Genomic DNA, 112919 nt, shown 5'->3' with positions numbered 1-112919 from the left:
GTCGGCGCACAGGATAAGCGCTGCGTCGATCCCCCGGCGACCCTGCGTGTCTCCCGCCCACGCGGCGTGAGCAGTCGCGCCGGCACCGGCGCGGGAATGGGTACCCCCAGGGGTATGTTGGACGGGATGACGCAAGCGACGACATGGAGGTCGGGATGAGTAGCGTGGCGTTGGGCGCGAGCGGGTTCGCGGAGACCGTCGAGCGGGACGGCATCGTGCTGGTGGACTTCTGGGCCGCCTGGTGCGGCCCGTGCCGGGCCTTCGCCCCGGTGTTCGAGAAGGCCAGCGAGCAGCACCCGGACATCGTCTTCGGCAAGGTGGACACCGAGGCCGAGCAGGCCCTGGCCGCCGCCGCCGGAATCCGGTCGATCCCGACACTGATGGCGTTCCGGGACGGCGTGCTGGTGTTCGCCCAGCCGGGCGCGCTGCCGGCAGCCGGGTTGGAGCAGGTCATCCAGGCCGTGCGCGACCTCGACATGGACGAGGTTCGGGCGAGGGCGAGCTGACCGGGTGGCGACACAGGTACCCCCTGGGGTATGTTCGAGCACAGGAGGTGGTGACATGAAGCTTCGACCCGAGATGACCGGCGACGCGCTGACCCGACTCAAGCGGGCCCGGGGGCAGCTCAACGCCGTGATCGAGATGATGGAGAACGGCGAGGACTGCCGCTCGGCACTGACCCAGCTCGCCGCGGTGTCCAAGGCGATCGACCGGGCCGGGTTCAAGATCATCGCTTCCGGCATGCGCCACTGCGGCACCGCCCGTCAGGCGGGCGAGGAGCCGGAGATGACCGAGGAGGAGCTGGAGAAGCTCTTCCTCTCCCTGGCCTAGCACCGAAAGACGCCCGCTCCGGGCCGCGTGATCGCGTCCCGGGCGGGTAACCCCGTGCCCGGAGACCCGGGCCGGAGTCTGCCCCACGCATACCCCGGGGGGTATGTGTGAGAACGAGAGGAGAACGGCACGTGACTGTCGAGGTGTCCGTCATCGCCACGTCCTCGCTCGGCGACCGCAGCTACCTGGCCTCGGACGGCCGGGTGGCGATCGTGGTCGACCCGCAGCGGGACATCGACCGCGTCCTGCACCTGGCCGGAGCCAAGGGGGTGCGGATCACCCACGTGGTGGAGACCCACATCCACAACGACTACGTGTCCGGCGGGCTGGAGCTGGCCCGGATCACCGGCGCCCACTACCTGGTGGCCGCCGCCGACGAGGTCGGCTTCGACCGGATGCCGGTGGCCGACGGCGACGAGGTGCCGGTGTCGGACGCCCTGCGGCTGCGGGTGGTCGGCACGCCCGGCCACACCTTCCACCACCTCTCGTACGCACTCGACGAGGCGAGCGACGGCGGCTGGACCCCGGTCGGCGTGTTCACCGGCGGGTCCCTGCTGTTCGGCACCACCGGCCGCACCGACCTGCTCGGCCAGCAGCACGCGCACGAGCTGGCCCACCACCAGCACGCCTCCGCCCGCAAGCTGGCCGACCTGCTGCCCGACGGCGCGCAGGTGTGGCCGACGCACGGCTTCGGCAGCTTCTGCTCGGCCAGCCAGGCCGACGCCCCGGAGTCGACCATCGGCCGGGAGAAGGAGGCCAACCCGGTGCTGCGGCTGGCCGCGGACCGGTTCGTCACCGAGACGCTCGCCGGCCTGGACGCCTACCCGGCGTACTACGCCCACATGGGCGTGGCCAACGCCGCCGGGCCGGCGCCGGTCGACCTCACCCCGGTCGCCCGCGCCGACGCCGACGAGCTGCGCCGCCGGATCGCCGCCGGCGAGTGGGTGGTCGACCTGCGACACCGCAAGGCGTACGCGGCCTCGCACCTGGCCGGCACCGTCAGCCTCGGTCTGGACGGGCCGATGTCGACCTGGCTCGGCTGGCTGATCGACTGGGGCGCGCCGATCACCTTCCTGGCCGAGACGCCGGACCAGGTCGCCGACGCACAGCGGGAGCTGGTCCGCATCGGCATCGACCGGCCGGCCGCGCAGGCCACCGGCGAGCCCGAGCGGTGGGCCACCGACCGGTCGGAGCTGCGCGAGCTGACCGTGGCCGACTTCGGCGCCCTGGCCGCCGCGCAGGCCGGGAACACCCCGGCCGACCTGCCCGCCCCGCAGGTCGTCCTCGACGTGCGGATGACCAACGAATGGAAGGCCGGGCACATCGACGGGGCGGTGCACGTCCCGCTGCCCGACCTGCCGACGCGGCTCGCCGACGTGCCCGCCGGCACGGTCTGGGTGCACTGCGGCTCCGGTTACCGGGCCACCGCCGCCGCGTCCCTGCTGGCCAACGGCGGCCGCGACGTCGTGCTGATCGACGACATGTTCGGCCAGGCCGAGGCGGCCGGCGTCCGCATGGCGCCCACCACCTGACCCTCCCCACCCGCACCCGGCCGGCGCGCACGCGCCGGCCGGCGATGACCCCTGCCCACGAAGGAGAAAGAACATGACCACCACGACCCCCTCGACCGTCGACGCGGTCACTTTGCGCGAGCTGATCGCCGCCGGGCGCGCGCCCCGGCTGCTGGACGTTCGCACCCCCGGCGAATTCGAGGCCGCGCACGTCCCCGGCGCCTACAACGTGCCGTTGGACCTGCTCAAGGAGCACCGCGAGGAACTGCGCAACCACCTGGACGAGGACGTGGTGCTGATCTGCCGGTCCGGCGCCCGCGCCACCCAGGCGGAACAGGCGCTCGCCACCGTCGGCCTGCCCAACCTCAAGGTCCTCGACGGCGGCATGCTGGCCTGGCAGGCCGCGAACGCCCCGGTCAACCAGGGCCGGCCGCGCTGGGACCTGGAGCGCCAGGTCCGCCTCGTCGCCGGTTCGATCGTGCTCGCCAGCGTGGTCGCCTCGGTCTTCGTGCCGGGCCTGAAGTGGGTCGCCGGCTTCGTCGGGGCGGGCCTGACCTTCGCGGCCGTCTCGAACACCTGCGCGATGGGCATGCTGCTGAGCAAGCTGCCGTACAACCGGGGCGCCAGCTGCGACCTGGACAGCGTCGTCGGCCAGCTGAGCGACCCCGGGCGGCGGTCGTGAGCGCCGCGCTGGTGCTGACCGTGGCGGGCGCGGTGCTGATCGGGGTGAGCCTCGGTCTGCTCGGCGGCGGCGGGTCGATCCTCGCCGTGCCGCTGCTGGTCTACGTCGCCGACCTTCCGCCCAAGGAGGCCATCGCCACCTCGCTGCTCGTCGTGGGGGCCACCAGCGCGGTCGGTGTGCTGCCGCACGCCCGCGCCCACCGGGTGCGCTGGCGCACCGGGCTGATCTTCGGCCTGGCCGGCATGACCGGCGCGTACGCCGGCGGTCGGCTGGCCGAGTTCATCCCGGCGAGCGTCCTGCTCACCGCGTTCGCGCTGATGATGCTCGCCACCGCGGCCGCGATGATCCGCGGCCGGCGCTCCGCCGAGGGGCGGCCGACGCCGCACGAGCTGCCGGTGCTGCGGGTGGTCCTCGACGGCGTGGTGGTCGGTCTGGTCACCGGCCTGGTCGGCGCGGGCGGCGGCTTCCTGGTGGTGCCCGCCCTGGCCCTGCTCGGCGGCCTGCCGATGCCGGTCGCGGTCGGCACGTCGCTGGTGGTCATCGCGATGAAGTCGTTCGCCGGCCTGGCCGGCTACCTCTCCAGCGTGCAGATCAACTGGGGTCTGGCCGCCGCCGTCACCGCCGCCGCGATCGTCGGCAGCCTTCTCGGTGGCCGGCTCGCCGGCCGGATCCCGGCCGACGTGCTGCGCAAGTCGTTCGGCTGGTTCGTCGTGGTGATGGGCGTCTTCGTCCTGGCGCAGCAGCTTCCCCCGGCGTGGGGACTCGCGGTGGGAGCGCTTGCCGCTGCCGGTACGGTCAGCTTGGTGGTGTGGGGCCGCCGAAGGAGGGGACACAGTGGACAGCAGCGCCTGGGACAGCCGGTACGCCAACACGCCCGGACTGGTGTGGAGCGCTGAGCCCAACCGGTTCGTGGTCGAGGCGGTCGCCGGTCTGACACCCGGCGCGGCGCTGGACGTCGCCGCCGGCGAGGGGCGCAACGCGGTCTGGCTGGCCGGTCAGGGCTGGCGGGTCAACGCGGTGGACTTCTCGACCGTGGCCGTCGACCGCGGGCGCGAGCTGGCCGCCGCGCGGGGCGTCTCGGTCGACTGGCGGGTCGCCGACGTGACCGCGTACCGGCCGGTGCCGAACAGCTACGACCTGGTGCTGATCAGCTACCTGCACCTGCCCGCCGCCGACTTCGCGGGCGTGCTCGGCGCGGCGCGCTCGGCGCTGCGCCCCGGCGGCACGCTCGTGGTGGTCGGGCACGACCTGGCCAACCTCTCCGGCGGCACCGGCGGCCCGCAGGACGCGAGCGTGCTGCTCACCCCGGAGGCGGTGGTCGACGGGCTGGCCGGGCTGCGCATCCAGCGCGCCGAGACGGCCCGCCGGCCGGTGCCGACCAGCGACGGCGGCAGCGTGGACGCGTTGGACACCGTGGTGGTGGCGACCCGTCCCGCCGACTGAGGCGCCGCAGCGGTCGTTCCCCCAGGCCGGGCCCGGGTCGACCGGTAACATCCGGTGACGGAACGGCGGAGAGGACACCGGGTGGGCGCGCGCTTCGAGGAACTGGCCTGGCGGGAGACGCCGATCGGGGCGATCAGTCTGCGCCGGCGCCGTGACCCGGCGCTGGACGCCGAGGTGTACGAGGTCAAGCTCGACGACGAGTACCTCATGTCCAGCGCGTTCCCGGTCGCCGAGATCGAGCTGGCCCGGCTGGGGCTGGCCCCGCTCACCGGCGAGGCGCTCGACGTGGTGGTCGGCGGGCTCGGCCTCGGCTACACCGCGCGTACCGCGCTGGAGGACCCGCGGGTGCGCTCGATGCTGGTGGTCGAGGCGATCGAGGACGTGATCGACTGGCACCGCCGGGACCTGCTGCCGTTCGCCGCCGGTCTGGCCGCGGACCCGCGTACCCGGTTCGTCCGGACGGATTTCTTCGCCGCGGTCGCCGACGGCGGCCTCGACCCGGACGAGCCGGGGCGACGTTTCCACGCCGTGCTGCTGGACGTGGACCACTCCCCCCGCCAGGTGCTGCATCCCAGCCACGCGCCGTTCTACACGACCGAGGGGCTGCGCCGGCTGGCGGCGCTGCTGCACCCGGAGGGCGTCTTCGCGCTCTGGTCGAACGACCCGCCCGACCCGGCGTTCCAGCGCACGCTGACCGAGGTGTTCCCGACCTCGGTGGCGCACGTCGTCCGGTTCCCCAACCCGTTGCAGGGCCGGGAGGCGGCGAACACCGTCTACGTCGCCCGGCGGTGATCCCGGGCGCGGCGGCATGGCCGCCCGCGCAGCGGGAAAGCGCACGGCCCACCGTACGACGGGAGGCTGGAACATGCGCGCGTTGCTCTGGGTGGTCGGCGTGGTCGCCGGTGTGCTCATCCTGCTCGGGCTGCTGCTGGAGGCGGTCCGCTGGCTCATCGTCATCGGCGTGATCGCGCTCGCCGCGGTCATCATCTTCGCGATCGTGAAGACCCGGCGGGTGGTGAGTCACCACTCGACGAGCCGCCGTTGAGGCCGGTGTGACCAACCCGGCAACCTACGTCAGCGTAGGTTACCGGGTGGTTAAGTTAGGCTGGGCCGGTCATCCGCGCAGCGAGGAGAGACGGCGATGGACGCGACCGACCGGCGACCCTGGACCCGCAGCTACGCGCCGGGGGTGCCGGCCGAGGTCCCGGAGCCGGACGGCTCGCTGGTCGACCTGCTCACCGACGCGGCCCGTCGCTTCGGGCCCCGGGTGGCGCTGGACTTCTACGGCGCCACCACCACCTTCACCGAGCTGGCCGACCAGGTCGCCCGCGCCGCCGAGGCGCTGCGCCGGCTCGGCGTCGGCCCCGGTGACCGGGTCGCCCTGGTGCTGCCGAACTGCCCGCAGCACGTGGTCGCCTTCTACGCGGTGCTGCGCCTGGGCGCGGTGGTCGTCGAGCACAACCCGCTCTACACCGCCGACGAGCTGGACCGGCAACTCACCGACCACGGCGCCCGGGTGGCGGTCGTCTGGGACAAGGTCGCGCCGCTGGTGGCGGGACGGGGCGCCGTGCGTACCGTCGTCGCGGTCGACCTGACTTCGGCGCTGCCCCGGCTCAAGCGGTGGGCGCTGCGGCTGCCGCTGCCCAAGGTCCGCGCCGCCCGCGCCGCGATGACCGCCCCCGCGCCCGGCGCGGCGGCCTGGTCGGAGCTGGTCGCCGCCGCCGGGCCGCTACCGCCCGCGAACCCCGGCCCGGGGGCCGGCGACGTGGCGCTGCTCCAGTACACCGGCGGCACCACCGGCGTGCCCAAAGGCGCCGTGCTGACCCACCGCAACCTGCGCGCCAACGCCGCGCAGGGCCGGGCCTGGGTGCCCGGGCTGCGCGACGGCGCGGAGACCGTCTACGCGGTGCTGCCGCTCTTCCACGCCTACGGCCTGACGCTCTGCCTCACCTTCGCCGTCGGCATCGGGGCGACACTGGTGCTGTTCCCCCGCTTCGACCCCGACCAGGTACTCGACGCGACCCGCCGACGCCCGCCGACCTTCCTGCCCGCCGTGCCGCCGGTCTACGCGCGGCTGGCCACCGCCGCCCGCGAGCGCGGCGTCGACCTCACCTCGATCCGGTACGCCATCTCCGGCGCGATGGCGCTGCCACCGGCCACTGTGGACCTGTGGGAGCAGGTGACCGGCGGCCTGCTGGTCGAGGGCTACGGGATGACCGAGACGTCCCCGATCACGCTGGGCAACCCGGTCGCGCCGACCCGCCGGCCGGGCACGGTCGGGGTGCCGTTCCCCTCCACCGACGTCCGCATCGTCGACCCCGAGGACCCGGCCCGCGACCGCGCCCCCGGTGAGGCCGGGGAGCTGCTGGTCCGCGGGCCGCAGGTGTTCGCCGGCTACTGGAACCGGCCCGAGGAGACGGCGAAGGTGCTGCTGCCCGGCGGGTGGCTGCGCACCGGCGACATCGTCACCATGGACGCCGACGGCTTCGTCACCGTGGTCGACCGGATCAAGGAACTGATCATCACCGGCGGCTTCAACGTCTACCCGTCGGAGGTGGAGGAGGCGTTGCGCCGCATCCCCTGCGTCCGCGAGGCCGCCGCCGTGGGCCTGCCCACCGCCGACGGCGAGGAGGTCGTCGCGGCGGTGGTGCTCGACGCCGCCGTGGGCGGCACCCCGGAGTCGATCCGGACCGCCTGCCGCACCCACCTGGCCGGGTACAAGGTGCCCCGCCGGGTCGTGGTGGTGGAGGACCTGCCCCGCTCGCAGATCGGCAAGATCCTGCGCCGCGAGGTCCGCGACCAGCTCCTCGCCGACGGCTGACCCGGGCACCGCGGCGGGTCACTCACCGCCCGGCGTGCGCGGGAGGCCGAACAGGTCGAACACGGCCGGGTCGGCGAACGTCACGCAGCGCCGGACCCGGCCGCCCCGCGCGTCGAACACCTGGAGCGAGTGCGCCCGCAGCCCGTCGGCGTGCGGGGCGTACGCCGCCAGGGCCGGGCTTCCGTTGGCCCGGACGGGCCGCAGCCGCCAGCCCGTTCCACGCATGACGAAGACCCGCTCCATGAACGCGCGGTAGTGCGCCCGCCCGCGCAGCCAGAGCGCGACCGGGGGCATCTCCAGCACCACGTCGTCGGCGAGCAGCCGGGTCAGGCCCGGCACGTCGGCCGCCTCGAACGCGGCCAGGTAGCGCTCGACCACGGCCTGCTCGTCGGGGTCGGTGGGCTCGCGCAGCTCCTCCAGCACCGGCCCGGCCGCCCGGATGCCCGCCCGGGCCCGTTGCAGGCTGCTGTTCACCGAGGCGACGCTGCTCCCCAGGGCCTGCGCCACCTCGGCGGCGGGCAGTTGCAGCACCTCGCGCAGCAGCAGTGCCGCACGTTGCCGGGCCGGCAGGAGTTGGAGCGCGGCGACCAGCGCCAGCCGTAGGCCGGCGCGCTGCTCGGCGGCGTCCGCCGGGTCACCGAGCCGGATGTCCGGGAACGGTTGCAGCCAGGACACGTGCCGGCTCGGCGCCAGCGGGGCCTGCGGGTCGTCGCCGGCCGGGCCCAGCCCGCTCGGCAACGGCCGCCGGGACCGGCCGTCGAGCGCGTTCAGGCAGGCGTTGGTGGCGATCCGGTGCAGCCAGGTACGCAACGACGCCCGCTGCGGGTCGTACCGGTCGGCCGCCCGCCAGGCCCGCAGCAGCGTCTCCTGCACCAGGTCCTCGGCCTCCTCGACCGAGCCGAGCATCCGGTAGCAGTGCGCCAGCAGGTCGCCGCGGAATGCCTCGTACCGGTCGTCGCGCTCCTGCGTCGTCTTCCCGACCACCCGGGCGAGGGTACGCGCGGGCCGCGATGAGTTCTGCCCGCCGCCCCGGTATGTGGGGGTGAGGGCGGCCCGACCGGCGCCGCCACCTCCGGAGGGAGCCCATCATGGGCGACGTCGTCGTCATTCAGTTCGCCACGCTGGACGGCGTGGTCTCCGACCCCGACGGGCGCGCGGGGACCGACCACGGGGGCTGGGCGTTCCGCTACGGGCCGGGCCCGATCAGCGACGACAAGTTCCGTCTCGGGGAGCGGATGGAGCAGGGGGTCCAGCTCTATGGGCGGCGGACCTGGGAGCACTTCGCGCGCCTCTGGCCGGACCGCGACGGGGACTGGGCCCGGCTGATGAACGCCGTGCCCAAGCGGGTGGCGACCCGGACCGGCGTCGACGTGACCGCCTGGTCGAACTCGGCGGCGATCACGGGCGACGCGGTGGCCTGGGCCGGCGAGGAGCGCACACGGCGGGACGTCGTCGTGGTCGGCAGCCTGAGCCTGGTGCACGCGCTGGGCCGGGCCGACCTGGTGGACGAGTACCGGCTCATCACCTTCCCGACCGTCGCCGGTGCGGGCGAGCGGCTGTTCGCCAGCGGCACCCCCGGCGACTTTCGGTTCACGCTGGTCGAGCCGGTCGGCCCGACCGTGCTGACGGTGCTGCGTCGCGCCCGGTGACGGCGTTTGCGGTGGTGACACATCGGGTAGACGACGGTCCATGGTGGATACACGGGGTCGTTCGGTCGGCCGCTACGTCATGCGGCTCGTCGGTGGGGTGGCCGTCATCCTGGGCATTCTCGGCGCCTTCTCCAGCCTCGCCGACGGCAATCTCGTCGGCATCGTGCTGAGCGCCGTGTTCCTCGCGGGCGGGGTTTTCCTGCTCAAGCGATCGGGTGACGGCGGCCGGGCGACCCGTCCGGCGTCCGCGCCACGCGGCGCGCGCTGACGCGCGGCAGCGCCGGCCGCGACGCGCGGAAAGTGTCGGTGTCGCCGCCTAGGCTGGGTCGGTGGTCGACCGGCGTCAGGTGATGAGCTTTCGCGTCCGTGCCCAGCAGCTCGACCGGGAGCGGGGCGCGCTCGCCGACACCGCCGTTCTCGACCTCGGCGCGCAGGACACCGGCCCCGACGGCGGCCGGTGGGCGCTGGCCCTGCGCGGGGTCGACGTGAGCGCCCTGTCGGCCGACGATCTGGTCCTGCTCTGGACCGTGCGCGGTGCTCCCCACCTCTATCGGCGTTCCGACGTCGGCGCGGTGGCGGCGGCGGTCGAGCCGTTCTCCGACGCCGACGCGGGCAAGCGCATCTACGACGCGTCCAAGCCGCTGAAGGCGGCCGGCATCGGCAACCTGGCCGCGCTCGACGAGGTCGCCGCGCGGATGCGGGAGGTCGTCACCGCGCCGACCGTCAAGGGCGAGGTCTCCGGCCGGCTGGCCGGGCTGCTGCCCGAGCCCTACCTGCGGTTCTGCCGCCCGTGCGACGCCACCCACCTTTACGAGATGCCGTTCCGGCTGGCCGCCGTCCGGGCCGGGCTGGAGCTGCGACTGGACACGTCGCCGCCGGTGCTGGAACGCATCCCCGACCTCACCCCCCGCGAGCCGGGCGAGCGGTACGACCTCGTCCGCGCCTACCTGCGGCTGCTCGGCCCGGCCACGCCCAAGCACGTGGCCGACTACCTCGACGCCCCGGTCAAGGACGTGAAGGCACGCTGGCCGCAGGACGCGGTCGAGGTCTCGGTCGACGGTGAGAAGCGGTGGCTCCTGGCCGCCGACGAGGCGGCGCTGACCTCGGCCGAGGTGACGGTGACCCGGCTGCTCGGGCCGTTCGACCTGTTCCTCCAGGCCAAGGACCGGCCGACAGTGGCGCCGGACGCGGCCCGGGCCAAGGAGTTGTGGCCGGTGCTGGGCCGCCCCGGCGCCGTCCTGGTCGACGGCGAACTGGTCGGCACCTGGCGTCCCCGCAAGTCCGGCCGGACGCTCCGGGTGTCCGTCGAGACCTGGCACAAGCTTCCCGACAGCCGGCGTCGCGCCGTCGTCGAGCAGGCCGAACGCCTGGCGGCACACCGCTCGGTGTCGCTCGCGGGCGTGGACTTCGGCGGCTGACCCGCGTTCCGCGGTTCGGACGGGCCGGATCCTGGGCACGGACCGGTCGCCAGGTGACGCCCCCTCAGCCGAGGCGCTCGATCGTCGTCGGGATCAGGCCGTGCCGGCGTGCCACCGAGGTGACCGCCCCCAGCAGCACCCGCAGGTGCGTGCCGCTCCCCCGCTCGGCCGTCACGTCGACGCACCACGCCACCCCGCCGCCGACGCACCGCACCTCCCAGCGCGCGGTGTCGGCTGCCCGCCCGGTGGCGACCACGCCGGGTCCGGCCGGCCCCGGGTCGGCGCCGCCGTCGGCGGGCAGCGACGCCACCAGAGCGGCCAGCCGCCCGGCGTCGAGGTCGCCGGCGAACAGCACCCGGTGCACGGCCGGGCCGGCGCCCAGCCGCAGCGGCTCCGCGACCGCCAGCGTGAGGTCGTCGCGGAACCGGTCGCGCAGCGTGTCCTCGTCCGGCAGCAGCCCGTCGCCGAGCCGGCCGTACGTGTCCTCGGCGTCGGAGCGGGTCACCGCGCGGACCCGGGCGCGGACGTCCGGCCTCGCGCGCAGCGCCCGGGCGAAGGCACGGGAACTCCACCAGCCGCCGTCGGACGGCGTCCAGCCGGCGCTGCGCAGTCGCGTCGCGGAGAGGTCGTCGGCCAGCTCGAACTCCTCGACCAGCAGCCCGAGCGGTACGCCGTCAGCCTGGGCGAGGAGCTGGTAGTAGTCGAGCACCCCGGCACGCTACCGCCTCACCGGTGCGCGAACACGAACCCGCCCTCGACATCCGGGGCGGGACGGTGGGTCATCTCGGCGTCGACGGTGAAGCCGGCGGCGTCCAGCCAGGCCGCGATCAGCTGAGGCGGGCGGCGGTGCACGTGGACGCGCATCGGGTGTCCGCCGTACCCCTGGGTCTTGAGCCGGCTGCCCTCGCCGGCGAAGAACCCGAGCAGGACCACCCCGCCGGGCCGCAGCGCCCGGTGGAACCCGGCGAGGACGCCGGGTACCTCCTCGTCCGGCACGTGGATCAGCGAGAACCAGGCGAGCAGACCGGTCAGCGACGCGTCGGCGAGGTCGAGCCGGGTCATCGAGCCCACCTCGAAGCGCAGGCCCGGGTGGTCCCGCCGGGCGACCTCGATCATCGCCGGTGACAGGTCGACGCCGAACGCGTCCAGCCCGAGGCCGTGCAGGTGGGCGGTGATCCGGCCCGGTCCGCAGCCCATGTCGGCGACCGGCCCGCTCCCCCGCGCCCGCACCAGTTCGGCGAACAACCCGAGGATGCCGCGCTGGAACGGTTCCCCGGCCAGGGCGTCGCGCAGCAGGTCCGCGTAGCTGGCCGCCACCGTGTCGTAGGAGGTGCGGGTGTCGTCGATCCAGCCGGCAGCGCCCATGTCCGCACACGATAGCCCGGGCTCGTGTGAGGATGATCGGCATGGCCGAGCGCGCACTGAGCTTCGGGGCGGCGGCGCGGGCGTACGAGCGGTTCCGACCCGGCTATCCGCCGGAACTCGCCGACCTGGTGCTGGCGTACGCGGACCGTCCGCTGCGGACCGCACTGGAGATCGGCGCCGGGACCGGCAAGGCGACGCGGCTGTTCGCCCGGGCGGGCATCACGGTCACCGCGACCGACCCGGACGCCGCCATGCTGGCCGAGCTGCGCGCACACGTGCCGCCCGAGGTGCGGACCGTGCGGGCCGCGTTCGAGGAACTGCCGACGGACGAGACCTACGACCTGGTCTACGCGGCGGCGGCGCTGCACTGGACGCGCCCCGAGGGCCGGTGGGAGCGGGTTGCGGCGCTCCTCGCCCCCGGCGGCGTGTTCGCCTCGTTCGGTGGGCCGCTGCGCCTGGGCGACCCGGCGGTGGCGGAGTCGGTGCGGCGGGCCCGGGCGCCGTTCCTCGACAGCGACGAGATCCCCTCTCCGGACGGCACGCCCGAGACGCACCCCATGCGGTGGCCGGGCACCGAGCTGCGACGCCACGAGTGGTTCACCGACGTCCGGCAGTCCGAGATCGCGCGCCGCGTCACGATGGGCGCGGACGACTACGTCGGTGTGCTGTCGACCGTCTCGGCCTACCTCGAACTGCCGGCGGACCGGCGGGAGCAGGTCCTCCGGCGCATCCGGGAGGTGCTGCCCGACAGGGTCGAGGTCACCACCGACGTCACCGTCCACCTCGCCCGCCGGCGGCCGGGCACCTCGTCCTGAGACAATCCGGTTGCGGGCGTTCGCCGCGACGGACAGGCTGCCCGGCATGCCGATGCACGAGGGACAGCTCACCGTCACCGCCGCGACCGTGCGCGAGCTGGTCGACGCGCAGTTCCCGGCGTGGCGCGACCTGCCCGTCCGCCCAGCGGCCTCGGACGGCACGGTCAACGCCATCTTCCGCCTGGGTGATCGCCTCACCGCGCGGTTCCCGCTGCAACCGCAGGAGCCGGAGCAGGCGCGGGGCTGGCTGGAACGCGAGGCGGACGCGGCCCGGGAGCTGCTGGGGCGTACCCGCTTCCCCACCCCGGAGCCGGTCGCGCTCGGCGGGCCCGGCGCCGGCTATCCGCTGCCCTGGGCGGTCCAGACCTGGCTGCCCGGCGCGGTGGCGACCGACCGGGACCCGGGCGACTCGTACGCCTTCGCCGACGACCTGGCCGAGTTCGTCGACGGCGTGCGGGCCATCGACACCCGAGGGCGCACGTTCGACGGCCCGGGCCGCGGCGGTGACCTGCCCGCGCACGACGAGTGGATGGAGACCTGTTTCCGGCACAGCGAGTCGTTGCTGGACGTGCCGCTGCTGCGGCGGTTCTGGGCGGCGATGCGGGAGCTGCCCCGGGGCGGCACGCCGGATCGGATGACCCACGGCGACCTGATCCCCGGCAACGTCCTGGTCGCCGACGGGCGGCTGGCCGGGGTGCTGGACGTGGGCGGGCTGGGGCCGGCCGATCCGGCGCTCGACCTGATCGGCGCCTGGCACCTGCTGGAGGCCGGGCCACGCCGGGCCCTGCGGCGGCGGCTCGGCTGCGACGACCTGGCGTGGGAACGGGGCCGGGCGTGGGCGTTCCAGCAGGCCATGGGGCTGGTCTGGTACTACCGGGAGTCCAACCCGGTGATGAGCCGCACGGGCCGGCGCACGCTGGAGCGGATCACCGCCGACCCGCCGCCGCGCTGAACCGGGGCCAGGCGGGCCGCCACGCCGGCTCGGGCACCGGCGGCAGGGCCGCGACGTGGTCGAGGATCGCCCGCAGCCCCGGGTGCGGGTTGGTCCGGGGCAGCAGGAGCGAGATCGGGTACGCCGGGGTCGGGTCCACGATCGGAATGCGCCGCAGGTCGTGGCGCGCCGGCCAGACGTAGCGGTCGCGTGCGCCGACCAGCGTGGCCACGTCGGCGGAGCCGGCGATGGCGTCGAGGAGGACCTCGTCGCCGAAGTTCGGGCCGGTGGCGTCGACGCGCAGGTCGAACGCGGTGTCGAGCTGGTCGTAGAACTCCGACCACTCGCTGCGCGGCACGATGCCGGGCACCCGGATGAGGTGTCCGCGCAGCTGCGACGGGGTCACCGACCGGGCGGGCGCGAGCGGGTGCCGGGGGCCGACGAGGAGTTGCAGCGGGGAGTCGAACGCGTGGACCATCCGCACGTCGGGCGGCAGGTCGGCCGGGTCGGTGACGGTACGGAACGCGGCGTCGATGTCGCCGGCCTGCACGGCGGCGGCGACCCGGCGCGGGTCGTCGACGCGGAGGGTCACCACGTCGAGGTCGGTGCCGGGGTGCGCCCGCCAGTAGTCGTGCAGGACCACGGCCTGCGCGCTGCGCAGCCCGAGGACGTCCACGCGCGGGGCCCGCGACGCCGGCCGGACCGCGGCGACCGCGCGGTCCGCGCTCACCACCAGACCCCGGGCGTACGGGAGGAACGCCCGGCCGTCGAGCGTCAGCTCGACCCCCCGGGCGGTACGGGTGAACAGGCGGACCTTCAGGTCACGTTCCAGGGCGGCGACGCGCTTGGACACCGCCTGCGGGGTCACGCCCAGCTCGTCGGCGGCGTGCCGCAGCTGCCCGAGCTCGGCCGCCCGGACGAACGATCGCACTGCCTCGGTGTCCACCGACCCACCCTAGGGCCGCGCCACCGATGGTTGTGGCTCGCCGATCGGCGGTTGTTTGATCCGCCGCCCGCGCGGCCGGTGTGATGCGCCGGTGAAACTCGGATCGGGCTTCCGCTGGCTGTGGGCGGCGTACGCGGTCAGCACGTACGGCACGTGGCTCGCCTTCGGGGCGTTTCCGCTGCTCGCGGTGCGGGTGCTGCACTCGTCGGCGTTCGCGGTGTCGCTGCTGGAGGCGGCCGGGCTCGCCGTCGCGGCGGTCGTGGCGATCCCGCTCGGTCCGTGGGTGGCGCACCGGCCCAAGCGGCCGGTGATGGTCGCCACCGACCTGTGCCGATTCGTCGCGACGGCGAGCGTGCCGGTCGCGTACCTGCTCGGGGTGTTGACCTACGGTCAGCTGCTGGTCGTCGCGGTCGTCTGCGGCGCGGCGGGCATCGCGTTCGGCGCGGCGTCCGGGGCGTACCTGAAGCACCTCGTCCCGGGCGAGCGCCTGCTGGTGGCGAACGCGCGGTTCGAGGGCACGAGCTGGGTGGCGACCGCGGTCGGCCCGCCGGTGGGCGGCGCGCTCGTCGGGCTGCTCGGCCCGGTCGTCACCGTCGCGGCCGACGCGCTGAGCTATCTGCTGTCCGCGTTCGCGGTCCGCCGGATCCGGGGGGACGACGTGGCCGCGCCCCGCGCCGCGGGCGCCCGGCTGACCGGAGCCGCCCTGGTCCGGGGCTGGCGGTTCATCCGCCACGACCGCGTCCTGCGGCGCCTGTTCCTCAACTCGGTGGTGGTCGGCGGTCTGATCATGGCCACCGCGCCGCTGCTGGCCGTCCTGCTGCTGGGCGACTACCGCCTCCCGGCCTGGCAGTACGGGCTGGCCTTCGGCGTCCCGGCGCTCGGTGGTCTGGTGGGCGCCCGGCTCTCCGCGCCCCTGGCCCGGCGGCACGGCCGGCACCGGGTGATGATCGTGTCCGGCTGGCTGCGCGCGGTCTTCCCGCTCGGGCTCGCGTTCGTCGGTCCCGGCGTCCCCGGACTGCTCACCGTGATCGTCGTCGAGGCTCTGCTGATCACGTGCATGGGCGTGTTCAACCCGATCCACGCCACCGAACGGCTGCGCCGCACTCCCCCGGACCACGCCGCCCAGGTGCTCACCGCGTGGAGTGTGAGCAGCCGGCTCACGCAGGCCGTCCTGATGCTGGCCGGGGGCGTCCTGGCGACGCGCGTCGGCCCGCTCGCCGCGATCACCGTCTCCGGTGTCCTGCTGCTCGCCACCCCGCTCCTGCTGCCCCGACCGGAAGCGGGGCGCCGGCCCGAGGCCGACGCCGCACCCGAGGGGCAGCGAGCTGTCGGTGCGCCGCGCTAACGTCGGCCGCGACTGTGCGGGGAGGTCGGTCGTGCTCGACGACATGCGGGTGCTGCGTGGCGCGGTGGAACGCTACCGGAGGGCGGCGACCGCCGCCGGCGTCCCCTGGGACACCGGCGAACGGGCCGACGCGCTCGGCGTCGAGGCGCTCTGCCGCGTCTTCGACGTCGACCGCATCGCGGAGCAGGCGATCTGGTTCCACCACGAGGGCCTGCCGTACGCGCAGGTCCTGCCCGAGGGTGGTCATCCGCTGCTCTGGGACAGCGCCGACAACCTCCTCGGCTACCTGTCCATGGCGGTCGGGATCCCCTTCCCCTGGCGGCATCAGCTGCCGCTGCTCATCTCCGACCGCATCGTCTTCGCCTTCGTGCTCGCCGGCGACCACGAGGGGGAGATCTGGCGCTATCAGATCGAGGTGGACGACCGGAACCCGGTCCGCGCCGCCACCAGCCTCGCGGCGCTGGTCTCCGCGTGGACCGACGGGTTCGCGGCGGGGGTCTACGCGCGCTCGCCGTACGACACCTGGCTGCACGTCGGGAACGACGACCGTGACCCCGTCGACGTGCTCGTCGAGGGCGGTCTCGACCCGTTCGCCTTCCCGGTGCACGTCTCGGCGTACTCCCACCACGACCTGCTGCGGGCCCGACAACGGGAGTGCGGTGTCAACCCGGACCACGCCGACGACTTCGACCGCCAGGAGGAGCTGCTCGACGCGGTCGACGTCGCGCTCGCCTCGCTCCGCGCCTGACCCGGGACGTCCCTCGTGAAGGAACGGTCCTAGACCGGACGGCCGAAGGTGACGGCGTGCCGCACGAGCGGGGGCACCCGCTCCGCGAGCTGCTGGTCCGGCCGGGCGCCGAGGGCGTCGTTGACCGTGGAGAACGCCAACCGGAAGGCGATCAGGGTGGTCGCCTCGAAGATCTCCCGGTCGCTGAGGCCGGCGTCGCGCAGGCCCCGCACGTCGTCCTCGGTGGTGGCGTTCGGGTCCCGCACGACCTGGCGGGCCCATCCGGCCAGGGCGGCCTCCCGGCCGGACAGCTCGCCGTCGGCGCCGCCCAGCACGTCCGCGGCGGTCGCCTCGTCGCTGAGGTCGGCCAGTCGGGCACCCCAGGCCAGGGCGCAGTAGGCGTCACCCCGGGCGGCGGCGGTGGCGGCGACCAGCACGGCCACCTCCCGCGCCGACAGCCCCGAGTCGCCCAGCAGCTCGGCGCGGACGGCCTGGAACGACGCCGACACGTCCGGCCGCCAGCACCAGACGCGGGTGAGGTTGTTGACGTAGCCGTCGGAGGCGACGTCCTCGTCGTAGGCGGCGGTGACCGCCGGACCCGGCGGCGGGTCGGGAAGGAAGGTCGGGCGGCTCATGGAGGCAGTGTGCCGGAATTTCCCGGCCACCCGGAGACCGATGGACGACAGTTCGCGGAGCCGGCCCGGGACGCTCGCGCTGATCCGCGTCTATGATCCACGCACGGCGCGACCGTGACGGGGGAACGAAATGATCAAGTCGGTCTTCTTCGATGTCGGCGGGACGATCCTGGACGAGTCCCGCGAGTTCACCGACTGGGCGGACTGGCTGGGCGTGCCCCGGCACACCTTCTCGGCGGTGTTCGGCGCGGTGATCGCCCGGGGCCTGGGCTACCAGGAGGTGTTCCGGGTGTTCCGGCCCGACTTCGACCTCACCGCCGAACTCGACCGCCGGGTGGCCGCCGGCGTGCCGGAGACGTTCGGCGAGGAGGACCTCTATCCCGACGCCCGCGCGTGCCTGACCGCCCTGGCGGAGCAGGGCCTGCACCTGGGGCTGGCTGGCAACCAGCCGGCCCACGCCGAGGCCAGCCTGCGCGCCCTCGGCCTCCCGGTGGACGTCATCGGCACGTCGCACGGGTGGGGCGTGGACAAGCCGGCACCGGAGTTCTTCAGCCGGGTCGTCGAAGCGGGCGGCGGCGACGCGTCGTCCATCCTGTACGTCGGCGACCGGCCCGACAACGACGCCCGCCCGGCCATGGCGGCCGGCATGCCGGCGTGCCTGATCCGGCGCGGCCCGTGGGGACACATCCTCGACCTGCCCGACGTGGCGGAGCAGTGCCTGTTCCGCATCGGCTCGCTCGCCGAACTCCCGGCCCTGGTGGCCGAGCACAACGCGGTGGACGAGCGGATTCGTTGATCGAACCATCCGCCCCGTTTTGGTGCAGATAATGCCTGTATGGGGAGGAGGATCAGGTCGCAGCTGATCAGCTGGGGTGGACCCGGCACCCGCGCTACCCGCCTGGAGCTCTTCTACGACCTGGTGTTCGTCTTCGCGTTCTTCAACGTCTCCGTCCTCACCAGCAAGAACCTCACGGTGCAGTCGCTGCTGGAGGCGCTGCTCGTGCTGGTCCTGCTGTGGTGGTGCTGGACCGGCTTCGCCTCGATCGGCAACGCGGTCCGGTCCGACGAGGGCGTCATGCCGGTGATCGGGCTCGCCATGATGGTGCCGGTGTTCCTCCTCGCGGTCAGCGTGGGGGTGGCGTTCCGCGACGAGCCGGGCGGCCTCTACGGCCCGTGGCTGTTCGCCGTGGCGTACCTGATGACCTGGGGGTTGAAGGCGACCGCACTCTGGACCATCGTGCGGGCGCAGGGCACACCACGCCTGCCCGCGCTGTTGCTCGTCGGGCCGGCGCTCGTCAGTACGGTGGCCATTCTTTTGGCGGCGGTGGTGCCGCAGCGGGTCGTGGCAGCCGGCGCGGTGCAGAACGTGCGGATCGGGTTCTGGATCGTCGCCCTGGTACTGGAGTACCTGGGCGGACTGTTGCTCGCCCGAACGGGCTGGCGGCTGCGCTCGGTGGGGCACGCGGCCGAGCGGCACGCGCTGATCGTGCTCGTTGCCCTCGGCGAGTCCGTGATCGCGCTGGGGATCGGCGCGTCGGCGCAGTACGGCCGCCCGGTGGGCCTGTCGACGGTTCTCGCGTCGGCGCTGGGCATCATCGTGATCGCCGCGCTCTGGTGGCTGTACTTCGACTGGATCGCCGCCGCCGTGGAACAACGCCTGCACGGCGTACGGGGGCCGGGCCGGATCCCGCTCGCGCGGGACGTCTACACCTACCTGCACCTGCCGCTGGTCGTCGGGATCATCCTCTTCGCCGTCAGCCTCGAGCGGCTGCTGGGCATCCTGCTGCACGCCGAGCAGCCGACCGGTGCGGAACGACCCGGTCAGTTGCATCCGCTCCTGCTCTACGGCGGGGTGATCCTCTTCGTGCTCGCCCTGGTGACGATCGAGCTACGCGCGCTGCGCCGACTCGACCGGACGCTGCTGGGAGCGGCCCTGGTCCTCGCCGCGCTGGTGCCGGTGGCCTACCAGGTGCCGGAACTGGCCGCGCTGGCGCTGCTCGCCGGCGTCACGCTCGGCGTCGTGGCCGTCCAGCTCCGCGTGACCGGGCCGCTACGTCGAGAGGTCCGCCAGATGGCACTCGACGAGCAGACGCGGATGGAGACCGAACTGAACCGGTGGCGGGCCCACCGGCTGTGAACACGCGCCGCCCGCGTCAGCTCGCCGCTGCGGTGCGGTTTCCGAGCGGATCGGCGAGCAGCGGCGCGAAGCCCAGCTCGGCGGCGCCGATCAGGGTGGTGTCGTCTCCGAACGCCGACACCCGCAACTGGGCCTTGTCCCGCGAGACGGGCAGCACGTTGGCCCGGATCCGGTCACGGACGTGCGGGGCAGAGCCCTGGAACACCTCCCGGAGCGTGCCGCCGAAGATGACCACACCGGGGTTGAACAGGTTGATCACGTTCGCCACCCCGATGCCCAGCCAGTCCCCGACGTGTCGCAGCGCCTTCCGGGCGGCCGGGTCGCCCCGGGCCGCGTCGGCGACCACGGCCCGCGCCGCCTCCCGCCCGGTGCTGTCGGCGGGACGGCCGGCCGCGTCGAGCAGCGCCCGCTCACCGACCTCGGCCTCCAGACAACCGTGGGAGCCGCAGCCGCAGGGCCGACCGTGGTAGGGGTTGACCAGCATGTGACCGACCTCGGAGCCGTATCCGCCGTCCCCGTCGAGCAGCTCCCCGCCGACGATGATCCCGCCGCCGACCCCGACGTCGCCGTGCAGGTAGACCAGGTTCCGCACCCCGACGCCGGCGCCCCGCTGGTGTTCGGCGACCGCGCCGAGGTGGGCCTCGTTGCCGACCAGCACCGGCAGGCCCAGGTCCAACCGCCGGGCCAGTTCGGCGCCGAACGCCTGGTCCACCCAACCGAGGTCCGGCCCGTAGCGCACCAGTCCGTCGCCCGGCCGGATCATCCCGCAGTAGGACGCCCCGACCCCCACGCACACCGATCCGGGTGGGGCGCCGTGGTGCAACGCCCGTCCCAGGTCGGCGAGCACGGAGACCACGAAGTCGAGGTCGGCGCCGGCCCGCGGCCTGGTCGCCTCCAGGCGACCGGACACCACCCCGCCCAGACCGACGCGGGCGGCCACGAGCCGGTCCACCGCGATGTCGAAGGCGAGGACGTGCACGGCGTCCGACGCCGGCCGGACCAGCAGGGACGGTCGGCCGGTCCGCCCGGCGGTCGGGGCCGGCTCCTCGCGGACGAGTCCCGCCGCCACGAGTTCGCCGGTCAGCGCCAGCACCGTGCTGCGGTTGACGCCCAGCTCCTCGGCCAGCCGGACGCGCGAGGCCGGGCCGCCCAGGTGGACACGGCGGAGCAGCGCGGCGAGGTTACGCCGGTGGCTGTCCCCCGTCGCGGGTCGCTCCGCGGCCAGACCGTTCAGCATCGACCACTCCGTCAGATGGCAACTGGCACGACAAGGATAGATGGCCCGCGAGGGCGCGGACGTTTGCCGAGTTGTCCGGCCGGTCACCTGTGGTGCATGTTCGACGACTTCACCGACGAGCGGATCGACGTCGGGGAGGTGGAGCTGCGGGTCCGCCACGCGGGGCAGGGCCCGCCCGTCCTGCGCGGCTACGGGCGGTCCGGAAAGGCGGACCTGCGCCCGGACCACTCCCAGCAGTCCAAGCGGGCGGTCGCGGCGGACCTGCGGCGGCTGATGGACCTCCTCGGCCACCCGAGGTTCGCCGCCGTCGGGCACGACCGCGGGGTCTACGTGGCGCTGCGCCTGGCACTGGACCACCCGGACGCGGTCGACCGCCTGGTGGTCATCGACGGCGTGCCGATCAGCGAGGCGCTGGCGAGGTGCGACGCGACGTTCGCCCGCGAGTGGTTCCACTGGTTCTTCTTCGCCCAGCCGGACATCCCGGAGCGGGTCATCACCGCCGATCCGGACGCTTGGTACGCGGCCAAGGCACGGCCCGAGAGCATGGGCGCGGAGAACCACCGGGAGTTCCTCCAGGCCGTCCGCGACCCGGCGACGGTCCGGGCGATGCTGGAGGACTACCGTGCCGGGCTGGGTGTGGACCGGGAGCACGAGGAGGCCGACCGGCGGGCCGGCCGCGCCGTACGCCGCCCGACCCTGTTCCTGTGGTCGACCCGCGACGACATGGAACGTCTCTACGGGGATCCGCTGGCCGTCTGGCGTCCCTGGGCCGACGACCTGCGCGGTCACCCGATCGAGTCCGGACACCACGTCGCCGAGGAGAACCCGGACGACCTGACCGAGGCGCTGCACCGCTTCCTCACCTGATCTCGTCGGAGGTGGCGGCTACCCTGCCGTCATGGCGGGAGCGGAGCTGGACGAGTTGGTCGTGGCGGACTCGGACGCGCTGCGGGCGTGGTTGTCGGCCCACCACGCCACGTCCCCGGGTGTCTGGCTCGCCCTGACCCGCAAGGGTGGCACCGTCACGACGTTGACCTGGCAGCAGGCGGTCGACGAGGCGCTGTGTTTCGGCTGGATCGACGGGCAGGCCCGCAAGCGGGACGAGGAGACCTCCTGGATCCGGTTCACCCCGCGCCGGCCCCGCAGCATCTGGTCGCAACGCAACGTCTCGCACGTGGCCCGGTTGGAGGCGGCGGGCCGGATGACGCCCGCGGGCCGCGCCGCGGTGGAGGCCGCGAAGGCGGACGGGCGCTGGGACGCCGCCTATGCTCCGCCGTCGGAGGCGGAGGTGCCGGCCGACCTGCTGGCCGCGATCGCCGCGGTGCCCGCCGCCCAGGCCATGTTCGACGTGCTCACCAAGGCCAACCGGTTCGCGCTCATCCACCGCCTCAACGCGGTCAAGCGGGCGGAGACCCGCGCGCGCAAGATCGGCGAGTTCGTGGCCATGCTGGCCCGCCACGAGACGCCCCATCCGCAGAAGGCCAGGCCTCCGGTCACGCCCTGACCGCCGCGACGGCCGCGTGCGGGCGGTTGACGCCGTCGGCGGGCCGGTGCAGGCGGGCCACCTCGGCGAAGCCGGCCCGGGCCAGCCGGTCGGCGAACGCGTCCACGGGCCAACGAAAGGCGGTGACGACCTTGTGGTCGAACGCGGCCACCTCGTCGCCGACGAAGATGCCGAACACCAGCGTCGCGCCCGGGGCCGTGACCCGCCGGAACTCGGCGAGCACGTCGTCGAGGTCGTCCGGTGGCAGGTGGATGACCGAGCCCCAGGACAGGACGCCGGCGAGGCGGTGGTCGGCGATCGGCAGATCCGTCATGGAGCCGAGCAGGTAGCTGCCGTCCGGGTAGGCGGCCCGGGCGTGGCCGATGAACTCGCCGACGACGTCGAGGCCGGTGGCGTCGGCCCCGGCCGAGCGGAGGTGGTCGGTGAGGTGACCGGGCCCGCAACCCACGTCGAGCACCGGACCGGGCCGCCCGGCCAAATGCTCGCGGATGAAGGCGAGGTCGTCGGCGTGCACCTGCCGGCTGGTGCCGAACAGTTCGATGTAGAGGTCCGCGACGGACGCGTACGCCCGGCGGACCCGATCCGTGGTCACCGTCGCGATCCGGGGATGTGCTCCCACATCTCGCGGGTCATCTCGTACTCGACCTCACCCTGGTCCGCTCCCGGCACCGGCTCGTCGAAGGTCGGGAAGTACGTGCGCACGTAGCGCATGCCGACCGCCTCCATGACCCCTCGGGAGCCGGCGTTCACGGTCATCGTCTGGGCGATCACAAGGCGCTGCCCGACCGTGTCGAAGGCGTGCCGCAGCAGGACGCGCGACGCCTCGCTGGCCAGGCCCCGGCGCCAGTACCGGCGCACCAGCCGGTAGCCCAGTTCCGCCACGGTGGGGTCGTCGGGCTGGTCGGGGCCGTTGGCCGGGGGCAGCATCATGAGCCCGACGAACTCGCCGTCGTCCTCCCCCGCCGGGGCCGTCGAGCCGCGCGCGCCGCCGTCGGAGCCGAACGCCATCCAGAAGCCCAGGCCGTCCACCTTGGTGGCCAGGCCCCGCCGCCGCGCGTGGGAGGCGACCACCTCGTCGCGGGTGCGGGGCCGGGAGTAGAGGTAGCGGAGCACCTCGGCGTCGGAGTCGAGCTGGACCTCCAGCTCCAGGTGCCGGTCGGCCAGGGGAACCAGCAGCAGGCGGTCGGTACGCAAGATCGGCTGAGGCATGCGGCAACGATCGCACGACCGCGCCGCCGCCGCGATCGGAATCCCCGCCGGCGGGTCGCCGGTGCCTGGCGCCGGTGGGTCATGCTGGGGTGACTCGGGCAACGGCCGGTGGGGGTGGACCGTGACAACCTGGCTCTGGATCGTCCTGTGCGGCGTACCGCTGCTTCTTCTTGTTGTGGCGTTCGTCGTCCGCCGACGCCGGGCGGCCCGCTCGGCGGCGGGCGATGCCGTGCTGCGGGACGCCCGGCGGGCCATGGCCGAGATGGACCGCCGGCGCGGGCGCTCCCGCAAGGGCACGATCCGGGGTCAGGGCGGCGGGGGGAACGCGGGGACGATGTACGACGCCGCGTACGGCTCGGACACCTCCGCCGGCGCCTGACGTCACACCACCTTGCGGATGTGTACCCTCGGTCGCTCGTTGCGCAGGTGACCCAGCTTGTGCTGGCGGACCTGCTCGTCCCACACCGCCTGGTCGTAGTCCGGCCCCGGCGCGATCCACCGGTGCGACCCGTCGCTGTAGTGGAACTTCTCGTCCCCGGCCCGCAGCACGCTCACCGCAGCCAGCCCAGGAACCGCCGGTGCAACGCCCCGGCGGGCGCCCAGCTCAGGTCGGCCGTCGCCCGCACCAACTGCGCCCCCATGTACAGCGCCAGGGACATCGGCGCGTCCTCGTACTCCGCCTTCAACTCCCGCCGCCGGGTCGCGCACGGCCACGGCCCGCCGCACCCGCCGCAGGTCCAGATCGGTAGCACCGGCCCGTGGGCGCTCACCCGCCCGCTCCCAGGAAGCGGGCGACGCTCGCGCGGGCCTGCCGGCTGATCGCCCACGTCACCTGCCAGCAGGGGTACGGAGCGAGCCGCGCCCACCACAGCCGACACCCCGCGCACATCCCGTCGAGACCCCGTACGTGCACCGCCAGGATCGCCCGCTCGCCACGGTCGTTCACCGGTCCTCCGGAGCAGGTCGCTTCCCCTCGGCAACCGACTGTGCGATCGGACCGAGATCCCCGGCGCCCGAGTGGTCAGATTCGGCCATCGCGAGAATTCGTCGCTTGGCCCCGTCCCATTCGACGGCCTGGATCTCATCCCCCGTGCGGCGTCCGGCCGAACCGCGTCGTCCTCCAACCACCTGTCACCTCCGTCCTCCGAGTGCGACGGACCGCCCGGACGGGAGCCGACAGTGCACTCGACCAACGGACGAGGCGTCTCCCCTCGTCCGAAACGGACACTAGGGGCAGGTGGTAGTGACAGAATTACCGCTGGTTATGGCACCAGGCTGATCCCCAGACGTCCGGCCAGCAGGCGAAGTTCGTGGGGCACGGCGCGACGCCTGGTCCGCTGGGCCATCGCGGCGACGGAGTCCTGGGCGAGCGGGTTGAGCGAGAACGGCACCGGAGCGGCTCGCTCGGCGTGCACGAACGCGGCGAGCGCCTCGGTGTCCCGACGGCCCGAGTCGGCCAGCGCGCGCCCGAGGTCGAGCCAGTAGGACATCTGCCGGATCGATGCCGCGAGAACCTGTGGTCGTACCGTGCGGGACAGCTCGATGACCCGGCCCGGTTCACCGGACTCCCCCGCGATGGACATCTCCCACAGCGCCACATTGGTCGGCCCGAAACCGCAGCCGTTGAATCCCATGCCGTCCGCCGGATCGCCGAGCGTCGCCGCCTCTCGGGCCGCCTCGTCCAGGTGTTCGCGGGCGACGTCCGGGCGGCCACCGACCGTCGAGGCGAGGGCGGCGGACAGGTGCAACTGACCGAGCATCTGCCGTACCCGCGCGTCCGTCGCGGCGGACTGCAGCTCGGCCAGGGACCGGTCGGCCGCCCGCGCCGCCAGCGGCGCTGCCTCGATGGGCAGACTCTGTGCGTACGCGAACCGGGACGCGCCCAGCCACGCCGGCTCCTCCACCGCTTCGGCGGCCGCCACCGCCACCCGCGCTGCGTTCAACGCCAGGTGCCGGTATCCGAGGTGCCGCAGGCACGCCGAGGCCTGGTAGGCGACCTGCGCGAGGGCCGTCCCGCCCACCGCGGCCGCCTCCAGCAGCAGGCCCGGCAGCATCTGGGCCATGGCGGGGAAGTTCGAGCGGTGCCGAAGCTGCTCGCTGCGCGCGATGTCGGCGGTCAGTTGCGCCGCTCCACGGGTCGACCGACGGCGCTCCCCGTCCTCGATCTCGATGAGCGCCGACCAGATCGCCGGCACGCACTCGGCGGCGTGCTCGCGGGCCGGATCGCCGGTCTCCGTGCCCTGACCGAGCAGGTCCGCGACCGTGACCTGCAACGCGGCGGCGACCGCGACCAGGGTCGAGCGGCGGTCGATCGTCTTGCGTCCGGACTCGACCTGCGACACGTAGGACTGGCTGAGCCCGGCGAGTCCGGCGAGGACGGCCTGACTCATCCCACCTCGGCGCATACGCCAGTATCGGATCCGGGCGCCGATGGTGTCGGTCTTCCTGGTCATGTCCGCCCGCCTTCCGGGACGATGACGGGTATCCGGCACGACCCGCAACGCCGGCCTGCCGCCTTCCCGGACGGTACACCGACCACCCGCCGTGCGGCATGACGCCGTGGTCCGCGCGCTCGCTGGCCTCGGCCGTCGACGCGGCATCTCCAAGCAAGGACGGTCAGGATGAGCAGTGATCACGACGTCACCGGGGCGATGAGCTTCATCTTCGAGGCGGGGGTGCTCAAGCGCGCGGCCCGGACCGGCTGGTGGTTCGCCGGTGTGAAGCACCCGGAGTCGATCGCCGAACACTCGTTCCGCACGGCGCTCATCGGCATGATGCTCGCGGCCATGGAGGGCGCGGACCCGGGCCGGGTGTCGATGCTGTGCGTCCTGCACGACACCCAGGAAACCCGGATCACCGACATGCCGCACATCGCCAGGCGCTACCTCACCGCCGTATCCAACACGGCCGTCACGGCCGACCAGGTCGCCGACTGCCCACCGGCTGTCGCCGAGGCGATCCACGCCGCCGTCGCCGAGTACGAGGCCGGCGAGACGCCCGAGGCGATGGTGGCCCGTGACGCCGACAAGCTCGAATGCCTTGTCCAGGCCGTCGAGTACCGGCATCAGGGCATCGCCGACGTCCAGCGGTGGATCGACAGCTCCCGGGCGGCGCTCAGGACAGCATCCGCACACCGCCTCGCCGACGCTGCCCTGACCGGTACTCCGATGGCCTGGTTGAGGCCGCCCGCCGTGTGAGTGGACGCGTTTCCTTGGTGTCCTCGGGTGCTCGTGATCGACTGGGCGGGCTGACCGGAGGTGCCACCGACATGCCAACACCGCCCGCCTACCTGACGATCGCCGCCGACCTGCGCGCCGCGATCCTCTCCGGTGAACTGCCCGCCGGATCGAAGCTGCCGTCGGAATCGGGCCTGATGCGCCAGTACGACGTCAGCCGAACCGTCGTGAAGTGGGCCGTCGCGGTGCTCAAGGGTGAGGGCATCGTGGAGGGTCGGGCCGGCTCCGGGGTCTACGTCAGGAACACCGCGCGGCTGGTTCGCCACGCAGGAGGCCGGGATCTGCGCACCGGCGACGACGCGACCTCGCCGTTCGCCCGCGACGCGGCTCGCGCGGGACAGCATGGCACCCGGGAGCACGACAGCCGCCACTCGAAAGCAGATGAACGCATCGCGGCTCGCCTCGCTGTCGAACCGGGATCACCGGTGATGCGGACGACCTACCGCTTCCTCGCGGACGACGAACCGATACAGCTCTCCACCTCGTACGAGCCGCTCGCCCTCACCGCCGGCACTCCGGTGGAGTGGCCGGAAGAGGGTGCCTCCGTGGGGGTCGTCGCCCGCATGGACGCCATCGGTGTCCGCGTGGACGAGGTGGTGGAGCGGGTGAGTTTGCGGGCGGCGACGGCCGAGGAGGTCGACGCGCTCGACCTGCCGGCGCGTACCTTCGTGCACACCATCGAACGGACCTACACCGCCGGGGGCACGCCGGTGGAGACCGCCGACATCGTGTTGCCCGGTGGTCGCTACGACCTCGTCTACCGCATCCCGATCGACTGAGTAGGTGTCGTTGTCCCGGCGGAACCGTCAGCGACAGTGACCGCGACGCCGTGGCAGAGAAGGTGGGATCCACGACGTTGCTGCCGTTGGCACCAGGCCGCAGGCTGGTCGCATGTCCGGCCGTACCGTGCTGATCCTGCTGTTCGCGGGCGTGCAGAGCCTCGACGTGACCGGCCCGTTGGAGGTCTTCGCGGGCGCCGGCCCGGCGTACCGGGTGGTGACCGCCAGTTCCGGCGGCACGGCGGTTCGCACGTCGAGCGGGCTCACCCTGGTGCCCGACGCGGACCTGTCGGCCGTGCCGGCGCCGGACACGGTGATCGTGCCCGGCGGTGAGGGCACCCGCGACACCGATCCGGCGATCGTCCGGTGGCTCCGGGCGCACGCCTCGGGGGCGCGACGCGTCGTCTCGGTGTGCAGCGGGGCGTTGGTCCTGGCCGAGGCCGGTCTGCTGGCCGGCCGCCGGGCCACCACGCACTGGCGGGTCTGCGGCACGCTGGCCCGGCGGTATCCCGACGTGCTCGTCGACCCGGAGCCGATCTTCGTCCGGGACGGGCCGATCGCCACCTCGGCCGGCGTGACCGCCGGCATCGATCTCGCGCTCGCCCTGGTCGAGGAGGACCTCGGCCGCGACGTGGCGCTGGCCATCGCCCGGCACCTGGTGATGTTCCTGCGCCGCCCCGGCAACCAGACCCAGTTCAGCGCCCAACTGTCCGCCCAGGTCGCCAGCCGGTCCGGCCTACGCGAGGTGCAGCGGTGGATCGCCGACAACCCGCACGCCGACCTGCGGGTCCCGACGCTGGCGCGCCGGGCCAACCTGTCACCGCGGCAGTTCGCCCGGGCGTTCACCACCGAAGTCGGTGAGCCACCGGGCCGCTACGTCGACCGGGTACGCCTGGAGACCGCGCGCCGCCTGCTGGAGGAGGGCGACGACAGCGTCGACCGGATTGCCGGACGGTCCGGCTACGGCACGAGCGAGGCCATGCGGCGCGCCTTCGTCCGCGCACTGGGCGTTCCGCCCTCCGAGTACCGACGCCGCTTCTGACCCCGGGGAGAACTCCATGCAGATCGCGTTCCTGCTCTTCGACCGTTTCACCGCACTGGACGTCGTCGGCCCCTACGACGTGCTCAGCCACCTGCCCGGCGCGCGGGTCACCCTCGTCGCCGACCGTCCCGGCCCGGTTCGCAACGACGTCGGCAGCCTCCACCTGTACGCCGACGCGGCGCTCGCCGACGTCACCCGCCCGGAGGTGATCGTCGTTCCGGGCGGCCCCGGCCAGAACGCGCACATGCACGACGGCCCGGTCCTGCGCTGGCTGCGCGCCGTCGACCCGCACAGCACGTGGACCGCCTCGGTCTGCAGCGGCTCGCTCCTGCTCGCCGCCGCCGGCCTGCTCGCCGGCCGCCGCGCCACCACGCACTGGCTGCTCCGCGACGACCTGGCCGCACTCGGCGTCGAGACGTCGCCCGAGCGGGTCGTCTTCGACGGCAAGTACGCCACCGCCGCCGGCGTCTCCGCCGGGCTGGACCTCGCCTTCACCCTGGCCGGTCGGATCGCCGGTGACGGCGTCGCGCAGAGCATCCAACTCGCCCACGAGTACCAGCCGCAGCCGCCCTACCGGGCCGGCGATCCGGCGACCGCGCCGGACCCGGTCGTCGCGGCGGTCCTCACCCGACGCTCGGCCATCGTGGGGCGCGCATGAGCGGCCACGGGCGCGGCTACGCCGCCCTCCGGGCGACCCTCGGCCCGGTGCTGCGGGCCGCCGTCCGGTTGCGGGTCGAGGGGGTGGAGAACATTCCGCTGAGCGGGCCGGTCCTGCTCGCCTCCAACCACCTGTCCGTCACGGACTCGACCTTCCTGCCGCTCGCCGTACCCCGGCCGGTGACCTTCATGGCCAAGGCCGAGTACTTCACCGGACGCACCGTCCTGGGGCGACTCACGTCCCGGTTCATGACCGCCGGCGGTCAGGTCCCGGTCGACCGGGACGACAGGCGCGCCGCGGTGGCGTCCCTGGAGACCTGCCTGCGGGTGTTGACCGACGGCGGGGTCTTCTGCATCTATCCGGAGGGCACCCGGTCCCCGGACGGCCGCCTGCACCGCGGCCGCACCGGAGTCGGCTGGCTGGGGTTGCGGTCCGGCGCGCCGGTCGTCCCGGTGGCCATGGTCGGCACCGACCGGGTGCTGCCGCCCGGACACACCCTCCCCCGGCCGGCGCGGGTCCGGGTGGTGTTCGGCAAGCCGGTCGAGCTGGGTGTGCCGGGCGGCGACCCCGGCGACGCGCGGTCCCGGCGGATCGCGACCGACGCCGTCATGGCCGCCGTGGCCGAGCTGTCCGGCCAGGAGTACGTGCCGCGGTACGCCCGGCCGTGACGTCCCGCGCCGCCGGTCCGGCCGAGAGCGACCGGCAGTAGGCGTGAAGGCAGTGGTTGCGGCACCCGCCGATGGTGCCGCGACCGCTTTGTGATGCAGATCACTGATCTCGCTCATGCCCAGCCGTCGCGCGCCGGGGTGCACTGCCTCGCAAGTAGCCACTCACCCACCCTGAGACCCCCGGGGACCGCCCGGGCGAGCGCATACGTACTCCCCCCAACCAAACGGCATCGTCGAAGGCAGAGACGGCCTGTGGGCATGATCCACAGGGGATTCGAGGGGGATCGCATGAGGCCCGGACCGTGGCTACGGTGGCTCGCATGCCAACTCTGATATCGCCCACCACCAGCCTGTATGCCGCCTTCCAGGACTGCCGCGATGACTGGGGACCCGGTCTGCACGAGGACGGCTTCGGCATCGGCCCCGACGACGACCTGGACTCGCCCGACGGCTTCGCCGACTGGGTGCGGCGATGTGTCCGGCTCGACCACGGGGCCGGGGCGCCATGCCCCGACGAGCGGCACGCCTCCTGCCGGTGGATCGTCGAGGACGGGCAGGTGCTCGGGGGGATCGCGATGCGGCACTGGCAGGACGACGACCTGGGCCAGATCGGCTACGGCGTACGTCCCTCCGCGCGCCGCCGCGGCCTGGCGAGCTGGGCCCTGGGCGAGATGCTCCGCGAGGCCCGCACCGTGCTGGGTCTGCGCCGGGTGCTCATTCCCTGCCTGGAGGACAACCTCGCCTCGGCGCGCACTATCGAGAGCCAGGGCGGCGTGTTCCAGGGAATCCTCGACACCGGGCACGTCCGGGTCCGCCGCTACTGGATCACGCTCAGCCGCTGACCTGCCCACCGGCCGTCGGAAGGGCCGGCCGGTCGCGCTAAGGCGTCCAGTCGCGCCGGAGCAGGCCGTAGATCACCATGTCGGCGAAGCCGTCGCCGTCGTACTCGCGCTCCCGCTGGGTGCCCTCGTGGGTGAAGCCGCACTTCTCCGCGGTCCGCCGCATGGCGGTGTTGCCGGCCAGCGTCTCCAGCTCCAGGCGGCGCAGGTTGCGGTTGCGGAAGCCGTACCGGCAGAGCAGCCGGACCACGTCGGTCCCGTACCCCTGGCCGCGCGCCTCGGGCAGCAGCGAGATGCCGAGGTGGGCGTATCCGTTGAAGGTGTTGAGCCCCCACAGCGAGCTGCCGCCGAGGAACGTGCCGTCCGCCACGGTCTCGGCGAGCAGCGACACCCCGTCGTCGACCTCGGCCGGGTCGCTGATCCGCTTTTCCAGCCGGGCCCGGACCTGGCCGACGTGGTGCGGCACGAACGGGCCGTCGTCGCTGAGCAGGTGCAGTTCGGGGTCGCCGTGGAGACGGAACAGGTTCGGCGCGTCGTCGGGCGTGGGCGGGCGCAGCCGGACCCGGTCGGTGGCGAACATGCCGCGACGCTAACAGCCGGGGTACGACGCCACGAACGAGTTAACGCCGGCCGCCGGTCTGGAATGCTTCGTCCATGCCGTCCTTCCCGCCCACCTTCGCCGCCGAGGTCGTCGCGCAGCCCGCCCGGGCCCAGTTCGAGGCGTTCCTCGACGAACACCGCGACGCGCTCGACCGCTGCCTCGACGGGCTGACCGAGGAACAGGCGCGCCGGTCGTTGGTGGCCTCCCGGACCACCCTGCTGGGTCTGGTGAAGCACGCGACCTTCGTGGAGAAGGTCTGGTTCGACGAGGTGGTCACGGGCCGGTCGCGCGCCGAGATCGGCATCCCGGAGCGGTCGGAGGACTCGTTCCTCCTCGACGACGGGGACACCATCGCCGGCATCCGGCGGGCACATCGCGCGGCCTGCGAGGCGTCCCGCCGCGCGACCTCGTCGCTGGGCCTGGACGACGTCCTCACCGGGCACCGGCGTGGGCCACTCCCGCTGCGGTGGGTCTACCTGCACGTGCTGCGTGAGCTGGCCCAGCACTGCGGGCACGCGGACATCCTCCGGGAGCAGGTCGTCGCGGGCTGACGCGCGGGGGCACGTGCGATCGTCGCGCGCCGGGTACCGTGCGAACGGGCGGGACGAGGAGGAGAAAATGACCGGTGGTGGCCTCTCGTCGAAGCGGCTGGTGCGGCTGCGCGACCTGCTCAACCGGCACGTCGACGCGGGCTTCGTCCCGGGAGCGGTGACCGTCCTCGCCCGCCACGGCCACCTGCACGTCGAAGCGGTGGGCCGGCTCGCGTTCGAGGGCGCGGGGTCGGGCACGCCGATGGCGGCCGACACGATCTGCCGCCTGGGTTCGATGACGAAGCCGGTCGTCTCCGCGTGTGTGATGACGCTGGTCGAGGACGGCACGCTCCGCCTCGACGACCCGGTCGACGACCTCCTGCCCGAGCTGGCGGACATGACCGTGCTCGCCGACCCGCACGGGCCCCTGGACGCCACCGTCGCCGCGCAGCGCCCGATCACGCTGCGGGACCTGTTGGTCGGCACCCTCGGCACCGGCATGGTCCCCGCCGAGCCGGGCACCGTCCCGATCGCCGACGCCCTGGACGCGCTCGACTACGCGTCACCGGACGAGTGGATCCGCCAGCTCGGCGAGCTCCCGCTGGTCCACCAGCCCGGCGAACGCTGGATGTACGACGTCGCCGCCAACGTCACCGGCGTGCTCGTCGCCCGGGCCACCGGCATGTCCTTCGACGACGCCGTACGCGAGCGGGTCTGCGACCCGCTCGGCATGCGGGACACCGCGTTCAGCGTGGCCGCCGGAAACACCGACCGGCTGGCGACGGCGTACGCGCAGGACGACGCCCCCACCGGCGGGCCGGTCGTCGAGGACGGCCCCGACGGGCGGTTCAGCCGGCCCCGGGCGTTCGAGTCCGGCGGCGGCGGGCTCGTCTCCACCGCCGACGACTTTCTCGCTTTCGCCTCCGCCCTGCTCGCCGGCGGCGTCCACCACGGCGAGCGGGTGCTCTCCCGGCCGGCGGTCACCCTGATGACCAGCGACCACCTCACCTCGGGCCAGAAGGCGGTGTCCGGCTTCTGGCCCGGCTACTTCGACGCCATCGGCTGGGGTTTCGGGATGTCGGTCCGCACCCGCCGCACGCACCTCGGGCCCTCGGTCGGCAGCTACGGGTGGCCCGGCTTCTACGGCACCGCCTGGTACAACGACCCCGCCGAGGACATGACGACGATCGTCATGATGCAACGGGCGCACGCCGGCGACCAGAGGCTGCCGATGTGGCACGACCTCTGGACGGCCGTCTACCAGTCGATCGACGACTGACCGATGACCGGGCAACCGCACGCACCGGGTCAGGGCGGGCGACGCCGACGCGGTCTTCCGATCGGTCGGCGCGCGGTGGCAGCCGTCGTGGGCGGGGTGATCGGAGTGGCCGCTCTCGGCGCCGCGTTCGTGCTGCTGCCGGGCCTGGTGGTCGGGCACGACCTGGCCGGAGCGAGCGTCTCCGCGCCGGATCGGCTGACCGCGGTGGGTGAGGTCCGCAAGACGATGCTCCAGGCGCTCGCCGGCGTCGTGCTGTTCTTCGGCGCCTACGCCACCTGGCGGCAGCTCCGGGTCAGTCAGGACAGCCTGCGCGCCACCCAGGAGAGCAACCTGACCGACCGCTTCAGCCGGGCGGTCGACCAGCTCGGCAGCGACAAGCTGGACGTACGCATCGGCGGCCTGCACGCGCTGTGGCGGATCGCGGAACACTCCGGTCGCGACCGGGAGGCGGTCATCTCGATCCAGGCCGCCTTCCTGCGTACGCATCTGCCCTGGCCGCCGCCCGGCGCGGGAGCGCCAGCGGCGGACGCCGACATCAACGACGTCGCGCCGCTGGAGACGCGTGTCGCCGACGCCCAGGTCGCGCTGACCGGACTGGGTGTGCTGTGCCAGCACCACCGGGAACAGCGCTGGGTCAACCTCAGCGACACGGATCTGCGCCGGGCGGACTGCGACGGGTCGTGGCTGCCGGAGGTCAACCTCGACCGGGCCTGCATGGAGTCGGCGGGCCTCTTCCACGCCAACCTCACCCAGTCGTCCCTGGTGTCGACGAGCCTGCGACACGCCGACCTCAAGACCGCCGTCCTGCGCCGCGCCCGGTGCGTCGGCGCCGACCTGCGCGGGGCGCGGCTGGTGGAGGCCGACCTGCGCGACGCCGATCTCAGCGAGGCGGACCTCCGCGAGGCGAACCTGCGCAAGACCGACGCCACCGGCGCCGTCTTCCGCCGCGCCGACCTACGTCTGGCCGACCTGCGCGGCGCCGATCTCGGCACCGCCACCCTCACCGGCGCGCGGTTGGGCGGCGCTCTCGCCAGCGACCTCACCCGGTGGCCTGCCGACTTCGACCACCTCGGCGCCGGCGTCGTCGTCGCCGACGACCCCGGCCCCGAGCCGCCGCCCCTGCTCCAACCGCCCGGGATCACGACGAAGGCCCCGCGGCTCCGGTCGATCCCCTGACCGGGGATCCAGACTCACATCGACTGGTCGAGCAGCTGCCAGCCGCGGCGCAGCCACGGTTCCGTCCCCCGGCGGAGCAGATCCGCGCAGTGCTGCGCCGTGGCCCGGGCCAGGTCGGCGTCGTCCGGGTTCATCCAGCCGTCGCGGCAGGCGTCGTCGTACTCGTCCCAGTCCTCGATCTCGACCCGCCCGTCGACCTCGTGCCAGACCGGATCAAGTTCGAGGTCGACGTACCGCCACCCGCCGTCGGTGATATCCGGTGGGCGGCACACGTCGATCTCCAGTCGCCGGTCGGCGGGATCTCCGATCCACCACGCCGCCCACGGCCGATCGGCCGCCAGCAACACCACCACCGGTACGGAGAGGGTGCCACGGTCGTGCGGGGCGCCCCAGGCCGAACCGACGGGACCGTGCAGCCACGTGCCGTCGCGGTCCTGCCCGACGCGCCGCAGGTCGAACCAGAAGACACCACCGGGGCGCTTGATCTTGAACAGACGCACGGTCTCGGCGGCCATCCTGTCGTTCACTCGAGCAGCCTAGGCAGTTCCACCTCCGATGCGGCGCCCCACCGACCGCGGACCCGGCGAATTCGATCGACAGAACGATCGAGCGGGCTCTACGGTCGCGCGGTGCGCCCCGGAGAGATCGTCGTCACTGCCGAGCAGGTTCGCGCCATGATCGACGCGCAGTTCCCCGAATGGTCGGAGCTGCCGATCGTCACGCAGCCGTTGACCGGCACCGACAACGCGCTGTTCCGGCTCGGTGACTCGCTGACCGCACGGCTGCCGCGGGCGCCATGGGCGGTCGACCAGGTGGCGACCGACGCGACCTGGCTGCCGCGGCTCGCGCCGCACCTGCCGGTGCCGGTGCCGGTGCCGATCGGCCTCGGCCAGCCGGGCGGGGACTATCCGTGGCCGTGGACGGTCGTCCCGTGGCTGGACGGGCACAACCCGGAAGCCGGGCAGGACCTCGTCGACCTCGCCGTCGACCTCGCCGGCTTCGTGCGCGCGATGATCGCGATCGACCCGATGGACGGGCCGGTCAAGGAGGGGATTCAACGCGGCGTACCCCTGGCACAGCGGGACGAGCTGACCCGCCGGTCGATCGCGGCGCTGGGCGACCGGATCGACCGGCGGGCGGTGACCACCGCGTGGGACGAGGCGATGGCGGCCGACGAGTGGCCCGGACCACCCGTGTGGCTGCACGGTGACCTCCTGGAAGGCAACCTGCTGGTCGACCGGGGCAGGCTCACCGGCGTCATCGACTTCGGTGCTCTCGGCCGCGGCGACCCGGCGGTCGAGGTTCGGCCGGGCTGGAGCCTGTTCGATGCCCGCGCCCGGGCCGCCTACCGGGAGGCGCTCGGGTTCGACGAGGCGACCTGGGTACGCGGGTGGGCCTGGATGCTGTCGGGCTCGCTCTACTGGTTGGCCGACCTGTGGGACCTGATCAGCGAGCACGACCGCGCGGACACGATCCGCTCCATCGACCACATCGTCCGTCACCGCCACGACTGACCCGCGTCGAACGCGCACCGGCCGCGGCGCCTCGGGAACAGGGCCGTGCCCCGGTCAGCGGACGAGCGGGCGGTAGCGTAGGTGAACGACGCCGTTGCCGAACCGGCGCTCGCCGAGGAGCGTGTAGTCGGTGCGTACACCCGTGGGTAGTCCCGGTTTGCCGCCTCCGACGGAGGTGGGCCAGACGAGCAACTGGCACTCGTCGACCAGGCCGGCCCGAATGGCCTGCGCGGCCAGGTCGGCACCGCCGATGATGATGTCCCTGTCCGCCGTGGCCTTCAGCTGACCTACGGCGGCGGGGTCGAAGTGGCGCTCCACCCGGGTGGCAGCCGTCGGCACCTCGCTGAGAGTCGTCGAGTAGACGACCTTGTCCGCCGCCTGCCAGACGCGCGCGAACTCGGCCATGAGTTCGGACTGCGCGGCCAGCGAGGCGTCGGTCTCCCAGACGGCCATCATCTCGTACAGGCGCCGCCCGTAGAGGTACGTGCCCGCCGACCGCATGAGGTCGGTGGTGAACGCGAACACCTCGTCGTCGAGCGGGAACCAGGCGAAGGCTCCCCCCTCGTCCTCCATGTAGCCGTCGAGCGACACGTTGTTCACGTAGATCAGCTTTGCCATGCCTCTACCTTCCGGCGCACCCGCGGTGTCACCTTGATCTGCCCGCTGACCGACCGTCACGTCTGTCATCAGGATCCGGCCGGGCGTCTCCACCCTCCGCCTGTTCCACGATCGACGGGGCCCAGGTGCGACGGCATCCCGAAAGAAAGTTGCGGAGACGGTCGACTGACAGGTGCGAGGAATACCCGAACGTCCTCGGGTGGACGCGCCGCAGCCGCGGTGCGCCACCGGGACCGCGTTCAGTCAGGGCTGGCACCATGGACCCGTGCGGCAGTATCCGGTCGGGTCGCCGGCCTCCGTGCTGGCGGGCAACACCGTCGCGCTCGTAGGCCTGTTCTCGGCGAAGGACAAGCAGTTCGCCGCGACGCTCGATGCGGTGGCCGCTTCGGTGGAGGCGCACGGCGGGCGGGTGGTGAGCCGACACGTGCCGCGAAGAGTGTGCGACGTGGACGTCGTTAACCTGCTGGCGTGAGCTACGACCTGTACTTCTGGCCGTCCGGGGCAGCAGAGGATCCCCGCCGGTTGGCTGAACGGCTGGCGCACGAAGTGGCTGACGGCCTGGTGGCGGACAGGCGCGTTCTGGCTTTCCGCGGCGACCTGCTCCGCCGCTGGCCGGATCTTGCCGACACGATCGCTCCGTGGCACGACGACCTGGGTGGACGGCTGGCATGGGGCCGTACCGATCTCGCCGATCGGTTCGTCGGGGTGACCCTGCCCTTCGGCTGGGAAGGCACCAGCGCGCTCCCGTTCCTGGCCGGCTCGTACGGGCTCGACTCGTACGACCCGCAGGCCGAACAGCTGCTGTCGCCCGGGTCGCTGCCACCGGCCAGGTCGGGTCGTGACGACGTGGCGCTGGTCGAGGGGTGGGTGGCCGAGGAACACGTGGTGCGGCTGCTTCGGCAGCTCAGCGCCTACATCGGCTACGCGTACGACGATCTGGACGAGGCGGCACTGGTCGGCGCGCTCGACGACACCGACGACGAAACAGCCGACGGTTGGTTCGAGTACCCGCTGGCGGGCACGCCACCGCTGGTGGTCCGGCTGGCCCGGGCGCCGGGCGGGCGCAGTGATCGGCGTCCGCGTCGACGGCACCATGGACCTTGTCCTGGCCACCCGGATCGAGACCCTGTTCGACCTGCTGTAGCAGGGTGATCGACACCTCGCTCAGCTCGCGCCCCGACGACGGGCGGGACCGCGGCTGCCGCACAGCAAGCGCCAGGCAGCAGCAGCGACAGCACGCCGGGTGATGGTGGCGAGTGCCGGCGACGTGATGCCGCCGATCGGATATCTTGCCGGCGTGGAGATCCAGGTGCTGGAGGGCACGCTCGTCGAGGTGCCGACGCCGGGCATGACGGGCATGGACCGGCGTGCGTTCGGCGAGTTCGTCGGGCCGGGGGGTGAGCTGGCGTCGTACGCGTTCGGCTGGGTCACCGGCTCGGACCCGCACGTCGCCCGGCTGTCGGTGGGCATCGGCGCCGGCAGTCCCGGCGGCGGCACCTTCCACGCCGTCATCTTCGCCAACGAGGAAGGCCATGCGTTCTCGCTCGTCGACGTGCCGTTCGAGCGGGTCCCGCAGGGCGGTCCGGACCTGACCGCGGACCAGTCACGTGCCCACGAGGACCTGCCGTTCGTGTGGTGGGTCACCGACCACGTCATGGAACACGATCGGCGCGCCCGGTGGATGCGGCACTGGCTCCTGGGCACCACCTGCATCCAGACCGCTCAGGTCTTCGAACGCCACGAGCCCGTGCTGCGGATCAGTCACGACGCGGACGACGGGATCTGGCAGCTCATCGGTTCCAGCGACGCGGACGGCAGCAACGGCAGGCTCGGGCACCTGCACCATGCCGTCGACGAGGATCCCAGCCTGATCGACGTCCTTGACCTGCCGCCCGGGCGCAGCGCGGTACGCGCGGCCCCGGGACGACCCTGGACCTGCGACGCCTGACCTCGAGCGAGCGCCCTATTCCTGCGCGTCGAGGTCGCGCAGGGCGTAGCGGAGGTGTTCCCACTCCTCGTCGAGGATCACGTGAAGGCAGTGCACGACCGGCTCCTCGTGATCGGGTGACCACGCCGTCGGCCGCTGCTCGGCGAGCAGCTCCGGCGTGGCGTTCGCGAGAAAGTCCCGCACCATAGCCTGCCGTTCGGCCCGCAGCTCCAGTGTCTCGGCGAGACTCGGCGGCGCTGCGGCGAAGACGGACATGTCGTAGCCGTCCGTCTCGTACTCGGCGTGCGGCTGCCCGAGCGGGTGGAAGGGCCGCGGCAGTCGCAGGATCGCCTTGCCGAGCCATGCGTCGGTGGCGAACGCGAGGTGGCGCAGCGTCTGCGCGAACGACCACTCGCCGTCGATCGAGACGTCGGCGGCGCCCTCGGGCATGGACTCGACCCGGTCCACCGCGGCTGCCCAGGCCCTCTCGAGCGCCGCCCACGCCGCGCGCAGGCCGTCGAGATCCGTGGCGTTCTTCAGCTCGCGCCCGGGAAAGCGCCGGTTCAGCTCGGCCTCGACGAGCGGCGCCACGTCAACTCCGTTGACCAGCAGCGCGCCGTCCGCCAGCCAGGGCGCATCGATATCGAGGTCGCGCACGTCGACACCGCGCATCACCGCGCCGGCGAGCGTCGACCTGGTGAACCGCGCGCCTCGCAGGTCCTTGTCCACGAACGTCCTGACGTCGCCCTCAACCACGGCCTCTCTCCTCCCGTCGGCGATCGCGGCGATGCTAGCGGGCGGGACCGACAACGGGTGTGCGACGCGGCCGGGACGGCGATCCGCGCTCGGCCCGGATGGGTAAACTGCCGCACACGCATGTCGGAGCGGTGCCAGCGGGGGCGGCCATGAGCGCTGAAGACCGGATCGAACGAGCCAGAGAAGCCTGTGAGCAGGCGGTGTACAGCGGTGACACCAGCGCGTTGACCGAAGCCGAGCGAGCCCTGGACGCGGTCGAGGCAGACGTGGCGTTGGCGCGCGGAAAGGTCCTGCACGCCCGATACCAGGCCGCCGCCGGCTCGTCGGCCGCCGAGGATCCCGCCGAACTTCCGCTGTTCGAGCGCGCACTCGGGTTGTACCGCGCACTGGGCGACACCCGCGGCGAGGCCGAGGCGCTGTTCTGGATCGGCTGTCTGCACCAGTTCGTCCGGCGCGACGACGAGGCCGCGCTACCGCACCTGGAACGGTCGTGTCGGTTGGCGGCCGAGACCGGTGACCGCCGGACCCAGGCCGAGGCGCTGCGGCACCTGGGCATCGCGGCGCATGCCGCCGGCAGGTGGGACGAGGCGCGTGAGCAGCTCGAGGAGTCGTCCCGGCTGCGCCGGGCGATCGGGAACCTCCCGGGTGTGGCGTCCAACATGGTCGGGCTCGCCTACATCGCCGCGGCTCAGGGCCGCCGGGCGGAAGCGCTTGCCACGCTCGACGAGGCGTACGCCATCGCCCGTCCGCACGGCGCCCACGCCACCGTGCGGCACATCGAGCAGGCGAGGACACAGATGTGACGTCGCCCGTCAGCTCCCCGCCGCGTCGAGGTCGCCGGCGAGCGAGTCGGGGGCGCGCATCCGCCACGCGTCGGTGACCAGTTCCGTCAGGCGCTCGACGTCGACGTGCGCCAACCGCAGCATGACCAGCGGAAAGCCGTCGTAGGCGGGAGTGGTGAAGAAGAGGTCGGGCTCGCCGAGCAGCAACGCCTGCTTCTCCGCCTCGTCGCCCACGTAGAGCACCGCGATGTCGGTGCGGATGCGCCGCGGCCTGCCGGGCGTGCGCTCGGGATAGGACCAGACGAATCCCTTGTCGGCGACCCGGAAGTCGAAGCCGTCGCTGTCGATCTCGACCACGTGGGGCAGCGCCGACGCCACCCGCCGGACGTCGTCCGCGTCAACCACGGCGGTCACCCCGGGAAACCTCCTTGTGCATCGCCACACCCTGACCAAACGTGTGTCCGGGACCCGCGCACGCCGCCGGTTCGAGCAGCGACAACCTCCGCTGCCCCGCGTCGAGGCCGACGCGGATGCCGACCGGCATCGGCAGGTTCGGGCCGGCGTGTCCGAACTCGACGTTGCCCAGGACCGGGATGTCCCGGTCGCCGAGGACGTCGAGGACGATCTCGGCCAGGGTCGGGTCGGGCGCCCCGAGCCCCTCGATGGCGTGCGGGACGCCCACGACCATGCCGGCGATCCGATCGAGGACGCCGCAGTGCCGCAGCACCTGCAGGTCGCTCCACACCCACGACGCGAAGCCGCCCATCTCCTCCCAGAACAGCACCGCGCCGTCGAACCATTCGAGCGGCAGCGCGTACCGGGTCGCCTGGATCCGCATGACGCGGTTGAGCACGCCGCCGATGAGCCGGCCCTCCACCCGACCGGCGCGCCAGCACTCCCACGACGGGGTGGTGGGCAGCGCGCCGATCGCCTCGGTGCCGGTGAGCAGCGTCGAGTAGAGGCGCTCCAGTTCCGCCCGGCGCGCCTCGGGTACCGGCTGCCACGCCCCGCCGAGCCCCGGCGTGGCCAGATCGGCGTGGAACCCGACCAGGCCCGTACGCGCGTAGAGCACGAGGTGCAGCAGCGAGATGTCGCTGTAGCCGAGGATCGGCTTGGGGTCGGCCGCGATCACCTCGACGTCGATCAGGTCGAGGTAGCCGAGCGCCGTCTGACCGCCGTCGTGCGCCACGACGGCGCGCACGTCGGGGTCGCGCAGCAGCGCGTTGAAATCCTCGGCGATCTCCGCCGGGGTTCCCGCGCTCCACCAGTGGCGCCGCCCCGCCTCGAGCAGCGGCGCCCGACGCACCCGGAATCCCATCCCCTCCAGGACGGCCACCGCCCGGTCGAGGTCGGGCTCGTAGGCGGGGTCCAGCGGCCCGGACAGCGACGCGATCACGACGAGGTCTCCGGGGCGCAGGGCTCGCGGTCGGAGCAGTGGGGGCAGCGCGGATCCGGTCACGGTCCCCACGTACCCTTCGGGCCGGTCGGCGGCCGGCCGAAGATGCCGTCGCCGGTCACCGTGGCGTCGTCGATCCGGCTCGGGTCGACGCTCCACCGGCCGGCGATCGCCATCACGTCGAACTCGTCGGGTATGGCCTCGTGCCACCGGTCCCACTCGTCGTCCGACCAGTGCTCCATACCGGGCTCCCGGCGGCGGACGCCGACGCCCCGGTCGATCTCGACGGCGGTGGGCTCCCCCACGACCAGCGGCACCTCCCCCCGCTCCCCGAGGTAGCAGTAGGCGCGCAGCAGTTCACCGTCCACCGCCCGCGCCCACAGGTGGTAGTCGGGGACCCGCTCGGTGTCGAGCGTCTCCCGCTCGCGCAGGTCGAGGGCGTCGGCGACCTCCCGCACGGTACGGCCGCGGACCGCCAGCCATGTCGTCTTGAAGCAGAACCCGGCCACGGCGCACATGATCGCAGAATCAGCACCGGCCGTGCCCGCGAAAATCCGGTGACCGGCGAGGGCCACCGCCGTGACAATGTCGCCGTGGAGCAGATCGAGGTCGTCGTCGCCCATACGGAGCGCGCGACCCTGCGCGTCGGCGAGGTGTTCCTGAAGATCGACACCGACCGGGCGCGTACCGACGTCGAGGTCGAGGCGATGGCGCTGGTGCCGCTGCCCACCCCCGAGATCCTGTGGCGCCGGCCGCCCGTACTCGCGCTCGCCGCCCTGCCCGGGACGGCGCTCGGCCGCCTCGGCGAACCGTCGACGGCGTCGCCGGCGGCCTGGGCGGCGGCCGGCGCGGCCGCGCGGCTGCTGCACGACGCGCCGCTGCCCCCGTGGCCGGGACGCGGCCACGACGCGTTGGCCACGCAGCTCGACGGCGAGTGCGCGTGGCTGCTGCGCCACGAGGTCCTGCCCACCGATCTGCTCACGCGCAACCGCCGGCTCGCCGAGACGGCGCTGCGGCCGTGGACGCCGGCGTTCATCCACGGCGACTTCCAGGTCGACCACGTGTTCGTCGACGCCGACGAGATCACCGGCGTGGTCGACTGGTCCGAGGCGAGCCCGGGCGACGCCCTGTACGACCTGGCGACCCTGACGCTCGGGCACCGGGAACACCTGGCGGACGTCGTCGCCGGTTACGGCGCCGACGTCGACCTCGACCTGATCCGCGCGTGGTGGTCGATGCGCAGCCTGCTGGGGATCCGCTGGCTGGTCCAGCACGGCTTCGACCCGTACGCGCCGGGCTGCGAGGTCGACGTGCTACGGGCCCAGCAGTGCTGATCGACGCGGGTCCGGGTCAGAACCAGCTCTCCCGCATGTCCAGCGTGGTGCGGTCCAGGCTCTCCAGCAGGTCGAACCGCGCCGCCACCGTCGGCAGCTCCCACCGGTAGAAGTAACGGGCCGCCTGCCGCTTGCCCGCCAGGAACTCCCCCTCGGCGCCGTCCGGGGAGCCAAGCGCCTCCACCGCCAGCGCCTGCTCCAGCCACATCCAGGCGATCACCACGTGCCCGACCGCCTCCAGGTAGACCGAGGCGTTGGCCAACGCCAGCTCCGGGTCGCCGGTGGCCCACAGTCGCCGGGTCACCACCGCGATGCGGTCCACCGCGGCGCCGAGCTGGCCGGCCAGTTCGGCGGCGAACCCCTCGGCCTTCCAGGCCCGGGTGACCGTGCCGCGGATCGTCTCCAGCAGCGCCTCCAGCGCCGCACCGTCGCGCATGGTGACCTTGCGGCCGAGCAGGTCGAGCGCCTGGATGCCGTGGGTGCCCTCGTGGATGGCGTTGAGTCGGTTGTCCCGCCAGTGCTGCTCGACGTCGTAGTCGCGGGTGTAGCCGTACCCGCCGTGCACCTGGATGGCCAGGTCGTTGGCGGCCAGGCACCACTGCGCCGGCCAGCTCTTCGCGATCGGGGTGAGCAGTTCCAGCAGCAGGTGCGCCCGGTCCCGGTCGGCCTCGGCGGGCGCGGTCTTCTCCTCGTCGAGCAGCCGTCCGCAGTAGAGGATCAACGCGAGCGCGCCCTCGACGTAGCTCTTCTGGGCCAGCAGCATCCGGCGTACGTCGGGGTGGGCCACGATCGGCACCTGCGGCGCGGTCGGGTCCTTGTCGGCGACCGGGCGGCCCTGCGGGCGCTGCCGGGCGTACGCGACGGACTTCAGGTGGGCGGTGTACCCGAGCGCGGTGGCGCCGGCCCCGATGCCGATGCGCGCCTCGTTCATCATGTGGAACATCAGCGCCAGCCCCTGGTGCGGCTGTCCCACCAGGTAGCCGACCGCCCCGGCCCGCCCGTACGGCCGGTGCACGCCCTCGCCGAAGTTGAGCAGCGTGTTCGTGGTGCCCCGGTAGCCCAGCTTGTGGTTGAGCCCGACCAGCACCACGTCGTTGCGCGGGCCCGGCCCGTCGCCGTCGCGCAGCACCTTGGGCACGACGAACAGCGACAGGCCCTTCACCCCGGGCGGCCCGCCGGGAATGCGGGCGAGGACCAGGTGGACGATGTTCTCGGCCAGCTCGTGGTCCCCGGCGGAGATCCACATCTTGGTGCCGACGATCCGGTATGTGCCGTCGTCCTGCGGCTCGGCGCGGGTGGTCAGGTCGGCCAGGGAGCTGCCGGCCTGCGGCTCGGACAGGCACATGGTGCCGAAGAACCGGCCCTGGACCATCGGGCGGACCCAGGTGTCGACCTGCTCGGGGCTGCCGTGGGCGAGCAGCAGGTTGGCGTTGCCGAGGGTGAGGAACGGGTACGCCGACGTGCCCACGTTGGCGGCCTGGAACCAGGCGAACGCGGCGGCGGCCACGGCGTGTGGGAGTTGCATCCCGCCGATCGACTCGTCCAGCGTGGCGGCGAGCAGCCCGGTGCCGGCGAACGCGTCCAGCGCGGCCTTGACCTGCGGGATGGTGCGCACGCGCTGGCCGTCGAAGGTGGGTTCGCCGGTGTCGGCGGCCCGGTTGTGCGGGGCGAACCGTTCGGCGGCGACCTGCGCGGCGAGGTCGAGCACCGCGTCGAACGTCTCCCGGGAGTGCTCGGCGTAGCGGGGTCGCTCGGTCAGCCGGGTCACGTCCAGCCAGTCGTGCAGCAGGAACGCGAGGTCGCGGCGGGACAGCAGCAGATCGGACGAGGACACGTGGGCTCCTTCCGGTCAGCCGCGGCGCAACCCGGCGACGGCCTCCCGCAGGTCATCCTGACCGATCGGAGCCGGCGGCGCACCCTCCGCCGCCTCCCGCAGCGCCTTGGCGAGTTGCACCCGGCGCAGCGCCTCGCGCAGGTCCGCGCCGGTCAGCCCGGCGGTGTCGGCGGCCAGGGCGGCCGGGTCGAGGTCGTCGGCGAACATCCGGAAGCCGGGCCGCTCGTGCCGGTCGATCAGCTCGCGGACCATCTTGGTGAGGATCTCCGCGCGGCCGGTCTCGTCCGGCGCCGGGATGGCGATCTTCAGGTCGAAGCGGCCGGAGCGGATCAGCGAGGCGTCGACGCGTTGCGGGAAGTTGGTGGTGGCCACCACGATGACGTCGGGGTTCTCCTCGAACAGCGTGTTCATCTCCTGCTTGAAGATGCCGGCGACGGCGTTGACCGCCTGGCTGGCCGCGTCCCCGCCGGCGCCCGCGTAGCTGATGATCGAGTCGAACTCGTCGAAGAGCATGACCGTGGGCCGGCGGTAGCGGCGGGCGTCGCGGAAGATGCGCTTGATGTTGCGTTCGGAGCCGCCGAGGTACTTGTCCAGGATCTCCGGGGTGCGGATCTCCTCGAAGTCCGCGCCGATCTCGTTCGCGAGGGCCCGGGCCAGCATGGTCTTGCCGGTGCCCGGCGGCCCGTACATCAGGATGCCCTGCGGCCGGCGCGCGCCCCAGCGGGCCATCGCCTGCGGGTGCCGGAACGACACGGCCACCTCGCGGAACCGGGCCACCACCTCGGCCAGGCCGCCGACCTGGTCGAGGGTCACCGTGGTGCTGCGCGGCTCGGCCACCGCGACCGGTCGCCGCCCCACCCGGTACGTCCGTCCGCGCAGCACGGTCGGCTCCACGCTGTCGCCGGCCAGTTCGCGGACGGCCTGGAACAGCAGGCCGAGCACGGCGATCAGCTGCGCCGGACCCACCTCGGCGCTGGGCACGTCGGCGCGGATGCGTACCGTGCCGTTGTCCTGGTCCACCCGGGGCCGCACTCCGGCGGCCTCGGCGGTGTGCAGCACCGCCCGGCCGGCCGGGTCACGCGGCGGGGTGACCAGCGCGGCGCCGGCGGGGCGCAGCCCGAGCCGGCGGCCCGCCTCGGCCGCCGCCCGGCCCACCGCGGCGGCCGGGCCGTCGCCGCCGCGCGCGGCGAGCCGCTCGGCGAGCAGCAGGCCGACCGGCCCGGCCAGCCCGAGGGCGAGCAGGCCGGCCGGCGCGGCCTCCACCCGCAGGTACGCCTCGAAGCGGTGCACCGGCCGCCCGGCGACGGTGTCCACGCGCACGGTGCAGCGGACCTCCCGGACCGGGGCGGGGAAGTCGCCGCCGGCCACCAGGTCCACCGGCCCGTCCTGGGCGGCGGCGAGCAGCCCCGCCGCGTCGACGACGCGTAGCTCGGCGCCGAGCAGCGGCACCACGTCCTCGTCCGGCCGCACCTCGTACCCGGTCATGGGTCCTCTTCCCTAGCGGCGACGTCTCCTGCGAGTCTGGCACCCGCCGGCGCGGGCGGCCACACGTCAGCCGGCCGCCTCGCCGAGCAGGCCGTCGACCAGGTCGCGGGGCAGCCCGTAGGTGTCGTGCAACCAGTGGTAGTCGCGTTCGGTCAGCGGGCCCCGCGCGCGCACCCGGTCGACCAGCGGCCGCCCCCGTCGCAGCAGCCCCCGGAAGCGGCGTTCCTCGTCCGCCAGCGCCTGCCGCAGCGGGTCGGGGTCGACGCGTTGGCGGAACCGGCGCGCGGTGTCCTCGTGCAGGGTCGTGGGCAGCTCGTCCAGGCCGCGCTCCGGGTCGTCGCGCCACAGCACGGTCAGCGCGCGGCGCAGCAGCCGGCGCAGCACGTAGCCCCGGCCGGTGTTGCTCGGCCGGACCCCGTCGCCGAGCACGACCACCGCGCAGCGCAGGTGGTCGGCGACCACCCGCAGGTCCGTGCCGCGCAGGTCCCACCGGTCGCGGACCGTCTCCACCCACGGGCGCAGCCCGTCACCGGTGAACACCGACCGGTCGCCGCGCAGCACCATCTCCAGCCGTTCGAGGCCCATGCCGGTGTCGATGCTGACCAGCGGCAGCGGGGTGAGCCGGCCGTCGGGGTGGCGGTGGTAGCGCATCTGGACGTGGTTCCACACCTCCACCCAGCGCTCGTCGCCGCTCGGGGTGCCGGTGGGCGGCCCGTCGCCGGTCCACACGAAGATCTCCGAGTCCGGTCCACACGGGCCGGTCGGGCCGTTGGACCACCAGTTGTCCTCGCCGAGCGCCTCCACCGGCACGCCGAGCCCGGTCCAGGTGTCCCGCGCGGTCTCGTCCGGACCGACGCCGTCGGTGTCGCTCCCCGCGTGGACGGTCGCGTGCAGCCGGCCCGCCGGAATGCCGTACCCGTCGGTGAGCAGCTCGTAGCCCCAGCGCAGGCTGGTCGCGATGTCGTAGTCGCCGAGCGACCACGAGCCGAGCATCTGGAACACGGTCAGGTGGGTGCGGTCACCGACCTCGTCCAGATCCGTGGTGCGCAGGCACCGCTGCACGTCGACCAGGCGGCGTCCGCCCGGGTGCGGGCGCCCCAGCAGGTACGGCGTGAGCGGGTGCATGCCGGACGTGGTGAACAGCACCGGGTCGCCGGGCGGCGGGACCAGCGAACTCTCCGGCGCGTCCCGATGGCCGTGCCGGTGGTAGTGGTCGTGGAAGATCCGGGTGATCTCGTCGGGTGTCATGGCGGGTGCCTTCCGGGTACGGGCGTCCGGACGGTCCGCGCAACGGTGGCGTGACACGACGACGCCGGCGGACCGTTTCCGGTCGCCGGCGATGAATGGGCAGGTCAGGCGGCGGCGGCCGGCGAGCGGGAAGCTCGCGCGGCGGCGGCGGTGACAGTGCGCCTGCTCTGCATGCCCCCACGCTAACCCGCCCCACCCCCTCCCGCCCACCCCATTCGCGTCAGAGGGTGGTCGCGGGGGTGGGGGTGAGCAGGCGGCGGTAGAGCGCGTCCATGCGCTCTGCCTGCGCCTCCCACGTCCAGCCGCGCAGCGGCGAGTCCGGTCCGTCGTAGGCGGCGCGGTAGCGTCCCGGATCGGCGAGCACCGCCCGGACCGCGCGGGCCAGGTCGGCGGCGTCCCGGGCCCGGAACACCTCGCCCTGGCCGGTGGCCCGGACCGTGTCGGCCATGGTGCGCACGTCGCTGACCACGATCGGCAGCCGCGCGTGCGCGTACTCGAAGAACTTGGTGATCAGCGCGATCTCGTGGTTCGGCCAGTGGTGCAGCGGGATGAGCCCGACATCGGCGGCGGCGAGGAACGCGACGAGCTGCCGGTGCGGCACGTACGGCAGCACGTGCACCCGGTCGGCGACCCCGTGCCGGGCGGCGCGGGCCACGACCCGGCGGACGTACCCGGCGGCGGGGTCGCCGACGACCAGCGCCAGGTGCACGCCGGGCAGCCGGGGCAGCGCCTCGACCACGGTGTCGACGCCCCGCTGCGGCGCCATCGCGCCGCTGTAGACCAGCAGCGGGGTGTCGGCGGCCAGGCCACAGCGGGCCCGCAGGTCGGGCGCGGCCTCGGCGCCTGGCGAAGCGACGACCACGGACCCGACGACCGGCGGCGGCACGACCTCGGCCGTCGCGACCGGGGCGTTGAGCACGACGGTCGGGCGCTCCGGCAGGTCGTGGTCGCGGACCAGCAGGTCGGCGAGGGTGTCGGAGACGGTGACGACGGCGTCGGCGTGGCCGACGTACTCGCGGACGTAGCCGAGATGGGCGGGCAGCCAGCGGGCGTTGTCGCGGCGGGGCCGGGCGCCGGGCAGCCACTCGTGCGCGTCCCAGACGAGCTTGACGTCGCGTCCCTGGGCGCGGGCGCGCTCCACGGCGCGGGCGGCCACGCCGAGCATCCGGAAGTCGTGCGCGTGGATCAGGTCGGGACGCACCGCGTCGAGGACCGGGCCGGCGAGCCGCTCGTACGCCCAGAGTCCGGGCTCCAGCCGGCGCCAGGCCCGGTCGCCGAGCCGCGCCCGCCAGTAGCGGACCTGGGCGTGCTCCACGGGTCGGCGGGCCAGCCGGGCGGCGCGCAGCGGCAGCCCGCCCCGGGTCACCAGACGCCGCCGCAGCCCGGCCACGCCGCCGGGCGACCCGGACGCGCCGGGCAGGGCGGGGCGGGGGGCGTCGAGGGGCAGGACGCGTACCTCGGCGTCGCCGAGCTGCCAGCGGCGCTCGGCGTCGACGTGGGCGCAACCGAGCAGGGTGACGTCCCATCCGGCGTCGGCGGCGGACCGGGCGGCCTTCTGCACCCGCGAGTCGCCCTCGACGGCGTTGTCGACCAGCATCACCACCCGGCGGCCGGCGCGCGGCGTCGCGACGTCGCGGTCCATCGGCGACCACACCCCTTCAGCTCGTCGGCCGGACTGGGCGCGAGTGTACGGGGAGCGCGACGCCGCCAGGACCGCGGTGGAAGCGCCCTGAGCTGCGAAGACACCGAGTGTGCAGGTGCCGGCGGGCGAACGTTCACCCGCCGTGCACGGGTCGGTCAGACGGCGCCGGAGGCGACCAGCGTGCCCGGGGCGGCCGGCTGCCGACGGTCGCGCCGGTTGGGCAGCGACAGCCGGATGACCTTCCACCAGGCGGAGGCGACCTGCTTGGGCAGCGGGCCGGTGGTGTAGCGCAGGCCGTACCGGTCGAACAGCGCCCGCACCTGCGGGGCGATCTCCTGGTAGCGGTTGCTGGGCAGGTCGGGGAAGAGGTGGTGCTCGATCTGGAACGACAGGTTGCCGGTCATGAGGTGCAGCAGGCGGGGGCCGCTGATGTTGGCCGAGCCGAGCATCTGCCGCAGGTACCACTCGCCGCGCGTCTCGCCCTCGATCGAGGTCTTCTCGAACGTCTCCACGCCGTTCGGGAAGTGCCCGCACATGATCACCGAGTGGCTCCACACGTTGCGCAGCAGGTTGGCGGTGAACGTGGCGGCGAGCGTGGACAGGAACGAGGGGCCGGAGAGCAGCGGGTGCACCACGTAGTCCTTCAGCACCTGGCGCCGGATCTTGCGGCCGACCGCCCTGGCCTTGGCCCGGAACGCCGGGTCCTTGAGCCGCTTCTGCTTGAGGTGGTCGCCCAGCTCCATGTCGTACGCGGCGATGCCGTACTCGAAGAAGCACGCGTTGAGCAGGTTCCACACCGGCTGGCCCAGGTGCATCGGGTGCCAGGGCTGGTCCTCGTCGACGCGCATGATGCCGTACCCGAGGTCGTTGTCCTTGCCGACCACGTTGGTGAAGCGGTGGTGCAGCTCGTTGTGCGACTGCTTCCACTGGTCGGCCGGCGAGACGTGGTCCCACTCCCAGGTGGTGGAGTGGATCTTCGGGTCACGCATCCAGTCCCACTGGCCGTGCAGGACGTTGTGCCCGATCTCCATGTTGTCGAGGATCTTGGCGACCGTGAGGCCCGCCGTGCCCACGATCCAGGCCGGCGGGAACAGCGAGAAGAGCAGCACCGCCCGACTGCTGATCTCCAGCGTCCGCTGGGTCTTGATCACCTTGCGGATGTAGCGGGCGTCCCGCTCCCCCCGGTCGGCGAGGACCCGGTCCCGGATCGCGTCCAGTTCCTTGCCGATGATCTCGATGTCCTCGGCGCTCAGGTGGGCGATCGGGTTGTCGGCCTTCTTCTGGATCACGGTCACGTCGGTGGCTCCTTCAGAGATCGATGTCGCAGGTACCGGCAGCCGCCGACACGCAGGTCTGGATGGCGACGCCGTCACCCGGCACGGCCGTGGTGACGTCGCCGTTGCGCAGGTCGCGTACGGCGCCCTGGCGCAACGGCACGACGCAGCCGAAGCAGATCCCCATCCGGCAGCCCGAGGGCATGAGCACCCCCGCGTTCTCCCCCGCGTCGAGCAGGGTGGTGGCGCCGTCGGCCTCGACGGTCACCCCCGCCCCGGTGAAGGTCACCGTGCCGCCCTCGCCCGGCGTGATCACCGTGGGACGGAACCGCTCGGTGTGCAACAGTTCTGCGGCGGCGCGTGCCGCCCAGTGCGTCTCGGCCGCGTCGAGCAGGCCGATCGGGCCACAGGCCCAGGTGTGCCGCTGCGCGTGATCGGGTACGAGGTCGTCCAGCTCGGCCACGTCGAGCAGGCCGGAGGTGTCGGTGTGCCGTTCGACCAGCCGTACCGTACCGCGCTCGGCCAGCGCCCGCAGTTCGGCGCCGAAGATGACGTCGTCACGGGTGGGGGCCGAGTGCACCAGCACCGCGTCGGCCCGGTCCAGGAGCCCGGACCGGAGCATGCCCATGACCGGCGTGATGCCGCTGCCGGCGGTGAGGAACAGGACCCGCTCGGGCACGGCCGTGGGCAGCACGAAGTCGCCCTGGGCCTGGTCGAGCTGGACGATCGTGCCGGGTCGGATCCGGCGGACCAGGTGGTTGCTGACCTTGCCGTCGGGGATGGCCTTCACCGTGACGCTGATCCGGCCGTCGGCCGCGCCCGGCGCCGACGTGACCGAGTACGCGCGCCACTGCCGGACCCCGTCGACGTCCACGCCGAGTCGCACGTACTGCCCGGGCAGGTGGCCCCGCCAGCCACGACCGGGTTGGATCACCAGCGTGGCCGCGTCCCGGGTCTCCGGGCGGACGGCGACGACGCGACCACGCAACGGCGCGCCGGCGCGCAGCGGCGCGACCATGTCGAGGTAGTCGTCCGGGAGCAGCGGCGTGGTGACCGTGCCGGCCAGCCGCAGCAGCCTGTCCCGGAAGGAGACCTTCTGGGGGCGGCGGTGGGCAGTTGTGGTCATATGACCAGCGTGGCTGCCCAATCGCATAACATCTTGACCGGCAAAGGTGAAACGGTCGCAGGTTTTTGTTCGAAGGGAACAAGATGACGCAGGAGGCCGGGACGGGCCAGCGCGCAGCCCATCTCGATCTCGACGCCGGCGTGGCGGCGACGCTGCGCGAACGGCTGCCCATGGTCGCCGAGCGGACGGTCACCGCGATCACCGCCGAGGTCCCGGACTACTCGGGCGCGCTGACCGGGACCATGCGGGAGAAGATCGAGAACGCGGTACGCATCGCGCTCGGCACGTTCCTCCAGCTCATCGAGGGTACCCAGACGGCCGACCCGAGCACGCCCCTGGCCCCCGCGCTGGAGGCCGCCTACGCGCTGGGCAGCGGCGAGGCCCGCTCGGGGCGGAGCATGGACGCGTTGCTGGCCGCGTACCGGGTGGGGGCGCGGGTGGCCTGGCGGGAGGTCTCCACCACCACGGTCCGCAGCGGGTCGGCCGCCGAGACGGTGGCCGAGTTCGCCGAGCTGATGTTCGCCTACATCGACGAGCTGTCGGCGGCCAGCGTGGCCGGGCACGCCGACGAGCTGGCCAGCGCCGGCCGGGTGCGCCGCCGCAGCCTGGAACGGCTCACCCAGCAGCTGCTCGCCGGGGAGCCGGAGGAGTCGCTACGGGCCAGCGCCGAACGGGCCGACTGGCCGCTGCCGCAGACCCTGACCGTGGTGCTGCTGCCCCGCCGGCACCTGCGCGCGGTGCTCGCCCTGCTCAACCCGCACACGCTGGAGAGCGGCGAGGACCTGCCCGGGATGAGTCCGGCCGAGGAGCTGGCGGTGCTGCTGGTGCCGGACGCGCACGGCGGCCGGCGGCGTCAGCTCACCCGACTGCTGCACGGGCACCGGGCGGTGCTCGGCCCGGCCCGGCCGTGGCACCGGGTCGCCGCGTCCTACCAGCGGGCCACCCGGGCGCTCGCGCTCGGCCTCGGCGAGCCGGACGCCGGGCCGGTCGACACCGAACGGCACCTGGCCACCCTGCTGCTCAGCATGGACCCGGAGGCCCTGGCCGACCTGCGCGCGCAGGCCCTCGCCCCGCTGGCCGTCCTGCCGCCGGCCACCGCCCACCGGCTCGCCGAGACGCTGCGGTCGTGGCTGCTGCACCAGGGGCGACGCGACGACGTGGCGGCGGACCTCTTCGTCCACCCGCAGACGGTCCGCTACCGGATGGGCAAGCTCCGGGAACTGTTCGGCGACCGCCTGCACGACCCGGCCACCGTCCTCGACCTCACCATCGCGCTCGCCGTGCCGGCGGAGCAGGGCGGGGCCCCCGCCTGACGGTCCGCCGGGCCCCGGGTCGCCGGGCCCGAACGGCCGGGTCGTCCGGCCCTGTCCCCCACCCGCGCCGGCGGGCAGGGTCGGAAGGGGACGAGCAACGAGGAGGCGCCACCATGAACCGCTCATCGACCGGTGTCGAGCAGACCCCGACGGTACGGGTGCTGGAGGCCGCGGCCCGGCAGTCCCTGCACGCCCCCTCGGTCTTCAACACCCAGCCCTGGCGCTGGCGGGTCACCCCGGACGCGCTGGAGCTGCGCGCCGACCCGGACCGGCAGCTCACCCACACCGACCCGGACGCCCGGCTGCTCACGCTGAGCTGCGGGGCGGCGCTGCACCACGCCCGCGTCTCGCTGACCGCCGCCGGGTGGGCGGTCACCGTGGAACGGATGCCCGACCCGGCCGATCCGGCGCTGCTGGCCCGGCTGCGCGCCACCGGCCCGGCGGACCTGGACGTGCCGGCGGGACGGCTGGTCGACGCGATCCCGCGCCGGCGCACCGACCGCCGCGCGTACGGCGACCGCCCGGTGCCCGAACCGGTCCTGGCCCGCCTCACCGACGCGGTCGAGGCCGAGGGCGCGCACCTGCACGTGGTCCGGCCGGACCAGATGCCGATGCTGGCCGTCTCCACCGGCCGGGCCGCCGACGCCGAGCTGGCCGACCCGGCATACCGGGAGGAGCTGCGCCGCTGGACCAACCGGCCGGCGGACAGCGGCGACGGCGTGCCCGCCGCCACCGCCGTGCGACCCGCGCCGAGGCGGGTGCCGGTGCGCGACTACGCGCCCGGCGGGGCGGCCGGGCTGAGCGCGGGCGCGGACTTCGACCGCGGCGCGGCGTACCTGATCCTGTTCGGTGAGCGCGACGAGCCGGCGGCCTGGCTGCGCGGCGGCGAGGCGTTGTCGGCGCTGCTGCTCACCGCGACCGCCGAAGGGTTGGCCAGCGCGCCACTCAGCGACGCGATCGAGCTGGCCTGGCCCCGCCGGATGATGCGTGACCTGCTCGCCGGAATCGGCGCGCCGTACCTGGTGGTCCGGGTCGGCTGGGGGCCCGACGCCGAGCTGCCGCCGGCGCCGCGCCGCACGCCGGCCGACGTCATCGAGGTGGTCGCGCCGCCGGAGTGACCCTCTCGTCGTCCCCCTCCGCCGGGCGGCGGAAGGCGGTCCAGAGGTTGAAGCCGAGGATCGCGACCGCGAACGTCGCCCAGAGCGCGAGCAACGCCGGGGAGTGACCGTCCCGGACGAACCGGGGCAGGGCCACGGCCAACAGCACCACGCCGAACAGCGCCGAGGCGACGGCCATCACCCGTGCTGCCCGCCGGGCGGGCCGCGGGCCGGGCGGACGCCGCTCGGCGGTGCGCGCGGCGAGGGCCCGGCGCAGGGTGGTCCCGACCATCGTGACCGCCGCCGCCAGCCAGAGGACGGGGAACCACGAGAACGGTTCCGTGACGAGCCGCAGCACACCGTAGCCGGCCAGGACCGCGCCGAGGGTCGCGATGAAGAGGTCCCGCTGCCGTGCGCTTCCGGACATGCGTGGACGTCTACCCGGTCCGGCACCACCGCATGCCCACGTCGACCGGGGCCCGGACGGCCGGAGGGGGCGCTAGTCTCGGCGGGTGTTCGAACCGGATCCGGCCGACGCGTTCGTGGTCTTCGGCGACCAGGACTCCGGCTGTCTGTCCTTCGGCGTGCGGGCGGCGGGCCGGCGCTGGTTCGTCAAGCAGGCCCGGACGCCGCGGGCGTGGGTCTCGCTCACCCGGGCCCTCGGGCTGCACGCCGCCGTCCGGCACCCGGACATCGTCCGGCCGGAGCTGGTGCGCGACGGCACCGACGGGCCCACTCTGATCTACCCGTGGTGCGCCGGCACCGTGCTCAACCACGCCACCGTGCACGGCTCGGACCGCGCCGGCCTGGCCCGCTTCCAGCGCCTGCCGGTCACCGAGGCGCGCGCGGCCCTGGCGGTGATCCTCGACGCCCACCTGGCCGTCAGCGCCGCCGGCTACGTCGCGGTCGACCTGTACGACGGCTGCTTCCTCTACGACTTCGACGGGCACCGGATGCGGCTGATCGACCTGGACGAGTACCGGCCGGGCCCGTTCGTCCTGGACTCCGAGCGGTTGCCCGGGTCCCGCCGCTACCTCTCGCCGGAGGAGACGACCCGGGGCTCGCTGATCGACGAGCGCACCACCGTCCACGCGTTGGGCCGTACGCTGCACCACCTGCTCGACGCGCCGTCGGGCTGGCGGGGCGGCGACCGCGCCGCGGCGGTGGTGGAGCGGGCCACCCGGGCCGACCCGGATGCGCGGTACGCGTCCGTGCCCGACCTGGTCGAGGCCTGGCGGAACGCCTGACCGCTGACCGCCCGACCCCGCTCGTGGGTGGCGTGGTGCCAGGCCAGGACTGCTGATCGTGCTGTTGCCGGCCCTGGGACCGGGACAGCTCTGGCTGCGCTACCGGGAGAACCGGGCGACGCTGCGTGCCTTCGGGGCCGAGCTGCACGCCGAGGCGTCCGCGGTGCTCACGGCGATCGCCGCCGCGCCACCGCCGCCGTTCCGGCTCCGACTGCTGCGGTCGCTGCGGACGCTTCTCGACCTGGACCCGCCGGGGCAGCGCCGTCGTCCGACGTCTGGTCCGCGCTAGCCGCCGGCCAGGACCTCGCGGAGGCGGGCGGCGAACTCCTCCGGCTTGCCGCCGTAGCCGAACCGACCGTCGAGGAAGCCGCCGTGGTGGCTCGGGAACACCGTTGCCTGCTGCCCGAGCAGCGCGGCGGTGCCCGCCGCGGTGCGCGCCGTGTAGGTGCCGGCCGACTCCTCCCCGACCGCGACCACGATGCGGGTGGACGCCGCGCCGAGCCGGCCCGCGTCGGGCCGGTAGTCGGTGACCGCCCAGGAGTTCTGCGACAGCAGCGGATCGTCGCGGGTGCCGTCGTCCTCCGTCGACAGGCCGAACGCGGCCGGGTCGGGCGAAGGCTGCGCGAAGTAGGCGTCGGTGAACTCGCCCTGCCAGGACGTCATCGCGATGAAGTCGGCCATGCCGGCGCCGTTGCCCCCGGCTCGGTACGCCTCGGAGAAGCGGGCGCGGGCCCGCTCGGCCCCTGCCGCGTCGGGGAGCACCGCGTTGATCGGCGGCTCGTGCGCCACCAGCGTGACGACGTCGTCGGGATGGGTGGCGACCAACTCGAGGGCGGTGACCGCGCCGCCGCTGCTGGCGAAGATCTCGACCGGCCCGGCGCCGAGCGCCTCGACCAGCAGGTGCAGGTCGGCGGCTTGCTGCTGCGGGGTGTGGTCGGACCGGCCGTCGGTGCGCACGCTGCGACCCAGCCCGCGCGGGTCGTAGGTGACCACGGTGCGGTCGGCGAAGTGCCCGGCGAGCGCGTCGAAGCCCTCCGCCGTCATCGGCTGGCCGATCATGAGCAGCACCGGGCGGCCGTCGGCCGGCGGCAGCGGCCCACGGACGTCGTAGACCAGGTCGGCGCCGGGCACGGCGAGCGTGTGGATCCCTGTCGTCATGGCGGTGACCCTACGACCCCGGTCCGACATCCGTGGCCGCACCGCGCCGAGCGGGTGGCCCGGCCGCGAAGGCGTGCCGGCGGTACCGGCCGGGGCGGTGCAAACACCCGCCCGAACCGTCGGCCGGCGCATAGCGTGTGGGCAGGGAGGCAGCCTGGGCAGGAGGCGGCCGGAGCCGGAGGGGGACGCCGTGACGGAGCCGGAAGAGGAACAGGAGAAGACGCGCAAGACCGATCAGGTGCTGTTCTCGCCGGACGGCGACCCGCACCACACGCTGGCCGAGGCGCCCCAGCCGGACGAGCACCTCGACGTCACCGCCACGGTCGACGACCGGACCGAGGTCGTCGACGACGAACAGTGACGGTCGGGAGCGGCACCGCCGGCGGGCCTGGGGCGTTCGCCACCCGATCGCGCGAACCAGGTCTTAGCGGTCGAGCCTCTCCGGCTCGGCCGCGCCCGCCCGGGCCGACGGCCTGACGGCGGGAATCGCGCTCAGACCGGCGGGATGCCGGAGCGGCCGATCGCGGACATGTCGCCGCCACCGATCTCGGTGGTGTCGCCGGGCGGGCGCGGCTGGCCGGTGGCCTCGGTCCGGTCCTCGACGCAGGCGTCGCCCCCGCCGTGCATCAGCTCCCCGACGGCGGCCAGCGCCGACCCCTTGTCCGGGCAGGGCCGGCCGGTGGCGAGCACCTGGCCGTCGTCGCCCAGGACGGTGAACCCGACCGTGCCGTCGGGCTCGCTCTCGATGACGAACTTCACCGTGCCTCCCCCTCGGGTCAGCTCACGCCCTGGGACTGCAACCACAGTTCCAGCAGGCCCAGCTGCCACAGCTTGTTGCTGCCGGCGGCGGCCTGGGCCCGGTCCGGCTCGGTGAGCAGCTCGTCGACGTACGCGCGGCGGAACAGGCCGCGCCGGCGCGCCTCGGGCGCGTGCAGGGCCTCGACCACCAACTCTCGCACGGGACCGTCGACGTTGCGCAGCGCAGGGACCGGGAAGTAGCCCTTGGGCCGGTCGATCACCTCGGCCGGCAGCACCTCGCGGGCCACGTCCTTGAGCACCCCCTTGCCGCCCTGGGCCAGCTTGTGCTCGGGTGGACAGGCCGCGGCCAGCGTCACCAGGTCCTGGTCGAGGAACGGGGTACGCACCTCCAGCCCCCAGGCCATGCTCATGCTGTCCACCCGCTTCACCGGGTCGTCCGGGAGCATCAGGTGGGTGTCCAGGCGCAGCACCGCGTCCACCGCGGTCTGCGCGCCGGGCGCGGCCAGCTCCGCGGCGACCAGCTCGCCGCTGGCGTCCCGGTCACAGGCGTACGCCGGGTCGACCACCCGGTTCAGCTCGGCGTGGTCCCGGTCGAAGAACGCGGCGGTGAACTCGGCGGCCGCGTCCGCGCGGGCCGCGTCGGCGAGCCGGTGGTGGTAGCCGTAGCCGGCGAACACCTCGTCGGCGCCCTGCCCGGACTGTGCCACCTTCACGTGCCGGGCGACCTGCTCGGAGAGCAGGTGGAACGCCACCACGTCGTGGCTGCCCATCGGTTCGGTCATGGCCGTCACGGTGGCCCGTACGGCCGGGCCGAGGTCGCCGTCGGCGAGCCGGATGCGGTGGTGGTCGGTGTCGAACGTGCGGGCGACCAGGTCGGAGTAGTGGAACTCGTCGCCGGCCTCGTCGCCCCGGCTGTCGAAGCCGATGCTGAACGTCTGGAGGTGGTGCTGCCCGGCCCCGTCGAGCAACGCGACGATCATGCTGGAGTCGAGCCCGCCGGAGAGGAGCACCCCGACCGGCACGTCGGCGACCAGCCGCCGGCGTACGGCGGTGCGCAGCGCGTCCCCGACCGCGGCCCGCCAGTCGCGGGCGTCCATGCCGTCGTGAGCCGGGTCGCGCCGGTATTCGGGCCGCCAGTAGACGTGCTCGCGGCTGCGGCCGTCGGACTCCACCACCCGGACGGTGGCCGGGGGCAGTTTGCGCACCCCGCGCAGGATCGTGCGCGGCGCCGGCACGATCGAGTGCCAGGACAGGTAGTGGTGCAAAGCGACCCGGTCGATGCCGGTGTCCACGTCGCCGGCGGCGAGCAGCGCCGGCAACGTGGAGGCGAAACGCAGCCGGCCGGGTGACTCGGCGAGGTAGAGCGGCTTGATGCCCAGCCGGTCCCGGGCCAGCACGAGCCGGCGCCGCCGCCGGTCGACGAGGGCGACCGCGAACATCCCGACCAGGTGGTCGACGAACCGCTCACCCCACTGCGCGTACGCGACCAGCACCACCTCGGTGTCGCTGGTCGATCCGAAGGTGTGCCCGGCCGCCCGCAGCTCCTCGCGCAGCTCCGGGTAGTTGTAGACGCAGCCGTTGAAGACCAGGGCCAGCCCGAGGTCCTCCCGGACCATGGGTTGGCCGCCGGCCTCGGACAGGTCGATGACGGTCAGCCGGCGGTGCCCGAGGGTAACCCAACCGTCGCTCCAGAGCCCTTCGCCGTCCGGGCCGCGCGAGCGCATGGCCTCGGTCATCCGGGTCACCGCGGCCCCGTCGGGGGTGGCGCCGTCGAAGCGGGCCTCGCCGCTGATCCCGCACATCTCAGCGGCCGCCGGTCAGTCGCGGAGCACCCACCAGGCACACCTCCCGCCGCGCCGTCCCCCGGGCGGTTCGCCGGGTCCGCCGTCTACCCGGCCTGTGACGGAGGAAACCCGGGATGGGCGGTTGGCGAGCCGGAACGGGCGGACCGTCGTACGGTGGCGGTACGGGCCATGTCCCCGGGCGGTCCGGCCACGGGACGTGGCCATGATCAACAACGCCTGCCAGGAGGACGTGTGTTCGCCAATCCCGAGGAACTCCTGCGTTACCTCAAGAACGAGGACGTGAAGTTCGTCGACGTACGTTTCTGTGACCTGCCCGGCGTGATGCAGCACTTCAACCTGCCGGTCGAGTCCTTCGACGACAGCGTCTTCACCGACGGCCTCGCGTTCGACGGTTCGTCGATCCGCGGCTTCCAGTCGATCCACGAGTCGGACATGCTCCTGCTGCCCGACGTGGCGACCGCGTTCGTCGACCCGTTCCGGGCGCAGAAGACGGTCGCGTTGAACTTCTTCGTGCACGACCCGTTCACCCGGGAGGCCTACTCCCGGGACCCGCGCAACGTCGCCAAGAAGGCCGAGGCCTACCTCGCCGCCAGCGGGATCGCGGACACCGCCTACTTCGGCGCCGAGGCGGAGTTCTACATCTTCGACTCGATCCGCCACGAGACCTCCGCGCACCAGTCGTTCTACTACATCGACTCGATCGAGGGCGCCTGGAACACCGGCCGGATCGAGGAGGGCGGCAACCGCGGCTACAAGACCGCCTACAAGGGCGGCTACTTCCCCGTGCCCCCCGTGGACCACTACGCGGACCTGCGGGACAGCATGGTCCGCCGGATGGTCGACGCCGGTTTCACCGTGGAGCGCTCGCACCACGAGGTCGGCACGGGTGGCCAGTCCGAGATCAACTACAGGTTCTCCACGCTTCTGCACGCGGCCGACCAGCTCCAGCTCTTCAAGTACCTGATCAAGAACGAGGCGTGGGCGCACGGCAAGACGGCCACGTTCATGCCCAAGCCGCTCTTCGGCGACAACGGCTCCGGCATGCACACCCACCAGAGCCTCTGGCTGAACGGTGAGCCGCTGTTCTACGACGAGACCGGCTACGCCGGCCTGTCCGACACCGCCCGCTGGTACATCGGCGGCCTGCTGCACCACGCACCCTCACTGCTGGCCTTCACCAACCCGACCGTCAACTCCTACCGACGCCTCGTGCCCGGCTTCGAAGCCCCGGTCAACCTGGTCTACTCCCAGCGCAACCGCTCCGCCTGCACCCGCATCCCGGTCACCGGCAGCAACCCCAAGGCCAAGCGCGTCGAGTTCCGCGTCCCCGACCCGTCCGCCAACGTCTACCTCGCCTTCTCCGCGATGATGATGGCCGGCCTGGACGGCATCAAGAGCAAGATCGAACCCCCGGCCCCGATCGACAAGGACCTCTACGACCTCCCGCCGGAGGAATGGGGCGACGTCAAGCAGGTCCCCGGCTCCCTGCCGCACGCGCTGGACGCGCTCGCCCAGGACCACGACTACCTGCTCGACGGTGGGGTGTTCACCGACGACCTGATCTCCACCTGGATCGACTGGAAGAACGCCAACGAGGTCGACCCGGTGCGCCTGCGGCCCACGCCGCACGAGTTCGCGCTCTACTTCGACTGCTGACCCGGGCCCGCGCCGCCCCCGCGTGTCGCACGTGGGGGCGGTGCTCCGGGGAAACCGCATCCGGCGGGCACCCGGACTCGTACCGTCGAGGCATGGCCCCGCCGCGCGACGACGCACCGACCGGACCCGCACTCCGGTGGAGCCGTCGATGAGGCGGCGGCCCGCCACCGCCACCTCCGCCCCGGCGATCCCCGCCACCCTCACCCTCGGGGTCGAGGAGGAGTTCCTGCTGCTGGACCCGGAGACCGGGGAGAGCATGCCGGTCGCCGACCGGGTCCGCGACGCGCTGTCCGGGACCGCCCGCGAGCAGGCCCGGCAGGAGTTCCGGCACAGCATGGTGGAGATGGTGACCCCGGTAAGCCCCGACCTGGCACGACTGCGGGACCACCTGGTCGCGCTGCGCCGCGCCGCCGCCCGCGCGGCCGCGGCCGTCGGCGCGCGACTGGTCGCCGTCGGCGCCACCCCGGTCTGCGAGGCCCACCGCACCGTGCCGGACGAGCAGCGCTACCACGACATGTCCCGCCGGTTCGGTCCGGTCGCCCACGACCCGGCGGTCTGCGGCTGCCACGTCCACGTCGGCGTGCCCGACCGGGAACTCGCCGTGCAGGTCTGCAACCACCTGCGGCCGTGGCTGCCGGTGGTGCAGGCGCTCACCACGAACTCCCCGCTGCACGACGGGCGCGACACCGGGCACGCGAGCTGGCGGTCGATGCAGCTGGAACGCTGGCCGAGCATCGGGCCCACGCCGCACTTCGACTCCGCCGCCGACTACGACGCCACCGTGCAGGACCTGATCACCGCCGGAATCATGCTCGACGCCGCGATGGTCTACTGGTACGCCCGGCCGTCCGCCTCCTACCCGACGGTGGAGGTCCGCGTCGGCGACGTCTGCCCGACGGTCGACGACACCGTCCTGGTCGCCGGGCTGGTCCGGGCCCTGGTCGCCACGATGATCGACGAGGTGGGCGCCGGCGTGCCGGCCCCCCGCATCCGCGACTGCCTGGTCGCCGCCGCGCACTGGCGGGCCGCCCACGACGGCGTCGACGGTGAGCTGGTCGACCTGCGCACCGGCCGACCCCGGCCGGCCTGGGACCTCGTCGACGACCTGCTCGTCCTGGTCGCGCCCGCGCTCACCCGGCACGGGGACCGGGACCTGATCCTGCGCGAGGTGGACCGGGTCCGTCGCGACGGCACCGGGGCCACCCGGCAACGACGGATCATGGCCGACACCGGCGGGAACGTCCGGGTGGTGCTCGACCACCTGGCCGCGCAGACCACCGCGGACTGACCGGCGGTGGCCCGCACCGCGTCGTCAGCGCAGGCCGGCGAAGAGGTCGTCCTCCGGCGTGGACGCGCCGGTGCGGTCACGGACCCGGACGAACGTCTCCATCCCCATCAGCTCGGTGAACCGCTCCTGCCCCAGGCGCAGGAAGAAGATGTTCTCCGCCTGGCTGGCGTGCGCGGCCAACGAGGCGAACTTCTGCCCGCCGTGGGCGCGGGTGTCCACCCAGGTGGTGATCTCCTCGTCCGGCAGACCCAGCGGCGGCATCTCGTCGGCGGCGTCCGGCTCGGGGAACTCGACCCCGATCTCCTGCATCACCTTGCCGAACTCCCGGAACGCGCTGCGCGGCACGGTGGTCCAGTAGACCTTCGCCGGGATGTCGGTCCGTTCGACCGCGGCCATCGTGATCCGGTGGGCCTGGATGTGGTCGGGGTGACCGTAGAAGCCGTTCTCGTCGTAGGTGACCACGACGTCGGGGCGGTAGCGCCGGATCAGCTCGGCCAGCCGGTCGGCCGCCTCGTCCACCGGCGTGTTCCAGAACGCGCCGGGCGCGGAGTTGGTCGCCCAGCCCATCATCCCCGAGTCGGCGTAGTCGAGCGTCTCCAGGTGGGTCACCTTCAACGCCTCGCAACTGGCCGCCAGCTCGGCGCGGCGCATCGCCACCACGGACTGCGGGTCGTGTCCGTCCTCGCCCGGCTTGACGCCGTCGGGGCCGTCGCCGCACCGCCCGTCGGTGCACGTCACGAGCACCGTCGTGACGCCCTCCGCCGCGTAGCGGGCGAGGACGCCGCCGGTGCTGGTCGCCTCGTCGTCGGGGTGCGCGTGCACCGCCATCAGGGTCAAAGATCGCTCTGCCACCCCGTCACCATACGAGCAGGAACCGACGAACTAGCATTGCCCGGTCCGCAGACGGCGACGGAAGCGAGGCGCGATGGGTTGGCTCCGGCGGTTGCTCGGTGGCGATCGGGTCGACCTGGACCCCGGGCGTCAGCAGGCGCTGCTGCGGGACGTCCGGCACTCCTACGGCGCGCACGCGCCGGTCCGGTTCCCCGACCAGGTCGACGCGATCACCCGGTTGCTGTCCGACGACGACGGTCTGGTGGTGGCCGCCGGGATCGTGTGCGAGGCCGCCGAGGAGGCCCACGCCGACCTCCAGTTCCAGGCGCAGGAGGTGTTCCGGCGCACCGGCCGGCGGCTGCTGGTGCACAGACGCAACTACCGGCCCCTGTGGAAGGAGGCCGGTCCGGCGCTGCGCTGGCCGCTGGGCGCCCTGCCGAGCGGATTGCACCCGTACGCGCAGGTGACGGCCGCCGTCGAGGTGGTCGGGGCCCGGGCGGACCGCCTCGACCGGGTGACCGACCCGCAGCCGTTCGTGGTGCGCCTGTTCGAGGTGCTCGACCTCACCACGGCCGGGTGGGAGTTCGGCCGGGTGCGGGTGGACATCGACAGCGTCGCCCTGGTGGAACGGCTGACGGGCACCGCCGCGCGGGTCCTCGCCGCGATGGACGACCCGCCCCGGCTGCCGCCGGCGGTGCGGGAGATGATGCGCCGCAACCACACCGTCGACGTCTACGACCCGGCCGGGCCGCACGTCGTGGGCCGGATCAACCCGGGCGCGCGACTGCGCGAGACGCTGCTGGCCTGATCCGGGCACCCACCCGCCGTCCGATCCCCACGAAGGACACCCGCATGAGCCGCCGTCCGCCGGAGGGGGACGCGCCGGCCGCCGCGGTCGGCGCGTCCCGCGTCGGTCAGGTGGTGGTGACGGTGAGGGACGTCGGCGGGTCGTTGGCCCCGTTCACCGACCCGATGAAGCCGAAGGTGGTGGACGCGCCGGCCGCCAGCGCGCCGTTGTAGTCGACGTTGCGCACCGTCACGTTCGCGCCGCTCTGGCTGTGCGTGCCGCCCCAGATCTGGTTGACGACCTGGCCGTTCCGGAACGTCCAGGAGACCGTCCAGCCGCGGATCGCGGTCGCGCCGGCGGTGACGGTGACCTCGCCCTGGAAGCCACCCGACCACGAGCCGGTCACCGCGTACGTCGCCCGGGCGCCCGAGGGCGCCGGCGAGCTGGTGGTCGGCGTCGGCGTCGGCGGCGTACCCGGCGTGGGGGTGAGGGTGGGCGACGGCGTCACGCCGGGACGGGTCGCGCGATAGGTGTGGCCGGCGCGGACGGTGAGCTGGACGACGTCCGTCTCCGGCCGGGTGGTGGCCGGCGAGCTGCCGTCGGCGGCGTCGACGAGCACGAAGCTGCCGGTGAACAGCCGGGACCGCAGTCGCAGCGTCCCGTCCCGGTCGGCGCGGACGCCGATCTCGTTGGCCTGGCCGTTGCTCCAGGCGAGCCCGACGGTGTAGCCGCCCCGGCCGCGCAGGCCGGTCACCCGCCCGGTGGGCCAGGCGCTCGGCAGCGCGGGCAACAGGTGCAGCTCGCCGGTGTGGCTGTGCAGCAGCATCTCGGCGATGCCGGAGGTGGCGCCGAAGTTGCCGTCGATCTGGAACGGCGGGTGCAGGTCGAACATGTTCGGCGCCAGCCGGTCGGTGCGGACCAGGTCGCGCAGGAGCTTGTGGGCGCGGGCGCCGTCCTCCAGCCGCGCCCAAAAGTTGATCTTCCAGGCGAGGGACCAGCCCGTGCCGTCGTCACCCCGCAGTTCCAGGGTCTTGCGGGCGGCCTCGTACAGCGCCGGGGTGCCCCGCCGGGTGATCTGGTTGCCGGGGTGCAGGCCGTACAGGTGGGACACGTGCCGGTGGGTCCGCTCGGTCTCGACCCAGTCGGCCAGCCACTCCTGGACGTTGCCGCGGGAGCCGACGCGGCTCGGCGGCAGCCGGTCCCGGGCGGTCCGCACCTGGGACCGGAAGGTGGTGTCGACGCCGAGGACCTCACCGGCCCGGGCCGCGGCGTCGAACAGGTCGCGCAGGATCTGGTTGTCCATCGTGGGTCCCGCGCAGACGCTGGCGTTCGCGTGGTGCGACAGCTCCGGGGAGTTCGACGGGTTCGTCACCAGGTAGCCGAGCGTCGGATGGGCGACCAGGGTGTCGAGGAAGAACTGGGCGGCGCCCTTCAGGGCCGGATAGTGGGCCGAAAGGAAGCCGAGGTCGCCGGTGAACAGGTAGTGGTCCCAGATGAGGGTGCTCAGCCAGGCGCCGCCGGTCTGCCACATGCCCCACAGCGCGCCGTCGACGACGGAGGCGCCCCGCCAGGCGTCGGTGTTGTGGTGGGTGACCCAGCCGCCGGCCCCGTACTGCGCCTGCGCGACCCGAGCCCCGGTGACCGCCAGGTCCCTGACCATGTCGAAGACGGGCAGGAAGCACTCGGACAGGTTCGTGGTGTCGGCCGGCCAGTAGTTCATCGGCAGGTTGGCGTTGATCGTGTATTTCGAGTCCCAGGCCGGTGCCAGCGAGTCGTTCCAGATGCCCTGGAGGTTGGCCGGCTGGGTGCCCGGACGGGAGCAGGAGATCAGCAGATAGCGTCCGTACTGGAACAGCAGCGCGGCGAACTGCGGATCGTCGCTGGTCGCGTGCTGGGCGATCCGGACGTCGGTCGGTTGGTCGGCGGCGGCGGTGCGTCCCAGGTCGATGCTGACGCGGCCGAACAGCGCCTGGTAGTCGGCGAGGTGGCGGCTGCGCAACTGGTCGACGGCGACGGTCCGGGCGGCGGCGAGCCGGTTGCGGGCGATGCCCTGGTGGTCCCCGTTGACGGTGCGGTAGTCGACGTAGCTGGAGGCGATCGAGATCAGCATGGTCACGCTGGTGGCGCCGGAGACCCGTAGCGTGCCGCCGGAGCTGCTGACCGTGCCACCGGTCGCGGCGGCGTGGGCCAGGGCGAGGAAACGCACCGAGCCGGTGACGCCCTCCATGGAACCGGAGACGCCGTCGAGCCCGATGGTCGCGCCGTCCGGGCTCGACACGGTGGTCCGCTGCGGACTGTCGAAGGTGGCGGAGAACGTGATCGCGTCGGCCCGGTCGGCGGTCAGCCGGACCACGATCACCTGGTCGGCCGCGCTGGCGAAGACCTCCCGCTGGTGCCGTACGCCGCCCCGCAGGTAGGTGGTGGTCACCGTGGCGGTGGTGAGGTCGAGGGTCCGCCGGTACTGGGTCGTCCCGTCGGCCGAGCCGAAGGCGAGCCGGAGGTTGCCCACGGTCTGGTAGGCGAGCTGGCCGCCCGGGCTGCCCATCATGGTCTGGTTGATCAGGTCCTGCGCCGAGGTCCACTGGTCGGCGAAGACCCGCCGCCGGATCTCGGCCAGGTTGGCCGCGCCCCGGGTGTTTGCCGAGTCGTAGGGGCCGCCGGCCCAGACGGTGTCCTCGTTGAGCTGCAGCCGTTCGGTGTCGATGTTGCCGAACACCATCGCACCGAGACGCCCGTTGCCGATCGGCAGCGCGCGGAGCCAGTCGGTGCCGGCCGGCTCGTCGTACCAGAGCGCCAGGTCGTCGGCGGCCAGCGCCTCCGGTGGCGCGGCCGAGCCGGCGCGGGCGGCGGCGGTCCAGGCCGCCGGCAGCAGCGCGGCGCCGCTCCCGGCCGCCGCGGCCTTGATGACGTTCCTTCGGGTCACTTCGGACATGGTCTCTCCAGGTCACGCGGATCAGAGACGGTTGGGGTCGCTGTTAGCGTTAACAGGCGCTGCCCACGCGCCCCTGCCCGATGTCTGCGCCCGAGCTCCCGTACGCGCGCCACATCTGCTGATATGGACTGTCGTGGATGAGAACACCGCGCGTCAAGAAGCGGGAACGGGTTTTGCGAACGTTGCCATCCCTGCCCCCGGGTCGACCCGGCGGGCCGACCGGGGCGCCGGACCGACCGGCCGGCCCACCCGGGTCACGTGCAGGATGCGCCCGGGCTCGACGTCCAGCAGCGCGCCGAGCGCGTCGCGACTGCCAGGGACGTCGACGAGCTGGCTCAGCGGATGGGCCGCCAGCCCGGCCGCCTGCACCGTCAGCCACACCCGCAGCAGCACCCGTCCGAACTCGACCTGCCCGGCCTCGTCCAGGTCGGCGGGCGCGACCAGCGCCAGCAACGCTCCCCCACGCGCCAGCGGATCACCGCCGGCGGCGGCGAGCGCCCGCGGCAGTCCCAGCGGTCGCAGCACCGGGTACGCGGCCAGCGCCGCCCGCAGTCCGACGGCCGCCGGCCGGGACAACCCGAGACACCTGTCGGTCAGCCCGTCCGCCCGGTAGTCCCGACGGGCCGGGTCGAGGCGCAGCCACCGCCGCAGCTCCGCCACGACCGCTGGGTCCCCGTACACGTGACGGTCGGCGGCGCGCAGCAACGCGCCGACCCGCCCACCGTCCGGGACCACGTGGACCGCGCCGCCCGACCGACGGGCGACGGCGTCCACGGCCGCGACCACGTCGGCGTCCGGCCCGTCGGTGAACCGGCCCCGGTCGGTCCGTCGGTCCCACACCTCCGGGGTGCGAAACGGCGTCCGGTACGGGTGCCGCGCTGGGCGCAGCCGGCCCACCCGCCGGTCGGCGGCGTCGAGGTCGGCGACCCAGCCCAGCCGCAGCCCCGCGTCGGCGGCGACGATCAGGCAGGTCTCCACGAACGCGCCCAGCGACAGCCGCAGGTCCCGCCCGGTCGGGTCGCCGGCCGGCAGCGCGTCGGCCGGGTCCCAGCCCACCGTGACCGCCCACCGCTCGTAGCGCAGCCGCCAGGGTTGGGTGTTGTGCGCGCTCGGAGCCCGCCAGCACAGCGGCTCCAACGCGCGGAACGCGGCGAGGTCCATGTCAGCGCTCCCGGGCGTAGAAGGTGTAACCGTGCAGCGGACGGCCGCCGAGCCGCCGGAACTGGGCCGCCGACGCCGGGTTGTCCCGCCCGACGTAGGTGCTGCGCAGCGTCGTGTAGCCGCCGGCCCGCAGGTGGTGGTGCAGGTGCGCGGAGAGCAGCCGCTGGTAGCCGCGCCCCTGGAAGTCCGGCACCACGCCCTTGACGATCAGCACCGCCTCCCGCCGGTAGCGGCGACGGCGCGCCAGCAGCCGCAGCTGGTTGACCGGGCGCAGGTCGCCGCGCACCGCGACCAGGAACGCGCTGATGTCCGGCACGCAGAGCACGAACGCCACCGGCCGGCCGTCCCGGGTCAGGTGGAGCAGCAACGACTCGTCGAGCAGGTGGGCCAGGCCGTCGGTCTGCCGGCGCAACTGCGCGGCCGAGATCGGCGTGTAGTAGCCGAGTTGGGCGAACGAGTCGTTCAGCATCCCGCGCAGCAGGTCGAGCTGCGCGTCCAGCCGCCGCACGTTCCCCCGGTGCAGTTCCAGCCGCGCGCCGTCGGGCTGCACGCCGAGCTGGGGCGGCGGCCCGTCCGGCGCCGGGACCGGACAGATCCAGGTGTCGGAGACGAACCGGCGGGTGAACCCGTACGCCTCGTAGGCGGCCGGGTAGCGCGGCGGGTTCCAGGCGCTGTCCACGAACCCCCGGTCGTCGAACCCGGAGGTGATCACCCCACCGGCCTGGTTGGGCAGCAGCGCCACCGGCCCGAACAGCAGGTCCCGGTCGGCGGCGGCGTGCCCGGCGATCGCGTCGAACAGCGGCTCGGCGGCCGGCGCGGCGAACTCGGTCAGCCCGAACAGCTGGCACCGCCGGCCGAGCTTCGCGTCCAGGTCCGCGTCGGTGTGCAGGGTGGTCCGGGCGACCACCGCGCCGGTGGCGTCGCGCAGCACGTACATCGGCACGCCGTCACGCCACCAGCGGCGGATCTGCTGACGCGGCGTCGGCACGTAGCGGGGCTCGCCCGCGTACAGCCGGTCGGTGAGGGCGACGAAGTCCCGCAGGCCACGTCGGTCGGTGACCCGGGTGAACCGGTGGCCGCTCACCGGCGCACCGCCGGGCCGGTCGTCTCCGCGCCCAGCGGCGTGAAGGTGTCGATGTGGCCCATCGCGCCGTCCTCGGCCCGCCACGCGCCGTTGGAGTAGCCGTCCGGGGACGCCGTGTAGAGCCGGATGAACCCGGCGGTCGCGTTGCGGGTGCCGTCGGTCAGCCACGTCATCAGCCGCCGGTGGTGCCGGGTCCGGGCGAAGCGCAGCATCGCGTCCCGGTCGGTGAAGAACGCGATCGTGCCGAGCGTGAGCGGGAACTGCCAGTAGACGGTGTGCCAGCAGTAGCCGGACATCCGGCGCATGTCCCGGACCATCCGGAACCAGTCGGGGGCCAGCCGCAGCAGCACCAGCGGGTTCGCGTAGCGGGTACCGCCGATGAACATGGCGCCGGCACGGGCCTGCGCCGGGGCGCGGGAGAAGTCACGGGTACGCACGGGTCACCTCACCAGGTAGGCGTTCTTGAGCTTCTGCCGGCCGGCGAACGGACCGTGGTCCGCCTCGTGCAGCTCCACCCGCAGGTCCCCGGCGGTCGGGTCCTCCACCAGGGACTGCGCGAAGTCCCGCGACACCGAGGCCAGGTGCCGGCGTACCCCGTCGCGGCACGCGTCGGCGAGCGCCGCGCGCTGCGCGGCGGCCAGCGGGCGGCGCAGCTCGACGTGGATCACCGGCCGGGTCTCCAGCGCCGCGTCCTCGTGCAACGCCAGGCAGAACCGGCTGATCTGGGCGGCGTGCGGGTTGCCGGTGTACAGGCCGTACTCGACGTCCTGCGGGTAGAGGTTCGCGCCCAGGTAGGACACCGTGGAGTCGGCGCGGCCGAACAGCAGCAGCACCGGCAGCGTCATCCGTTCCTCGGCCACCGCGGTGCGGAACTCGGCCCGGCGCACCGGGTCGGCCGCCGCCAGCTCGACGATCCGCCGGTACGGCACCAGCAGCGCCTCGTCGCCCACGTTGTAGCGCAGCCGGGGCTGGAGCACGTGCGGGCCGGTCACGGTGCAGACCAGCTCCCGCCGCTCGTTGGTCTCCAGCCAGGTGGCGAACGGGTTGTACTGGAACACCATCGGCAGCCGCTGCTCCCCGGCGCCGAGCAGCTCCGCGCGCAGCGCGGCGTCGGTACGCAGGCGCCGTCGCAGCCACACCGTGAACCGGGTCTCCGCGCCGATGCCGATGGTCAGGTCCGACGCGCCGTACGCCGAGCGCACCCGCACGAACCGCTGCTCCAGGTAGTCACGCAGCGCCTCGGTCATCCCCTCGCCGCCGCAGCTGCCGAAGATCCGGTACCGCGACCAGGGGAAGTCCTCGGCGTCCAGCCGGTCCCGCAGGTGCTTGAGGAACGGCGGGTACGCGGTGACCAGGTAGTCGAAGTCCGGGCCGAACTCCCGCAGCGTGTCGACGATCTTCCCCAGGTCCGGCCCGGTGTTCTTCACCACCGCGATCCGGGCCATCGCCGCGCCGGTCGTGGTCCCGGTCGCCCAGGCCCCCATCGAGTACGCGTTGATCACGAACGGTCGGCGCATCGGGAACGCCAACCCGGTGTAGCCGGCGATGTCCCGGTGCACCGCCCGCAGCTCCCGCTCGCCGCGCGGCCAGTTGAACGGCCGACCCGACGACCCGGCCGACTCGTCGACCACCACCCCGTGGCGCGGCAGCCGCCCCCGCCAGCAGCGGGCGGCGGCGGCGTGCGCCACCACGTACCCGGGCTTGTCGGTCTCCGGGAAGTCCCGCAGCCGGCGGCGGACGCCGGCCGGGCGGGCCCGCAGGAACGCCCGGTAGGCCGGCACCCGCCGGGCCGCCCGCACGCAGGTCGCCCGCGCGTTCGCCTCGGCGAGCCCGTCGAGCAGCGGATGGTGGTGCCGGGCCAGCCACCGCCAGCCGGCCGGACGGCGGCCGACCAGCCGGACCAGCGCCGCGACCCACCGGGCCACGAGCGACAGTGCGGCCACGGCGGGCATCGGCGTCTCGACGGTACGCAGGACGGCGGGTCGGTGCAGCGTCTCGGCCATGCCCAGCATCCTGTCGACGCCGCGTCGCCGGCACCTGAGCCGCGCGACGGTGATCGTGCTGAGTACCCGTACCCAGCCGCCGGTCAGGCCGCCGGCGGGCCGTCGCGCCGCACCGGCGGGCCGAGCAGTTCGTGCAGGTCGGCCTCGACGAGAGCGAGCAGGTCCGCGCCGAAGACGCAGAGGGTCCGCTCCCACGGGTGCCCGAACGTGCCGAAGCGGAAGTCCTCCGCCAGGAAGATGGCGTAGTCGCCGTCCGGGTACGGCGACATCGGCCAGCCCGGGTCGCCGGGCGGGTCGAGGTTGTCCGGCCCGACCAGCGCCGGCCACACCCGGTAGCAGGTGTGCTGCCAGTCGAGGCAGAGGATCGTGTCTGTACCGGTCAACGCGGTGACCGCCGCCCGGACGACCTCGACGAACCGGTCGTCGTCCGGGTCACCGAGACGCCAGGTCACCGACGGAGTCGGCTCGGTGATCGCCGGGAAGTGCCGGACGGACGGCCGGAAGTGGAACCGGGCGTCGAAGCGGTCCCAGACCTCGGTGTAGTCGTCCCGCAGCTCGCGGTAGGCCCTGCTGACCACGGACGCGTTCACACCCAGCCGCGTTGGCTGGCGTGGACACCCGCCTGGAAGCGACTTGCCGCGCCCAGGCGTTCGGTCAGGGAGGTCATCATCCGCTGGACACTGCGCACCGACACGGCGAGCTTGCGGGCCGCCGACTCGTCGGTGTGGCCTGCGGCGAGCAGCCGGATCAATTCGCGTTCGTGCGGGGTGAGGCCCTGCTCGTCCGGCGTGGTCTGCTCGGCGAAGGGTGTCGCGGTGCGCCACACCTGCTCGAACAGCGCGACCAGTCCCGCGACGACGCCCGGACTTCTCAGTTCCAGGGCGCCCCGTCGGGGGTCTTCCGGCTCGATGGGCACCAGGGCCGTGTCGCGGTCGACGATGACCAGGCGCATCGGCAGCGTCGGCGCGGTGCGCGACTCGGCGCCCAGACCGGCCATCCGCCGGGCGTGCGCGAGGGTGACCGGGTCGTTGCGGAAGCTGTCCTGGTAGACGTTGCGGATGCGCACCTCCCGCTGTAGCGCGAACTGGTTGAGCGGTCCCTCCGCCTGCAGCGTGTCCGGGCTCTGCCCGCGGCCGGTCGTGAACGACAGGCACTCGAACCGCGCGGTCTGGGACAGCTCGGCCAGACGGTCCCGGACGGCGTCGATCCCGTCGAGGACCCGCCCTTCCCGCACCTGGTGGCGGTCGTCGTGGGCGGTGGCGATGGCGGCGATGGCGGCTCTCGTGGCCTCCACCTGCCGTTGGCGGACAGCCACCTCGGCCTCGACCTTGGCCAGGAGCGCCATCAGCCCCGCCTGAGGGCGCACCAGCCGGGCCTCACCGCCGTCGGGGTCGAACCGCACCAACGCGAGGTCCGCCAGGAGGTCCAGCGCCTCGCGCACCTGATCAGGAGAAACGCCCAGGTGCCCGGCCAGACCGGCGACGTTCAGCTCGGGACGGTGGAGCATCGCCCGATAGACCAACTCGTGTTGCTCGGACAGTCCTAACAGGTCGAACATCGCCCCTCCCCCGAGTCGGCCGCCGACGGCCATTCTGCCGCGCCGGGATTCGGCGTGGTGTCCCGAACGAGGGGCTGGCGGAAAACCGCCGGGCGGGCTCGCGCCAGCCCGGACCTGCTGACAACGCCCGGGCGGACCGCGATGCTCATTTCAGGCCAGCGCGGATCACCGCAAAGCCGAGCAAGCAGCCCCGCAATTGTCGAATTCACTCCATCGGGAGGCAGATCACCGTGTCCGAAATCGCCACCGCACCTCGTCGTCTCGTCCTGATCGTCACGCTCGCTCTGGTGGTCTCCGTCGCGTTCCTCGTCGGCGGCGAGGCGCTGACCGCGCTGGCCGAAGGCTTCGGGTGGGGCAACCCGCCGGCCGGCACGCCTGCGGTCTCCGGCTGGACGGCTGGGCTGCCCACCCGAGACGGGGTCTGAGCGGTGGTGGCGACACATCTCCGCATCGCGCCGCTCACCGCCACGCCCATGGTGGACCCGGCGGCAATACGCGAGGTGCTCTCCGCGCGGTGCAGCGCGGGAAATGGCGTGGAACACATTCGCGTCCGCGCCGGTCCGCACGGCGCCGACATCATGGCATTCGTCGACACCGAAGACGTGGACGAGGCCGGCCACGCACTCCGCCGGCTCGTCCAAGAGGCCATCGCCGACACCGTCTGGCTCCGTCCGTGGCGAATCGTGTAGCCGCGGAATCCCCTTTCTCCGTTCTCTTCATCCCGCAATCAGAAATTCCTTACCGGAAGGCGAAGAAATCATGTTGATCCGACGACTCACCGCCATGACGCTCGGCGTCACCCTCGCCGCCGGCCTCGGCATCGCCGCCGGCGTCGGCGCCACGATGACCGAGGTGCCGCAGGCGGCGCACGCGGCCTCCAGCGTGGGCGGTCAGATCAGCCGCGACGAGATCCTCAGCCGCGCGCAGTACTGGTACGACAACCGCGGCAGCATCACCTACGACCAGTACGACTTCCACCACGACCAGGACGGCAAGGACTACCGTAAGGACTGCTCCGGATACGTCTCGATGGCCTGGCATCTCTCGACCTCGGCCTGGACCGGCAACATCGGCAAGGTCGCCACCCAGATCAGCAAGAACAGCCTCCTGCCCGGGGACGCGTTGAACTCGCCCACCGAACACGTCGTCCTCTTCAAACGCTGGATCAACCAGTCGACCGGCACGTTCGAGTACTACTCGTTCGGCTCCACGCCGGTGAAGATCGCGACCGACACGCTCACCGGCGGCGCCGACGGCCTCATCGATTCCCATCCGGCGAGCAACTACGTCGCACTCCGCTACCGCAACGTGATCGGCAGCGGGGAGACCCCGGTGCGCGACCCCTGGATCGCGGACGTGACGGGCGACGGTTTCCACGACCTGGTGGCCACGAAGGCCGACGGCTCGATGTGGCTGTTCTCCAACAACTACAACCGGGACAGTGCCATGCCCTACGGCGACGTCCGGCAGATCGGAAGCGGCTGGGGCAACTACGACCGGGTCATCAACGCCGACGCGAACGGCGACGGCTTCGCCGACCTGCTCGGCGTCAAGTCCGACGGCACCATGTGGCTGTTCTCCAACAACTTCGCCCGCGACGGCGGCGCGCCGTACGGTGACGTCCGGCAGGTCGGCACCGGTTGGGGCAACTACGCCCGGATCGTCCCGGCCGACGCCAACGGCGACGGCTTCACCGACCTGCTCGGCGTCAAGTCCGACGGCACCATGTGGCTGTTCTCCAACAACTACACCCGCGACGGCGGCGCGCCCTACGGCGACGTCCGCCAGGTCGGCACCGGTTGGGGCAACTACGCCCGCGTCGTCCCGGCCGACGCCAACGGCGACGGCTTCACCGACCTGCTCGGCGTCAAGTCCGACGGCACCATGTGGCTGTTCTCCAACAACTACACCCGCGACGGCGGCGCACCGTACGGCGACGTCCGCCAGGTCGGCAGCAGCTGGGGCAACTACCCCACCATCGTTCCCGCCGACGCCAACGGCGACGGCTTCACCGACCTGCTCGGCGTCAAGTCCGACGGCACCATGTGGCTGTTCTCCAACAACTACACCCGCGACGGCGGCGCACCGTACGGCGACGTCCGGCAGGTGGGCAGCAGCTGGGGCGGCTACAACCGCATCGTCTGACCCGTCCCCCATCCGAACGCGCCCGGCCCTGGCCGGGCGCGTTCGCCCGTCACCCGCTCCGCTGGGGGCCGGGCCACAGCCGGCTACGGCCGTAGCCAGCTGTCGCCGTTCGTCTGATGACTCCGCCGGGCCACGCCGGCGAGCAGGTCGGCCACCTGCACCCGGGGATCGTCCCGGGAGTCGGTCGTCACCAGGCCCGCCAGCGGTGACTCCTCTACCGGCCGTCCGGTGCCCTCGGCCAGCGCCCGCTGGAGGCGACGCAGCCGGTCGGCGGTGAGCGCGCTCTGCTCGTCGTGGACCACCAGCACCCGCCGTCCGTCGCCGCTCCAGGACAACACGGTCTCGGCCAGCGCCGGCAGCAGCGGTTCCAGCGGGGGCGGGATCGACCGGTCGTCGTCGTAGAGGCGGGCCTGGACGGCGGCCACCCGGGCGCGGTCGAGCCCGGTGAGGACGGCGTCGGCGGGCGCGTGCCGCGCCAGCGCGTCCCGGGCCCGGAGGAACCGGTCCACGCTGCCGTCGCCGGCCCGGTCCCGACGCTTGGTCCGCAGCATGTCGACGAACGCGGCCAGGAAGGCGGTCCAGTCGGCGCCGGCCGCGCGCCCGACCCGGTGCAGGGCGAGGGCGGCCTCCCGGTGCGCCGGGGCGAGACAGGTGCCGGCCGCGTACGACGGCTCCGCGATCAGCAGGTCGACGACGCGGGTGGCGAGGAAGAACTGCTTGTCGACCAGGTGCACGTGCGCCCGTCCGCGCAGCGCCGCCAGGAACCACTCCCGCGCCACGGCGGCTTCCGGGCGGCGCAGGAACTGCCGGGACTTGACCTCGTGCGGCGCGGACCGGAAGTCCGAACGCAGGGACGTGAGCAGCGCGGACGCCTCGTCGGCGCGGAGGTCGACGCTCGCGTGGGCGATCACCGGCGTGGCGGGGTCGAGCAGGTTGGTGCCGGAGAACCCGGACTCGTCACAGGCGATCTCCACGACGGGACCGGTGGGGATCCCGGCCGGCGGCAGCCCACCCTGCAACGGCAGCCTCGTCCCCGGTCCCACCCGCCCATGCTCGCCGACGCGCCCGGATCGGTCCAGGGGATTGCCGCCCGTCCCCGGACACGACGGCGGGAACCGGACGACGCGTTCGTGATCACACTCACCGCGTCGCCGACGTGGCCCCGACCGTTGAGTGGGTACGACAGGTAACCATGACGTCGTCTACCGAGGTGGTCATGACCCATGTGCCCGGCCCCGTCGACCCGGCGCGGCTCCAGGAGGTGCTGGACGGCCCGTGGGCGGCGGTCCGCGACGCGCACCGGACGCAGCTCGACGAGCGCTTCCTCCCGGTGTACGGGGAGACCGGCGACGAGGCACGCGCGCGGATCACCCGGTTGCTCGCCGAGCTGCCGACCGAGATGGGCATGCCGTCGGCCTTCCCCGCCGAGTACGGCGGCCGCTCCGACATCGGCGGCTCGATCGTGGCCAGCGAGATGCTGGCGCAGGTCGACCTGTCGCTGATGGTCAAGGCGGGCGTGCAGTGGGGGCTGTTCGGCGGCGCGGTGATGGCGCTGGGCACCGAGCGGCACCACGACGCCTATCTGCGCGACATCGTCGCCGCCCGGCTGCTGGGCTGCTTCGCCATGACCGAGACCGGTCACGGCTCCGACGTCCAGCAACTGCGCACCACCTGCGTGTACGACCCGCGGACGCAGACCTTCGACCTGCACACCCCGCACGAGGCGGCCCGAAAGGACTACATCGGCAACGCGGCCCGCGACGGCCGGATGGCGGTGGTCTTCGCCCAACTGGTCATCGAGGGGCGGCGGCACGGCGTACACGCGTGGCTGGTGCCGATCCGCGACCAGCGGGGACGGCCGCTGCCCGGCGTGACCATCGAGGACGCCGGGCCCAAGGCCGGCCTGCTCGGCGTGGACAACGGGCGGCTCAGCTTCGACCACGTCCGCGTGCCGCGGGACATGCTGCTGGACCGGTACGCCCAGGTGGCCGAGGACGGCAGCTACTCCAGCCCGATCGAGAACGACTCCCGGCGCTTCTTCACCATGCTGGGCACCCTGGTCCGGGGCCGGATCAGCGTGGGCGGCGCCGCGTCCGCGGCCACCCGCTCGGCGTTGACCATCGCGATCCGCTACGGCGACGTGCGCCGTCAGTTCGGCACGCCCGACGCCGACCGTGAGGTGCTGCTCAACGACTACCTGGCCCACCAGCGCAAGCTGCTGCCCGCGCTGGCCACCACGTACGCCCTGCACTTCGCCCAGAACGAGCTGGTCACGACGCTCACCGAGGTGCAGGGCGGAGGCGAGCCGATCGACGAGCACCGGCAGCGGGAGCTGGAGTCCCGGGCCGCCGGCCTGAAGGCCCGCCAGACGTGGCACGCCACCCGGACCATCCAGATGTGCCGCGAGGCCTGCGGCGGAGCGGGCTACCTGGCCGAGAACCGGCTGCCCGGCCTCAAGGCCGACACCGACGTGTTCACCACGTTCGAGGGCGACAACACGGTGCTGCTGCAACTGGTGGCCAAGGGGTTGCTCACCGGCTACCGGGACGAGTTCGGCTCCCTGGACGGGTGGGGGCGGGCCTCCTTCGTCGCCGACCAGGTCCGCGAGATGGTGCTCGAACGCACGGCCGCCCGTTCGCTCATCGAGCGACTGGTCGGTTCCGTGCCCGGCCGGGACGAGGAGGTCGCGGTCACCGACCGCGGCTGGCAGCTCAAGCTCTTCGAGGACCGCGAGAGGCACCTGCTCGACGGTGCGGTGCGGCGCCTGCGAAACGGCGCGACGACGAAGAAGGACCGGCCCTTCGACATCTTCAACGACGTCCAGGACCACGTCCTCGCGGTCGCCGCCGCGCACGTCGACCGGATCGCCCTGGAGGCGTTCGTCGCCGGCATCGAGTGCACCGCCGACCCGGCCGCGCAGGCGCTGCTCGCCCGCCTCTGCGACCTGTACGCGCTCAGCGTCATCGAGGCCGACAAGGGCTGGTTCCTGGAGCACGGCCGTCTCACCCCGACGCGCTCGAAGGCGATCACCGCGGTGGTGAACGGGCTGCTCAAGGAGTTGCGGCCGCACATGCGCACGCTCGTGGACGCGTTCGGGATCCCGGACCTGTGGTTGCACTGCGCCGTGCTGCGCGAGGAGGCCGGTCGGCAGGAGGTCATGGCGGCCCGGGACGCCGAGGTCGGCTGACCGTCGCCGCGCGGGGTTGGTGTTTCCCTAGCGGCGCGGCAGGTCCCGGCCGTCGGCCACGCCCGACGCCAGGCGGGAGCGGTAGGCGCTGACCGCGGCGCGGTTGCCGCACCGGCCCTCGCAGTATCTCCTGGACCGGTTCTTGGACAGGTCCACCATCACGTTGTGGCACGTGGGACGGGCACACGAACGGAGCCGCCGGAACTCGCCCCGGCGGAGCAGGTCGGCGACGGCGATCGAGGTGCTGATCGCGAAGCGGGTCGCGAGCGGCGCGTCCACCGGGACGACCTCCAGGCGGTAGCCCCACGGGCCCCGGTTCACCAGTCGGGGCCGGGCGTCGAATTCGTCGAGCAGGTCGTTGACCGCGCACGCCGCGCCGTCCTCGGTCGTCTGCCAGAGTGCCCGCACCCGTGGACGGAGGCCACGCAGTGTCCGCAGGTCGTTCGCGCCGCAGACCGGCCCCTCCCCGGTGTTCAGGAGAGGGGCCATCCGGTCGAGCGCGGCGTCGTCGGGCCGGGCGTCGTCCGCCGTGGTCGTGTTCGCCAGCGCCGCGGCGGCGACCAGAGCCACGGCCGTCTCGTCCGGGAGGACGGATCCGATCCGCTCCGGGCGCCGACGTGACCCGACCGGTGAGGCCGACCCGACACCCGGAGACGCCACGACGCCGGCGAGCCCGGGGGTCACCGCGCGGTGGAGACCGGGGCCACCGGCCAGTCGATGTCCGAGGCCGACGCGCTGCTGGTGGTGCCCAGCACGGAGACGAGGACGGCAACGGCGATTACCAGGCACCTGCGCATTGTCAACTCCAGATCAGAGGGATGGGGATGTGGACAGAACCGGCGGCTGTGCCGCTCGGGTTGTCCGCCCCGCTACGCGATAACCTATCGACATCGGCCGGCTCTTGGCAAGGTGTTGCCTAACTTTGGCACGAGTCAATTCACCGTTGGCAACTCAGCCGCGAACGCGAGGAATCCTCGTTCGGACGTGACGTTGACACGTCACCCACGGGAGCCCGCTCGGGCCGCCGCGGCGCGCCTCCGTCGGCGCCGCACCAGGGGCCGACGACTCCGGGGCGACCCGCTCCGACGTGCCGATTAAGCAGGGCAATTGGCCAGGTAACCGCAGAATTCGCCTGCTCGTCCGCCACAGATCCCAGGACGAATGTGAAGCAGCGCGCAGATCCGACAAGGACGACAGAACGCGGGGAGCCCCGCCTTGATGCGGTTCGTCGGCCCGTTGCCAGGCGGCGGCAGCCGCAGGGCGGCGCTCCGCGAATTCGGCGCCGGTCACGGGCACCAGGAAGCGCCTTTTTGCCTACTTCATGCCAACAGTTTGCCTCGAATTTCTGCGGACCCCATCCGTACACGGAGCCGGGCCCCCGCCGCACGGCGACGACCCGGCTCCGGACGATTGTTGATCCGACTCGGTCAGCCCAGCACGCGCGTCAGCCAGCCGACGCGCGCCTGGTGGGCACTTCGGGACACGGTGGCGGTGGGCACCCACTCGTCGAAGCTGTGGAACGCGCCGGACCAGACGTGCAACTCCGCCTGCCCACCGGCCTGCCAGATCCGGCTCGCGTACGCGATGCCCTCGTCCCGCAGCGCCTCGACCGAGCCCACCTCGAGGTAGGCCGGCGGCAGGCCGGACAGGTCGGTGGCCCGCGCCGGGGCGGCGTAGCAGGACACCGAGGCCGTCCCTCGGCGCGCACCGAGCAGCGCGGTCCATCCCGCCCGGTTGGACAGCCCGTCCCACAGGCCGACCCGGCTCAGCTGCCGGCAGGAGTCCGAGATGCACCGGTCGTCCAGCATCGGGAACTGCAACAGCTGTCCCCGTGGTCGCGGGCCACCGCGGTCCCGGGAGAGCAGCGCCAGGCCGGCCGCCAGCGCGCCACCGGCGCTGTTGCCGCTCAGTACGATGCGGTCCGGGTCGAGACCGAGCGGGCCGGCGTGGTCGGCGAGCCACCGCAGCCCCGCGTAGCAGTCCTCCACCGGGGCCGGATCCGGGTGCTCGGGAGCCAGCCGGTAGTCGACCGAGACCACGGCCAGGCCCAGCGCCTGCGCCCGGTCGAGCTCCCCGGCCAGCTCGGTGCTGCGGTGGCTGCCGGCCACCATCCCGCCGCCGTGCGTGTGGTAGACCACGGCAACCGGCGCCGAGGCGTTCGTCGGACGACAGATCAGCAGGGGGACGTCGGGAGCGCCGGCCGGGCCGGGAACGGTCCGCTCCTCGATCTCGAACGCCCCGTCGCGGCGGATCTGCGCGTCGGTCAACCGGCCGGCGCGGGAGCGGCGCCGCCGGTCGGCGACGAGGTCCGCGGTGAGCGGCATCGGCAGCTCCGACAGGATCTCCGCCAGCGGGCCGGCCAGTTCGGGGTCGAACGGCGGTGGGGCGGCGGCCACCGGGCGGGCCGCGGCCCCGGTCATCACGCCTCCTCCAGCACGGCCAGGGCGTCCACCTCGAGCAGCAGGTCGGGGCGGTAGAGCGCGACCACCTGGACCACGGTGCTGGCCGGCGGCCGGGCGGTGTCGATGAACTCGTCCCGGACCGCCAGCACGGTCGGCAGGAACGCGACGTCGGTGACGAACCAGGTGAGCTTGACGACGTCGTCGAAGCCGCCGCCGGCCGCGGCCAGGCACCGGCCCATGTTGGTGAAGACCTGCCGCGCCTGCGCCTCGGGGTCGCCGGCCCCGACAAGCTCCCCCTCGGCGTCGAACGCCATCTGCCCGGCGATCGCGGCGAGCCGGCCCCGCCCGACGACGACGTGGGTGTAGCCGGAACTCGGCTGCACGCCGGCCGGCTCGCTCAGGTGTGTGATCCGTGGTGCTGGCACAGGTGTCCTCCCGAGGACGCGGTGGTGAGTGGGTGTGACGGCGGCCGGTCAGCGCGCCCGCAGCCGGACCGGCAGGCTCTGCGGGCCGTTCACCGCGATCGAGGCGACCCGGCGGCCCGGACCGTCCAGCTCGATCGCGTACGGCCCGTCCAGCAGCTCGGAGAAGAGCACCCGCATCTGTGCCCGGGCCAGCGTGGCGCCGATGCAGAAGTGCTCACCGACGGCGAGGGCGATGTGCCGGTTCGGGGTCCGCGAGATGTCGAACCGGTACGGGTCGGCGAACACGTCCTCGTCCCGGTTGGCCGAGGGGAGCCAGAGCACGACCTTGTCACCGGCGGCGATGGACCGACCGTGCAGCTCGTACGGGCGGGTGGCGGTCCGCACGCTGTGGGTGGCGCTCGACGTCCACCGCATGATCTCCTCGATCGCGCCGGGCAGCAGGCTCCGGTCCCGCGCCAGGCGACGCCACTGCCCCGGATGTTCGAGGAGCGCCTGCACGCCGCCGATGAGGGCGAGCCGGCCGTTCTCGGTGGCCCCGATGAGGTTCTCGCAGTTGAGCACGACCTCGATCTCGGTGAGCAGCTCACCGCCCACGGTGCCGTGCAGCAGGGCGCTGACCAGGTCCCCGGTCGGTTCCTCCATCCGCCGGTACAGCAGGTCCAGGAAGTACTCGACGATGTCGGGGTGGGAGACGAGCGAGCTGTGGGCCGCGAACGCCTCGTCGGTCCACCGGTACAGCCGGTCGTGATCGGCCTCGGGCACCCCGAGGATGTGCGCGATCACCGCCAGAGACAGCCGGCCCGCGATGTCGGTGGCGAAGTCGCAGGTCTCCCGTGCCGCCGCGTCGTCGAGGACCCGGCGGACCGCGGCCTCCACGTAGCCCTCCAGCGCGCGGACCGCGCGGGTGTTGAACCAGCCGGCCATCAGCGACCGCAACTGCCTGTGGCGGGGAGCGTCGGTGAGCGCGAGCGTCAGACCGCCGCCGGGGTCGGGGCCGACCACGGCGGGCCGCAGGAGCACCCCCTGCGCCGAGCTGAACGTGGTGCTGTCCTGGTAGACCGCGCGGATGTCGGCGTACCTGGTCAGGGACCAGAACGCCGGCAGCTCGCCCGCGTGCTGCCGGTGCACCGGGGCGTGGGCGCGCATCCACTCCCAGAGGGGGTGCGGGTCGCCGTCGGCGTACAGGTCCGGGTCGGTGAGTCGGGACAGCGACGGCGCGTGCGGCCCGGCCGGATCGGAGGTGGTGGCCGGTACGGCGCTGATGGTCATGCCCGGGCTCCCGTCGCCTGGCTGTACACGTGCTCGGTGAAGTACTTGGCGAGGTCGTGCGCGGTCTTCGCGGTGACCGCGGTGGGGTGGTAGGCGATCTCCAGCCGCAGGCCGTCGCCGTCGGGCCACAGCTCGGCGTGCAGCTCCAGGGGCAGATCGAGATACGGCTGCCGGGCGAAGGTGACGCGGGCGCCCGGCAACCGCAGCTCGGGCACGGCGTTGTCCTGGCAGGCGAACAGGGTCTGGTAGGCCGGTGGCCGTCCGGCCGGGCCGAGCAGGTGGGTTCCGGACAGGCTCTGGGCCGCGAGCCCCTGCCGGACGGCGGCGCCCACCGACCGCACGGCCGCGCCGTCGCCCTCGCACGCGGCGTCACGCAGTCGCAGGCAGAGCATGCTGATGTGGCAACCGATCGCGCGTCGCAGCGCGGGGTCGTCGCGGCGGGCCACCGGCACCCCGAAGGCGAGGTCCCGCTGACCGGTGACGTCGGCGACGCTCGCCGCCCACAGGGCGAGCAGCACGACGAACCGGGTGACGCCGGCCGTGGTGGCGGTGGCGTCGACGGCCGCGAGCGCGTCCGCGTCCAGCCTGGCCTCCACCCGTTCGGGCGGCCGGCGGCCTCCGGCCGGCACGATCGCGCCGGTCGGCGCCGCCCCGGAGTCGGGGCCGACGCCCGGGTCGTCGCCGTCGAGGGACGGCCACCGCAGCGGCGGCACGCCGGCCAGGTCGACGCGGGTCTCGGCGAGGCGGCGTTCGGGCTCGGCCAGGCGGTCGCGGTCGCGGGCGGCGCGGGCCAGGTCGGCCAGGGCCGGGCCGGCGCCGAGCGCGGCCGCGACCCGGTCGGGACCGGCGCCGGCCAGGGCCGCCCGGTACGCCGTGCCGAGGTCCTCGGCGAGCACCGCCTCGGACCAGCCGTCGAAGGCGACGTGGTGCACCGCGCATCCGAACACGGCCGTGGCCGGCGCGGGCGCCGGCAGGTCGACGGGGACCAGGACGGTGTGCCAGATCCGGGCGTCCTGCGGCGCCAGCGGCGCGGCGAGCGCCGCGCGGGCGGCGGCCCGGGCCGCGTCGACGCGGTCGTGCGCCGGCAGCACGGTCAGCGCGGGCGCGGGCACGTCGTCGGGGTACGCCGCCGGCTCCGGGTCGAGCAGGTACGCCGCGCGCAGCGACTCGTGCCGCAGGTGCACCGCCTCGATCGCCCGGGCCAGGGCCGCACGGTCGAGGTCGCCCTCGACGACCCAGCTGAGCAGGCAGTGCCCGGTGCGGTCGGCGGGGTTCAGCAGCTCCCGGGTGAGCTGCATGACCTGGACGGTGGTCAGCGGGGCCGCGTCGTCGTCGGTGGCGGGCGCGCCGGCCTCCGGGGCGGCGATCGCGTCGGACAGGCGGCGCGCGAGGCCCGTCACGGTCGGGTACTCGTAGAGCCAGGACACCGGTACGGGGGTGCCGGTGCGGGCGGTGAGACGGGCACACACCCGGCCGGCGTCGAGCGAGGTCAGGCCCAGTTCGGGGAAGGGGGTGCCCAGCCGGACCGGGCCGGCGCCGAGGACGGCGGCGACGCACTCCGCGACGTCGCGCAGCACCGGGTCGTCGAGGGTGGCCGGGTCGGCGCCGACGACCGGATCCGGGTGGGCGACCGGCGGCGCCAGCGCCAGCAGCGCCCGCTCGTCGAGCTTGCCCTGGGCGGTGAGCGGGAACGCGGCGACACCGACCACCGCGGCCGGGCGGTGGTGGGCGACGAGCGTGTCGCGGAGCCGGGGCAGGGCGTCGGTCAGCGGAGCGTCGGCGCGGTCGGGGACGCAGAACGCGATCAGCTCCCGGTCGCCGCGCCCGTCGCTGCGGGCGACCACCCGGCACTGCCGCACGTGCGGAAGCAGCTCCTCGATCTGGCGCTCGACCTCGGCCGGCTCCACCCGGTTGCCCCGGATCTTGAGCTGCCGGTCGGTCCGGCCGGTCAGGTGCAGCAGGCCGTCGGCGGCCCAGTTGCCGAGGTCCCCGGTGCGGTAGACCCGGACGTCACGACCGTCGAGGCGGACCAGGGTGAACTTGGCGGCGGTGAGGGCGGGGTCGCCGAGGTACCCGATCGCCAGCCCGTCGCCGGCCAGGCAGATCTCCCCGGTCTCGCCGACCGCGCACGGGCGCTGCCCGTCCAGCACGTACACCTGCGTGCCGGGCACCGGCCGCCCGAGCGGGATGCCGCCGGGTCGGTCGCAGTCGTCCGGGTGGATCCGGTGGGTGGTGGCGAAGATGGTGCACTCGACCGGGCCGTAGCCGTTGAGCAGGACGACGTCGGGGTGGCGCGCCAGGAAGCGGCGGACGTGCGGCACGGACAGCCGCTCCCCGCCGATCATCACCTGGCGCAACCCCCGGAACGCGTCCGGGTCCTCGTCCACCAGCAGGTTGAACAGGCTCGCGGTGCACCACACGGTGTTCGCGCCGTGCCGGGCCGATCCCTGACGCAGGGCCGAGGCGGAGAGATAGGGATCGGCGACGATCAGCGAGGTGCCGCCGTTGAGCAGGGCGGACCACAGTTCGAGGGAGAAGGCGTCCCAGGCGGTGGCGGCGGCGAGGGGGGTCACCGTCGTGTGGTCGAAGCGGGCGAAGCCGCCGGGTTGCAGCAGGCGGGCGGTGGCCCCGTGCGGGCTGACCACCCCCTTGGGCCGGCCCGTGGTGCCCGAGGTGAAGAAGACGCAGCAGGCCGCGGTGGGGTCGACGGCCACCGGCCGGAAACCGGGGGGCGCGGCGACCGGTGCGGCCGCGACCGGCCACGCCGGCGCCGTGAGGTCACCGGCCGGCTCGTCGCCCGTGACCACGAGCGGCGGCCGCAGGTCCGCGAGCACGGCGTCGCGCCGGGGCGCGGGCCACTCCGGCGGCAGCAGGCAGTAGGCGGCGCCGGCCTTCAGCACCGCCAGCAGCGCGACGACCAGGTCGAGGCCGCGGGGCAGCAGGATCGGCACCCGGTCGCCGGGGCGTACCCCGGCGGCGACCAGCCCGGCGGCCCAGGCGTCCGCGGTGGCGTCGAGCCGTGCGTACGTGAGGGCGCGGGCGCCCTCGACGACGGCGACGCCGGCGGGCCGCGACCGTGCCTGCCGGGCCACGGTCTGGTGCAGCCCTTCGGCCGGCGCGGTGTTGGGCGCGCCGACCGTCCATCGTGGGTCTGGTTGCACGCTGCCTCTCCCCTCGTCGGTGCCCTCTGGTGGTGACCGGACGATGCGCGTCACCATGTTCGACAAGAACGTTGCCATGACCTTGCCTCGTCTGGCAACCTACTGGCAAGTCCGGGCATCGAGGCCGCATCTTCCACGCCGGACGGTGCGCCTGGTGACTGATCAAAGGTGGGTGCATGGCGCGCGACCGTTCCCTCGACATCGCCGTAACCGGCATGGCCGGGAGGTTCCCCGGCTCACCCGAGCTGACCCGGTGGTGGTCCGCTCTCACCGCCGGACAGGTCCTCACCCGCCGCTATCAGCGGCACGAGCTGGCCGCCGAGGGCGTGCCCCAGGACCTGCTCGACGACCCGGACTACGTGCCGGTGCACGGTCACCTCGCCGACGCCGACCGGTTCGACAACACGCTGTTCCGGATGAGCCCCCGCGAGGCCGAGATGCTCGACCCGCAGCACCGGCTGATGCTGGAGTGCGCCTGGTCGGCCCTGGAGGACGCCGGACTCAACCCGCTCGACACCGGCCTGACCACCGGCGTGTACGCCAGTGCCAGCAGCAGCGACTACCTCCGGCGGATGGTGGCCGGCGGTCGGCTCACGCCGCTGACCCTGGAGGACGCGCTGCACGGCACCCAGCCCGACTTCCTGGCCAGCCTCCTGTCGTACCGGTTGAACCTGAACGGCCCGGCGCTGGCGGTGCAGACCGCCTGCTCGTCGTCGCTGGTGGCGGTGCACCTCGCCGTGCAGGCACTGCTCAACGGCGACTGCGACCAGGCGCTCGTGGTCGCGGCCGGGATGGCCTTCCCGCAGGCCGGTCACCTGCACGTGCCCGGTGGCATCCACTCCCCCACCGGGCACTGCCGCCCCTTCGACGCCCGCGCCGACGGCATCGTCGCCGGGTCCGGCGTCGCCTGCGTGGTGCTGCGGCGCCTCGCCGACGCGCTCGACGACGGCCCGGCGCCGCACGGCGTCATCCTGGGCACCGCCGTCAACAACGACGGGTCGGCGAAGGTCGGCTACTACGCCCCCTCGGTCGACGGCCAGCAGGCGGTGATCCGCGCCGCCCTGCGGACCGCCGACGTCGGCGGCGAGACCATCGGATACCTGGAGAGCCACGGCACCGGCACCCGCATCGGCGACCCGATCGAGTGGGCCGCGGCGTCCGCGGCGCTGCGTGCCAGCGGCGCGCGCCCGGCACAGGTGGCGGTGGGCGCGCTGAAGGCGAACACCGGGCACCTCGACAACGCCGCGGGCGTGGCCGGTCTGATCAAGGCGATCCTCGTGGTCCGGGACGGGGTGATCCCGCCGGTCGCCGGCCACGACGCGCTCAACCCGCTGCTGGACCACGAGGAGTCGCCGCTGTACGTGCCGGACCAGGCCCGCCCGTGGCCCGACGACGGGCCTCGGCGTGCCGGGGTCAGCTCGTTCGGCGTCGGCGGCACCAACGCCCACGTGGTGGTGGAACAGCCGCCGGTCGCGAGCCCGGCGTCCCAGGCCGGCCCGGGCCACCGCCTGGTGGTGCTGTCCGCGGCCGACGAGGCCGCGCTCGACCGGGCCGCCACCCGCCTCGCCGACCATTTGGACGCCCACCGCATCGAGCCGGGGGACGTGGCGCGCACCCTGGCCACCGGCCGGGCCCACCTGACCGAGCGCCTCGCCGTCGTCGCCGCCGACACCGACCAGCTCGCCCGGCGGCTGACGTCCGGCGGCGCCCTGCGCGCGGGCGTGCCCGCGTCCGGCCCGGCCCCGCTCGTGCTCGCCTTCCCCGGGCAGGGCGCCCAGCACCCCGGGATGGCCCGGCCACTGGCCACCGGCCTGCCCGGCTTCGCCCCGGCGCTGGCGACCGTGCTCGACGCGTACGACCCGGCCACCGCCGACCTGGTCGGCCGCGCCCTGCACGACCCCCGGTTCCCCGCCGACGAACTGGCCGAGACCGCGCTGGCCCAGCCCGCCCTGTTCGCGGTGGAGTACGCCGCCGCCGTGGCCCTGCGCGCGCTCGGCCTGCGCCCCGCGGCCGTGATCGGACACAGTCTCGGCGAGATCACCGCCGCGTGCGTGGCCGGTGTGCTCGACCTGGCCGACGCGGCCCGGCTGGTGACCGTCCGGGGGCAGGCCATGCAGCAGTGCCCGCCCGGCGCCATGCTGGCCCTGACGTGCGGCCGTGCCGAGGCCGACGACCTGATTCGCGCCTCCGGCCTGGCGCTGGAGGTCGCCGCCGTCAACTCCCCCGACCACACCGTCGTGGCCGGTCCGCCGGACGTGGTGGACGCCTTCGAGGCCGGGCTTCCTCCCGGGCGGGTCCGCGCGCGGCGGCTGCGGAGCCGCCGCGCGTTCCACACCGCGCTCGTCGACGCCGCGGAGGCGCCACTGCGGGAGGCACTGGGCGCGACGCGGCTCCGACCCCCGACGCTGCCGTGGGCCGCGAACAGCGGCGACGTGCTCGTCCCGGGGACACCGGTCGAGGCGACCCGGTTCACCGCGCAGGCACGCCACACCGTCCGGTTCGGACCGGCGCTGGAGAAGCTGGCCGGCCGGTTCCCCGGCGCGGTCGTGGTCGAGGTGGGACCGGGTCACGCCCTGTCCACCCTGGCGGAGAGCGGCGGTCTCACCGCCGTGCCGCTGTGCGGCGGTCGGAGCGACGACGACGAGGCGGTGCTGACCGCCCTCGGCCGGTTGTGGACCATGGGCCAACCGGTGGCGATCGAGGCGACGTGCCCCACCGGGCGTCGCGTCCACCTGCCCGGGTACGCCTTCCACGGGCCGCGCCACCTCGCCGCCGAGGCCGCCCCGGTGGCCGACGGGCCCACCCCGCCGGCCGGTGTCCCGCCGCTCGTGGCCGCCACGGTGACGCCCGGCCCGGACCACCCGGCCGGTCCCACCGGCCACGACGTGCCGGCGTTGGTCGGCCGGCTCTGGCGCGATCTGCTCGGCCGGGACCAGCTGTCCGACGACGCCGACTTCTTCGACCTGGGCGGCGACTCGCTGAGCGTCACCCACCTGGCGCGCCGGCTCCGCACGGACCTCGGCGTCCGGGTACCGATCCGCGACCTCATGACCCGCCCGACGCTCGGCGACCACATGTCGCTGTGCCGGGCCCTGCTCGACGACGACACCCGCGCCCGGGTCCCGGTCGGCTGACCGCCGGTCGCCGCCACACCCCTGTCACCAGCGAAAGAAGGAGCTAGTCCATGACGACGCTGTCGATGGCCCCCCGGTCGGGCACCCCGGCCGACCTGCCGGGTCCGGCGCACCTCGGTCACCCCCTGCCGGACCGTCCGCTGACGCCGGTGCCGGACCTGGTGACCGCGGTCGCCGCACGCGCACCGTTCCGCCCGGCGGTACGCTGCGGCGCCGACGAGATGACCTACGCCGAACTCGTCGCCGGAAGCTCGCGGATCGCCGCCACGCTGACGCGCGCCGGGGTACGCCGCGGGGACCGGGTGGCGGTCCTCGCCGAAGCCTCCACGGCCACGGTCGCCGCCGTCCTCGCCGTGCTGCGCTGCGGCGCCGCCTACGTGCCTCTCGACCCCGGGCAGCCCGACCAGCGGCTGGCCGAGATCCTCGCCGACGCCCAGGTCACCGCGGCTCTGGTCGACGAGGACACCCGGGCCCGGCTGACCGGCACCGGCCTGCCGCTGGTGCCGACCGCGCCGCCCGAGGACGCCACCGACGGCACCGAGACGCCGGTCGACGTCCCGGTGCTGCTCACCGACCCGGCGTACCTGATCTACACCTCGGGCAGCACCGGCGAGCCCAAGGGCGTGGTGGTCGAGCACGGGCAGCTGGCCGCGTCCACCCGGGCCCGGCGACTGGTCTACCCGGGCGAGCCGACGTTCCTGCTGGTGTCGCCGCTCAGTTTCGACTCCTCGGTGGCCGGGCTGTGGGGCACGCTCACCGCGGGCGGTTGCCTGATCGTGGCCACGGGCGCGCAGGTGCGCGACCCGGAGCAGCTGGTGACGCTGATCGACGACCACCGGGCCACCCACCTGTTGTGCATCCCGTCGCTGTACAGCTATCTGCTCGACGCCGCCGCGCGTGCCGGCGCGGACCGCCTCGGATCGCTGCGGACCGCGATCGTGGCCGGTGAGGCCCTGCCGCAGGAGCTGGTCGAGCGGCACTTCGCCGCGACCGCGGGCCGCTGCGAGCTGGTGAACGAGTACGGCCCGACGGAGGCGACCGTGTGGTCCACCTACCACCGGTTCACCGCGCCGGCCCCGGTGACGATCGGCCGACCGATCCCGGGCGCGCGGGCGTACGTGCTGGACGAGCGGCTGCGCCCGGTGCCGGTCGGCGAGCCGGGCGAGCTGTACGTGGCCGGCGCCGGCGTGGCGCGCGGCTACCACGGGCGGCCCGACGCGACCGCCCGGGCGTTCCACGACGATCCGTTCGTGACCACCCCGGGCGAGCGCATGTACCGCACCGGTGACCTGTGCCGGTGGACCCGTGCGGGCACCCTGGAGTTCCTCGGTCGCCGGGACCACCAGGTCAAGGTGCGCGGTCACCGGATCGAGCTTGCGGCCGTCGAGGCGAAGCTGTGCGCGCTGCCCGGCGTGCGGGAGGCCGTGGTCGTGCCCACCGCCGGTGACACCGAGCTGGTCGGCTTCGTCCTCGCCCCCTGCGGGCCCGCTCCGGACGCGCTGCGACGGCAGTTGGCCGACCGGGTGCCCGCGGTCATGGTGCCGAGCCGCATCGTGGTCCTGGACCGCTTCCCGCGCACCCCGAACGGCAAGACCGATCGGGACGCCCTGCGGGGCCGGGCCGACGCCGGTCCGCCGACCGACGACGCGGTGGTGTCGGCCGGGCCGGGCACGACGGACCCGGCCGGTCTGGCGGCCCAGGTCAGCGCGGCGTGGACGGAGGTTCTGCAACGTGACGACGTCCCCGACGACGTGAACTTCTTCGACCTGGGCGGTCATTCGCTGGCGATGTTCCGGCTCCGGGAGACGCTGGAGCGGCGCACCGGGCGTCGGCTGTCGGTGGTCGCCCTGTTCCAGCACACCACGGTGGCGGCGCAGGTGGCGCTGCTGCGCGACGGCGGTGACCCGGACGCCGCCGACGCGGACGACGGGGACGGCCGCGTCGCCCGCGCCCAGCGGGCGCGGGCCCTGCGTGCCCGTCGTGCCGGGCTCACCCCCCAGGAGGCGCTGTGACGACGACCCCCGACACCGCCCGCTGGCTGCGGTGCCCGCTGACGCTCGACGATCCCGAGGCACGCCTGGTGTGTTTCCCGCACGCCGGCGGTTCCGCCGCCATGTTCCATCCCTGGGGCGGGCGTCTGCCCGGCGTCGAGGTGCACGCGGTCTGCTATCCGGGGCGCGCGCACCGGATCGCCGAACCGCCCCCCGCCGACCTGCGCCGGCTCGCGGCGCAGATCACCGACGCCCTGATGCCGCTGGCGGACCGCCCGCTGATCCTGTTCGGCCACAGCATGGGCGCGGCCGTCGCCCTGGAGACCGCGGTCGCGTTGCAGGAGCGCGGGGTCGAACCGCTGCACCTGTTCGCGTCGGGATCGCGCGACGCGCCCTACCCGGAGCCGGAGGAGCTGTCGGACCCGGACGACCTGAACGACGCGGCGGTGGTGGAGCGCCTGCTGACGCTCGGTGGCACCGACCCGGAGCTGGCCGCCGACCCCGAGTTCCAGGAACTGGTCCTGCCGTACGTCCGCGCCGACGGCCGGATGTTCCACGCGTACAGGCCGGGCCCGGGACCGGTGCTGCGGTGCCCGGTGACGACGATCGTGGGCGACGTCGACGACGACGCCGACCGCCGCCCGTGGTCGACACTGACCAGCGGGCCAGTGCGGGAGCACGGCGTCCGCGGCGACCACTTCTACCTGGTGGACGAGCCGCCGCTGGGGCTGCTCGGCGACTGCCTGCCGGTGCCGGCGCGGAGCGGGCCGTGACGTCCGTGACCGCCGCGCCGACGCCGCTGGCCGCCGGCCCCGGCGGCGACTCCGGCGGAGCCCTGCCCGGCCCCGCCGGCGAACCGTCGCGACGGCCGGCCCCGGCCCGCGCGGCGGACGTCCTGGAACTGGTCGAACGGCACGACGTGGAGATCGTCCGCTTCCTGTGGGTGGACCACAACGGAATCGTCCGCGGCAAGGGCGTGTCCCGGGAGTCGCTGCCCGGGCGGCTGCGGTCCGGGGTGCCGCTGTCCGTCGGCCGGCAGGCGGCCAGCCTGCTGGACCAGGCCCAACCGGTGCCCGGCTTCGCGGTCATGGACGAGGTGCGCATCGCCGGCGACCCGGGCACCCTGGCGCTGCTACCGCACGCGCCGGGCTCGGCGGCGCTTCTCGGTGACCTGCTCACCAGGGACGGAACGCCGTGGGGCGCGTGTCCGCGGGCGTTCCTCCGCGACGCCGTGGCGGACGCCGGCCGGGAGGGATACGCCGTCGTGGCCGCGTTCGAGCCGGAGTTCACGCTCCTGCGCGACGGGGCGCCGCTGGACGACGGGCTCACCCTGGACAACGAGGCGTTCGACGTCACCAACGACTACGTGATCGCGCTGGTCCGGGCGCTGCGCTCGGCCGGGGTGGCGGTGGAGCAGTACCACCCGGAGACCTCACCGGGCCAGCACGAGGTCACGGTCCGGCCCGCGCCGGCGCTACGGGCCGCCGACAACCACGTGTGGCAGCGGATGATCACCCGCGGGCTGGCCCGGCGGCGGGGTCTGCACGCCACCTTCGCCCCGGTGCCGCTGGCCGGCCTGCGCGGCAACGGCAACCACCTGCACGTGTCGCTCTGGCGTGACGGCAACGCGTTCGCCGCGCCCGGTGGCGGGCTGTCGGACGTCGCGCACCACTTCATCGCCGGGGTGCTGGCGCACCTACCCGGGCTCAGCGCCCTGCTGTGCGCCGGCGTGAACAGCTACACCCGGCTGATGCGGGGCAAGTGGGCCGGCGCCTACGGGTGTTACGGCTTCGACAACCGCGAGGCCGCGGTGCGGGTCCCGTCGGTGCTGGGCGGTGACGAGTCGGGCACCACCAACGTCGAGATCAAGCCGTGCGACGGCACCGCCAACCCGTACCTGGCGCTGGGCGCCGTCATCCACGCCGGTCTGGACGGCGTGCGACGGCGGCTCGATCCGGGCCCACCGCTGACCGTCGACCCGAACACTTTGTCCGACGCGGAGTTGCGCCGCCGGGGGGTCACCACCCTGCCCGGCAGCCTGGCCGAGGCGGTCGACGCGCTGGAACGTGACGATCTGCTGATGTCCGTGCTGGGCTCGCCCCGCCGGGAGCTCTACACCGCGATCAAGCGGGCCGACGTCCGGGACCTGGCGGCGCTGCCCGAGTCGGAGGCCTACGCCGTCTACCACACTCGCTTCTGACTCCGGAGGGGGTTGCCGACGCGGCAAGGCGTCGGCAACCCCCTCGCCGGCTCCCACCGTCCGGCGGGACCGAGGGAGTCGGCAACCCGCTGGCAACGACTGTGCCGACACCCTTACCCGGTGCCCGGTCAGGGTGGCTATACTCCTTTACAGCCATAAACCGGCGATGGCAATGCCGAGCCGACCATCACCGGCGGCCACACCTCTCGGAGTTCCGTGTCGGTTGTCGGTGATCTTGGCCTTGGGAGTGGGAATGCTGCAGCAGTCCGAGTTCGGATCCCGGCTTCGCGCGCTGCGCGAGAAGCGTGGCCTGTCCCAGGCGGCGCTGGCCGAGGGCGCCATCTCCACCGGCTATCTCTCCCGGCTCGAGTCCGGCGCCCGACGGCCGACCCCCCGGGTGGTGGCCTATCTCGCGCAGCGCCTCGGCGTGCCGGTCTCGGTCCTGGAAGATCCGAGCGCCGACCCGGTAGACGCCGTCGAGGCGTCCCCGTTCACCCAGGTCCTGGCCACGGTGATCTCCGCCAGCGGCCACGACCGCGCCGCCGAACCGCTGGCCGAGGCGCTGCGGGCGGACGGCCAACGCGACCCGGCCCAGCGGTGGCAGGCGCTCTGGCTGCTCGCCGAGATCCGCGGCGACGAGGGCGAGCGCGACGAACAGCGCCACCTGCTCGAGGAACTGGTCGAGCTGAGCGGGCAGCTCGGCGTCGCGTCGCTCCTGGCCCGCGCGCAGACCCAGCTGTCCCGCTGCCTGCGGACCCTCGGTGACACCGCCGGCGCCCGGGAGTACGCGCAACGGGCGTACGACGTCGCCGGCGAGTTGTCCCTGACCGACCGGGCGGCGACGCTGCAGGCCCTGGTCTCGGCGCTGGCCGAGGCGGGCCGGCTCGACGAGGCCCGGACCCACGCCGACGAGTTGTGCCGCCTCACCGAGCCGGCCGGCGGGACGCTGCACGTGGAGGCGCTGTGGGCGGCGGCGACGGTCCGCACCCGCCAGGGTGACCACGCCGGCGCCATCGTCCGGTTGGAGGAGGCGCTCTCCGGCGCGAACAGCCGGCAGGACCTGCACCTGTGGATCCGCCTGCACCTGGCCGCCGCCTCGCTCTACCTGCAGACCACCCCGGCGCAGCCGGAGCAGGCCCGGGCCGTGCTGGACACGGTGGAGCCGGTGCTGCGACTGATCGGCACCGAGCGCCATCACCAGGAGCACCAGAGCCTGCGGGCGCACCTGGCGTTCGCCGAGGGACGGCTCGACGACGCCCGCGCCATCTGCGACGCGGCAGCCGACCGGCGCTCCCTGCTGTCGTTCCGCGACCGGCTCAAGCTCGCCGCCCTACAGGCGCGGCTGGCCATCCTGGGCGGCGACGCCGACGGCGGCATCCGGGCGCTGCAGGACGTCGCCCGCCAGGCCGAGCAGGCCCACAACGTCGAACTCGCCGCGGAGCTGTGGCGCAGCCTCGCGGAGACCCTCGCCCGGCCGTACGGTGGGGATCCGGCCCTCGCCGGCCGGGCCCCCACCGGCTGAGCCCCGCCCGACGGCGGCTCGCACGACCGGTGCCGCGCCGCGTCAGGCGGCGCAGACTCGCCGGAGCGAGCGACCGAGCGCCTCGATGTCGGCGACGCCGTTGTAGTGGTGCACCGACGTGCGCACGAACCGCTCGATCCCGGCCGCGGCCAGGTAGAGCGGGGTGTGCGCGCCGACACCGACCCACGCGTTGAGCCCGTCCTCGGCCAGGGCGTCACGGATCCGCTCCGGCGGCAGCCGGTCGTGGGTGAACGACGCGATGCCGCCGTGCCGGCTGCCCGGCATCAGCAGCCGGGTTCCCGGCGTCTGTTTGATCGTGGCGGTGAGCGCCGGGTAGACCTCGGCCGCCGGCGCCGGTGCGGTGCGGGCGTACTCGGCAGCGGCGAGCAGACCGAGCACCGCGGCGTTGCCACGCTCGGCGGTCTCGAACCGGGCCGCCGTGTCCACGTCCAGCCGGTGCTCGTGCAGCGAGACCGCCTGCGCGACGTGCAGGTCGTAGAAGACCGGATCGATCCGGTCCCACAGGTCGGGGCGCAGGTAGGCGAACCCGGTGCCGCGCGGGCCGCGGAGGAACTTGCGGCCGGCCGCCGTCAGGGCGTGGCAGCCGATCGCGCCGACGTCGACGGGGATCTGACCGATCGTCTGGCACGCGTCCACCAGGTAGACCGCCGACGAGCCGGCGAGCAACGCGCCGATCCGCTCGACCGGTTGGATCAGGCCGACCGCCGACGGCATGTGGACCACCGAGACCAGCGCCACCCGGTCGTCGAGACGCGCGCGCATCCACTCCAGGTCCACGTCCCCGGCGTCGCCCACCGGGATCACCTCCAGCGTGCAGCCGCGCCGGGCGGCGAGCCGCTGCAGGGCGATGAGGTTGCCCGCGTACTCGTACGGGGTGGTCCAGATCCGGCTGCCCTCGGCGACGTGGAGGTGACACGCGATCCGGCACCAGGCGTCGGTGGCACTGGCGAACAGGGCGATGTGCTCCGGGCGGGCGCCGACGAGGGCGGCGAGCGCGGCGTACACCCGGTCGGTGAGGTCGGCGGCGCGTGCCTGTTCGGCCTCGTACGGCCCGACCGCGGCCTCCGCGTCGAGGTAGCCGGTCATCGCGGCGGTGACGCCGGGGGCCGGCAGGCCCGCTCCGGCGGTGTTGAGGTGGATCGCGCCCGCCGTCATCGCCGCGCCCGGGCCGGCGTCGGCGTGTCCGCCGGCTGTCGCGGTGGGGTGGGCCGCGTCGCGGTGGACGACGCCAGGACGGAGGCCAGCTCCGCCCGCGGCGGGTCGGCCCGGTACGGCGCGGTCCGCGTCTCCGGCGCCGTCCGGCCGAGGGCGACGATCTCGGCGAAGCTGCGCTGCCCCGGATCGCCGGGCACGCCGCCGTCCCGGCGCCACTGCCGGTACTTGGCCGCGTAACTGATCAGGGTCTCCTTGTCCCGGCGGCCGGGCGGGCGGGTCAGGATGCCGGCCCACAGCCCGTCCCACAGCGCGTAGGCCGGATCGCCGAGCAGGATGCGGTGTGCCTTCTTCATGTTCCAGAAGGGCACCCCGGTGTTGAGGTGGTGGACCAGGTGGTAGTTGTCGTTGTGCCGCCCCAGCAGGAACCGTTCGACCGCCCAGCCGTGCCGGTTGCGGGTCATCAGGATCTGCCGGCTCTCGCTCTCCGGCAACGGGAAGTGCTCGGCCAGTTCGGACAGCCAGCCGATGGCGACCGCGGTCGTGAACAGCGGCACGATCCAGAACAGGAAGAATTCGAGCAGATAGCCGCCGGACACGATCGGGGTGAGCAGCGCCGTCCAGACGCCGAGCAGCAGCCAGCGTTCGGCCCGCAGGCTCATCGGCATCGAGACGGCCACCTGGTCCTCGCGGAACAGCAGCCGGTCCTCCACCACGTACCGGACGTACTCGAGCGTGCGCAGGCCGAGCACCGCGAACAGGATGTTGCGCAGGAAGAAGGCCCGGTTGGAGCCGCGCGGATCGTAGATGCCGCACTCCACGTGGAAGCTGTAGTCCGGGTCCTTCTCCCGGTCCCCGAGGTAGCGGTGGTGCAGCCCGATGTGCGAGCTGCGGTAGGGGTTGTGCATGTGGAACACCAGGTGCCCGGTGAAGACGGTGCTGAGCACGAGATTGAGGGTCGGGTTGCGCGCCAGCACCTTGTGCGACGCCTCGTGCAGCAGGTTGACCAGAGCGCGTTGGGTGGAGCCGATGAGCACCAGGGAGACCGGGTAGAACCAGTACGACACGCCCAGGCTCAGGTAGACGGCGAACGCGATGACCGCGTAGTCGAAGAGGACGCCGAGTATCCCGTGGTGGTTGTCCAGCCGGCACAGCCGGCGCAGCTCGCGTCGGATCTCCGGGGACAACTTGCTGAAGTCGAGGTCGGTGGGCGGGCTGAGGTGGTTCGCCGAGGCCATTCGAGACTCCTCGCAGAGGGCACGCGCCGAGTGCGCACGTGGCAAAAAGCCGCCAACGGTGGTCAACCCAACTCGCGCCGGCGGCTTGGCCGAGGGACCCGCAGTCGGCGGGCGGAAAGGGGTGGCGAACTGGGGGGCGGGATGGCGCCCAGCGACGACGGTAGAGTATGGCAACGTGTTTGACAATGCTGTTGCCTGACATTGACAACGCGGCTGTACCATTACTACGATCAAGCAGCCAAGAGGCGCGGGGGGCGCATTTGTCGACACCGCAACCCGTCCGCATTCTGCCGTGATTCCGCGTTTCGGCAGAGGGGAGACGATGCCGATGGCACCGTCTCCCACACCTCAGGGATGAGACATTGGAACAGCCGCAGTTCGGTCAACGCTTGAGGGCCCTCCGACTGGGGCGTGGGCTGTCGCAGGCTGCGCTCGCCGGGAACTACATCTCCACCGGCTACCTTTCCCGACTGGAGTCCGGCGCCCGGCAACCCACCCCACGCGTGGTGGCCTACCTGGCGGAGCGGCTCGGCGTCGAGGAGTCGGCGTTCCTCGCGCAGGCGAGGCCGACGTCTTTGGCGATCGTGCTCGCCTCGGTCACGTCGGGCACCCCGCGCGACAGCGCCGACCGCGTGGCCGAGGCGCTCCGGCTCGACGACGGACGCGCACCGGAGCTGCGCTGGCAGGCCCTGTGGCTGCTGGCCGGGTTGCGCAGCGACGAGGGCGCGCACGAGACGGCGTACGCGCTGCTCACCGAACTGCTCGCGCTCGCCGAGGAACTGGACGTGCCCGAGCTGCTGGTGCGCACCTGCACCCGGATGTCGCGCTGCCTGCGCGTGCTGGGCGACAACGTGCAGGCCCACGAGTACGCCCAGCGGGCCGTCACGCTCTCCACCGAGCTCGCGCTGCCGGACCGGACGGCCGCGCTGCACGTGCTGATCTCCACCGAGGCCGAGGCGGGCCGGCTGGGCGAGGCACGCCGGCACGCCGACCTGCTGTGCGCCCTCACCGAGGGCACGCCGGGGACGGCGTACGTGGAGGCGTTGTGGGCGTCGGCGACGGTCAGCATGCGCCAGGGTGACCACCGCGCCTCGCAGGAGGTGCTGGAACGGGCGTTACGGCTGCTGGACAGCCACGAGGATCTCAAGCTCTGGATGCGCCTGCGGTTCGCCGCCGCCTCCCTCTACCTGCAGAGCACGCCGGCCCAGGCCGCCGCGGCGCGGGCGCGCCTGGACGAGGTCGCCCCCGTGGTGGAGATGATCGGGTCCGAGCTGCACCACCAGGAGCTGCTCTCCCTGCGGGCCCACCTGGCGTTCGAGGAGGGGCGCTTCGCCGAGGCCCGGGAACTGGCCGGCCGGATCGACGACTCGGGCGGGCGTCTGTCGTTCCGGGACCAGTTGCGGATCGAGGTGCTGCGTGGCCGCCTGAGGATCGTCGAGGGCGACACCGAGGCCGGCATCGAGCACCTGCAACGGCTGGCGCAGAGCGCGACCGCCGCGCACAACCTGGAGCTGGCCGCGGAGACCTGGCGCAGCCTGGCCGAGACGCTGTCCGCTCCGGCCCGGCTGCGGGAGATGACGACACGACCGCCGGCGAGCGCCGGCTAGGAGGGACGGAACCGTGCCGCAGCCGTGGGTCAGGCCGATGCGGGTCGAGGACGTGCCGGCCGCCGAGCGCGCCTCGGCGGTGACCTTCCTGGAGGGCGACCGGCTCAGCCGCCGGGTGAGCGAACCGGAGGTCCAGCCCCGGTCCGCCGCGGTGGGCAAGCAGTGGATCGACCGGATGTCGTACCTGGTGGAAACCGATCCGGGTGGCTGTTGGGTGGCCGTGGACGGCGAGGATCTCGTCGGCTTCGCGATCTCCCAGAACCGAGGGCGGGTCTGGTACCTGGCCACCTACGGCGTGCTGCCCGGACACCAGGGACACGGGCTGGGCCGGCGGCTGATGGACGCCGTCCTCGCCCACGCCGACGGCCGGCCGGGCCTGTTCTCCTCCACCGTGCACCCCGGGGCCACCCGCCGCTACCGATTGGCGGGCTTCCTGCTGTATCCGCAGATGCGGATGGTGGGCACGGTGGACCGGTCCACGCTCCCGGCGGTCCCCGGACTGAGCGAGGGGGACGGCAACGACATCGGTTGGATGGATCGGCTGGACGAGAGCCGCCGCGGCGCCGGACACGGTCCCGACCACGAGTACATGCTCCGACGGTTGCGGCTGGTGGTGTCGCGGCGGCCGGGCCGGCTCGGGTACGTCTACCTCGACGAGGACACCGGGCAGCCGAAGCTGCTGGCGGCGCAGGATCCGCGGACGGCGTCCGCGCTGCTGTGGGAGGCGCTGGCCGGATCGCGCGGGCCGACGCTCGTCAACTGCATCACGACCGCCAACCACTGGGCGGTCGACGTCGGGCTCGCCGCCCGGCTCGACCTCGGCCAGGAGGGCTACCTGGCGCTGCGCGGTCTGCCGGAGCCCGCGCCGTACCTGGCCAGCGGCCACTTCCTGTAGAAGGCCCGGCGGGGCGGCGACGCGTCGACACCGCCCCGCACCGGCCGGGTGGTCAGAAGTAGGTCCGGACGAAGTCGACCACGGTCTCCCCCCGTACCACCGGGATCAGCTGCCACTTGTCGAAGGCCGTGCACGGGTAGGACAGACCGAGCCGGACCCAGTCCCCCACCGCGAGCCCGTGCCCGGCGGCCAACGTGATGAAGGCGTGCTGGTCGTTGACCGCGCTGACGGTGCAGTCGGTCAGCTCCCGGATCTCGCCGTCGGCGCCGCGGACCAGCTGCGGCTCCGGCGGCCAGGCGTCGAACGACAGGTCCCGCTTGCCGGCGGTCAGCAGCGCCAGCCCGGGCTCCGGCAGCGAGGTCACCCGCGCCCACAGCTTCAGGGCGGGTCGCAGCGAACCGTTGCCGGCCTCTCCCCGGGAGAACGGGGACATCCACCGGTAGAAGCCGTCGTCGTGCGTGACGTAGCACCCGCTGCGCAGGACGGTGGTCACCGACATGCCCGGCCACGGGCCGGCGAACACGTCGGCGACCTGGTCGAAGAAGCAGCTCCCCCCGGCCGTGAGCAGGATCTCGTCGGTCTCGAACAGCCCTTCCCGGTGCAGCGCGACGGTCAGCTCCCGCATGCGGCGCAGGAACTCGTCGACGACCGAGACGCTGTGCGGGGACGGATCGTTGACCAACACGCCCTCGTAGCCACCCACCCCGACCAGGCGGAGCAGCGGGCTGGCCGCGGCCGCGCGGGCCACCGCCGTCGCCTCGGCCGTCGAGCGCGCCCCGGCTCGGCCCGCCGTGCGGCCGACCTCCACCAGGACGTCCACGGGCGCGGCGCCCACCTGCCGCAGCGAGTCCTCCATCCGGGCCACCCCCTCGACGGAGTCGACGAAGCAGGTGAACTCGAAACCGGGGTCGGCGGACCGTTCCTCGTCGACCCAGCGCAGCCCGGCCGGGTCCACCAACTCGTTGGCGAAGATGACCCGGGCAACCCCGAACGCGCGGTACACCCGCAGCTGGGCCGTGTTGGCCGCGGTCAGGCCGTAGGCGCCCGCCTCGATCTGGCGCGCCCAGAGCTGCGGCGCCATCGTCGTCTTCGCGTGCGGGGCCAGCTGCACGCCCCGGTCGGCGCACCACTTCGCCATCGTGGTCAGGTTGTGGCTCAGGGCGGCCTCGTCGAGCACCAGCACCGGCCCGAGGAATCCGTCCTCGAACAGGTTGAGCCCGCGCTCCGCCGCCTGCGCGACCGTGCACCCGTCCAGCGTCACCGGCAGTCCCTTGTATCTCCAGGTGATCGGCTCCTGCCGGATCGCCGCCACGGCCTCGGTATCGATCATCTCCAGCCCTCCCACGACACGGTTGCCTTTGCCAGAGCTTGCCAGACATGGCAATCTCTCGCCAACACCGTGGCCGGCTCGGGATACGCCGACCCGGGACATCGTGCGCCTGCTGCGGATTCCGGCATTGCCAGCGATGGCAATAGTTGGCAATATGGGTCCCACGGCCGGCGGCATCGGGCGTGCGTCTCCCCACCCGCGGCGCGCCACGTACCGTCCCCAGCCCGGCACGGGCAGGCGCCACCGGCCCCGACGAGGAAGGGCAGGAACAGTGACTCAGACCATCGAGAACCCCACCGCGACCCGGGTCCGGATCCGGCAGGTGGCGGGCAACATCGGCGCCGAGATCCTCGGCGTCGACGCCGGGGCGCAGCTCAGCGACGAGGTGATCGGCGAGCTGCGGCAGGCCCTCCTGACCCACAAGGTCATCTTCCTGCGCGGGCAGGACCTGGGCTACGACCAGCTGGTGGCGTTCGGCAAGCGGTTCGGCACCCTCACCCTGGGCCACCCGATCTACGGGGGCCCCGAGGGCAAGCCGCTGCTGCGGGAGATGGACTCCCGCGGCGAGGGCACCCGCGCGAACTACTGGCACGCCGACTTCACCTACATGGACAACCCGCCGGCCTTCGCCTTCCTGCACAACGTGGTCTGCCCCGAGGTGGGCGGCGACACGATCTGGGCCAACACCGGGGCGGCGTACCGGGACCTGCCGGAGGGACTGCGCACGCTGGCCGACGGGCTGCGGGTCATCCACTCCAACGACTCGGACTTCACCGACGCCACCTACGACGGCGACGTGCGGACCAAGTACCTCAAGAACCGGTTCGCGGCCGAGCACCCGGCCGTCCGGGTGCACCCGGAGACCGGCGAGCGCTGCCTGCTGCTGGGCGGGTTCGCTCGGGCGGTCAACGGCTACACCCCGCAGGCCGGTCGCGACCTGCTCCGGATCCTCACCGAGTACGCCACCAAGCCCGAGTACACGGTGCGGTGGAAGTGGCAGAAGGGCGACCTGGTGATCTGGGACAACCAGGCCACCCTGCACTACGCGATCAGGGACTACACCGAGCACCGCCGCGGTGAGCGGGTCACCGTCGCCGGCCCCACCACGGTGGGTGTCGACGGCGCTCCCGCCGTCACCCTGCAGGGCAACACCTCCGAGTTCGTGGCGGGCACGGGCATGTAACCCTCGTCGGCGCGAGCGACCCCGTTCCCCGGTCGCACACCGGTCCACCGGTGCGCGACCGGGGAACGCCCGCGTCGCGGCCCGGTTCCGCCGCGCGCCCGCGGCGGGGACGGCCATGACGGATGGTCGACGCACACGGCGACGGCTCCCGGCGGGAACCGGGAGCCGTCGTATCGTCGAGTGGGGGGGGTGCCGCTCAGGCCGCCGGAGCCGAGCCGACCCGCTCACCGGGAGGCACCACTGTCACCCCGTCCAGGAACGGCGCCGCCAGCGGCTTCACGTCCACCGGCTCGGCACTGATCACGTATCCGGTCAGCTGCCGCTCGTGCTGCCGGCCGGGGGCGTACCCGAGCATCAGCCCGGGCCCGCTCAGGTGCGCGCCGGTCAGGATCAGGTCGGCGAGGTCACGGCCCTCCGGGTCATGGTTGTCCTGCGACGGCACCGGGTGGAAGCCCATCGCGACCTTGAACGGGAACAGGCCCGCCTTGGTCAGGTGGCCGTACAGGTTGGGCTCGTCGCCCAACGTCACCCACTTGAACCCCTTGTCCCGGGCGACCCGCATGGCCGCGAAGTAGAGGGTGCGGGCCAGGCTGGCCCGGCGCCACTCCTCGGTCACGGCGGAGAAACGGATCCGGGCCATGTCCTCGTCCGGGCACTCGCGGACCAGGCATCCGCCGGCGATCTCCTCGCCGTCCATCGCGAACACGCCGTAGTACCTGTCCGGGCCGTGCAGCATCGCGTCCCGGTACCGGCACGCGATGGTGATCCCGTACGTCATCTGCTCCACCCGGGAGCGGTAGAGGTCCAGGAACCGGTCGAGCAGCGACGCCGGCAACGTGTCGTGGACGGTCAGGGTGAGCGCCGCCTCGGCCCGGTGCCGCGCGCGACGGATGTCCTGACGCGGTTTGGTGGCCAGCCCGGCCAGGAACTCCTCCTCGCCCGGGCCCAGCTCGGCGCGCCATGACAGCAGCTCCGGCTTGTGGACGAAGCCGAGCCCGGTGAGTTCGGGCAGGAGGTCGGCGGGCGGGTCCGGCAGGCGCACCACGTCGATGTGCCGGTCGTCGCCGCGCCACGGCCGCCGCGCCAGCTCGTCCGGCTCCATCTCGGCGACGGTCAGCCCGTGGTGGTCACTGATACGCACCGTCTCACCCCCTCGCCTCGGCCGGGACGGCCAGGTCTGCCTCCCCGGCCGACGTGCCGGCCACCTCGATGCGGTATCGGCGCGCCACCTCGGCGCACCGCTCCGAAACCTGTGCCTCGGTCGCGGCCCGGATCAGCACGATCCCGGCGTAGACCGAGGAGTCCAACGGGCCGGCCAGGTGGTCGCCGACCTTCGTGGTGATCTCCGCGTACTCCACCCCGGGCGCGGCCCGCAGCTCGGCGGCGGTGCTGATCGCGGTGACGGTGCCGACCGGCCGGGGCAGCATGTACTGGACCATGTGGTCGGACCGGGCCGGCACGTCCAGGTCGACCGGGTCGCCGATGGACGTGGCGATGAGGGCGTCGGTGGTGTCCACGCCGTACTGGTGCTCCAGTTGCAGGGGGATCCCGCCGCCGGCGGTCCGGCAGGCGACCTCGCCGACCAGGTAGCCCCGCGCCGACTTGAGGATCTCCAGATGGGTGACGCCGTCGGGCAGCCCCAGCGCGGCGACCACCCGGTCGTGCAGGTCGCGGATGAGCCGGCCCTCGGGGTCGTCGTCCGGCAGGGTGTACGAGCCGATCACGCCGCCGAGGCTGTCGAGGACCGGGGCGAAGTACCGGGAGGCCGCGGCGAACACGGCCGTCCCGTCGACCACGACCCCGTCGCAGTGGAACTCGGTCTCGATGTCGACGAACTCCTCGGCCAGCATCGGGCTGTCCAGCTCGCCGAGCCGGGCCAGGACCTCGCCGTCCATGATCGACCGGGCGTGCGCGGCGTCCCGGACCACGAACACGTTTTCCGAGCCGCCGCCGAAGGCGGACTTGAGCACGTACGGCCAGCCCAGCTCGTCGCCGACGGCGACGAGCTGGCCGACCGCGTTCACCCGGCGGAACGTCGCCACCGGCAGGCCGGCCGCGGCGACCTTCTGCTTCATCACGAACTTGTTGGAGAACGCGTTCGCCACGTCGAAGCTCGGCCCGGGGATGCCGAAGTAGGAGCGGACGAACCCACCGGCCGGGACGCTCCACTCGGACGGGGCGACCACGTGGTCGAAGGGGTTGCGCTCCCGGATCCGCAGGGCGGCCTGACGGACCAGGTTCAGGTTCTCGATGGTGTCGACGACCTCCAGGTCGGTGCCCGCGTCGTACCAGTCGAGGTAGCCGGGCATGGAGATGACCGACAGCCGGATGTCGTCCCGCTCCTGCAGGGCGCGGGCGACGGCTTTGCGACCCGAGTTGATCAGTAGCACGTTCTTCATGTCGCAGCCTCTTCCTTCGCAGCGGACGTGGGCCCCGGCGTCAGCGCAGTCCGGCGCTGTACGCGGAGGTGTCGCCGGCGAGGGTGACGCTGGGCCGCCCGTCGACCCCGACCGGCGTCCGGCCGATGGTCGTCAGTCGCTCACCGCGCCGGCGCTCGCGGCCATAGTCGTAGATCGCGTAGTGCATGGTCGCCTGGTTGTCCCAGATCACCAGGTCACCGACGCGCCACTGCCAGCGAACGGTCTGCTCGGGCCGGGTCACGTACTCCTGCAACACCCGGATCAGGTCGCGGCCGGCGGCCGGGGCCATCCCCACGACGCTGCGGGCGAAGCCGCCGAGTAGCAGCGCGCGCTCACCGGTCTCCGGGTGCACCCGGACGGCCGGGTGCTCCGCGACGTAGGGGGTGGCCACGTAGTCGTCCCGGTGGTCGACGGTGTCGTCGGTGAAGTCGGAGTCGTTGCTGTGCACGACGCGCAGCTGGTCGGCGAGGACGCGTAGCGGCTCCGGCAGGGACTGGTAGGCGGTGACGCAGTTCGCCCACATCGTGTCCCCACCCACCGGCGGAATGATCTTGGCGTGCAGGAGGCAGAAGGCGGGCGGCCGCTCGATGAACGTCAGGTCGGTGTGCCAGTGGTTGGCCTTGGTCCCGTGGGCCGAGTCCATCTCCCGCAGCGCGGGACGGCGCTCCGGCGCCGCGTAGATGGGGTGGCTCAGGGTCAGCTCGCCGAGCCGCTCGGCGAACGCCCGCTGGGTGTCGTAGTCGAGCTTCTGGTCACGCAGGAAGACCACCTTGTGCGCGAGCAGGGCGGCGCGGACCGCGGCGACGGCGTCGTCGCTGAGCGGTCCGCTGGTGTCGACGCCCCCGATCTCGGCGCCGATGTTGCCCGCGAGCCGGGTGACGGTGACGGCCGGTGGGGCCACGAGGGTCTGCGCCACGGTACTGCCTCTCTCTCGGATGATCGTGCGCGTGGACGACCTCCGAGGTGCCGGGGGTTGCCAGATCCGGCAGCGCGGGGAACATTCCATCGCGCCATCATCGTGACCTCATTGCCAAGATTTGGCAAGACATGGCAACATGGCAACGATCGGACAGCGCGCCGCCCCGAACGACGAAGCTCGTCACCCCCGACCCGGCCCTGCCCGACACAGCGAGAGCCGCACCCCGGCCGCGACGGCGATGGGAAGATCATGAGAAAATTCTGGTTGTACACCGGAGCGACGGCCATCTCCATGGCCGGAAACACGTTCCTGTACCTGGCCGTGCCGTGGGCACTGCTCGAACACACCGGATCCGGTCTGCTCGCGGTCACGAGCATGGCCGCTCAGACCGCACCGTTCCTGCTCGCCCCGCTCCTCGGCGCGTTCATCGACCGGCACGACCGGCGCACCCTGTTCATCGCCGGCGAGATCGTCCAGTGCGCCGCCGTCGCGATGATCCCGCTGCTGCTCATGCTCCACCAGGTCGCCCTGGTCTTCGTCATGCTCGCCGTGATGGGCCTGGCCAAGGTCGTCTCCGACGTCGCCGGCGACTACGGCCTGATCCCCGCCCTCGTCCCTCGCGAGCGGCTCGACCAGGCCGCCAGCTGGTTCAACTCCGCGCAGCTCGTCGCCCGGTTCGCCGGACCGGCACTGGCCGGCCTGACGATCGCCGCCGCCGGTGTCACCTGGGCCCTGCTCATCGACGCCGGCAGCTTCCTCGTCACCGCCGTCGCCGCCCTGTTCCTGCCCAGGGTGCGGACCGCCATCGAACAACACGGCCCCACCATGCGCGAGCAGATCCGCGCCGGGATCGCCTACTTCCGGGCCCGCCCCGACCTGCGCCGGCTCACCGCCGCGGTCGCGCTCTACAACCTCGGCGCCGGCGCCGTCGAGCCCACCATCCTCACCATCGGCACCGACCACTGGAACTGGTCCCCCGGCGCCCTCGGCATCGCCGTCTCCTTCGGCGCCGTCGCCGCCGCCGTCGGCTCCTGGGTCAGCCCCCTCGCACCCCACGGCCCGCACCGCCGCCACCTGCGCGTGGGCGTGTGGCTCGGCGTCGCGGCCCTCGGCTCACTCGGCCTGCTGTTCGTCTCGCCCATCCTCGTCATCATCGCGTTCTGCCTGCTCTGCTTCGGTGAGGGCGGCGTCAACGCGACGACCATGGCCTACCGTCAGGCCGAGATCCCCGCCGAACTCTCCGGCCGGGTCAACGCCGTCATCCGCACGTTCATCACCGGCACCGTGCCGCTGTCGTCGCTCCTGCTCGGTCTCACCGTCGGCTTCACCGGCTCCTTCCTCGTCTTCCTCCCCGCCGCCGTCACCGCCGTGCTCGCCGTCGTCATCTGGACCACGTCGCCCACCCGCACCAGCAACGCGCCGGATCCGGCGCCCGCGCCCGGGCCCGTCCCCACCGAGACCCCGGCCATGGCGCACGCCGTGCCGCAGGAAGCGGCGCGGTGACCATGGCCGGCGTGCTGCTCGTCAACTCCAACTGCCGCACCGGGGCCCGGCTCCTGCAGGACCGCCCCGACGTCCGGCTCTCCGTCATCACCATCGAGAAGTACCGGCACTTCTACGACCCCGGCACCGACGTCGAACTCGTCGACTCGGTCGCCGACCTCACCGGCGTGCGGCTCGCCGCGATGCGGATCCGCGAGCGGCACCCCTTCGACTGGGTCGTCGCGCCCTCCGAGTGGAGCGTCCAGGCCGGCGGCTACCTCCGCTCGTACCTGGGCCTGCCCGGCCCCGGATACGAAGTCGCCAACGCGTTCTCGAACAAGTTCGTGATGAAGCAGAAACTGGCGGCGGCCGGCCTGCCCGTCACCGCCTTCCGACGCCTGGAGGCCCTGGGCGACACGGTCGAGGCCGCCCGCCACCTCGGCTGGCCCGTCGTCGTCAAACGGGTGTGCGGCGGCGGCGCCGGCTACGTCGTCGTCGTCCGCGACGCCGACCACCTGCGGGAGGTCTTCGCCGAGGACAGCCGCGCCGCCATGCGCACCGCGCCGTTCCCGCTCATGGCCGAGCGCATGGTCGACATCGAGGCCGAATACCACTGCGACGGTGTCGTGGTCGACGGACAGGTCAGGTTCGCGGCGGTGTCCCGCTACTTCGCCCCCGTCCTCGACAGCGTCGGCGGCGTCATCGGGTCGTACACGCTGCCCGACCACGACCCCGAGGCGCGCCTCATCGCCGACCTGCACACCCAGGTCGTCGACGCCCTCGGGCTGCACGACGGCGTCACCCACCTCGAGGTCCTCAAGAGCCCGAGCGGCTACCTCATCGGCGAGATCGCCTGCCGTCCCGGCGGCGGCGGGATCACCGCCCAGATCCGCCACCAGTACGGCGTCGACCTGTGGGAGACCTTCCTCGACCTCGCCACCGGCGTCGGTGTCGACGTGGCCCGGGCGCCCCGCGACGATCACATGATCCAGTACATGCTGCCCCGGCCCGCCGGGACGGTCACCGCCATCACCAGCCGCGACGAACTCCTTCGCCTCGACTGCGTCGTCGACGCCAGCATCACCACCCACGTCGGCGACACCGTCCGCGGCCCGGTCGACTCCTCCACCTACGCCGGCGTCGTCGTCATGCGTGCCGCCACCGCCGGGGACATCGACCGCAGCATCGCCGCCGTCGACGCCGCCTTCCACATCGACGTCACCGACCCCGCCCGCACCACCGTCCCGGCCGGAGGCGGGCCCCCGACCTGACCGGCGGACGCCGGTCCGGGCACCCGCCGTCACCGCGGCGGCCTACCGCGGTACGGCGCGGAACCACACCTCCCGGTCGCCCGGATCGGGTCCGCGCCGGGGCGCCGTCGGTGACTCCTCGGCCGTGACCGGCGCGTAGTGGTCGAAGGTGGTGCCCAGGACGGCCTCGCCACCGGTGAGGTCGGGCAGCGCGGCAACGACCTGTGGCACCCGCGCGGACGGCAGGGTGCCGCTCACCTCCAGGTACCCGCCGGCCAGCGTGGTGTCGTGGACGACCGCGCCCAACCGGCCCAGCAGCGCCATCACCGTCTCCACCGCACGTGGCGGAAGGTTGACGTCGAACCGCTCGACCGGCTGGCACACCCGGGTGCCCGCCCGCCGCAACGCCGCGGCGACCACGACCGGGGCGAGGTTGCGGAAGTCCGCCGCCACACTCGACATGGACTTGGCGAACTTCTGGTGCGAACTGCTCTGTCGCGGCCAGTACCGGGAGGCGGTCATGGTCACCGTGCAGTCGGTGACCGGCCAGCCGTACCGGCCCTGCCGGAGGGCGGCCCGCACGCCCTCCTCGGTGGCGGCGACGAACGCCGGTGGCAGTCGGCCGGGCTCGACCCCCGGCCGGAACTCGATGCCGTGCCCGACCGGCGCCGCCTCGACCCGCAGACCCAACCCGGCCAGGTAGGGATTGCCGCGCTCGTTCGCCCGTTCCTCGGCGGTTCCGGTGCCGGTGACCCGTTCGATGCAGGCCGTCGACGTGCCGGAGAACCGCACCCGGACGCCGTAGCGGTCCTCCATGAGGGCGGCCAGCACCTCCTTCTGCACCTCGCCGTGCAGGCGGATCACCGCCTCCGCCTCCTGCTCGTCCAGCCGCAGGTCGACCAGCGGGTCCTCGTCGGCCAGCTCGGCCAGGCCGGCGAACATCGCCAGGCGCTGCTCCGGGTCGACCGGCTCGACGACGGCCTGCCTGGTCGGGGGTGGGAACCGGAAGACGTGTCGCCGCGGCGGGTCCCCGATGTGCTGGCCGATCCGGGCCGACACGCCGCGCACCGCGGCGATCTGCCCGGCGGAGACCGAGGGACGCACCAGAACCCCGTCGGGCTCGATGACGGCGATCTGGGTCACCGTCTGCGGGCGGCTTCCGGCCAGCTGCACCCGATCCCGCACCTGCAGCCGCCCGGACCACAACCGCAGCCAGGCCCGCCGGCCGTGCCCGTCCCGATCCACGGCGAAGACCGTGCCCGCCAGCGGGCCGTTCCGCTCGGCGCCGCGCGGCAGCAGGTCGGCGAGGAGGTGACACAGCTGCCGTACGCCGGCTCCGGTGATCGCCGAGCCGCACGCCACCGGGGTGAGCTCGGCGCGGCGTACCCCGCTCCGGATCGCCCGCCGGACGTCGCGGACGCGCACCGGCTCGTTCGTCAGCCACCGCGCCGCCACCGCGTCGTCGACCTCCGCCACCGCCTCGACCACCGGCTCGGCGTCGAGGCCCACGGCCCGCACCCGGGCCTCGGCATCACCCTGCCCGGTGACCGTGGTGAGCAGGACCGGACGTGCCCCGAGCCGCTGGCGCACCTGGGCCAGCACCCGGTCGACGTCGGCGCCGCGGCGGTCCACCTTGTTGAGGAACACCACCGTCGGCACACCGATGCGGCGCAGCGCCCGCCAGATGGCGACGGTCTGCGGCTGGACGCCCTCCACGCTCGACACCACGAGCACGGCGGCGTCCAGCACGGCCAGCGAACGCTCGACCTCCGCGATGAAGTCGGGGTGGCCGGGGGTGTCCAGCAGGTTGATGCGCAGATCACCGATCGTGACGGACGTGACGGCCGCCCGGATGGTGATGCCGCGCCGACGCTCCAACTCCATCGAGTCGGTCCGCGTCGTGCCGGCGTCGACGCTGCCCGGCCGGGACACGGCGCCGGCCTCGTAGAGCAGGCGTTCGGTCAGGCTGGTCTTGCCGGCGTCAACATGGGCGACGATTCCGAGGTTCACCAGGGCCAAGGCAGGACTCCACGGTCAGACGGTCAGGGGTCCGGAGCGTGGAAGCTGCTCGCACTGTCACTCCTCGTCGTGGTCGTCGTGGCCGAACTCGCGGCCCGCCCGGTACGGCGGCGAGCAGTCTCCAGGTTGGCACGACCGGCCCACCGCCGCCACCGGAATCGGTCCCCGGGTCATCGCGCGGCGGCCACCCGGAGCGTGCGCCGCGCCGTCCTGAGCTCACCGGCGCTGGGCCAGGGGTAGATGGTGACGCGGTTGCCCAGCGCGGCCAGTCGGGCGGCGGCGCCGGGCAGGTCACCGGCGAGCCGCAGGACGTACGAGAAGCTGCACTCCGCCTGGACCCAGCCGTGCACCGGCCGGTGGTCCGGGTGCCCGACCGAACGGGCCACGGCGCCGCGGATCTCGTGGAGCACGGCCGGCGACCGCAGGTGCGCGATGCCCGACTCGTACGCGAACTCCAGGTGGGCGTCGGCGACGGCCGCCGCGTTGAGCGATCCGGGCGGCGCCGTCTCGGCGCAGTGCCGGGCGAAGCCGAGCAACCGGTCCAGCGAGCCGCCCCACTTCGGACACAGCTGCTGAACGTGGGTGAGCTGGGCGAAGAACGGATCCGGCCGGGCCTTCGCGGCGCGCTCGTACCGACGGTTCGCCTCCGCCTGTCCCATCTCGAGACCCCGGGCGGTGCGCAGCCGCGCCGTCCACGCGGCGATGTTGCCCGGCTCCTCCGCGGTCACCTCGCCGAGCACCCGCTCGGCCTCGTGCAGGATCTGGTGGAAGGACGCGAACTGGCCGCGGCTGGTGTGCCGGGCGCGCGCCGACCCCCGGGCCTGCCACGCCATCCACACCAGCCGGGCGCCGAGCAGCGTCGCGGCCAGGGTGGACTCGGCCGGTCCGCCTCCCGCCACGCGCAGGAACGTCTCCACGCCCCTCGTCTCGGCGACCATCGCGGTGGCGACCGTCGGGTCGTCGTGCTCCGGCAACCGGTCGAAGAAGGCGACGACGGCCGGCCAGTCCCTGGCGCGCAGCGCCCGCCGCAGCGGCGCCAGATCGGCGTAGTGGTCGACGAGGTCGTAGCTCGGCACCCCGAGCAGTGAGGGGATCTTGGGGAGACGCACGCCGGAGAGCATAGGAGCAGGCGGCCTACCGCCGGGTACACCGATCGGGCCGGGGACCGGATCGAACCGAACCGCCGATCCGTCCCCGGACTTTCGGCCGGTCCCGGCGCGTCGCTGCACCGCCCGGCCACGACGGGCCGCGGCTAGGCTCGTGTCGCGACTGTCCGACGGAACGACCCATCGAGGTGCGGATGCCAGTGCTGAGCCCGGTTGCGGCGCAACGCGTCGAGGCCCTCGTCGTCGCGGCCCTCGCCGTCGTGGTGACCGTCGCCGCCGGCTACCCGTGGTGGTCGCTGCCGGCCCTCTTCCTCGTCGTCGACCTGTCCATGCTCGGCTATCTGGGCGGGCCACGCCTCGGCGCGCTCTGCTACAACCTGGCGCACTCCTACACCCTGCCGGCGGCGCTCGGCGCGGTGGCCGTGGCCGCCGCCGGGTTCGGTGACCGGATCGACTGGCTCGGCGTGCTGGCCGTCGCGTGGGCGTTCCACATCGCCGTCGATCGCGCCCTCGGCTACGGCCTGAAGACGGCCGAAGGATTCGAGCACACGCACCTGGGCCCGATCGGGAGGTCCCGCGGCGGCACCCCGCGGTGAGCCCGCGTACGCGCGGACCCGGTCGGATCAGCGCCGGGTCGGGGGGCAGTTCGCGCTGGTGAGCCGGACCGTGTACTCACGGTCGTCGGAGGTGATGCCGGACGGCACGCCGTCGAAGTGGGTCTCCACCTTCTCCCAGCCCCGACGCTGCTCGTAGTGCAGGTGCGGCGCGCCGGAGTTCCCGGTGCTGCCGACCCGCCCGAGCTGGTCGCCCCGGGCCACCCGCTGGCCGGCCCGCACCGACGGCGGTTCGAGCAGGTGCAGGTACTGCGTCTCCCACCGTCCGCCATGATCGATCTTGACCCAGTAGCCGCCGCCGCGCCCCCTCGGCCCGTTCGGGTCCTGCGGGGTGCGACCGCCCAGGGAGCCGTTGATCCCCGCCACGGTGACCGTGCCGGCGGCGGACGCCAGCACCGGGCGGCCCCACGCCTCACCCGTGGTCGGGAACAGGTCGACGTCGTAGTCGTCGTGCCCGGGATAGGTGGACAGCCGCCACGTCTCGCCGCAGGCCACCGGCAGGTGGAAGGCCGGCCGGGGACCCGGCCGCAGCAGTGGCACCACGACCACCGCGGCGACGACCAGCGCCGCGAGCACGCCGACGACCGACGCGACGCGGACCGCGCGGCGGCGCGGGCGGGAGTCGTACGGTCGCTCGGCGGTCATCACGGCGAGCATGTCACGCGCGGGCCCGGCCGGCGCCGCTCCCCCACCCGCCGCCGGGGCCGGCCGACCGATCTCGGGCCGGACCGCCGTCCGACGCCGGCGTCACCGCGGCGGTGACGCCGGCGTCGTCCGCCCGGTCAGGGGGTGACCACCCGGCCGCCGAACGTCACGACCAGGCGGCCGTCGGCCGCGAAGGACCAGCCCAGGGCTCCGGTGTACGAGGAGCACCGGGATCCGTTGGTGCCGGACCAGAACTGGTTCGAGCTGTCGGAGTTGCCGACGATCCGGTCGTTCGAGCCGCCGTCGCAGGAGGTGTTGTTCCGGAACACCGAGGAGCCGCCGTCGAAGGTGAAGTTGCGCTCGGTGTTGTCGATGCTGGCGTTGTTCGACACCGTCATCGCGCCGAGGTTGCGGTTGTAGGTGAACCCGTGCTGCCCGTTGCGGTAGGCGATGTTGCCCCGGACGGTGTGGTTCACCCCGATGTCCTCGCCGCCGAGCTTGAAGCCGTTGCGGTCACCGTTGCCGGCCTGGCCACCGTTGCTCAGGGTGCCGTTGTCGTAGGCGAGGGAAGACTCGATGGTCACCGGGCCGATCGCCCCGGTGTCGCTCTTGGTGTAGAGGTCGTAGCCGTCGTCGATGTTGTGGTGGGACACGGTGTAGCGGAAGACGTTGCCCGGGCCGACGGTGAGCTTCGGGGCGAACCCGTCGGCGTCCTCACCGTCGGAGTCGACGTTGTCGTGCGACTCGGTGCTGACGACGAGGTTGTTCGACGGCCACTGGTCGCGAGGCGCGTTGGCCACCAGTCGGGACAGCTGCAGCCCCGAGTCCCGGTTGTGGCGGGTCACCACACGCTCGATGATGTTGTTGTTGCCGGCGAGCAGGATGCCGTTGTCCCCGGCCCGCTCGACGACGACGCCGCGGATGTGCCAGTACGACCCGCCGATCTGCAGGCCACGGTTCGCCGGATCCTCGCTCTGCGCCGAGAAGTTCAGGACCGGGGTCTCACCCGGGTAGGCGAAGATGTTCTTGCGCGCGCTCGACGTGCCGTTGTTGCCCTGGCCGATGGTGACGGTCTGCGCGTAGCGGTAGGTGCCCCCGCGCAGCCAGATCGTGCCGCCGGCGGTGATCCGGCCGATCGCGGAGGTGAGCGTCGTCGGGTTCGCCTGCGTGCCGGCCGCGCCGTCGGTGCCGGTCGGCGCCACGTACAGCGCGCCGCTCGACGGTGGCGGCGGGGTGGTCGGCCCGCCGGTGGGCGGCGGGGTGCTCGGCGGCGGGGTGCTCGCCCCCGGGGCGTACGTCTCGAACTCGGCGACCCTCGGCGTCCCGGTCGCGCTGGTGATCTCGAAGTTGATCTTTCGAAGCGAGGTGGCGGCGAATGTGACGACCCCCGCTCCGGCACCACTGGCCAGGACGGCCCCGGTGTCGTTGTTGACGATCCGCCAGGAGCCGATCACCCCGACCGCGCCGGCCGCCTCCCGGATGGCGACCGAGGCCACCGTGGTGGCGGAGCCCCACTTGACCGAGATGCGCCCGGTGGTGCCGACCGGCGACCAGTAGGTGCCCAGGTCGCCGTCCACCACATTGCCGTAACTGGTGCCGGCGGCCTTGCTGGAGCCGTCGGCGCCGGCCCCGATACTGAGGTTCATGGCATTAGCGGTGATCGATGTTGAATTCGCTGCGTCGAGCGCACCCGACGCGTACGTCATCGGCAGCACCGCGGCGACCGCGGCGGTGGCCGCGGCGGCGGTGACGCCGGCAAGAAATCTGTGTCGCACTACGCTTCTCACTACGTCTCCTCGGGAGTCGACACGGCGCGGACCTGCTCGAAGTCCGGCGCCGCGCATGGCTTCGCGCGCGCACCCTCGACCCCGGGCAAGGACCGAAACATCGATGAAACACAGGCTAAGAAAGCGCTTACCGCCAAGGCAACAGTTGAGATGTGCAGGTTTGTTGCACCGCAATCCACCCGCGTC

General features: G+C 73.5%; 113 protein-coding genes. 59 read left to right on the top strand and 54 right to left on the bottom strand.

The window, feature by feature from the left end; genetic code table 11:
* Positions 1–155 precede the first annotated feature (155 nt).
* From trxA to O7600_RS01520, 9 genes are all read left to right on the top strand, one after another.
* Positions 156–506: a thioredoxin gene (trxA, locus tag O7600_RS01560; protein ID WP_281591933.1), complete on the top strand. Its 351-nt coding sequence runs from the start codon at positions 156–158 to the stop codon at positions 504–506.
* A 55-nt stretch (positions 507–561) separates the two neighbouring features.
* A complete protein-coding gene (locus O7600_RS01555; RefSeq protein ID WP_281591932.1) occupies positions 562–831 on the top strand; it encodes a metal-sensitive transcriptional regulator in 270 nt (89 codons plus the stop codon).
* A 131-nt stretch (positions 832–962) separates the two neighbouring features.
* Positions 963–2363 carry an MBL fold metallo-hydrolase gene (locus tag O7600_RS01550; protein ID WP_281591931.1) on the top strand — a complete coding sequence of 467 codons (1401 nt, stop codon included), beginning with the start codon at positions 963–965 and terminating at the stop codon, positions 2361–2363.
* Positions 2364–2436: 73 nt separating this feature from the next.
* Positions 2437–3024, top strand: coding sequence for a rhodanese-like domain-containing protein (locus O7600_RS01545; RefSeq protein ID WP_281591930.1), 588 nt, complete (start codon positions 2437–2439; stop codon positions 3022–3024).
* Positions 3021–3920, top strand: a complete 900-nt coding sequence (locus tag O7600_RS01540) for a sulfite exporter TauE/SafE family protein (RefSeq protein ID WP_281591929.1) — start codon at positions 3021–3023, stop codon at positions 3918–3920. The genes O7600_RS01545 and O7600_RS01540 overlap by 4 nt, the downstream gene beginning before the upstream one ends.
* Complete coding sequence (locus O7600_RS01535; RefSeq protein ID WP_281591928.1) at positions 3859–4467, top strand: class I SAM-dependent methyltransferase; 609 nt, start codon at positions 3859–3861, stop codon at positions 4465–4467. The genes O7600_RS01540 and O7600_RS01535 overlap by 62 nt, the downstream gene beginning before the upstream one ends.
* 81 nt (positions 4468–4548) lie before the next feature.
* Positions 4549–5259, top strand: a complete 711-nt coding sequence (locus tag O7600_RS01530; protein ID WP_281591927.1) for a spermidine synthase — start codon at positions 4549–4551, stop codon at positions 5257–5259.
* A gap of 73 nt (positions 5260–5332) precedes the next feature.
* Positions 5333–5512: a hypothetical protein gene (locus tag O7600_RS01525; protein WP_281591926.1), complete on the top strand. Its 180-nt coding sequence runs from the start codon at positions 5333–5335 to the stop codon at positions 5510–5512.
* A gap of 96 nt (positions 5513–5608) precedes the next feature.
* On the top strand, positions 5609–7288 hold the full coding sequence (locus O7600_RS01520) for a long-chain-fatty-acid--CoA ligase (RefSeq protein ID WP_281591925.1): 1680 nt from the start codon (positions 5609–5611) through the stop codon (positions 7286–7288).
* Between the two features lie 18 nt (positions 7289–7306).
* Here O7600_RS01520 and O7600_RS01515 read toward each other — a convergent pair whose 3' ends face one another.
* Positions 7307–8272, bottom strand: coding sequence for an RNA polymerase subunit sigma-70 (locus O7600_RS01515; RefSeq protein ID WP_281591924.1), 966 nt, complete (start codon positions 8270–8272; stop codon positions 7307–7309).
* A 104-nt stretch (positions 8273–8376) separates the two neighbouring features.
* Here O7600_RS01515 and O7600_RS01510 point away from each other — a divergent pair, with 104 nt between their 5' ends.
* The 3 genes from O7600_RS01510 to O7600_RS01500 all read left to right on the top strand — a co-directional run bounded on the left by O7600_RS01510 (position 8377) and on the right by O7600_RS01500 (position 10355).
* Complete coding sequence (locus tag O7600_RS01510; protein ID WP_281591923.1) at positions 8377–8937, top strand: dihydrofolate reductase family protein; 561 nt, start codon at positions 8377–8379, stop codon at positions 8935–8937.
* A gap of 40 nt (positions 8938–8977) precedes the next feature.
* Positions 8978–9205: a hypothetical protein gene (locus tag O7600_RS01505; RefSeq protein WP_281591922.1), complete on the top strand. Its 228-nt coding sequence runs from the start codon at positions 8978–8980 to the stop codon at positions 9203–9205.
* Positions 9206–9266: 61 nt separating this feature from the next.
* Positions 9267–10355 carry a winged helix DNA-binding domain-containing protein gene (locus O7600_RS01500; protein ID WP_281591921.1) on the top strand — a complete coding sequence of 363 codons (1089 nt, stop codon included), beginning with the start codon at positions 9267–9269 and terminating at the stop codon, positions 10353–10355.
* A gap of 64 nt (positions 10356–10419) precedes the next feature.
* Here O7600_RS01500 and O7600_RS01495 read toward each other — a convergent pair whose 3' ends face one another.
* Together O7600_RS01495 and O7600_RS01490 are read right to left on the bottom strand one after the other, a co-directional pair.
* Positions 10420–11064 carry a hypothetical protein gene (locus O7600_RS01495; RefSeq protein WP_281591920.1) on the bottom strand — a complete coding sequence of 215 codons (645 nt, stop codon included), beginning with the start codon at positions 11062–11064 and terminating at the stop codon, positions 10420–10422.
* Between the two features lie 17 nt (positions 11065–11081).
* Positions 11082–11720, bottom strand: a complete 639-nt coding sequence (locus O7600_RS01490; RefSeq protein ID WP_281591919.1) for a class I SAM-dependent methyltransferase — start codon at positions 11718–11720, stop codon at positions 11082–11084.
* A 41-nt stretch (positions 11721–11761) separates the two neighbouring features.
* Between O7600_RS01490 and O7600_RS01485 the strand changes: the two genes are divergently transcribed.
* Together O7600_RS01485 and O7600_RS01480 are read left to right on the top strand one after the other, a co-directional pair.
* Entirely contained in the window at positions 11762–12535 is a 774-nt protein-coding gene (locus tag O7600_RS01485) for a class I SAM-dependent methyltransferase (protein ID WP_281591918.1), read from the top strand.
* A 46-nt stretch (positions 12536–12581) separates the two neighbouring features.
* Positions 12582–13487 (top strand): aminoglycoside phosphotransferase family protein, encoded by a 906-nt coding sequence (locus O7600_RS01480; RefSeq protein ID WP_281591917.1) that lies wholly within the window; start codon positions 12582–12584, stop codon positions 13485–13487.
* Here O7600_RS01480 and O7600_RS01475 read toward each other — a convergent pair.
* Entirely contained in the window at positions 13462–14412 is a 951-nt protein-coding gene (locus O7600_RS01475) for a LysR family transcriptional regulator (RefSeq protein WP_281591916.1), read from the bottom strand. The two genes, O7600_RS01480 and O7600_RS01475, sit on opposite strands and share 26 nt — an antisense overlap.
* A gap of 91 nt (positions 14413–14503) precedes the next feature.
* Between O7600_RS01475 and O7600_RS01470 the strand changes: the two genes are divergently transcribed.
* Together O7600_RS01470 and O7600_RS01465 are read left to right on the top strand one after the other, a co-directional pair.
* Positions 14504–15757: an MFS transporter gene (locus tag O7600_RS01470; protein WP_281591915.1), complete on the top strand. Its 1254-nt coding sequence runs from the start codon at positions 14504–14506 to the stop codon at positions 15755–15757.
* A 31-nt stretch (positions 15758–15788) separates the two neighbouring features.
* Positions 15789–16505, top strand: a complete 717-nt coding sequence (locus O7600_RS01465) for a hypothetical protein (protein ID WP_281591914.1) — start codon at positions 15789–15791, stop codon at positions 16503–16505.
* 29 nt (positions 16506–16534) lie between these two features.
* Here the strand turns inward: O7600_RS01465 and O7600_RS01460 are convergent, their stop codons facing one another.
* Positions 16535–17119: a hypothetical protein gene (locus tag O7600_RS01460; protein WP_281591913.1), complete on the bottom strand. Its 585-nt coding sequence runs from the start codon at positions 17117–17119 to the stop codon at positions 16535–16537.
* Between the two features lie 130 nt (positions 17120–17249).
* Between O7600_RS01460 and O7600_RS01455 the strand changes: the two genes are divergently transcribed.
* Together O7600_RS01455 and O7600_RS01450 are read left to right on the top strand one after the other, a co-directional pair.
* Positions 17250–17915: an HAD family hydrolase gene (locus tag O7600_RS01455; RefSeq protein ID WP_281591912.1), complete on the top strand. Its 666-nt coding sequence runs from the start codon at positions 17250–17252 to the stop codon at positions 17913–17915.
* 39 nt (positions 17916–17954) lie between these two features.
* The gene (locus tag O7600_RS01450) at positions 17955–19256 is read left to right on the top strand and encodes a low temperature requirement protein A (RefSeq protein ID WP_281591911.1); all 1302 of its coding nucleotides are present in this window, start codon (positions 17955–17957) and stop codon (positions 19254–19256) included.
* A 16-nt stretch (positions 19257–19272) separates the two neighbouring features.
* Here O7600_RS01450 and O7600_RS01445 read toward each other — a convergent pair whose 3' ends face one another.
* Entirely contained in the window at positions 19273–20493 is a 1221-nt protein-coding gene (locus O7600_RS01445; RefSeq protein WP_281591910.1) for an ROK family transcriptional regulator, read from the bottom strand.
* Positions 20494–20589: 96 nt separating this feature from the next.
* Here O7600_RS01445 and O7600_RS01440 point away from each other — a divergent pair, with 96 nt between their 5' ends.
* The gene (locus O7600_RS01440) at positions 20590–21360 is read left to right on the top strand and encodes an alpha/beta hydrolase (protein ID WP_281591909.1); all 771 of its coding nucleotides are present in this window, start codon (positions 20590–20592) and stop codon (positions 21358–21360) included.
* Between the two features lie 31 nt (positions 21361–21391).
* Positions 21392–21997 (top strand): YdeI/OmpD-associated family protein, encoded by a 606-nt coding sequence (locus O7600_RS01435; protein ID WP_281591908.1) that lies wholly within the window; start codon positions 21392–21394, stop codon positions 21995–21997.
* Here the strand turns inward: O7600_RS01435 and O7600_RS01430 are convergent.
* Together O7600_RS01430 and O7600_RS01425 are read right to left on the bottom strand one after the other, a co-directional pair.
* Positions 21987–22589, bottom strand: a complete 603-nt coding sequence (locus O7600_RS01430; protein WP_281591907.1) for a class I SAM-dependent methyltransferase — start codon at positions 22587–22589, stop codon at positions 21987–21989. The genes O7600_RS01435 and O7600_RS01430 overlap by 11 nt on opposite strands.
* Positions 22586–23206 carry a GNAT family N-acetyltransferase gene (locus O7600_RS01425; protein ID WP_281591906.1) on the bottom strand — a complete coding sequence of 207 codons (621 nt, stop codon included), beginning with the start codon at positions 23204–23206 and terminating at the stop codon, positions 22586–22588. Before O7600_RS01425 ends, O7600_RS01430 begins: the two co-directional genes overlap by 4 nt.
* Positions 23207–23327: 121 nt before the next feature.
* On the opposite strand from O7600_RS01425, the gene O7600_RS01420 reads away from it, so the two are divergent.
* On the top strand, positions 23328–23585 hold the full coding sequence (locus tag O7600_RS01420) for a hypothetical protein (RefSeq protein WP_281591905.1): 258 nt from the start codon (positions 23328–23330) through the stop codon (positions 23583–23585).
* Positions 23586–23587: 2 nt separating this feature from the next.
* On the opposite strand, the gene O7600_RS01415 is transcribed toward O7600_RS01420, so the two are convergent.
* From O7600_RS01415 to O7600_RS01400, 4 genes are all read right to left on the bottom strand, one after another.
* Positions 23588–23761, bottom strand: a complete 174-nt coding sequence (locus O7600_RS01415; RefSeq protein ID WP_281591904.1) for a hypothetical protein — start codon at positions 23759–23761, stop codon at positions 23588–23590.
* Positions 23758–23976, bottom strand: a complete 219-nt coding sequence (locus tag O7600_RS01410) for a hypothetical protein (protein WP_281591903.1) — start codon at positions 23974–23976, stop codon at positions 23758–23760. The genes O7600_RS01415 and O7600_RS01410 overlap by 4 nt, the downstream gene beginning before the upstream one ends.
* Positions 23973–24152 carry a hypothetical protein gene (locus O7600_RS01405; RefSeq protein ID WP_281591902.1) on the bottom strand — a complete coding sequence of 60 codons (180 nt, stop codon included), beginning with the start codon at positions 24150–24152 and terminating at the stop codon, positions 23973–23975. The genes O7600_RS01410 and O7600_RS01405 overlap by 4 nt, the downstream gene beginning before the upstream one ends.
* A gap of 316 nt (positions 24153–24468) precedes the next feature.
* On the bottom strand, positions 24469–25659 hold the full coding sequence (locus O7600_RS01400; RefSeq protein WP_281591901.1) for a helix-turn-helix transcriptional regulator: 1191 nt from the start codon (positions 25657–25659) through the stop codon (positions 24469–24471).
* Between the two features lie 168 nt (positions 25660–25827).
* On the opposite strand from O7600_RS01400, the gene O7600_RS01395 reads away from it, so the two are divergent.
* From O7600_RS01395 to O7600_RS01370, 6 genes are all read left to right on the top strand, one after another.
* Entirely contained in the window at positions 25828–26403 is a 576-nt protein-coding gene (locus O7600_RS01395; protein WP_281591900.1) for an HD domain-containing protein, read from the top strand.
* Positions 26404–26474: 71 nt separating this feature from the next.
* A complete protein-coding gene (locus tag O7600_RS01390) occupies positions 26475–27221 on the top strand; it encodes a GntR family transcriptional regulator (protein ID WP_281591899.1) in 747 nt (248 codons plus the stop codon).
* 112 nt (positions 27222–27333) lie between these two features.
* A complete protein-coding gene (locus O7600_RS01385) occupies positions 27334–28263 on the top strand; it encodes a GlxA family transcriptional regulator (RefSeq protein ID WP_281591898.1) in 930 nt (309 codons plus the stop codon).
* A 16-nt stretch (positions 28264–28279) separates the two neighbouring features.
* Positions 28280–28921 carry a DJ-1/PfpI family protein gene (locus O7600_RS01380; protein ID WP_281591897.1) on the top strand — a complete coding sequence of 214 codons (642 nt, stop codon included), beginning with the start codon at positions 28280–28282 and terminating at the stop codon, positions 28919–28921.
* Positions 28918–29589, top strand: a complete 672-nt coding sequence (locus O7600_RS01375; protein WP_281591896.1) for a lysophospholipid acyltransferase family protein — start codon at positions 28918–28920, stop codon at positions 29587–29589. Before O7600_RS01380 ends, O7600_RS01375 begins: the two co-directional genes overlap by 4 nt.
* A 320-nt stretch (positions 29590–29909) precedes the next feature.
* Positions 29910–30431 carry a GNAT family N-acetyltransferase gene (locus O7600_RS01370; protein WP_281591895.1) on the top strand — a complete coding sequence of 174 codons (522 nt, stop codon included), beginning with the start codon at positions 29910–29912 and terminating at the stop codon, positions 30429–30431.
* Between the two features lie 37 nt (positions 30432–30468).
* On the opposite strand, the gene O7600_RS01365 is transcribed toward O7600_RS01370, so the two are convergent.
* Complete coding sequence (locus tag O7600_RS01365; protein WP_281591894.1) at positions 30469–31008, bottom strand: GNAT family protein; 540 nt, start codon at positions 31006–31008, stop codon at positions 30469–30471.
* Between the two features lie 74 nt (positions 31009–31082).
* On the opposite strand from O7600_RS01365, the gene O7600_RS01360 reads away from it, so the two are divergent.
* The 3 genes from O7600_RS01360 (at position 31083) to O7600_RS01350 (ending at position 34014) form a co-directional block, all read left to right on the top strand.
* The gene (locus tag O7600_RS01360) at positions 31083–31580 is read left to right on the top strand and encodes a DinB family protein (RefSeq protein ID WP_281591893.1); all 498 of its coding nucleotides are present in this window, start codon (positions 31083–31085) and stop codon (positions 31578–31580) included.
* Positions 31581–31647: 67 nt separating this feature from the next.
* Complete coding sequence (locus tag O7600_RS01355; protein ID WP_281591892.1) at positions 31648–32838, top strand: serine hydrolase domain-containing protein; 1191 nt, start codon at positions 31648–31650, stop codon at positions 32836–32838.
* A gap of 105 nt (positions 32839–32943) precedes the next feature.
* The gene (locus O7600_RS01350; protein WP_281591891.1) at positions 32944–34014 is read left to right on the top strand and encodes a pentapeptide repeat-containing protein; all 1071 of its coding nucleotides are present in this window, start codon (positions 32944–32946) and stop codon (positions 34012–34014) included.
* A 14-nt stretch (positions 34015–34028) separates the two neighbouring features.
* On the opposite strand, the gene O7600_RS01345 is transcribed toward O7600_RS01350, so the two are convergent.
* The gene (locus tag O7600_RS01345) at positions 34029–34541 is read right to left on the bottom strand and encodes a DUF402 domain-containing protein (RefSeq protein ID WP_281591890.1); all 513 of its coding nucleotides are present in this window, start codon (positions 34539–34541) and stop codon (positions 34029–34031) included.
* Positions 34542–34643: 102 nt separating this feature from the next.
* Between O7600_RS01345 and O7600_RS01340 the strand changes: the two genes are divergently transcribed.
* Complete coding sequence (locus O7600_RS01340; RefSeq protein ID WP_281591889.1) at positions 34644–35528, top strand: aminoglycoside phosphotransferase family protein; 885 nt, start codon at positions 34644–34646, stop codon at positions 35526–35528.
* Positions 35529–35582: 54 nt separating this feature from the next.
* Here O7600_RS01340 and O7600_RS01335 read toward each other — a convergent pair whose 3' ends face one another.
* The gene (locus tag O7600_RS01335) at positions 35583–36146 is read right to left on the bottom strand and encodes a dihydrofolate reductase family protein (RefSeq protein WP_281591888.1); all 564 of its coding nucleotides are present in this window, start codon (positions 36144–36146) and stop codon (positions 35583–35585) included.
* A 265-nt stretch (positions 36147–36411) separates the two neighbouring features.
* Here O7600_RS01335 and O7600_RS01330 point away from each other — a divergent pair, with 265 nt between their 5' ends.
* The 3 genes from O7600_RS01330 to O7600_RS01320 all read left to right on the top strand — a co-directional run bounded on the left by O7600_RS01330 (position 36412) and on the right by O7600_RS01320 (position 38094).
* On the top strand, positions 36412–36618 hold the full coding sequence (locus O7600_RS01330) for a hypothetical protein (protein WP_281591887.1): 207 nt from the start codon (positions 36412–36414) through the stop codon (positions 36616–36618).
* Complete coding sequence (locus tag O7600_RS01325) at positions 36615–37298, top strand: hypothetical protein (protein ID WP_281591886.1); 684 nt, start codon at positions 36615–36617, stop codon at positions 37296–37298. The genes O7600_RS01330 and O7600_RS01325 overlap by 4 nt, the downstream gene beginning before the upstream one ends.
* 145 nt (positions 37299–37443) lie before the next feature.
* On the top strand, positions 37444–38094 hold the full coding sequence (locus tag O7600_RS01320) for a hypothetical protein (protein ID WP_281591885.1): 651 nt from the start codon (positions 37444–37446) through the stop codon (positions 38092–38094).
* A 15-nt stretch (positions 38095–38109) separates the two neighbouring features.
* Here the strand turns inward: O7600_RS01320 and O7600_RS01315 are convergent, their stop codons facing one another.
* On the bottom strand, positions 38110–38829 hold the full coding sequence (locus O7600_RS01315; protein ID WP_281591884.1) for a DinB family protein: 720 nt from the start codon (positions 38827–38829) through the stop codon (positions 38110–38112).
* Between the two features lie 149 nt (positions 38830–38978).
* On the opposite strand from O7600_RS01315, the gene O7600_RS01310 reads away from it, so the two are divergent.
* The gene (locus O7600_RS01310) at positions 38979–39632 is read left to right on the top strand and encodes a tetratricopeptide repeat protein (protein ID WP_281591883.1); all 654 of its coding nucleotides are present in this window, start codon (positions 38979–38981) and stop codon (positions 39630–39632) included.
* A gap of 9 nt (positions 39633–39641) precedes the next feature.
* On the opposite strand, the gene O7600_RS01305 is transcribed toward O7600_RS01310, so the two are convergent.
* Genes O7600_RS01305 through O7600_RS01295 form a run of 3 tightly spaced genes read right to left on the bottom strand, consistent with a single transcriptional unit; the run spans position 39642 to position 41516 of the window.
* Positions 39642–40016 carry a hypothetical protein gene (locus O7600_RS01305; protein WP_281594045.1) on the bottom strand — a complete coding sequence of 125 codons (375 nt, stop codon included), beginning with the start codon at positions 40014–40016 and terminating at the stop codon, positions 39642–39644.
* Positions 40009–41070 carry a S66 peptidase family protein gene (locus O7600_RS01300; RefSeq protein WP_281591882.1) on the bottom strand — a complete coding sequence of 354 codons (1062 nt, stop codon included), beginning with the start codon at positions 41068–41070 and terminating at the stop codon, positions 40009–40011. The genes O7600_RS01305 and O7600_RS01300 overlap by 8 nt, the downstream gene beginning before the upstream one ends.
* The gene (locus tag O7600_RS01295) at positions 41067–41516 is read right to left on the bottom strand and encodes a hypothetical protein (protein WP_281591881.1); all 450 of its coding nucleotides are present in this window, start codon (positions 41514–41516) and stop codon (positions 41067–41069) included. The genes O7600_RS01300 and O7600_RS01295 overlap by 4 nt, the downstream gene beginning before the upstream one ends.
* A gap of 84 nt (positions 41517–41600) precedes the next feature.
* On the opposite strand from O7600_RS01295, the gene O7600_RS01290 reads away from it, so the two are divergent.
* Positions 41601–42341: an aminoglycoside phosphotransferase family protein gene (locus tag O7600_RS01290; protein WP_281591880.1), complete on the top strand. Its 741-nt coding sequence runs from the start codon at positions 41601–41603 to the stop codon at positions 42339–42341.
* A 16-nt stretch (positions 42342–42357) separates the two neighbouring features.
* Here the strand turns inward: O7600_RS01290 and O7600_RS01285 are convergent, their stop codons facing one another.
* The 6 genes from O7600_RS01285 to O7600_RS01260 form a co-directional block, all read right to left on the bottom strand.
* Entirely contained in the window at positions 42358–44175 is a 1818-nt protein-coding gene (locus tag O7600_RS01285) for an acyl-CoA dehydrogenase (protein ID WP_281591879.1), read from the bottom strand.
* Between the two features lie 15 nt (positions 44176–44190).
* Positions 44191–45660, bottom strand: coding sequence for an ATP-binding protein (locus O7600_RS01280; RefSeq protein WP_281591878.1), 1470 nt, complete (start codon positions 45658–45660; stop codon positions 44191–44193).
* Between the two features lie 66 nt (positions 45661–45726).
* Complete coding sequence (locus tag O7600_RS01275) at positions 45727–46908, bottom strand: alanine--tRNA ligase-related protein (protein ID WP_281591877.1); 1182 nt, start codon at positions 46906–46908, stop codon at positions 45727–45729.
* Positions 46909–47128: 220 nt separating this feature from the next.
* Positions 47129–48550, bottom strand: coding sequence for a glycosyltransferase family 4 protein (locus tag O7600_RS01270; protein WP_281591876.1), 1422 nt, complete (start codon positions 48548–48550; stop codon positions 47129–47131).
* A 155-nt stretch (positions 48551–48705) separates the two neighbouring features.
* The gene (locus O7600_RS01265) at positions 48706–49845 is read right to left on the bottom strand and encodes an acyl-CoA desaturase (protein WP_281591875.1); all 1140 of its coding nucleotides are present in this window, start codon (positions 49843–49845) and stop codon (positions 48706–48708) included.
* Positions 49846–49858: 13 nt separating this feature from the next.
* On the bottom strand, positions 49859–50950 hold the full coding sequence (locus O7600_RS01260; RefSeq protein ID WP_281591874.1) for a ferredoxin reductase: 1092 nt from the start codon (positions 50948–50950) through the stop codon (positions 49859–49861).
* An 83-nt stretch (positions 50951–51033) separates the two neighbouring features.
* Here O7600_RS01260 and O7600_RS01255 point away from each other — a divergent pair, with 83 nt between their 5' ends.
* Both O7600_RS01255 and O7600_RS01250 read left to right on the top strand, forming a co-directional pair.
* Positions 51034–52263 carry a helix-turn-helix domain-containing protein gene (locus tag O7600_RS01255; protein ID WP_281591873.1) on the top strand — a complete coding sequence of 410 codons (1230 nt, stop codon included), beginning with the start codon at positions 51034–51036 and terminating at the stop codon, positions 52261–52263.
* Positions 52264–52376: 113 nt separating this feature from the next.
* Positions 52377–53381, top strand: coding sequence for a nitroreductase family protein (locus O7600_RS01250; RefSeq protein ID WP_281591872.1), 1005 nt, complete (start codon positions 52377–52379; stop codon positions 53379–53381).
* Here the strand turns inward: O7600_RS01250 and O7600_RS01245 are convergent.
* Positions 53353–53787, bottom strand: a complete 435-nt coding sequence (locus tag O7600_RS01245) for a hypothetical protein (protein ID WP_281591871.1) — start codon at positions 53785–53787, stop codon at positions 53353–53355. The two genes, O7600_RS01250 and O7600_RS01245, sit on opposite strands and share 29 nt — an antisense overlap.
* Before the next feature lie 85 nt (positions 53788–53872).
* On the opposite strand from O7600_RS01245, the gene O7600_RS01240 reads away from it, so the two are divergent.
* Both O7600_RS01240 and O7600_RS01235 read left to right on the top strand, forming a co-directional pair.
* Positions 53873–54607 (top strand): serine/threonine protein kinase, encoded by a 735-nt coding sequence (locus O7600_RS01240; RefSeq protein WP_281591870.1) that lies wholly within the window; start codon positions 53873–53875, stop codon positions 54605–54607.
* A gap of 58 nt (positions 54608–54665) precedes the next feature.
* Entirely contained in the window at positions 54666–54896 is a 231-nt protein-coding gene (locus O7600_RS01235; RefSeq protein ID WP_281591869.1) for a hypothetical protein, read from the top strand.
* Here the strand turns inward: O7600_RS01235 and O7600_RS01230 are convergent.
* Complete coding sequence (locus tag O7600_RS01230; RefSeq protein WP_281591868.1) at positions 54893–55765, bottom strand: alpha/beta hydrolase; 873 nt, start codon at positions 55763–55765, stop codon at positions 54893–54895. The two genes, O7600_RS01235 and O7600_RS01230, sit on opposite strands and share 4 nt — an antisense overlap.
* A gap of 190 nt (positions 55766–55955) precedes the next feature.
* Between O7600_RS01230 and O7600_RS01225 the strand changes: the two genes are divergently transcribed.
* A complete protein-coding gene (locus O7600_RS01225; RefSeq protein WP_174529122.1) occupies positions 55956–56126 on the top strand; it encodes a hypothetical protein in 171 nt (56 codons plus the stop codon).
* A 131-nt stretch (positions 56127–56257) separates the two neighbouring features.
* On the opposite strand, the gene O7600_RS01220 is transcribed toward O7600_RS01225, so the two are convergent.
* Positions 56258–56524: a hypothetical protein gene (locus O7600_RS01220; protein WP_281591867.1), complete on the bottom strand. Its 267-nt coding sequence runs from the start codon at positions 56522–56524 to the stop codon at positions 56258–56260.
* 17 nt (positions 56525–56541) lie between these two features.
* Entirely contained in the window at positions 56542–58326 is a 1785-nt protein-coding gene (locus O7600_RS01215; RefSeq protein ID WP_281591866.1) for an N-acetylglutaminylglutamine amidotransferase, read from the bottom strand.
* Positions 58327–58560: 234 nt separating this feature from the next.
* Between O7600_RS01215 and glnA the strand changes: the two genes are divergently transcribed.
* Positions 58561–59985, top strand: coding sequence for a type I glutamate--ammonia ligase (gene glnA / locus O7600_RS01210; RefSeq protein WP_281591865.1), 1425 nt, complete (start codon positions 58561–58563; stop codon positions 59983–59985).
* A 148-nt stretch (positions 59986–60133) separates the two neighbouring features.
* Positions 60134–61273, top strand: a complete 1140-nt coding sequence (locus O7600_RS01205; protein WP_281591864.1) for a glutamate--cysteine ligase — start codon at positions 60134–60136, stop codon at positions 61271–61273.
* Between the two features lie 24 nt (positions 61274–61297).
* Here the strand turns inward: O7600_RS01205 and O7600_RS01200 are convergent, their stop codons facing one another.
* Positions 61298–62125 carry a PIG-L family deacetylase gene (locus tag O7600_RS01200; RefSeq protein ID WP_281591863.1) on the bottom strand — a complete coding sequence of 276 codons (828 nt, stop codon included), beginning with the start codon at positions 62123–62125 and terminating at the stop codon, positions 61298–61300.
* 73 nt (positions 62126–62198) lie between these two features.
* Here O7600_RS01200 and O7600_RS01195 point away from each other — a divergent pair, with 73 nt between their 5' ends.
* Positions 62199–62912: a hypothetical protein gene (locus tag O7600_RS01195; protein ID WP_281591862.1), complete on the top strand. Its 714-nt coding sequence runs from the start codon at positions 62199–62201 to the stop codon at positions 62910–62912.
* Between the two features lie 106 nt (positions 62913–63018).
* Here O7600_RS01195 and O7600_RS01190 read toward each other — a convergent pair whose 3' ends face one another.
* From O7600_RS01190 to O7600_RS01160, 7 genes are all read right to left on the bottom strand, one after another.
* On the bottom strand, positions 63019–65823 hold the full coding sequence (locus tag O7600_RS01190) for a glycoside hydrolase N-terminal domain-containing protein (RefSeq protein ID WP_281591861.1): 2805 nt from the start codon (positions 65821–65823) through the stop codon (positions 63019–63021).
* 153 nt (positions 65824–65976) lie between these two features.
* A complete protein-coding gene (locus tag O7600_RS01185) occupies positions 65977–66984 on the bottom strand; it encodes a nitroreductase (RefSeq protein ID WP_281591860.1) in 1008 nt (335 codons plus the stop codon).
* A 1-nt stretch (position 66985) separates the two neighbouring features.
* Positions 66986–68068 (bottom strand): hypothetical protein, encoded by a 1083-nt coding sequence (locus O7600_RS01180; protein ID WP_281591859.1) that lies wholly within the window; start codon positions 68066–68068, stop codon positions 66986–66988.
* Positions 68065–68505: a DUF4188 domain-containing protein gene (locus O7600_RS01175; protein ID WP_091576540.1), complete on the bottom strand. Its 441-nt coding sequence runs from the start codon at positions 68503–68505 to the stop codon at positions 68065–68067. The genes O7600_RS01180 and O7600_RS01175 overlap by 4 nt, the downstream gene beginning before the upstream one ends.
* Positions 68506–68508: 3 nt before the next feature.
* Positions 68509–70071 (bottom strand): phenylacetate--CoA ligase family protein, encoded by a 1563-nt coding sequence (locus O7600_RS01170; RefSeq protein ID WP_281591858.1) that lies wholly within the window; start codon positions 70069–70071, stop codon positions 68509–68511.
* A gap of 83 nt (positions 70072–70154) precedes the next feature.
* Positions 70155–70649: a DUF2716 domain-containing protein gene (locus O7600_RS01165; RefSeq protein WP_281591857.1), complete on the bottom strand. Its 495-nt coding sequence runs from the start codon at positions 70647–70649 to the stop codon at positions 70155–70157.
* Positions 70650–70657: 8 nt separating this feature from the next.
* On the bottom strand, positions 70658–71629 hold the full coding sequence (locus O7600_RS01160; protein WP_281591856.1) for a helix-turn-helix transcriptional regulator: 972 nt from the start codon (positions 71627–71629) through the stop codon (positions 70658–70660).
* Between the two features lie 230 nt (positions 71630–71859).
* Between O7600_RS01160 and O7600_RS01155 the strand changes: the two genes are divergently transcribed.
* The 3 genes from O7600_RS01155 (at position 71860) to O7600_RS01145 (ending at position 73774) form a co-directional block, all read left to right on the top strand.
* Entirely contained in the window at positions 71860–72054 is a 195-nt protein-coding gene (locus tag O7600_RS01155) for a hypothetical protein (protein WP_281591855.1), read from the top strand.
* A gap of 3 nt (positions 72055–72057) precedes the next feature.
* Positions 72058–72318 carry a hypothetical protein gene (locus O7600_RS01150; RefSeq protein ID WP_281591854.1) on the top strand — a complete coding sequence of 87 codons (261 nt, stop codon included), beginning with the start codon at positions 72058–72060 and terminating at the stop codon, positions 72316–72318.
* A gap of 70 nt (positions 72319–72388) precedes the next feature.
* Positions 72389–73774: an FG-GAP-like repeat-containing protein gene (locus O7600_RS01145; RefSeq protein ID WP_281591853.1), complete on the top strand. Its 1386-nt coding sequence runs from the start codon at positions 72389–72391 to the stop codon at positions 73772–73774.
* 83 nt (positions 73775–73857) lie between these two features.
* Here O7600_RS01145 and O7600_RS01140 read toward each other — a convergent pair whose 3' ends face one another.
* On the bottom strand, positions 73858–74817 hold the full coding sequence (locus O7600_RS01140) for a DUF3800 domain-containing protein (RefSeq protein WP_281591852.1): 960 nt from the start codon (positions 74815–74817) through the stop codon (positions 73858–73860).
* 173 nt (positions 74818–74990) lie between these two features.
* On the opposite strand from O7600_RS01140, the gene O7600_RS01135 reads away from it, so the two are divergent.
* Positions 74991–76961 (top strand): acyl-CoA dehydrogenase, encoded by a 1971-nt coding sequence (locus O7600_RS01135; protein ID WP_281591851.1) that lies wholly within the window; start codon positions 74991–74993, stop codon positions 76959–76961.
* 27 nt (positions 76962–76988) lie between these two features.
* On the opposite strand, the gene O7600_RS01130 is transcribed toward O7600_RS01135, so the two are convergent.
* The 6 genes from O7600_RS01130 to O7600_RS01105 all read right to left on the bottom strand — a co-directional run bounded on the left by O7600_RS01130 (position 76989) and on the right by O7600_RS01105 (position 84218).
* On the bottom strand, positions 76989–77531 hold the full coding sequence (locus O7600_RS01130; protein ID WP_281591850.1) for a CGNR zinc finger domain-containing protein: 543 nt from the start codon (positions 77529–77531) through the stop codon (positions 76989–76991).
* Between the two features lie 110 nt (positions 77532–77641).
* Positions 77642–77764, bottom strand: coding sequence for a hypothetical protein (locus tag O7600_RS01125; RefSeq protein ID WP_255292609.1), 123 nt, complete (start codon positions 77762–77764; stop codon positions 77642–77644).
* Positions 77765–78388: 624 nt separating this feature from the next.
* Positions 78389–79381, bottom strand: a complete 993-nt coding sequence (locus O7600_RS01120) for an alpha/beta hydrolase (protein ID WP_281591849.1) — start codon at positions 79379–79381, stop codon at positions 78389–78391.
* Positions 79381–79788, bottom strand: coding sequence for a RidA family protein (locus O7600_RS01115; protein WP_091576548.1), 408 nt, complete (start codon positions 79786–79788; stop codon positions 79381–79383). The genes O7600_RS01120 and O7600_RS01115 overlap by 1 nt, the downstream gene beginning before the upstream one ends.
* Positions 79789–79836: 48 nt before the next feature.
* Entirely contained in the window at positions 79837–81057 is a 1221-nt protein-coding gene (locus tag O7600_RS01110; RefSeq protein ID WP_281591848.1) for a cytochrome P450, read from the bottom strand.
* The gene (locus O7600_RS01105) at positions 81054–84218 is read right to left on the bottom strand and encodes an amino acid adenylation domain-containing protein (RefSeq protein ID WP_281591847.1); all 3165 of its coding nucleotides are present in this window, start codon (positions 84216–84218) and stop codon (positions 81054–81056) included. The genes O7600_RS01110 and O7600_RS01105 overlap by 4 nt, the downstream gene beginning before the upstream one ends.
* Positions 84219–84394: 176 nt before the next feature.
* Between O7600_RS01105 and O7600_RS01100 the strand changes: the two genes are divergently transcribed.
* The 5 genes from O7600_RS01100 to O7600_RS01080 all read left to right on the top strand — a co-directional run bounded on the left by O7600_RS01100 (position 84395) and on the right by O7600_RS01080 (position 93065).
* Positions 84395–87352, top strand: coding sequence for a beta-ketoacyl synthase N-terminal-like domain-containing protein (locus tag O7600_RS01100; protein WP_281591846.1), 2958 nt, complete (start codon positions 84395–84397; stop codon positions 87350–87352).
* A 50-nt stretch (positions 87353–87402) separates the two neighbouring features.
* Complete coding sequence (locus tag O7600_RS01095; protein WP_281591845.1) at positions 87403–89364, top strand: non-ribosomal peptide synthetase; 1962 nt, start codon at positions 87403–87405, stop codon at positions 89362–89364.
* Positions 89361–90116 (top strand): alpha/beta fold hydrolase, encoded by a 756-nt coding sequence (locus tag O7600_RS01090; protein WP_281591844.1) that lies wholly within the window; start codon positions 89361–89363, stop codon positions 90114–90116. Before O7600_RS01095 ends, O7600_RS01090 begins: the two co-directional genes overlap by 4 nt.
* A complete protein-coding gene (locus O7600_RS01085) occupies positions 90113–91543 on the top strand; it encodes a glutamine synthetase family protein (RefSeq protein ID WP_281591843.1) in 1431 nt (476 codons plus the stop codon). Before O7600_RS01090 ends, O7600_RS01085 begins: the two co-directional genes overlap by 4 nt.
* A gap of 253 nt (positions 91544–91796) precedes the next feature.
* Positions 91797–93065: a helix-turn-helix domain-containing protein gene (locus tag O7600_RS01080; RefSeq protein ID WP_281591842.1), complete on the top strand. Its 1269-nt coding sequence runs from the start codon at positions 91797–91799 to the stop codon at positions 93063–93065.
* Positions 93066–93107: 42 nt separating this feature from the next.
* Here O7600_RS01080 and O7600_RS01075 read toward each other — a convergent pair whose 3' ends face one another.
* Positions 93108–94241 carry an aminotransferase class V-fold PLP-dependent enzyme gene (locus O7600_RS01075; RefSeq protein WP_281591841.1) on the bottom strand — a complete coding sequence of 378 codons (1134 nt, stop codon included), beginning with the start codon at positions 94239–94241 and terminating at the stop codon, positions 93108–93110.
* On the bottom strand, positions 94238–95476 hold the full coding sequence (locus O7600_RS01070) for a fatty acid desaturase family protein (protein ID WP_281591840.1): 1239 nt from the start codon (positions 95474–95476) through the stop codon (positions 94238–94240). The genes O7600_RS01075 and O7600_RS01070 overlap by 4 nt, the downstream gene beginning before the upstream one ends.
* A gap of 362 nt (positions 95477–95838) precedes the next feature.
* On the opposite strand from O7600_RS01070, the gene O7600_RS01065 reads away from it, so the two are divergent.
* Both O7600_RS01065 and O7600_RS01060 read left to right on the top strand, forming a co-directional pair.
* Positions 95839–97083 (top strand): helix-turn-helix domain-containing protein, encoded by a 1245-nt coding sequence (locus tag O7600_RS01065; RefSeq protein ID WP_099161412.1) that lies wholly within the window; start codon positions 95839–95841, stop codon positions 97081–97083.
* 13 nt (positions 97084–97096) lie between these two features.
* A complete protein-coding gene (locus O7600_RS01060; RefSeq protein WP_281591839.1) occupies positions 97097–97978 on the top strand; it encodes a GNAT family N-acetyltransferase in 882 nt (293 codons plus the stop codon).
* Positions 97979–98030: 52 nt separating this feature from the next.
* On the opposite strand, the gene O7600_RS01055 is transcribed toward O7600_RS01060, so the two are convergent.
* Complete coding sequence (locus tag O7600_RS01055) at positions 98031–99308, bottom strand: amino acid deaminase (RefSeq protein ID WP_281591838.1); 1278 nt, start codon at positions 99306–99308, stop codon at positions 98031–98033.
* 271 nt (positions 99309–99579) lie between these two features.
* Here O7600_RS01055 and O7600_RS01050 point away from each other — a divergent pair, with 271 nt between their 5' ends.
* Positions 99580–100491, top strand: a complete 912-nt coding sequence (locus tag O7600_RS01050) for a TauD/TfdA family dioxygenase (RefSeq protein WP_099161414.1) — start codon at positions 99580–99582, stop codon at positions 100489–100491.
* 196 nt (positions 100492–100687) lie between these two features.
* On the opposite strand, the gene O7600_RS01045 is transcribed toward O7600_RS01050, so the two are convergent.
* Genes O7600_RS01045 through O7600_RS01035 form a run of 3 tightly spaced genes read right to left on the bottom strand, consistent with a single transcriptional unit; the run spans position 100688 to position 103827 of the window.
* The gene (locus O7600_RS01045; RefSeq protein WP_281591837.1) at positions 100688–101632 is read right to left on the bottom strand and encodes a GNAT family N-acetyltransferase; all 945 of its coding nucleotides are present in this window, start codon (positions 101630–101632) and stop codon (positions 100688–100690) included.
* Positions 101633–101636: 4 nt separating this feature from the next.
* Positions 101637–102890 (bottom strand): ATP-grasp domain-containing protein, encoded by a 1254-nt coding sequence (locus O7600_RS01040; RefSeq protein ID WP_281591836.1) that lies wholly within the window; start codon positions 102888–102890, stop codon positions 101637–101639.
* A gap of 40 nt (positions 102891–102930) precedes the next feature.
* A complete protein-coding gene (locus tag O7600_RS01035; RefSeq protein ID WP_216642349.1) occupies positions 102931–103827 on the bottom strand; it encodes a TauD/TfdA family dioxygenase in 897 nt (298 codons plus the stop codon).
* A gap of 252 nt (positions 103828–104079) precedes the next feature.
* Between O7600_RS01035 and O7600_RS01030 the strand changes: the two genes are divergently transcribed.
* Both O7600_RS01030 and O7600_RS01025 read left to right on the top strand, forming a co-directional pair.
* Positions 104080–105333, top strand: coding sequence for an MFS transporter (locus tag O7600_RS01030; RefSeq protein WP_281591835.1), 1254 nt, complete (start codon positions 104080–104082; stop codon positions 105331–105333).
* A 2-nt stretch (positions 105334–105335) separates the two neighbouring features.
* On the top strand, positions 105336–106583 hold the full coding sequence (locus O7600_RS01025) for an ATP-grasp domain-containing protein (protein ID WP_281594044.1): 1248 nt from the start codon (positions 105336–105338) through the stop codon (positions 106581–106583).
* 42 nt (positions 106584–106625) lie between these two features.
* On the opposite strand, the gene O7600_RS01020 is transcribed toward O7600_RS01025, so the two are convergent.
* Complete coding sequence (locus O7600_RS01020) at positions 106626–108572, bottom strand: TetM/TetW/TetO/TetS family tetracycline resistance ribosomal protection protein (RefSeq protein WP_281591834.1); 1947 nt, start codon at positions 108570–108572, stop codon at positions 106626–106628.
* 179 nt (positions 108573–108751) lie between these two features.
* Complete coding sequence (locus O7600_RS01015; RefSeq protein WP_281591833.1) at positions 108752–109690, bottom strand: hypothetical protein; 939 nt, start codon at positions 109688–109690, stop codon at positions 108752–108754.
* Between the two features lie 191 nt (positions 109691–109881).
* Here O7600_RS01015 and O7600_RS01010 point away from each other — a divergent pair, with 191 nt between their 5' ends.
* Positions 109882–110283: a DUF4260 domain-containing protein gene (locus tag O7600_RS01010; RefSeq protein ID WP_281591832.1), complete on the top strand. Its 402-nt coding sequence runs from the start codon at positions 109882–109884 to the stop codon at positions 110281–110283.
* A 27-nt stretch (positions 110284–110310) separates the two neighbouring features.
* Here O7600_RS01010 and O7600_RS01005 read toward each other — a convergent pair whose 3' ends face one another.
* A complete protein-coding gene (locus O7600_RS01005; RefSeq protein ID WP_281591831.1) occupies positions 110311–110946 on the bottom strand; it encodes a M23 family metallopeptidase in 636 nt (211 codons plus the stop codon).
* A gap of 137 nt (positions 110947–111083) precedes the next feature.
* Positions 111084–112733, bottom strand: a complete 1650-nt coding sequence (locus O7600_RS01000) for a cellulose-binding protein (protein WP_281591830.1) — start codon at positions 112731–112733, stop codon at positions 111084–111086.
* Positions 112734–112919: the final 186 nt, after the last annotated feature.

This window comes from Micromonospora sp. WMMA1998 (assembly GCF_027497375.1).
GTDB classification, from domain to species: Bacteria; Actinomycetota; Actinomycetes; order Mycobacteriales; family Micromonosporaceae; genus Micromonospora; species Micromonospora sediminicola.
The sequence above is the reverse complement of the archived record's forward strand: the minus strand, read 5'-3'. Positions and strand labels throughout refer to the sequence as shown.

Coding starts and splice junctions, on each gene's coding strand:
- trxA (WP_281591933.1), top strand. CDS start 156: ATGAGTAGCGTGGCGTTGGGCGCGAGCGGGTTCGCGGAGACCGTCGAG.
- O7600_RS01555 (WP_281591932.1), top strand. CDS start 562: ATGAAGCTTCGACCCGAGATGACCGGCGACGCGCTGACCCGACTCAAG.
- O7600_RS01545 (WP_281591930.1), top strand. CDS start 2,437: ATGACCACCACGACCCCCTCGACCGTCGACGCGGTCACTTTGCGCGAG.
- O7600_RS01525 (WP_281591926.1), top strand. CDS start 5,333: ATGCGCGCGTTGCTCTGGGTGGTCGGCGTGGTCGCCGGTGTGCTCATC.
- O7600_RS01520 (WP_281591925.1), top strand. CDS start 5,609: ATGGACGCGACCGACCGGCGACCCTGGACCCGCAGCTACGCGCCGGGG.
- O7600_RS01510 (WP_281591923.1), top strand. CDS start 8,377: ATGGGCGACGTCGTCGTCATTCAGTTCGCCACGCTGGACGGCGTGGTC.
- O7600_RS01505 (WP_281591922.1), top strand. CDS start 8,978: ATGGTGGATACACGGGGTCGTTCGGTCGGCCGCTACGTCATGCGGCTC.
- O7600_RS01490 (WP_281591919.1), bottom strand. CDS start 11,720: ATGGGCGCTGCCGGCTGGATCGACGACACCCGCACCTCCTACGACACG.
- O7600_RS01485 (WP_281591918.1), top strand. CDS start 11,762: ATGGCCGAGCGCGCACTGAGCTTCGGGGCGGCGGCGCGGGCGTACGAG.
- O7600_RS01480 (WP_281591917.1), top strand. CDS start 12,582: ATGCCGATGCACGAGGGACAGCTCACCGTCACCGCCGCGACCGTGCGC.
- O7600_RS01460 (WP_281591913.1), bottom strand. CDS start 17,119: ATGAGCCGCCCGACCTTCCTTCCCGACCCGCCGCCGGGTCCGGCGGTC.
- O7600_RS01455 (WP_281591912.1), top strand. CDS start 17,250: ATGATCAAGTCGGTCTTCTTCGATGTCGGCGGGACGATCCTGGACGAG.
- O7600_RS01450 (WP_281591911.1), top strand. CDS start 17,955: ATGGGGAGGAGGATCAGGTCGCAGCTGATCAGCTGGGGTGGACCCGGC.
- O7600_RS01445 (WP_281591910.1), bottom strand. CDS start 20,493: ATGCTGAACGGTCTGGCCGCGGAGCGACCCGCGACGGGGGACAGCCAC.
- O7600_RS01440 (WP_281591909.1), top strand. CDS start 20,590: ATGTTCGACGACTTCACCGACGAGCGGATCGACGTCGGGGAGGTGGAG.
- O7600_RS01435 (WP_281591908.1), top strand. CDS start 21,392: ATGGCGGGAGCGGAGCTGGACGAGTTGGTCGTGGCGGACTCGGACGCG.
- O7600_RS01425 (WP_281591906.1), bottom strand. CDS start 23,206: ATGCCTCAGCCGATCTTGCGTACCGACCGCCTGCTGCTGGTTCCCCTG.
- O7600_RS01400 (WP_281591901.1), bottom strand. CDS start 25,659: ATGACCAGGAAGACCGACACCATCGGCGCCCGGATCCGATACTGGCGT.
- O7600_RS01395 (WP_281591900.1), top strand. CDS start 25,828: ATGAGCAGTGATCACGACGTCACCGGGGCGATGAGCTTCATCTTCGAG.
- O7600_RS01390 (WP_281591899.1), top strand. CDS start 26,475: ATGCCAACACCGCCCGCCTACCTGACGATCGCCGCCGACCTGCGCGCC.
- O7600_RS01385 (WP_281591898.1), top strand. CDS start 27,334: ATGTCCGGCCGTACCGTGCTGATCCTGCTGTTCGCGGGCGTGCAGAGC.
- O7600_RS01380 (WP_281591897.1), top strand. CDS start 28,280: ATGCAGATCGCGTTCCTGCTCTTCGACCGTTTCACCGCACTGGACGTC.
- O7600_RS01375 (WP_281591896.1), top strand. CDS start 28,918: ATGAGCGGCCACGGGCGCGGCTACGCCGCCCTCCGGGCGACCCTCGGC.
- O7600_RS01370 (WP_281591895.1), top strand. CDS start 29,910: ATGCCAACTCTGATATCGCCCACCACCAGCCTGTATGCCGCCTTCCAG.
- O7600_RS01365 (WP_281591894.1), bottom strand. CDS start 31,008: ATGTTCGCCACCGACCGGGTCCGGCTGCGCCCGCCCACGCCCGACGAC.
- O7600_RS01360 (WP_281591893.1), top strand. CDS start 31,083: ATGCCGTCCTTCCCGCCCACCTTCGCCGCCGAGGTCGTCGCGCAGCCC.
- O7600_RS01355 (WP_281591892.1), top strand. CDS start 31,648: ATGACCGGTGGTGGCCTCTCGTCGAAGCGGCTGGTGCGGCTGCGCGAC.
- O7600_RS01335 (WP_281591888.1), bottom strand. CDS start 36,146: ATGGCAAAGCTGATCTACGTGAACAACGTGTCGCTCGACGGCTACATG.
- O7600_RS01310 (WP_281591883.1), top strand. CDS start 38,979: ATGAGCGCTGAAGACCGGATCGAACGAGCCAGAGAAGCCTGTGAGCAG.
- O7600_RS01280 (WP_281591878.1), bottom strand. CDS start 45,660: ATGACCGGGTACGAGGTGCGGCCGGACGAGGACGTGGTGCCGCTGCTC.
- O7600_RS01275 (WP_281591877.1), bottom strand. CDS start 46,908: ATGACACCCGACGAGATCACCCGGATCTTCCACGACCACTACCACCGG.
- O7600_RS01270 (WP_281591876.1), bottom strand. CDS start 48,550: ATGGACCGCGACGTCGCGACGCCGCGCGCCGGCCGCCGGGTGGTGATG.
- O7600_RS01260 (WP_281591874.1), bottom strand. CDS start 50,950: ATGACCACAACTGCCCACCGCCGCCCCCAGAAGGTCTCCTTCCGGGAC.
- O7600_RS01255 (WP_281591873.1), top strand. CDS start 51,034: ATGACGCAGGAGGCCGGGACGGGCCAGCGCGCAGCCCATCTCGATCTC.
- O7600_RS01250 (WP_281591872.1), top strand. CDS start 52,377: ATGAACCGCTCATCGACCGGTGTCGAGCAGACCCCGACGGTACGGGTG.
- O7600_RS01245 (WP_281591871.1), bottom strand. CDS start 53,787: ATGTCCGGAAGCGCACGGCAGCGGGACCTCTTCATCGCGACCCTCGGC.
- O7600_RS01230 (WP_281591868.1), bottom strand. CDS start 55,765: ATGACGACAGGGATCCACACGCTCGCCGTGCCCGGCGCCGACCTGGTC.
- O7600_RS01215 (WP_281591866.1), bottom strand. CDS start 58,326: ATGTGCGGGATCAGCGGCGAGGCCCGCTTCGACGGCGCCACCCCCGAC.
- O7600_RS01205 (WP_281591864.1), top strand. CDS start 60,134: ATGAGGCGGCGGCCCGCCACCGCCACCTCCGCCCCGGCGATCCCCGCC.
- O7600_RS01195 (WP_281591862.1), top strand. CDS start 62,199: ATGGGTTGGCTCCGGCGGTTGCTCGGTGGCGATCGGGTCGACCTGGAC.
- O7600_RS01190 (WP_281591861.1), bottom strand. CDS start 65,823: ATGTCCGAAGTGACCCGAAGGAACGTCATCAAGGCCGCGGCGGCCGGG.
- O7600_RS01185 (WP_281591860.1), bottom strand. CDS start 66,984: ATGGACCTCGCCGCGTTCCGCGCGTTGGAGCCGCTGTGCTGGCGGGCT.
- O7600_RS01170 (WP_281591858.1), bottom strand. CDS start 70,071: ATGGCCGAGACGCTGCACCGACCCGCCGTCCTGCGTACCGTCGAGACG.
- O7600_RS01160 (WP_281591856.1), bottom strand. CDS start 71,629: ATGTTCGACCTGTTAGGACTGTCCGAGCAACACGAGTTGGTCTATCGG.
- O7600_RS01145 (WP_281591853.1), top strand. CDS start 72,389: ATGTTGATCCGACGACTCACCGCCATGACGCTCGGCGTCACCCTCGCC.
- O7600_RS01135 (WP_281591851.1), top strand. CDS start 74,991: ATGACCCATGTGCCCGGCCCCGTCGACCCGGCGCGGCTCCAGGAGGTG.
- O7600_RS01120 (WP_281591849.1), bottom strand. CDS start 79,381: ATGACCGGGGCCGCGGCCCGCCCGGTGGCCGCCGCCCCACCGCCGTTC.
- O7600_RS01110 (WP_281591848.1), bottom strand. CDS start 81,057: ATGACCATCAGCGCCGTACCGGCCACCACCTCCGATCCGGCCGGGCCG.
- O7600_RS01100 (WP_281591846.1), top strand. CDS start 84,395: ATGGCGCGCGACCGTTCCCTCGACATCGCCGTAACCGGCATGGCCGGG.
- O7600_RS01095 (WP_281591845.1), top strand. CDS start 87,403: ATGACGACGCTGTCGATGGCCCCCCGGTCGGGCACCCCGGCCGACCTG.
- O7600_RS01080 (WP_281591842.1), top strand. CDS start 91,797: ATGCTGCAGCAGTCCGAGTTCGGATCCCGGCTTCGCGCGCTGCGCGAG.
- O7600_RS01075 (WP_281591841.1), bottom strand. CDS start 94,241: ATGACGGCGGGCGCGATCCACCTCAACACCGCCGGAGCGGGCCTGCCG.
- O7600_RS01070 (WP_281591840.1), bottom strand. CDS start 95,476: ATGGCCTCGGCGAACCACCTCAGCCCGCCCACCGACCTCGACTTCAGC.
- O7600_RS01055 (WP_281591838.1), bottom strand. CDS start 99,308: ATGATCGATACCGAGGCCGTGGCGGCGATCCGGCAGGAGCCGATCACC.
- O7600_RS01040 (WP_281591836.1), bottom strand. CDS start 102,890: ATGAAGAACGTGCTACTGATCAACTCGGGTCGCAAAGCCGTCGCCCGC.
- O7600_RS01030 (WP_281591835.1), top strand. CDS start 104,080: ATGAGAAAATTCTGGTTGTACACCGGAGCGACGGCCATCTCCATGGCC.
- O7600_RS01025 (WP_281594044.1), top strand. CDS start 105,336: ATGGCCGGCGTGCTGCTCGTCAACTCCAACTGCCGCACCGGGGCCCGG.
- O7600_RS01010 (WP_281591832.1), top strand. CDS start 109,882: ATGCCAGTGCTGAGCCCGGTTGCGGCGCAACGCGTCGAGGCCCTCGTC.
- O7600_RS01005 (WP_281591831.1), bottom strand. CDS start 110,946: ATGACCGCCGAGCGACCGTACGACTCCCGCCCGCGCCGCCGCGCGGTC.